Origin of the sequence: Klebsiella sp. BDA134-6 (assembly GCF_015601345.1) — a bacterium.
In the GTDB taxonomy this organism is placed as follows: Bacteria; Pseudomonadota; Gammaproteobacteria; order Enterobacterales; family Enterobacteriaceae; genus Klebsiella; species Klebsiella grimontii.
The window spans coordinates 5397594-5512936 of the sequence record NZ_CP064784.1; the positions used below are offsets into that span (position 1 = coordinate 5397594).

Consider the following 115343-nt stretch of genomic DNA (forward strand, 5'->3'; position numbering starts at 1 on the left):
TTATTATCCATGGCGGGTTATTACTCACGCTTTGTTGGCACGACCTGCGCTATGGCTTGCTACCCGATAAATTTACCTGCCCTCTGCTGTGGGGTGGATTGCTTTATTATCTCTGTCTGTCGCCGGCTAATCTGGTACATGCCGTCTGGGGTGCGATAGGCGGCTATCTGGCCTTCGGGTTGATCTATTGGCTCTACAGGGGAATACGCGGGCGAGAAGGCATCGGCTACGGCGATATAAAATTTCTCGCCGCGCTTGGGGCATGGCATGGGTGGAAAGTTTTACCGCAGCTTGTTCTCATAGCAGCTATTCTGGCCTGCGCTGCCGTAACGGCGCTGACTTTGTGCACAAGAACAAGGCAGACGCTACACTACCCGCTGCCTTTTGGCCCTTTCCTGGCCGCAGCGGGTGTGTTCTGTGGATGGCAGGCGTTTATCAGTCAGCCACTTTAATCTGCGACTGAAGATAATTCTGCAGACCAATTTTGCCTATCAGGTCCAATTCGGTTTCCAGCCAATCGATATGGCCCTCTTCATCTGCAAGGATGGTGATTAACATATCACGGCTGACGTAGTCATGGACGCTATCGGCATAGGCAATGGCCTCGCGTAGATCCTTCGCCCCTTCAAGCTCCAGCCTCAGGTCGGATTGCAGCATCTCCTCGACGTCTTCCCCGATGCGGAGTTTGCCGAGATCCTGCAGATTCGGGATCCCTTCGAGAAACAAAATGCGCTCAATATACTTATCGGCGTGCTTCATTTCATCGATAGATTCGTGGTATTCGACATCATTGAGGCGCATCAGGCCCCAGTTCTTGAACATTCTCGCATGGAGAAAGTATTGATTAATTGCGACAAGCTCATTTCCCAATAATTTATTGAGATAACTTATGATTTTGACATCACCTTTCATTATATAGTCCCTCCGCTTCCACTTATTGAAGCGTAGTTCGAGCTATAGGGATGTCAAAGTAAAGCTGAGGGGCTTCAGGCGATCTCTTGATATTCCGGCATGCGGGTTAATTCATCTTCCATAATTTCGCGCGCCGCGCGAACGCACTTACCGCATTGATTTCCAACGGGAATAAATTTTCTCAGTTGCTGAAAAGACTGAGGATTGAATTGGCGCACAGCCTGGCGAATTTTTTTATCGTTCACACCATTACACAGACAAACGTACATATATACTCCCGTTCAACTTACAAACAAAGTGTAAATGAGAATAGTTATGATTACAATAGCGTGTCTATTAAATAAACATTTAATCTATTTGCTGCTGGTCATCGTGCTGCAACTCACAAATAGCAGGCAGCAAAAAGGGCGCCTTAGCGCCCTTTTTAATTCAGAACTAATTATTAGCCCAGAACTTTAGCAACAACGCCCGCGCCAACGGTACGGCCGCCTTCACGGATTGCGAAACGCAGACCGTCGTCCATCGCGATCGGGTGGATCAGGGTAACAACCATTTTGATGTTGTCGCCCGGCATTACCATCTCTACGCCTTCCGGCAGTTCGATGGTGCCAGTCACGTCAGTTGTACGGAAGTAGAACTGCGGACGGTAGCCTTTGAAGAACGGAGTATGACGGCCGCCTTCGTCTTTGGACAGAATGTACACTTCAGATTCGAACTTGGTGTGCGGCTTGATGGAACCCGGCTTAGCCAGTACCTGACCACGTTCGATTTCTTCACGTTTGATACCACGCAGCAGAACACCAACGTTCTCACCAGCACGGCCTTCGTCCAGCAGTTTGCGGAACATTTCAACGCCAGTACAGGTAGACTTCGCAGTCTCTTTGATACCAACGATTTCAACTTCTTCGCCAACTTTGATGATACCGCGCTCTACACGACCGGTAACAACGGTACCACGACCGGAGATGGAGAATACGTCTTCGATCGGCAGCAGGAACGGCTTGTCAATCGCACGCTCTGGTTCCGGGATGTAAGAATCCAGGTAGCCAGCCAGTTCGATGATTTTCGCTTCCCAGTCTGCGTCGCCTTCCAGCGCTTTCAGAGCGGAACCGCGAACGATCGGAGTGTCGTCGCCCGGGAAATCGTACTGAGACAGAAGTTCACGAACTTCCATTTCAACCAGTTCCAGCAGCTCTTCGTCATCAACCATGTCGCATTTGTTCAGGAACACGATGATGTACGGAACGCCTACCTGACGACCCAGCAGGATGTGCTCACGAGTCTGCGGCATCGGGCCGTCAGTCGCAGCAACAACCAGGATCGCGCCGTCCATCTGCGCAGCACCGGTGATCATGTTTTTAACATAGTCGGCGTGGCCCGGGCAGTCTACGTGCGCGTAGTGGCGAGTCGGGGTGTCATATTCAACGTGAGAAGTGTTGATGGTGATACCACGAGCTTTTTCTTCCGGCGCGTTATCGATCTGGTCGAATGCACGAGCAGAACCACCGTAGGTTTTAGCCAGAACGGTAGTGATTGCAGCGGTCAGAGTAGTTTTACCATGGTCAACGTGGCCGATAGTACCGACGTTGACGTGCGGTTTTGTACGTTCAAATTTTTCTTTAGACACGGCTATATTCCTTACTATAGTGCTCTCCCCTTCTGGAGAGAGCACGGGACTTTGGTTTTAACCCTGCGGCTTATTTACCACGGGCTTCGATTACGGCCTGAGCAACGTTGTTCGGCGCATCATCATACTTCAGGAACTCCATGGAGTAAGAAGCACGACCTTTGGTCAGAGAACGCAGCTGAGTTGCATATCCGAACATTTCAGACAGCGGAACTTCAGCGTGGATCACAACGCCAGTCACGTTGGATTCCTGACCGCGCAGCATACCGCGACGACGGCTAAGGTCACCGATAACGTCACCAGTGTTCTCTTCCGGAGTTTCTACTTCAACCTTCATGATCGGCTCAAGCAGAACTGGTTTCGCTTTCTTAAAGCCATCTTTAAAGGCAATAGAAGCGGCCAGTTTAAACGCCAGTTCAGAGGAGTCAACGTCGTGGTAAGAACCGAAGTGCAGACGCACGCCCAGATCAACTACCGGATAACCAGCCAGAGGACCTGCTTTCAGCTGCTCCTGGATGCCTTTATCAACGGCCGGGATGTATTCGCCAGGAATTACACCACCTTTGATGTCGTTGATGAACTCATAACCTTTCGGGTTAGAGCCCGGCTCCAGTGGGTACATGTCGATAACGACGTGACCGTACTGACCGCGACCACCAGACTGTTTAGCGTGTTTACCTTCGATATCGGTAACTTTCGCGCGAATCGCTTCGCGGTAAGCAACCTGAGGTTTACCGACGTTCGCTTCAACGTTGAATTCACGCTTCATACGGTCAACGATGATGTCGAGGTGCAGCTCACCCATACCGGCGATGATGGTCTGGTTAGATTCTTCGTCAGTCCATACGCGGAAAGACGGGTCTTCTTTAGCCAGACGGCCCAGAGCCAGACCCATTTTTTCCTGGTCAGCTTTGGTTTTCGGTTCAACAGCGATAGAGATTACCGGCTCAGGGAATTCCATACGCTCCAGAATGATCGGCGCATTAGGATCGCACAGAGTGTCACCAGTAGTTACGTCTTTCAGACCGATAGCAGCAGCGATATCGCCCGCGCGAACTTCTTTGATCTCTTCACGTTTGTTAGCGTGCATCTGTACGATACGACCGAAACGCTCACGTGCAGCTTTCACGGAGTTCAGGATGGTATCACCAGAGTTAACCACACCGGAGTACACGCGGAAGAAGGTCAGGTTACCCACGAACGGGTCGGTAGCGATTTTGAATGCCAGAGCAGCAAACGGCTCATCATCGCTAGCGTGACGCTCAGCCGGAGTATCTTTACCGTCGTCCAGGATACCGTTGATCGCAGGTACGTCAACCGGGGATGGCAGGTAGTCAACTACCGCATCCAGCATCGCCTGAACACCTTTGTTCTTGAACGCAGAACCACAGGTTACCAGGATGATTTCGTTGTTCAGAACGCGCTGACGCAGAGCAGTTTTAATCTCTTCTTCAGTCAGTTCTTCACCACCCAGGTATTTCTCCATCAGCTCTTCAGAAGCTTCAGCAGCGGACTCGATCAGGTTCTGGTGCCATTCTTCGGCCAGTTCCTGCATGTCTGCCGGGATATCTTCATAAGTGAAGGTTACACCTGCATCTTCTTCGTTCCAGTTGATGGCTTTCATTTTCACCAGGTCAACAACACCGGTGAACGCTTCTTCAGCGCCAATCGCCAGCTGCAGCGGAACAGGGTTCGCGCCCAGACGGGTTTTGATCTGACCAACAACTTTCAGGAAGTTCGCACCCATACGGTCCATTTTGTTAACGAACGCAATGCGCGGAACTTTATATTTGTTTGCCTGACGCCATACGGTTTCAGACTGAGGCTGAACACCACCAACTGCGCAGTAAACCATTACTGCACCATCAAGCACACGCATGGAACGTTCAACTTCGATAGTGAAGTCAACGTGCCCCGGGGTGTCGATGATGTTTACGCGATGCGGTTCATACTGCTTAGCCATACCTGACCAGAATGCAGTAGTCGCTGCGGAGGTGATAGTAATACCACGCTCCTGCTCCTGTTCCATCCAGTCCATGGTGGCAGCGCCGTCATGAACTTCACCGATTTTGTGGTTTACACCGGTGTAGAACAGAATACGTTCGGTAGTAGTAGTTTTACCGGCGTCGATGTGCGCACTGATACCGATGTTACGGTAGCGTGCGATGGGTGTTGTACGAGCCATTTGATTCCTCGTTATTTCTTTAGGCGTTCAGTTAAGTTATCCAAAACGGGCGACTTATCTGAAGCGCCCGTCTGGTGACTATGACTCCGAAGGGATTACCAACGGTAGTGTGCGAACGCCTTGTTGGCTTCTGCCATACGGTGAACGTCTTCACGTTTCTTAACTGCAGTACCTTTGTTGTCTGCAGCATCAGAGAGTTCGTTCGCCAGACGCAGAGCCATGGATTTATCACCACGTTTACGAGCAGCTTCAACGATCCAACGCATTGCCAGAGCATTACGACGAACCGGACGGACTTCAACTGGAACCTGATAAGTAGAACCACCAACGCGGCGAGACTTAACTTCTACAGTCGGGCGCACGTTGTCGAGAGCGACTTCGAAAGCTTCCAGTTCATTTTTACCAGAGCGCTGAGCCAGGGTCTCCAGCGCGCTGTATACGATTGCTTCTGCAGTAGATTTTTTACCATCTACCATCAGGATATTTACAAATTTAGCCAGCAGTTCTGATCCGAACTTAGGATCCGGCAGGATTTTACGCTGACCAATGACGCGACGACGTGGCATGGAAATACTCCGTTGTTAATTCAGGATTGTCCAAAACTCTAAGAGTTTAGTTTGACATTAATATAAAACGTTTGGCCTTACTTAACGGAGAACCATTAAGCCTTAGGACGCTTCACGCCATACTTGGAGCGAGCTTGCTTACGGTCTTTAACGCCGGAGCAGTCAAGCGCACCACGAACGGTGTGGTAACGAACACCCGGAAGGTCTTTAACACGACCGCCACGGATCAGGATCACGGAGTGCTCCTGCAGGTTGTGACCTTCACCACCGATGTAGGAGGTGACTTCGAAACCGTTAGTCAGACGCACACGGCAAACTTTACGCAGTGCGGAGTTCGGTTTCTTAGGAGTGGTGGTATATACACGAGTACATACGCCACGTTTCTGCGGGCAGGCTTCCAGCGCCGGCACGTTGCTCTTTGCAACTTTGCGCGCGCGTGGTTTGCGTACCAGCTGGTTAATTGTTGCCATTAAATAGCTCCTGGTTTTAGCTTTTGCTTCGTAAACACGTAATAAATCGCCTCATATAATATGAGGACGCAGAATTTTAGGGCGGTGCCGAAAAGGTGTCAAGAAATATACAACAATCCCGCCATTACCAGGCCAACTGACCCGCATGTTTGACGGTCAGTCTGACGAACTCAGTATAGCTAACCCTGATGACGCTGTCCGCAATTTGACCAGTCAGCCCGCGGGCTTCGATATCTTCTTGCAGAGCGTAGATGGAGATGGGGGCAGATTGCAGGATTTCAAGGAAACGCCCTTCCGCGATGGCGGCGATAACGCCGTCCGACAGCAGGAGAAGATCGTCACCCTCTTTTATCAAACGGCGCATCGTCGCTATATCGGCGTGCCAGGGGGATGTGCTTAGTGTGTGGAGCATTCAGGCCTCAGAAACGCAGTATCACGTTAAAATCATCAAACCGGGCGCGTAGAGCCTCTGGCTCCAGCCATTCACCATCAACGACCCATGGCGTAGCAGAATTCAGACCGCGCTCCCGTGCTGAAGCAGCGCAAATCCAGCACTGTTCGATATCGTATAGCGATAAGAGTTTGAAGGTGGAGATATAGTCGCGCGCCAGCACTGCAGCAGGCCGCTGCTCTGGAAGCAGCTGAAATACGCCATCGCCCACGAAGAAAACGCCGATCTCTTCGGTCAGGGCTGAGGTTGCCAGCAAGGCGTCCAGCCCTTCCCTGCCCGACGCTGAACCATGGGGCGCAGAGGAAAAAATAAAGGCTACGCGTTTCATCAGAACTGCACCATGCGATCGCAGGTTAACGCGGCTTCCGCCAGCGCGCCCAATCCACTCAGGGTAAAGCCCAGCTGCAAATTATGCGCAGGCAAACTCAGCTGCCGGGCCTCCTGTTCATCAGTGATTCCACGGCGTAAAGCTGCGGCTACACAGATATGCAAGGAAACAGCGTGTTCGTCATGCAGCGCCTGCCAGGCCCGAACCAGATCAAACTCGTCGCTAGCGGGAGCCGTAAGCTGATTCGCGTTGTAGACGCCTTCACGATAGAAAAAGATGCTTAGCAGCTCGTGCCCTTCCTGCAAAACGGCTCGGGCAAACTGTAATGCGCTGCTGGCCTGCTGGGTACCGTAAGCGGGGCCCGTCACCGTAATGGCAAAGCGCATTATTTTTCCAGCCCCTGGAAATCTCCGCTTTTGAACTGACGAATGTAGAGATAGACCGTGTGCTTAGAGATGTTCAGCCGATCGGCCACCTGGTTAATGGCATCCTTGATATCAAAGATCCCTTTCTCATAGAGGTTCAGGACGATCTGCCGATTTTTGGCGTTGTTAGAAACGTTACGGTCAGCGTTTACCTCTTCAATCGTGAACTCAAGCGTCTGGGCAACCAGATCGTCAACCGATGAAGCAAAGTTGACCTGCGAGTTTACCTCCGTCGTTTCCGGCGGAATAAAGGTGCTCATTATTTGTGAGAACGGCACATCAAGATTCATGTTGATGCACAGCAGGCCGATAACCCGATGGTCACGGTTGCGGATGGCGATTGTGACCGATTTCATCAGCACACCGCTTTTGGCGCGGGTAAAATAGCATTTGGAAACGCTGCTATCGGCTCCAGTCATATCGTGCAGCATGCGCAGCGCAAGGTCGGTAATTGGCGAGCCGATTTGTCGGCCGGTGTGTTCACCGTTGGCGATACGAATAGCGGAACATTTTAAGTCCTGCAATGAGTGCAATACGATTTCACAGTGGGAACCGATGAGCATCGCTAACCCGTCCACTACCGCTTCATAGGATTTGAGGATATCGAAGTCGGTCTGGTCAAAAGGACGTTGATCCAGTAAATCAAGCTCACTGGTCTCGTTGGTTAAAAGCGACCTGGACATGGAAAAAAGCACTCCTTTTCAGGAGCCTGTCGTTATCGTCAGGGCAGGCTCATCATCATTATTAATCTATCTAAAGTAATACAGCGCCTGAGGTTCTTTCCAGTTTTAATTATATCTGCCCGCAATAAAAAAGCCGCCGCCTCTGGAGGCGGCGGCTTAAAACCGATTACTTCTTAGCGTCAGCGGCAGGGGCTTCAGCGGCTGCTTCAGGCTTGGCATCCGCTTTCGGGGCCGGTTTAATATCCAGCAGCTCTACATCAAATACCAGAGTAGAGTTCGCCGGGATACCCGGTACGCCGGTTTTGCCGTAAGCCAGATCCGGTGGAATGACCAGCTGGATTTTACCGCCTTTCTTGATGTTCTTCAGGCCTTCGGTCCAGCCCGGGATCACGCCGTCCAGGCGGAAGGAAAGCGGCTCGCCGCGGGTGTAGGAGTTATCAAACTCTTTACCGTCGATAAGCGTACCTTTGTAGTTAACCACAACGGTATCGCTGTCTTTCGGCGCTTCACCGGTACCGGCTTTCTCAACTTTGTACAGCAGGCCAGATTTAGAGGTTTTCACGCCTTTCTCTTTCGCGAAGGCGTCACGGTAAGCTTTGCCTTTCGCTTCATTCTCAGAGGCGTCTTTTTCCATTTTCTGCTGAGCAGCCGTTTTTACACGGGTTTCAAACGTCTGCAGAGTCTGTTCGATCTCCTGATCGGACAGTTTGCTCTTATCAGCAAAAGCGTCCTGAACACCGGCGATCAGCTGATCTTTATCTAATTTGATGCCCAGTTTTTCTTGTTCTTTCAGGGAGTTTTCCATGTAACGTCCCAGCGATGCACCCAGCGCATAAGCAGATTTCTGATCGTCATTTTTGAATGCCGATTTGCTGTCCGTTGCGGGTGCCGCTTTCGCTGTCGTCTCAGCAGCGAAGCTCAGCGGTGCATTCAGGGCGACGGCCATTGTGGTCGCCAGCAGCGTTACTTTAAACAGTGATTTCATCCATTTCTCCAGGGCCGGGGCATCTCACCCCAGGGTTATCGTAAAAAACAAAAAACGTACTATAGAACGTTGCAGAACAAATCAACATACAGACGTACCTGAATATCGCCTCATTTAAGACTATTTTTGTATAAATTAGTTTCCCGTCAGACGTAACGATGCTGCACGGATGCTGAAACTTCAGTAGAATCCGCCCGCAGGATAAGACAGAAGAGGTTACTCATGCACGATAGCACTTTAGAGACTCGCCTTGCGGAGCTGGAGAGCAGGCTAGCGTTTCAGGAAATCACTATTGAAGACCTCAACAAAACCGTCACCGCCCACGAGATAGAAATGGCAAGGATGCGCGAACATATGCGCCTGATGGTGGAAAAATTGAAAGCGACTCAGCCATCACACATGGCTTCACAGGCGGAAGAAACGCCTCCTCCGCATTATTAAGACGTAAAAAAAGCGGGTCTCCCCGCTTTTTTCTATTCCGCAACGCGAGCGTAGCGGAATTAATGACAACCACAGCCGCCGTTACCGCCGCAACCGCCTTTGCCGTGTTCGTGGCCATGGTCATGGCCGTGACCGCCGCAGCAACCGTCATGATCGTGGTCGTGGCCATGATCGTGGCCGTGAGCACCGTGTACATGACCATGCTCCAGCTCTTCCGCCGTTGCTTCGCGAATTGCGACAACTTCAACGTTGAACTTCAGATTCTGACCAGCCAGCATGTGGTTACCGTCAACAACAACGTGTTCGTCACCCACTTCGGTAATTTCTACCGGTACCGGACCCTGATCGGTTTCCGCCAGGAAGCGCATGCCAACCTGCAGCTCATCAACGCCCATAAATACGTCTTTAGGCACGCGCTGAACCAGGTTTTCGTCGTACTGACCGTACGCGTCATTAGCGCCGACTTCGACGTCAAATTTGTCGCCTACATCGTGGCCGTCCAGCGCGTTTTCCAGGCCGGAAATCAGGGAACCGTGACCATGCAGGTAGTCAAGCGGCGCGCTTACCGGAGACTCATCAACCAACACACCGTCTTCTGTACGTACCTGATAGGCCAGGCTGACCACCAGGTCTTTTGCTACTTTCATGATATCTCCTGAGCATGGGAAGAATAGTGGCGCAGATTGTAGCGGAATTCTGCAGCCGTGTACCCTCTAGCTTAAAAAAAGCCGATAGATAACGCTAGTCCGGATGAAAAATGCCTATCACTTGCTCTTCTTTGCGAACATGCTCGCGGACCTCTTTATCCGCCTCACGCATCTGATGCCCGCACTTAACGCACTCAACAATATCGACATTATTCTCACGCCACATCGCCAGTGAATCCTGAGCCTGGCACGCCGGACATTTCGCACCGGCAATAAAACGTTTACGCACAGCCATATCATTTACCTTTATTCAAATTCATCCCAGCCATCTAACTGCCTGCTCTCTTTTTGCATCTCACGCTGAAAGATCTCCTCCAGCTCGCGTCTGGCTTCCCGCACGCGGGATATCTGCAGGGTATCACTATGCACCGGCATTAACTCGCGCAGCATCCGCATATCAAGACGCCGAAAGTGGAGCTGAGCGCGCTGCGCCTGATGGGGATGCATACCGAGTGAGATCAGCGCTTTTCGTCCCAGCTCCAGCGCGCTGGAGAAGGTTTCGCGAGAAAATTGCGCCACTCCCGCCTGCAACAGCTCATGGGCCTCAACGCGTCCCCGCGCTCGCGCCAGAATGTGCAGATGTGGAAAGTGTTGTTGACACATCTCCACCAGCTTCATGGTATCTTCCGGCTCGTTACAGGTGATAACGATCGACTGCGCGTCTTCGGCGCCCGCCGAGCGCAGGAGCTCCAGCTGCGTCGCATCGCCAAAATAGACTTTATAGCCATATTTACGCATCAGATTGACCGCGCTGATATCTCGCTCCAGTACCGTGATGCGCATTTTGTTCGCCATCAGCAGACGGCCAATCACCTGGCCGAAACGCCCAAACCCTACGATAATGACCTGCGGTTTGTCATCTTCAACCCACGGCGCCTCACCCTCTTCTTCGGGTTGATTCAATCGCCGCGAAAGCACTTTATCGATTAGCGTCATCAACAGCGGCGTGGTCATCATCGACAACGTCACCGTCACCAGCAGCAGGGCCATCTGATCGTTTTGAAACAGACGAAGCGAAGCGGGTAGTGAAAAAAGCACAAAGGCGAACTCCCCTCCCTGGCTCAGCACGCCGGCAAACTGCACCCGCTCTGAACTGCGCAAACCGTATACCCGCGCCAGAAGATACAGGACAAGACCTTTTACCGTCACCAGCACTGCGACGCTGACCACAACCCACAGCAAATGGGTATAAAGCACCCCAAGATTCAGCGCCATGCCAACGGAAATAAAGAACAACCCAAGGAGAAGTCCTTTAAATGGATCAATGGCGATTTCCAGCTCGTGGCGATACTCACTCTCGGCCAGCAGAACGCCGGCGATAAAGGTCCCGAGCGCCATTGACAAACCGAGCGCATCCATAAACAAAGCCGATCCGAGCACCAGCAGTAGCGTTGCAGCGGTGAAGACTTCCCGCACGCCGGATCCGGCGATAAAACGAAATACCGGCCTTAGCAGATAACGACCGCCAACCAGCATTCCGCCGAAGGCCAGTACCTTCATCCCTATGGTGAGCCAGTTAAAATGGTCGTCACCAGAACCCGCAAGCAATGGAACCAGCGCCAGAGCCGGAATCACGGCCAGATCCTGAAACAGCAATACCGAGAAACCCAGCTGTCCAGACTCGCTGCGGCTCATGCCCTTCTCACGCATCAGCTGCAGCGCCATCGCAGTGGAAGACATCGCCAGCCCAATCCCGCCGACCACCGCAGCGCGCCATGAGAAGTCGCTCAGCATAAGCAAACCGCCAAGAATGAGCGCGCTAAAGGCGACCTGAGCGGCCCCGACGCCGAAAATTGAGCTTCTCAGCCGCCACAGTTTGGACGGATTCAACTCCAGTCCGATGATAAACATCAGAAAGACGACGCCTAATTCTGAGAAGTGAAGAATTTCATCAACATCGCTGATGAACCCTAATCCCCAGGGGCCGATGGCGATACCGGCCAGCAGATACCCCAGCACGGCGCCAATACCCAGCCTCGCCGCCAGCGGTACCGCCACCACCGCGGCAAACAGAAATAACACCCCGGCCAGCAGTAAATCAGCTCCCGCCATTTGGACCTCCAGCCATTACAGGATTAGCCAGCCAATCGCGGTAGGCGCGAGCGCGGCTTTTCAGGTCTTCGGGAGATTGCCGACGCGCCCAGTAGACGATAATCGGGCTCATCCAGTGCATACGGCACATGCCGGCAGTCAATTCAAAAGGACGGAGAATGTCATTCATCGGATAACGATGGGCATCGCGCCGGTAGGCGCTCTCCGGCTCACCGGTGGTAATGACGCTACGCCAGTACTTTCCCGCCAGCTGATTCCCTCCCGCCCCGCTGGCAAAGCCGCGGCTGAGCACCCTGTCCAGCCACTCTTTCATCAGCGCCGGGCAGCTCCAGGTATAGAGCGGATGCTGGAAAACAATCACCTCATGCTGGCGCAGGAGATCCTGCTCACAGGCGATATCGATAAAAAAATCCGGATAGTGCGCGTAGAGATCGTGCACGGTCACATTCGACAACTGTAAGGCCGGTTCAAGCAAAACCCGGTTGGCCACGGAATCCTGAGATTCTGGGTGGGCATACAGCAGCAAAACTTTCGCTGTCTGAGACATCTTTCCCCTCCCGAACGTCTTCTGGCGGCCTGTGCAGCGGCTGCGTCCCGACGCAACCAGAATGACTTTGTGTATCATCTTCATTTTGGGCTACCATTGCGGCCCGGTTGAGCGATTCGCTCCACACTACATTATCATAATGACAAATTAACATAGTCAGAACATACGGCGCCTTATGATTGTTTTCTCCTCCTTACAAATTCGTCGCGGCGTACGCGTCCTGCTGGACAACGCCACCGCTACCATCAACCCAGGGCAAAAAGTCGGCCTGGTGGGTAAAAACGGCTGCGGTAAATCCACGCTGCTTTCGCTTTTGAAAAACGAGATTAGCGCCGATGGCGGCTCGATGACCTTCCCCGGCAGCTGGCAGCTGGCCTGGGTTAACCAGGAAACACCTGCGCTTGCGCAGCCGGCTATTGACTATGTTATTGATGGCGATCGCGAATTCCGCAAGCTGGAGGCGGATCTGCACGCGGCCAACGAACGCAATGACGGTCACGCCATCGCGACGGTACACGGTAAGCTGGACGCTATCGACGCCTGGACCATCCGCTCACGCGCGGCCAGCCTGCTCCACGGGCTCGGTTTCAGCAACGAACAGCTTGAAAGACCAGTGAGCGACTTTTCCGGCGGCTGGCGTATGCGCCTTAACCTCGCTCAGGCGCTGATTTGCCGTTCCGATCTGCTGCTGCTTGATGAACCGACTAACCACCTCGATCTCGACGCGGTTATCTGGCTGGAGAAGTGGCTCAAAGGCTACCCGGGAACCCTGATTCTGATCTCCCACGATCGCGACTTTCTCGATCCGATCGTCGACAAAATTATCCATATCGAACAGCAAACGATGTTCGAGTACACCGGCAACTACAGCTCATTTGAAGTGCAGCGCGCGACCCGTCTTTCGCAGCAACAGTCGATGTACGAAAGCCAGCAGCTGCGCGTCGCGCATTTGCAGAGCTACATCGACCGTTTTCGCGCTAAAGCCACCAAAGCTAAACAGGCGCAAAGCCGTATCAAAATGCTCGAGCGCATGGAGCTCATCGCGCCTGCCCACGTGGATAACCCGTTCCACTTTAGCTTCCGCGCGCCGGAAAGCCTGCCCAATCCGCTGCTGAAGATGGAAAAGGTTAGCGCCGGCTATGGCGAGCGCGTGATTTTAGACTCAATCAAGCTGAATCTGGTGCCCGGTTCGCGCATCGGTCTGCTGGGGCGCAACGGCGCCGGTAAATCAACGCTGATTAAACTGCTGGCCGGTGAGCTACAGCCGCTGCAGGGTGAAATTGGTCTGGCGAAAGGCATCAAGCTTGGCTACTTCGCTCAGCATCAGCTGGAATTCCTGCGCGCGGATGAATCCCCGCTGCAGCATCTTGCCCGCCTCGCGCCGCAGGAGTTAGAGCAGAAACTGCGCGACTACCTGGGCGGTTTCGGCTTCCAAAGCGATAAGGTCAACGAACAGACGCAGCGTTTCTCCGGCGGCGAGAAAGCGCGCCTGGTGCTGGCGTTAATCGTCTGGCAACGGCCAAATCTGCTGCTGCTTGATGAACCCACCAACCACCTCGATCTCGATATGCGTCAGGCGCTAACCGAAGCGTTAATCGATTTTGAAGGCGCGCTGGTGGTGGTTTCGCACGACCGCCATCTGATTCGCTCCACCACCGACGACCTTTATCTGGTGCACGATAGCAAAGTCGAACCTTTCGACGGCGATCTTGAAGACTACCAGCAGTGGCTGAGCGACACGCAAAAGCAGGAAAACCAAGCCTCAGAAGAGCCGAAGGAAAACGGCAACAGCGCCCAGGCGCGTAAAGATCAGAAACGCCGGGAAGCCGAGCTGCGTACGCAAACCCAACCGCTGCGCAAAGAGATTGCCCGCCTGGAAAAAGAGATGGAGAAGTTCAACGCGCAGCTGGCGCAGGCGGAAGAGAAGCTGGGCGACAGCGAATTGTACGATCAAAGCCGCAAAGCGGAACTCACCGCGTGTTTACAGCAGCAGGCTAGCGCGAAGTCCGGGCTGGAAGAGTGTGAGATGGCCTGGCTGGATGCCCAGGAACAGCTGGAACAGATGCTCCAGGAAGGCTAACGGCATGATGCAGTACCAAAAGGCGGGAACGCCCGCCTTTTTTAATCCCTCTCACAGCCGCTTAACGCTGCGCCGCCAGCCGGGCGCGGATCTGCGACAGCGAGGCATAGCCGTACAGCTTGCCATCCAGAAAGCGCGTTTTTAACTCGCCCTGCTGCTCCTGTTCCAGCGTTTGCCCATCGTACAGCTGCAGTTCCCCCAAGGCGTCGCGTTCCACGCACAGCAGACCGCGCGCTGAGCGTTTGAGGCCATTATCGGTTTTCGGCTCCTTAAAGAGGGCTCTTCCCTCGCCGTTCACCTCCCCCCAGGTCGCTTTCATCGCGAAGCCGAAGGTATCTCGGGTGTTGTACTGGTAGGTAAAGGAACCCACGCCAAATACCACATTAGCGCTGGCAAAACCTTTCGCTTCCAGACGGCGCAGGATCTCATCCGCTCTGGCAAGGGTAATGGAATCGCCGTAAATCAGGCCGACATGCGGATCCAGCACCTTATACCCTTTTTCGTTAATCGTACCGCCGAAGATTTCCCACAGAACCTCTACGGAGCCTTTCTCCTCGGCGCTGCGCTCGCTGCTGGTGTCATTGTCAGCTGCGGTGCCGCACAGAATCGCCACCGGATCGCCGCTGTCCGGACGGAATACGACTCGCCCCTGACGCTGCATAATTATCGCCTTCAGCTCGCGGGTGTATTCGGTCAGCACCTGCCAGTAGTCCCAGGTATCCGAGACGATAGAGACGAAACCCTGCGGGTGGACTTCGGTAATCAGCCGGCGAAAGGTTTCAATTTCCCGCTCGCGCTCGCCCATACACATTACGCTGTGTTCCGTGGCCGGAATGCTGGCGCCGATGAGCTCATCGTCACCGCGAGTGTAATAATCACGGGCATACAGCAGCGAAGGCAGGCTATCGGTACCTTTGAAACTGGCCAGATGTCCGCAGCCCGACTGCGCAGTGTCGTGCAGCCCGGACATTCCCCGAAACGAAAAGTCGTGACATTGGAAATCAAGGTGCGTCAGATCGCTACAGGTTTTCTCCGCCCAGCGTTCGCAAATCAGGCGATAGTGGTGGGCGATGGTTGCGTTGGTTGACGCTTTCCACAGCTCCGCCGAAAGCACCGTTTCCAGATAGTTTACCAGCCAGAAGAACTCAGGTTGCGTATTGGTGATGGTCAGCACCGGTACTTTCATCGGCACCTTGGTGCCTTCATCCAGCGCTTTGATATGCAATGGTAAATAGCCAAGCCGATGCAGAGCACGAATAGGCTCCACCCCAACTGTATCGCGCCCCAGATAGCCGTCCATCACCTGCTTATACTCGTTGACGACCTCCTCTTCCGGGCGGGCGAAAAACGCCTCGTTAAACAGATCGACCAGGAACCACTGCAGAAAGCCCTGCAGGCCGAAAAATACCAGCTTGCCGTCGGCCTGCGGCGACTGGAAAAAACGATCGCTGCGCGGAGTAAAGTTTGAGTAGACCTTCGTAGTCCCCTGCGGATACTGCACGCGATGGGAAACTTTATAACCATCAATAGCCAGAATCGGATTTATTTTCATCATGTTATCCCCAATGTGCGCGGTAGATGGCGTCAATATCGATAAGCTCCAGCTGCGGATGAGTCAGGGCAGGAGAAGTCAAAGAGGTGGTGGTGTAAACGGCATCGATGCCGTTATTCAATAGATGCTCTACGCCTTTGGAAAAAATACCGTGGGTGACATACAGACTCACGCTGCGGGCGCCCGCCTCGCGCAGCACCTTCGCCGAGCCGATAAAGGTGCCGCCAGCGTCGCACAGGTCGTCAACAATAAGCGCTGCTTTCCCCGCTACATTTCCGGCCAACAGGGAAAATCCGGTTAACGCGCCGCTGGCAAGGTCACGCTCTTTACCGAGGATCGCGAACTCTCCGGCACCGCAGGCTTTAGCCACAGGGTGAATCTTCTTGAGCGCGCCGGCGTCCGGCGCCACCAGCATCAGCTCCCCGGCAGCAATAGCCTGACGCAGACCGGCGCTCTGCAGAAGACAGCGCTGTTGTGCCACCGCGACCATATTATTGACTGCCGCCGCGGCGGCATCGCTGTGTGGGTCAAGCACCACGACTTTGTCAAAGCCAAGGGTATTAAGCTGCCGGGCGAAGACCTTCAGCGCAAAGCTGTCTCCCGGCACCATATGACGATCCTGACGCGCCCACGGCAGCCACGGCAGTTCCAGATGGCTAAACGCCACGTCGGTAACATGACGCACGGCCTCCACCAGCTGCGCCAGCAGCATAAAATCGTTCATGTCGCGCAGAGCAACCGCCCGGATGCGCATCAAACGGGCGGAAGGCGGTAATTGAGCGGTTACCTTCAGCCACACAGCGCCATCGGGAAAGGCGCCGCTGGCAAGCGTAAACGCCTCATCATCCAATTCCAGGGTAAATTTTTCGCTCATGATGACCTCTACTCATTAAATTGTGTCCCTAAGACACAATCAATAATGTCCCTAAGACACATATAGTGCAAGCGTTAAATGTCACTTAAGCGGAAAAATGGATTAACCAATTGAAAAATAATAATAAAAATAGAGACTTGCTGCTCAGGTAGGGGCTGGTACACTTGTCAGCGTTCTTTTACGCTACGAGCGCTCTATGACCACCGATGCCGAATACCTCAGCCAATACGATGCCAGCCGCTTTCCCTCGCCGCTGGTGACCGTCGATAGCGTCCTGTTTACCCTGCATGAAGGGGCGCTGTGCGTTCTGCTGGTTGAGCGCGCTAATCCGCCGCAGCAGGGGGCCTGGGGGCTACCCGGCGGGTTTATCGACCAGGCGCACGATGATTCAACCCGCGCCACGGCGCTACGTAAGCTCACGGAAAAAACCGGGATTTCACCGCCATGGCTGGAGCAACTCGACACCTTTTCCGGGCCGGATCGCGATCCGCGCGGCTGGAGCCTGACTATCGCCTGGTTTGCGTTAATCTCGTGGGTAGATTGTCAGCCGCATATCGCCAGCGTCAGCGATGCCCGCTGGGTGCCGGTAGCGCAGCTGGATAGCTATTCGCTGGCTTTCGATCATCAAAAGATCATCGACGCCGGTCTGCATCGCTTACGCCAAAAAACGATGTACTCTTTACTGCCGGTTTACTGTCTGCCGGAGACCTTTACCCATGGTCAGCTGCTGGAAGCCACGGAAATCATCCTTGGTCAGCCGATTCAACGCAAAAGCCTGATTCGCCGCTTCGAAGCTTCCGGAATGTTTGAAGAGACCGGTGAAACAGCGGCAACCGGTGCGCGGAAAGCGCGGCTATGGCGGCGTAAACCCGGCGTCGATTTTCATCTCTTTTCACGTAACCTGCTGACCAATTAGCCGCAAGGCCACATATGGGCTAACCTGCGCACTTCATGCGCGGTATAGTATGTTATAAAGATTATTTATTGCTCTGGTGCTATGGTTGATATCACTCCTACAGAAATGACGCCCCATGAAGACGACTCGCAGCAGTTTCATCCGATGCGCGGCGTAGGCAATCGTCATTTGCAAACCATGTTGCCGCGGCTAATCCGTCGCAAACTCCGTTTTACTCCCCACTGGCAGCGCCTTGAATTGCCGGACGGCGACTTTATCGATCTGGCCTGGAGTGAAGACCCTTCTCAGGCGCGCCATAAACCTCGTCTGGTGGTATTTCACGGCCTGGAGGGGAGCCTACACAGCCCTTACGCCCACGGACTTATCCATGCGGCAATGCAGCGCGGCTGGCTGGGCGTGGTGATGCATTTTCGCGGCTGCAGCGGCGAACCCAATAGGAATAACCGCATCTACCACTCGGGCGAAACGGAGGATGGCTCCTGGTTTCTGCGCTGGCTCCAGCGCGAGTACGGCACCGCCCCCACCGCCGCGGTGGGATATTCGCTCGGGGGCAATATGCTGGGCTGCCTGCTGGCAAAAGAGGGCGACGCTATTCCCGTTGATGCCGCGGTTATCGTCTCGGCTCCGTTTATGCTGGAGGCCTGTAGCTATCATATGGACAAAGGTTTCTCCCGCGTTTATCAGCGCTACCTGCTCAACCTGCTGAAAGCCAACGCCGCGCGTAAGCTAAAAGCCTATCCCGGCTCTCTGCCCGTCGATTTACGCCAGCTAAAAAGCATGCGCCGTATTCGCGAATTTGACGATAGCATCACGGCAAGGATCCACGGCTTTGCCGATGCGCTGGACTATTATCGCCAGTGTAGCGCCATGCCGCGCTTAAGCGATATCACTAAGCCAACGCTGATTATTCACGCGAAGGACGATCCCTTTATGGATCACCATTCGATTCCCCCCCAGGAGCAGCTGCCGGCGAATGTCGAATATCAGCTCACGGAGCACGGCGGGCACGTTGGTTTCGTCGGCGGCACGCTGCGTAAGCCAGAAATGTGGCTTGAAAAACGAATTCCGGATTGGCTAACCCGTTGGTTAGGAGCGCAAATATGATCATTCCCTGGCAAGATCTTGATCCCGAAACGCTGGATAACCTGATCGAAAGTTTTGTATTACGTGAAGGCACCGATTATGGTGAACATGAACGTTCGCTGACTGATAAAGTCGCGGATGTTAAACAGCAGTTGAAAAGCGGAGAAGCCGTGCTGGTGTGGTCAGAACTGCACGAGACGGTGAACATTATGCCCCGCAAGCAGTTTCACGGCTAAGGCGGCACACACTATCGTTTACTCTGGGAGTTGTTATGTCTGCCAAACATCCGGTGATTGCCGTCACGGGCTCCAGCGGCGCGGGAACCACGACCACCAGCCTCGCCTTTCGCAAAATATTCGCCCAGCTTAATCTGCACGCCGCCGAAGTTGAAGGCGATAGCTTTCACCGCTATACCCGTCCGGAAATGGACATGGCGATCCGTAAAGCACGCGATCAGGGCAAACATATCAGCTACTTTGGCCCCGAGGCTAACGACTTCGGCCTGCTGGAACATACGTTCGCCGAATATGGGCAAAGCGGTAAAGGCCAGTCGCGTAAGTATTTACATACCTATGACGAGGCCGTGCCGTGGAATCAGGTTCCGGGGACCTTCACGCCTTGGCAGCCGCTGCCCGAGCCGACTGATGTCCTGTTTTATGAAGGCCTGCACGGCGGCGTGGTGACGCCGCAGCATAACGTAGCAAACCATGTCGATCTGCTGGTCGGCGTGGTGCCCATCGTCAATCTTGAGTGGATCCAGAAGCTTATCCGCGACACCAGCGAACGCGGGCACTCTCGTGAGGCGGTGATGGATTCAGTGGTCCGTTCGATGGAAGACTACATCAACTTTATCACGCCGCAGTTTTCGCGCACCCACCTCAACTTCCAGCGCGTACCAACGGTGGATACGTCCAACCCTTTTGCGGCGAAAGCCATCCCTTCGCTGGATGAAAGCTTTGTCGTTATCCATTTCCGCAATCTAAAAAATATCGATTTCCCCTGGCTTTTGGCGATGCTGCAGGGCTCGTTTATCTCGCATATGAATACGTTGGTGGTGCCGGGCGGGAAAATGGGGCTGGCGATGGAGCTGATCATGGCGCCGCTGGTTGAGCGCCTGATGGAAGGCAGGAAAATAAGCTAACGGTCAAAACCCCGGTGACGCAATTGCCGGCCGGGGCCCGTTCGGCTTACCCTTCGATTACTTCATAAGAGTGGGTAATGTTTACCGCTTTCTCAAGCATCAGCGCGACGGAACAATACTTTTCCGCCGACAGATCGACCGCGCGAGACACCGCAGCGTCCTTTAGTTCTTTACCGGTCACGATAAAATGCAGATTGATATGGGTAAACAGACGTGGCGCCTCTTCGCGGCGCTCCGAGGTCAGCTTGACTTCGCAGTTGGTGACGTTATGACGGCCCTTCTGCAATATGGAAACCACATCGATCGCGCTGCATCCGCCTGCCGCCATCAGGACCATTTCCATTGGGCTGGGCGCTTTATCCCCGGAATTTCCGTCCATCAGAATCTGGTGACCAGAAGCCGACTCACCGATGAAGGTTAACCCTTCAACCCATTTCACTCGCGCTTGCATAATTTTAACTCCAGGGCTGTAATTTTCCCGACAGATTACGCGTACATAACAATTCTCGCAACGGAAGGCGACCTGGGTCATGCTGAAGCGAGACACCAGGAGACATGCAGCGAAAGCTATGCTAAAACAATCTGGATGCTACAGTAATACATTGATGTACTGCATGTATGCAGAGGAGTTCACATTACAGGCTGCAGAAAACTTTCAGCCGGATTCCCAGGTATAGGGATTCAATACGATTGCATGCCCGGATGCCGTGTAGTGTCGGCACCCGGAGATAGCTTATAACAGAGGATAACCGCGCATGGTGCTTGGCAAACCGCAAACAGACCCTACCCTTGAATGGTTCTTGTCTCATTGCCACATTCATAAGTACCCATCAAAGAGCACGCTGATCCACCAGGGTGAGAAAGCAGAAACGTTGTACTACATCGTTAAAGGCTCCGTGGCTGTACTCATCAAGGATGAAGAAGGTAAAGAGATGATCCTCTCTTACCTCAATCAGGGCGATTTCATCGGTGAATTAGGCTTGTTTGAAGAAGGCCAGGAGCGTAGCGCTTGGGTACGTGCGAAAACCGCATGTGAAGTGGCCGAAATCTCCTACAAAAAATTCCGTCAGCTGATCCAGGTTAACCCGGACATCCTGATGCGTCTCTCTTCGCAGATGGCTCGTCGTCTGCAGGTCACGTCTGAGAAAGTGGGTAACCTCGCCTTCCTCGACGTTACCGGTCGTATCGCTCAGACGCTGCTGAACCTGGCTAAACAGCCGGATGCGATGACCCACCCGGACGGTATGCAAATTAAAATTACCCGCCAGGAAATCGGTCAGATCGTCGGATGCTCCCGCGAGACCGTTGGCCGTATCCTGAAAATGCTGGAAGATCAAAACCTGATCTCCGCGCACGGTAAAACTATCGTCGTCTACGGTACCCGTTAAGTCGGTAAAACGGCGTATTGCCTGACGATACGCCGTTTTTGTTTTCCCCTCATGTGGCGCAGGCTGATTTACCACCCGGAAGTCAACTATGCACTGCGGCAAACGCTGGTGTTGTGCCTGCCGGTTGCGATTGGGCTTCTGTTCGGTCATCTCCAGCAGGGGTTGCTGTTTTCTCTTGTTCCCGCCTGCTGCAACGTTGCCGGGCTGGATACGCCGCATAAACGTTTCTTTAAACGGCTAATTATCGGCGGCAGCCTTTTCGCCGGCAGTAGCCTGATCGTTCAGCTCCTTCTGCAGCGAGATATCCCTTTGCCGCTGATCCTCACCGGTCTGGCGCTGATCCTCGGCGTCACCGCTGAAATCAGCTCCCTGCACGCGCGGCTGCTGCCCGCCTCGCTTATCGCGGCTATTTTTACCCTCAGTCTCGCTGGCAACATGCCGATCTGGGAGCCGCTGTTAATCTACGCCCTCGGCACCTTATGGTATGGCGTGTTTAACTGGTTCTGGTTTTGGCTCTGGCGCGAACAGCCGCTGCGTGAATCATTAAGCCTGCTCTACCGGGAGCTCGCCAACTACTGCGAGGCCAAATACAGTCTGCTTACCCAGCATACGGATCCCGCCACATCGCTGCCGCCGCTGCTTAACCGCCAGCAAAAGGTGGTGGATCTGATTACCCAGTGCTATCAGCAAATGCATATGCTGGCGGCTAACCAGCGCAGCGATCATAAACGCCTGCTGCGCGCTTTCCAGGTTGGACTGGACCTTCAGGAGCATATTTCCGTCAGCCTTCATCAGCCGGAAGAGGTGCAGAAGCTGGTGGAGCGCAGCCACGCGGAAGCGGTGATTCGCTGGAACGCGCAAACCGTTGCCGCCCGCCTGCGAGAGCTGGCGGACGATCTGCTCTACCACCGTTATCCCCGGCGCTTTCAGATGGACAAACAGATCGGCGCGCTGGAAAAAATCGCCTGGCAGCATCCGGATAATCCTGTCGGCCAGTTCTGCGCCTGGCACTTCAGCCGCATTGCCAGAGTTCTGCGCACCCAGCGCCCGCTATACGCGCGTAACCTGATGGCGGATAAAACCCGCCGCCTGCCGCTGCTACCCGCGTTGAAAAACTATCTGTCGCTTAAGTCGCCAGCGTTACGTAATGCCGCGCGTATCAGCGTGATGCTGAGCGCCGCTAGCCTGATGGGCAGCGCGCTGCATCTGCCTAAGCCCTACTGGATCCTGATGACCGTGCTGTTCGTGACACAAAACGGCTACGGCGCGACGCGGGTACGTATCGTCCATCGGGCTGCCGGAACCATTGCGGGACTGGTCATTGCCGGGCTCACGCTGCACTTTCACGTTCCTGAAGGCTATACGCTGACCGCGATGCTATTTATCACGCTGTTAAGCTATCTGATTATCCGCAAGCACTACGGCTGGGCGATGGTCGGATTTACCGTGACGGCGGTGTATACCCTGCAGCTACTTACCCTGAACGGCGAGCAGTTTATCGTCGCCAGGCTAATCGATACCCTGATTGGCTGCCTGATTGCTTTCGGCGGGATGGTCTGGCTATGGCCGCAGTGGCAAAGCGGGCTGCTGCGCAAAAATGCCCACGACGCGCTGGAAGCCGATCAGGAGGCCATCAGGCTGATCCTCAGCGCCGACCATCAGGCCCCGGCGCTGGCCTATCAGAGAATGCGCGTCAATCAGGCGCATAACGCGCTGTTTAACTCGCTAAATCAGGCGATGCAGGAGCCCGGCTTTAACTCTCACTATCTGGAAGACATGAAGCTGTGGGTGACCCACAGCCAGTTTATTGTCGAGCATATTAACGCGATGACCACTCTGGCGCGCGAGCACAATATGCTGACACCGGATCTGGCGCAGCGTTATCTGGAATCCTGCGAGATTGCGCTCCAGCGCTGCCAGCAGCGGCTGGATTCCGACGGGCCGGGCAGCGCGGGGGATGTGAATATTATGGAGGCGCAGGATGCGGATGTCCCTCGCGGCCCGCTCAGTACGATGGAGCAGCATTTGCAGCGCATCCTCGGGCATCTGAACACCATGCACACCATTTCATCGGTGGCATGGCGTCAGCGTCCGCATCATGGCATCTGGCTGCGCGCCACTAAGCGCTAAGCACCCGCTCAACCGCCTGGGCAAAGCGCGCCATGCCTTCAGCAATATCGCTATCATCAATCACCAGCGACGGTACGAAGCGCATCACGTCCGGTCCGGCATTGAGCACCATGACGCCCGCCTCTGCGGCTGCATACAAGAAATCGCGCGCCTTCCCGTGATACTGCGGCTTCAGCTCGGCGCCGATCAGCAGACCCATGCCGCGAATATCACTGAACAGATCGAACCGCGCGTCAATTTGCTGAAGGTGCTGAACAAACAGCTCACGCTTCGCAGTGACGCCGTCAAGCACTTCCGGCGTGTTAATCAGATCGAAGGCCGCCCCGCCGACCGCGCAGGCTAGCGGGTTTCCGCCGTAGGTCGAACCATGGGAACCCGCGTGGAAAGCGCTGGCGATATCATGGGTGGTCAGCATCGCGCTGATAGGGAAGCCGCCACCAAGCGCCTTGGCGCTGGTCAGAATATCCGGCGTCACGCCGTAGTGCATATAGGCAAACAGCGAGCCTGTGCGCCCCATACCGCACTGCACTTCATCAAACACCAGCAATGCCTGGTGCTGGTCGCAGAGATCGCGCAATCCTTGCAGGAATTCCGGCGTCGCCGCCGTCACTCCGCCTTCACCCTGAATCGGCTCGACCACCACCGCGCAGGTATGATCGTCCATCACGGCTTTCACCGCGTGTAAATCGTTAAACGGCACGTGAACGATATCGGCCGGTTTAGGCCCAAACCCGTCGGAATATTTCGGCTGACCGCCGACGGAAACGGTGAAAAGCGAGCGACCGTGAAACGCATTATGGAAAGCGATGATTTTGGTTTTGTACGGGCTATGGCGAGTCACGGTGTAGTGGCGCGCCAGCTTGAAAGCCGTTTCGTTGGCTTCCGTTCCGGAGTTCATAAACACGACGCGATCGGCAAAAGTCGCATCCACCAGCTTTCGCCCGAGTCGCAGGGCCGGTTCGTTGGTAAAAACGTTGCTGGTATGCCACAGTTTTTCACCCTGCTCATGCAGTGCCGCCACCAGCGCCGGATGACAATGACCGAGCGCGGTCACGGCAATACCGCCGGCGAAATCAACGTACTCTTTACCCTGCTGATCCCATACTCGGCTCCCCTTGCCCTTCACCGGAATAAATTCTGCCGGTGCATAAATCGGCAAAATGACTTCATCGAATGTAGCGCGGGTGATTGCCGGTTGTTCAGTTGCCATGTGGTGCCCATCCTTTACGTTATGCAGCAATGATTATGATAATCTAATCACAAAATATGCATAAAAAATCAACTCATGGCAACTACAAATCAACGATTGAGGAAGTTTGCCAGCAGCTGGTGTCCCTGCTCGCTGAGAATACTCTCCGGATGAAACTGCACACCCTCGAGATCGTACACGCGGTGGCGAATGCCCATGATCTCCCCCTCTTCGCTGCGGGCGGTCACCTCAAAGCATTCAGGCAGCGTTAGCGGGTCAATCAGCAGGGAGTGGTAGCGGGTTACGGTAAGCGGATTATTCAGTCCAAGGAACACCCCTTGACCGGTATGGCTGATGGGGGACGTTTTCCCGTGCATCACTTTGGCGGCTCGTACGATAGCGGCGCCGAAAACCTGGGCAATCGCCTGATGGCCGAGGCAAACGCCTAAGATCGGCGTCTTACCGGAAAAGTGGCGAATCACCGCCAGCGAAATCCCTGACTCATCGGGCGTGCAGGGGCCCGGCGAGATAACGATTTTCGCTGGCGCCAGGGCAATGATATCCGCTAACGTCAGCTCGTCATTACGCCTGACCAGAACTTCCGCGCCAAGCTCGCAGAAATACTGATACAAATTCCAGGTGAAAGAATCGTAGTTATCGATAAGCAGGATCATAGCGGCTCCGGGAACAAAGAACCGCGCTATTCTACTCAGTTTCCACGGCTTCGCTTACCACTTTGCGAAATATCGTCCGCAGTGGAGAAAGGTCGCCCATCGCTCCGCTCTGGTTGGCCTGGTTCCACGCATCGACCGCAATATCGCGCCAATCCAGCGTATAGCCCGCATGAATAGCCAGCTGCTCAAAGAAAATGCGTTGCGCCATGCCGTTACCGAGACGGAAAGGATGCAGGACATTTATTTCGCAGTAGTAATGAGCAAGACGTTCAATGAATTTATCCAGCGCGAGCCCCACCAGATAACTTTCCTCTTCAAGATCCTGAAGCAGCGCGTTTCCCTCTTTTTCGATATAGGCGAAATGGCAGAAACGGGTGTCGCCCTGATAGATATCCACTTCACGCAGTTGCCCCGCCCAGTCAAAAACATCCTGATAAAGCTGGCGATGAATAGCGCAGAGATGAGGCAATCCCCGCACCAACGGCCCGAGTTCAATGGTTGCCGCGCGTAATGCGGTCAGCTCCCACGCCGCCTGTTCAAGTCGCTGAGCCTGGCGAATACCCAGGCGGTTGCGCATCACCTTAAGACCGGGGTAGAGATAGGGGTCCCGCCCCTCGCCGAATTTATCGCTCATAGTGACTCCTTAACGCCGCAATACGCGCCAGGGCTTCTTCGGGGGTAAGGGTTATCAGCGGAATATCGACGCCTTCCAGCCGTCGGCTGGCCTGAAAATTCATGTTACGTCGAGCCTCCCAGAGACGGGATTTCTGTTTTTCGGTGAGCTTTTTCATTTAACACCTCCCTGACGCGTCCGCGGTTGCCACAAGTATAAGCGGCAAAAAACGATTTCGCAGGGAAGCGGGGAATGCGCGGGGAAGGGTTACCCGCGCAAATAGGGTTACGGCAGCACTTTAGCTGAAAGGATCACGACAGGTTTCGACGGTACATTCTGATACGGCCCAACGTTATGGGTCGGCACCTGAGAAATCTTATCCGCCACGTCCATGCCTTTGACGACTTTACCAAACACCGCATAGCCGAAATCGCGCTGGCCATGATCGAGGAAGGCGTTATCCGCAATATTGATAAAGAACTGGCTGGTGGCGCTGTCCTGATCGGCAGTACGCGCCATGGCGATAGTGCCACGCGTGTTGCGCAGGCCGTTGTCGGCTTCGTTTTTAATCGGCGGATTAGGCTGCTTCTGCTGCATCTGCTCGTTAAAGCCGCCGCCCTGCACCATAAAGCCCGGGATCACGCGGTGAAAAGTGGTGTTGTTATAAAAGCCGCTGTTCACATACTTGAGGAAGTTATCCACCGAGATCGGTGCTTTCTGGCTATTCAGCTCAAGCTCAATATTGCCCGCAGACGTGGTCAGCAACACATGGGGATCCCCTTTTGCCGCCATGGCCGGGGAGAATGCTGAAATGGCGAAAACGGCAGCCACCGCCGCGAGAGTTGATTTGAGCATGGAAATTCCTTAACGGAGCAGAATAAAAACCGAGTGCTTTGATTCTAAAGAGCCTTTGCATCCTGGGCCAGCCTTTTACCTAATTTTACTTAGCTGAAACACTTGTAACGATGCGTCTATTGATCCGCCAAATAAATAAATGTGAATTCAGTCACATTAATAATTGCAAAAACATCTAATTCTCATAATAAAAGTTTGCTTGAATCACACTAACGCATAAAATCTGTCCGCCCGGCGCAGAGTCAACGCGCTTTACATTTCTATTCACAGGCCAGTCATGACTAACAGCAACCGTATCAAGCTCACATGGATCAGCTTTTTCTCCTACGCCCTGACCGGCGCGTTGGTGATTGTCACCGGGATGGTGATGGGAAACATCGCAGATTATTTTCATCTGCCTGTTTCCAGTATGAGCAACACCTTTACCTTCCTTAATGCCGGTATCCTGATCTCTATCTTCCTGAACGCCTGGCTGATGGAAATTGTTCCGCTGAAAACCCAGCTGCGTTTTGGCTTTATCCTGATGGTTCTGGCCGTCGCGGGTTTAATGTTCAGCCACAGCCTGGCGCTGTTTTCCGCTTCGATGTTCGTGCTTGGCCTGGTCAGCGGGATTACCATGTCGATTGGTACCTTCCTGATCACCCATATGTATGAAGGTCGTCAGCGCGGGGCGCGTCTGCTGTTCACCGACTCCTTCTTCAGCATGGCGGGGATGATTTTTCCAATGCTGGCCGCTTATCTGCTGGCGCGCAGCATCGAGTGGTACTGGGTATATGCCTGCATCGGCCTGGTCTACGTCGCGATTTTCGTGCTGACTTTCGGCTGTGAATTCCCGGTATTAGGCAAAAAAGCCCTGCAGGATAGCCAGCCGGTAGTGAAAGAGAAATGGGGTATCGGCGTGCTGTTCCTCTCCATCGCCGCGCTGTGCTATATCCTCGGCCAGCTGGGCTTCATCTCCTGGGTACCGGAATACGCCAAAGGCCTGGGCATGAGTCTTGGTGATGCAGGTAAACTGGTGAGTGATTTCTGGATGTCGTACATGATCGGCATGTGGTCATTCAGCTTTATTCTGCGCTTCTTCGACCTGCAGCGTATTCTGACCGTGCTGGCAGGCGTAGCGACGGTACTGATGTATCTGTTTATCAACGGTTCGCCGGAGCATATGCCGTGGTTTATCCTGACCCTCGGCTTCTTCTCCAGCGCTATTTATACGTCGATCATCACCCTGGGCTCGCTGCAGACCAAAGTGTCATCGCCGAAGCTGGTGAACTTCATTCTCACCTGCGGCACGGTAGGCACCATGCTGACCTTCGTGGTTACCGGTCCTATTGTTGCCGCCAGCGGCCCGCTGGCGGCGCTGCATACCGCTAACGTTCTCTACGCGGTGGTATTTGTGATGTGTCTGATCCTCGGCTTTGTCTCCCGCCACCGTCAGAACAACGCGGCAGCGGAATCCCACTAAGCCTCAGGCCCCTTTGTTCCGGCAAAGGGGCTATTTCGAGTAAAGAACAACTCTTCCCCGCCCCTGTCCGTCTGTACCCAGGTCTGCGCCAGCTGCGTCGTTGCAATCACTCTCCCCTGACGAATTGACCAGCGCACCGGTACCTGACAGCGCACGGCCTCAAACCCGTTTTCCGCGGGCAGAATCACCAGATTCGCCGGGTTCCCCTTCGCAATACCATAATCGCTCAGACCAAACGTTCGCGCGCTGTTTTCCGTCACCAGCTTCAGTCCATCATTAATCTGCTGATAGCCCATCATCTGGCAAACATGCAGCCCCATATGCAGCACCTGCAGCATATTGCCTGTCCCCAGTGGATACCAGGGGTCAAATACATCGTCATGGCCAAAGCAGACGTTAATACCCGCCGCCATCAGCTCCTTCACGCGCGTGATGCCGCGGCGCTTCGGATAGTCGTCAAAGCGTCCCTGGAGGTGAATATTGACCAGTGGGTTAGCGACGAAGTTAATGCCCGACAGCTTCAGCAAACGAAAAAGACGCGACGTATACGCGCCATTGTAGGAGTGCATCGCGGTGGTATGGCTGGCGGTCACTCGCGGGCCGATGCCCTCTTTTAACGCCAGGGCCGCCACGGTTTCAACGAACCGCGACTGTTCATCATCGATTTCATCACAGTGGATATCCAGAGGCCGCTGATACTTTTTCGCCAGACGGAAAGCGATGTGCAGGGATTCCACGCCATATTCGCGCGTAAATTCAAAATGCGGAATCGCGCCCACCACGTCGGCACCCAGACGCAGCGCCTCTTCCAGCAGAGCCTCACCATTGGGATAGGATAAAATACCCTCTTGTGGGAAGGCGACAATCTGCAGCTCTACCCACGGCGCAACCTCCTGTTTGACCTCCAGCATGGCTTTGAGCGCGGTCAGCGTAGGGTCGGAAACATCAACGTGGGTACGTACAAACTGGATGCCGTTGGCGATCTGCCACTTCAGCGTCTTCCACGCGCGGGCTTTAACATCCTCATGGCTCAATAACGCCTTCCGCTCCGCCCAACGCTCAATCCCTTCAAACAGGGTTCCGGACTGATTCCAGTTCGGCTCTCCGGCGGTTTGGGTGGTATCGAGGTGTATATGCGGCTCAATAAACGGAGGAATGGCCAGCCCGCCGCGCGCATTCAGCACTTCATAACTCTCATTGCGCGCCTCGCCCATAGGGGTGATATTCCCGAAGCGCCCCTTGTCTATCGCTATCTGCCATAACCCTTCGCGATCGGGCAGACGAACGTTCTCAATTAACCAAAGCGGCGCTGCTGTCATATCGATGACTCCCGTAATTGTTGCTGAAGTTTTACTCAACCCGCCGTGGGTCTCCGCTGCCAATTTTGTACATAAAAAAAGCAAAAAGGAAAAGCCAGCGTTTTCCAACACTTACAAAAATACTGACAAATCATAAACATACCACTTAAGTAGTAGGTAAAGGTGTAATTGATTTGCATCAATAAGTGTCGCGGCTGAATCGTTAAGGTAGGCGGTAATATAAAAGAAATCGAGGCAAAAATGAGCAAAGTCAGACTCGCTATCATTGGTAATGGTATGGTCGGCCACCGCTTTATTGAGGACCTTCTTGATAAATCCGACGCCAGCCTGTTCGATATTACCGTCTTCTGTGAAGAACCCCGTATCGCCTACGACCGCGTGCACCTCTCCTCCTACTTCTCTCACCATACCGCCGAAGAACTCTCTTTGGTACGGGAAGGTTTCTACGAGAAGCACGGCGTTAAGGTGCTGGTCGGCGAACGCGCCATCACCATCAACCGTCAGGAGAAGGTTATCCACTCCAGCGCGGGCCGTACCGTTTTCTATGACAAGCTGATTATGGCGACCGGCTCCTATCCGTGGATCCCGCCGATTAAAGGCTCGGAAACTCAGGACTGCTTTGTTTATCGCACCATTGAAGACCTTAACGCTATTGAAGCCTGCGCCCGCCGCAGCAAACGCGGCGCGGTCGTCGGCGGCGGTCTGCTAGGTCTGGAAGCCGCGGGCGCGCTGAAGAACCTCGGCGTTGAGACCCACGTGATTGAATTCGCGCCCATGCTGATGGCTGAACAACTGGATCAGATGGGCGGCGAACAGCTGCGCCGTAAAATCGAAAGCATGGGCGTACGCGTTCACACCAGCAAAAACACCAAAGAGATCGTTCAGGAAGGTACCGAAGCGCGTAAAACCATGCGTTTTGCCGACGGCAGCGAGCTGGAAGTCGACTTTATTGTCTTCTCTACCGGTATCCGTCCACGCGATAAGCTGGCCACCCAGTGCGGTCTGGAAGTCGCTCCCCGCGGCGGTATCGTGATCAACGATGCCTGTCAGACCTCTGACCCGGATATCTACGCCATCGGTGAATGCGCCAGCTGGAACAACCGCGTTTTTGGCCTGGTCGCACCTGGCTACAAAATGGCCCAGGTGACCGTTGACCATATTCTCCAGACCGAAAACGCCTTTGAAGGCGCGGATCTCAGCGCCAAGCTGAAGCTGCTGGGCGTTGACGTCGGCGGCATTGGCGACGCTCACGGTCGTACGCCGGGCGCGCGCAGCTATGTTTATCTCGATGAAAGCAAAGAGGTCTACAAACGCCTTATCGTCAGCCCTGACAACAAGACCCTGCTCGGCGCGGTGCTGGTGGGCGATACCAGCGATTACGGCAATCTGCTGCAGCTGGTGCTGAACGCCATCGAACTGCCGGAAAACCCCGACTCGCTAATCCTGCCGGCGCACGCGGGCAGCGGTAAGCCGTCCATCGGTGTCGATAAGCTGCCGGACAGCGCGCAAATTTGTTCCTGCTTCGATGTCACTAAGGGCGCATTGATTGCCGCTATTAATAAAGGCTGCCACACGGTGGCGGCGCTGAAGGCGGAAACCAAAGCCGGTACCGGCTGCGGCGGCTGTATCCCGCTGGTGACTCAGGTGCTCAACGCCGAACTGGCGAAACAGGGTATCGAAGTCAACAATAACCTGTGCGAGCACTTTGCGTACTCCCGTCAGGAACTGTTCCACCTCATCCGGGTGGAAGGCATCAAAACCTTTGAAGAGCTGCTGGCGAAACACGGAAAAGGCTACGGCTGCGAAGTGTGTAAACCGACCGTGGGCTCGCTGCTGGCTTCCTGCTGGAACGAATATATCCTCAAGCCGCAGCATACCCCGCTGCAGGATACCAACGACAACTTCCTGGCCAACATCCAGAAAGACGGTACCTACTCCGTTATCCCGCGCTCTGCGGGCGGCGAAATCACGCCGGAAGGCCTGGTGGCCGTCGGCCGTATCGCCCGCGAATTTAATCTGTACACCAAGATCACCGGCTCTCAGCGTATCGGCCTGTTCGGCGCGCAAAAAGACGATCTGCCAGAAATCTGGCGTCAGTTGATCGAAGCGGGCTTCGAAACCGGCCATGCGTATGCCAAGGCGCTGCGGATGGCGAAAACCTGCGTCGGCAGCACCTGGTGCCGCTACGGGGTAGGCGACAGCGTCGGCTTCGGCGTCGAGCTGGAAAACCGCTACAAAGGCATTCGTACGCCGCATAAAATGAAGTTTGGCGTCTCCGGCTGTACCCGCGAGTGCGCGGAAGCCCAGGGTAAAGACGTCGGCATCATCGCCACGGAGAAAGGCTGGAACCTTTACGTCTGCGGCAACGGCGGCATGAAGCCGCGCCACGCGGATTTGCTGGCGGCGGATCTTGACCGCGAAACGCTAATGAAATACCTCGACCGCTTCATGATGTTCTATATCCGTACCGCCGACAAACTGACCCGTACCGCACCGTGGCTGGATAACCTGGAAGGCGGCATCGATTATCTGAAGTCGGTCATCATTGATGACAAGCTGGGTCTGAACGAGCATCTGGAAGAAGAGATGGCCCGCCTGCGTGCAGCGGTAGTCTGCGAGTGGACGGAAACCGTTAACTCGCCAGCGGCCCAGGTACGCTTCAAACACTTTATCAACAGCGACAAGCGCGACCCTAACGTCCAGGTAGTGCCTGAGCGTGAACAGCATCGCCCGGCCACGCCCTACGAACGTATCCCGGTAACTCTGGTGGAGGAAAACGCATGAGCCAGTGGAAAAATATCTGCAAACTCGATGACATCCTGCCGGAAACCGGCGTCTGCGCGCTGTTAGGCGATAAACAAGTGGCGATTTTCCGCCCCTATCACGGTGACCAGGTGTTTGCGATTAGCAATATCGACCCGTTCTTCGAGTCCAGCGTCCTCTCTCGCGGCCTGATCGCCGAGCATCAGGGCGAGCTGTGGGTGGCCAGCCCGCTGAAAAAGCAGCGCTTCCGACTGCGCGATGGCCTGTGTATGGAAGATGAAAGTCATTCGGTGGCGCACTATGAGGTCCGAGTGAAAGACGGCGTCGTGCAGCTACGCGGTTAATCTTTTTACGGGAGGCGCAACGCCTCCCTTTTTTTTGCATTTTTTTCTTCAATTGATGGCACAACATCATTTGTACTGCATCGCGAAGGCAGCCAACCAAGAGGCAGCGCAAAGGATGAGGTGCGAAAGGAGCTCCTATGTTTACGGACACAATCAACAAGTGCGCGGCCAACGCCGGACGTATTGCGCGCCTCTCGGCCAATCATCCACTCAGCTTCTGGGTCAGCTCCATGATGGCAGGCGCCTACGTCGGCCTCGGCATCATCCTTATTTTCACCCTCGGCAACCTGCTCGACCCTGCCGTTCGCCCGCTGGTGATGGGCGCCACCTTTGGCATTGCGTTAACGTTGGTGATTATCGCCGGCTCTGAATTGTTCACCGGCCACACCATGTTCCTTACCCTGGGGGTGAAGGCGGGAACCATCCGTCAGGGTCAGATGTGGGCGATTCTGCCGCAAACCTGGGTCGGTAACCTTCTGGGTTCCGTATTCGTGGCGCTGCTGTATAGCTGGGGCGGCGGCGGCCTGCTGCCGGTTGATACCAGCCTCGTCCATACCGTCGCGCTGGCAAAAACCAGCCAATCCGCGATGGCGCTCTTTTTCAAAGGCGCGCTGTGTAACTGGCTGGTGTGTCTGGCGATCTGGATGGCGATTCGTACCGAGGGCGCGGCAAAATTTATTGCTATCTGGTGGTGTCTGCTGGCGTTTATCGCGTCCGGCTATGAGCACTCCGTCGCCAACATGACGCTGTTTGCCCTCTCCTGGTTTGGCCATCACAGCGATGCCTACACGCTTGCGGGAATCGGTCACAATCTGTTATGGGTAACACTCGGCAATACTTTGTCCGGTGTCGTATTTATGGGGTTGGGTTATTGGTATGCTACGCCGCAATCGGAGCGCCCCGCCCCGGAAAAAACTAACGAGACTGAGAGTCTGGCTCAGTAGGTGTAATCGGTGCAGACAGGTTGAACACAGAAAGCGCGGAACAACCGGAACGTACACGTAGTACATGAGGATGATTCGCTACGCTCACCCTTCGGGCCGCCCTAAAGGGCGTTCAAAACTCGATGAATTTTGTGTGAGCACTCCCCAGGCTCAACCTGACAAATAAAATAGCCGGATAGCCAGATTCTGAGGCTGCTGCCAATAATTAAGAGGGAATGTCGTGGACCATTTGCCTATATTTTGCCAATTACGCGATCGTGACTGCTTGTTAGTCGGCGGCGGCGATGTGGCTGAACGTAAAGCTCGCCTGTTACTGGACGCTGGCGCCAGATTGACGGTTAATGCCCTGGATTTTGTGCCGCAATTCCAGGTATGGGCCGATGCAAACATGTTGACCCTGGTTCAGGGCGAGTTTAATCCTGCTCTGCTGGATAACAGCTGGCTGGCCATTGCCGCAACCGACAACGAAGCGGTTAATCAACAGGTCAGCGAATCAGCGGAAGAAAGGCGAATATTTTGCAATGTGGTCGACGCCCCTCAGCAGGCCAGCTTTATCATGCCGTCGATTATCGACCGTTCACCGCTGATGGTTGCCGTCTCATCCGGCGGCACCTCGCCGGTGCTGGCGCGCCTGCTGCGCGAAAAGCTGGAGTCGGTTCTGCCATTACATTTGGGCCAGTTGGCCCACTACGCAGGTCAGCTGCGCTCAAGGGTGAAGAAGCAGTTTGCCACCGTCGGCGAGCGCCGACGCTTCTGGGAGAAGCTGTTTGTTAATGACAGGCTGGCGCAGTCGCTGGCCAATGAGGACCGTCAGGCCGTCGCTGATGCCACGGAGCAGCTGCTGACCGAGCCGCTGGATCATCGCGGTGAAGTGGTACTGGTGGGCGCCGGCCCCGGCGATGCCGGACTGCTGACGCTCAAAGGCCTGCAGCAAATACAGCAGGCCGATGTCGTGGTTTATGACCGCCTGGTCTCCGACGATATTATGAATCTGGTGCGCCGCGATGCCGATCGGGTCTTCGTGGGTAAACGCTCGGGCTACCACTGCGTACCGCAGGAAGAGATTAACCAGATTCTGCTGCGCGAAGCCCAGGGGGGGAAACGCGTTGTACGGCTGAAAGGCGGCGATCCGTTTATCTTTGGCCGCGGCGGTGAAGAGCTGGAAACCTTGTGCCATGCCGGTATTCCGTTCTCCGTTGTACCAGGAATTACCGCGGCCTCAGGCTGTTCCGCCTACTCGGGCATTCCCCTGACCCACCGGGATTTTGCCCAGGGCGTGCGCCTGGTCACCGGCCACCTTAAGACCGGCGGCGAGCTGGACTGGGAAAACCTGGCGGTTGAAAAGCAAACCCTGGTGTTTTATATGGGCCTGAACCAGGCCCCGGCGATCCGGGAAAAGCTGATTGCTCACGGCATGGCGGCGGATATGCCCGCAGCCATCGTTGAAAACGGAACGGCGATAACGCAGAAAGTTGTCACCGGCACGTTAGAACAATTGGATATTCTGGCCCAGCAAATGGCCAGCCCGGCACTGATTATTGTCGGTCGCGTGGTCGGTCTGCGCGATAAGCTGAACTGGTTCTCAAATCACTAATCGCTCTGTAGCCCGGAGCATGATGCACCGGGCTACAAATTGCATTAATGCACTTCCTCACAGCTTTCCTGCAATATTCTCAACACCGTTTCCTCACCGCTACGATTAGGGTTAATACGAATCGCATAGCGTTCAATACCCGGATTTGCCTCACGGAAGGTTCCGGATAAGCGATAGAACAACGGCGGTATTTCATATTTTGACTCGGCGCCAACCGGATATGGCAATGCCCCAAGCCGCTGCGCATTAGCCAGTACCTGCTCCGCAATCGGCTGATGAAACTCAACCAGCAGGACCCGGGACTGCGCGTTAGCGATAATTGCCTGTTTAACCTGCGACACCACGCCGTGATTCAACTGCAGCAGAAGCCGCTCCGTCACCCCCGCCTGCACTGCGTGCATCACTGGGGCGAACACCATCCCTCGCAGTACTTCCAGCGCCTGCCCCCCCTGAATCTGGCTGCCGCCGGAATACATGCTGGCGCGGATGCGGGCAACGGCATCAGCACGTCCCACCACCGCACCCACGCCTTCCGGACCAAACAGCTTAAAGCAGGAAAATGTCGCCAGCGTCGCACCGCATTCGCAGCCGATATTCGCCACCTTCATCACCGCGTAGTTATCGTCGGTCAGTGTCGGAACATGCTGCTCATTAAGCACAGAGAGCACCTCTGCCAACCGATAGCTATCTTCAGGGCACTGACGCGTATGCTGCACCAGCGCAGCATCGGGTCGATACTGCGCCACCGTCTCTGAGAGCGCCGCCAGATCGTTAAAGTCCACGCGAATTGGCTTTAGTCCCATCTGCTCAATAATCACCGACGTCGTCGGATAGACCGGCGCATCGTGGATTAATAGCGTGCCGCCGGGCTTCACCAATGCCGCTATCGCCGCGCGAATTGCCCCGGTCCCGGCTCCCTGCAGCAGCACGGCGGCCTCGGCATGGAATGCATCAGCCAGCACTGCTTCGACGCGCTGCGTGACGCGGGGCTGATTCAGCCCCGACGCCAGACCAAAGTCACCACCGCGCAGGAAATCGGCCCCAGGAAAATGGCGACAGATAGCATCCACTAGCGCGAACTGCTTATGTTGGGCTTCAACCAGCGACAGACTTTCCAGCGGAAAGGTTCTCATAACCCACGCTCCTTCTTATGCCGGAATAAATAATCCGAGCCAGAACAGAATATTCAGCACAATACCGGTAATCATGACTGCCACAACCGGCGCGGCCATTTTTTGAACCGGACGTCCCAACGACTCATTGAGGAAGTAGATCGCAGCGGTGATTGAGAAACCGGTATACCCAGCCATTTTGATGGAGGCAAAAATAGAGCCAACCAGCAGCGCCATCTCCATCAGCATGTTCATCGCATTACGAATGTTATCTGACGCATTGCGCACTGAAGGATAGCGTCCCAACCACTTACCGATTGAACGCAGCAGCAGCACTTCCGCTGAAATCACCAGAGCGCCCAGCAGCGCGGCAATCCACGGATTCGGCGCCAGGTAGCCCACTGCATACACGAAGGTAAAACCGGCAACCGCATACACCCCGGTAGCCAGGGCGGTAGTGGCGATCATCGGCACGAAACCCAGACCACGCATAAACTCCGCCAGCGCCGCTTGATGAATCAGCGTTTGCGACTGCTCAGGCGTCACGCCTGCCGAATACGCTTTTTCCAGAGTAAAGATGGACACCTCGCTACCGGCAAAAATTTTCATGCTGGCTACCGCCGCAATCAGCGCGCCCACAATAGCGATATACGGCAGGTTTTTGATAATCCGCGACGTGCGCTCTTCAAACACCGACATCCCGCTGGCGTCATGATCCTCGCTACCGCGATTGCGCAGATCCTGGGTAATCGCAATCCCCAACAGCATTACCATGCCAATGAAAATCTCAATCGACTCAGGATTGAGATGCGGGAAATAGCGGACGACCAGTACGCGCGTAATCAGTACAACAACCGCTGCCAGCAGGCTGCTTTTCCAACCGAACTGGTAGAAAATGGCCACCAATGGGAACAGTGCAAAAGCGGATACTACCGGCGAACTCAATTCGCCCAACGATCCCAATACATCGACCGGTAGCGCCGTCAGCAGATGGTTAACCGGCAGCAGGCAGGTAAGGATCAGAATCCCCCAGACCGCCCCCAGGCCGAAAGCCAAAAGACTATTCGCTGCCAGTACACCAAGGATATCGGTAGGCAAAAACAGCAGCCAGGCATTCAGCAGCCCGGTTTTCAACGTGAACGAAATCCCGACTGAGGCGACAAAGCCAATACTTAAACCAAATGCGATACTGCCCGCTTCCCGACGATGCATGTTACCTTCAATCAACTGCGGGAGGATCGGGCGAATACCATCATGAAAAACCGCGGCTGACCGGTGCGCCAGTAACGACGTCATCCCCGTCAGACAAGCCACCACAATGAGTTGAATATAAAGCGCCATAACAGTGCCTTTTTATTTTAAAGAGTTGATCAGTAATGGGATCGCATGTTCAATATGTTCAACCGAAAGGCCAAACGCGACTCTTCCTTCCGCCACCATTTTTGCAATCTGATCCTCTTTCGCCTTAATACCCGGCTTAGCAATAGTGCAACTTTTGTTGAACCCGATAATGGCGATCGCAATGGAAAGCGCCGCGCCAGCACCGGTGTTACACGCACCAATGTAGTAATCCAACTGGCCGTTTTTCACCTTCATAGCCGCTTCCATGTCGTTGTAGATGAACACCTCGAAACACCCTGGCGCCGTATTTTCAATCGTTTTTTTAATCAGCTCGCGCTGTAAGCCAGCAACACCAATCTTTTTCATCTCTATGTCCTTACAGGAAAAATTGAGTAGGGTTAGTACGTAACATCAGATCCACATCGGCCTGGCTGAAACCGGCCTGGTAAAGCAGAGGGACAAAGGTAGTCAACAGATAGTCGTAACCGTTGCCGCCATTAGCCTTTAAGTGAGAACGGCGGGTGATATCCATCGACAGCATGACGTGGTCCAGGCAGCCCCTTTCACGCAGGGCGAGCAGCATAGCGATGCGTTTTGCGTCGGGGTAATAATTGTTTTTACCAATTGTGTCGAACTGGACATAAGCGCCGAGATCGATCATGCGCAAAATATCATCGATATTATCTTTCAGGTCGCAATGGCCAATAACCACGCGGGAGAGATTGACGCCGTGTTGTTTCAGCAGGGCAAGCTGCTCCAGCCCCATGGTGCTAAACGAAGTATGCGTTGAGATAGGTCGTCCGGTCGCGTTATGCGCCAGCGCCGCGGCGCTAAACACTTTGGCTTCCAGATCGGTAATCACCCCTTCACTGGAACCGATTTCGGCGATAATTCCGGCTTTGAGCGGTGTGCCATCAATACCGATTTCGATCTCATCGATCATCTCCTGCGCCAGTTCCTGCACAGAACGGGTAGCAACATGCTCAGGAAAGAAAGCGTGCTGATAATAGCCGGTGCAGGCAATCACGTTGATGCCGGTATCGCGCATCAGATCCAAGATAAAGGACGGGTTGCGCCCCATATAACGGTTAGTCATCTCAACAATATTGCGCACGCCGAGGTGCATTAAATCGCGCATCTCTTTACTAATCAGTTCGTATTGATCCAGGCGACAATCGATGTTGCCTTTAAAACCGGACAAATCGATATGTAAGTGCTCGTGCGCGTAGGTATAACCGGAGCTATCAATCATCATTATGTATTCCTTGCGAGCGTTATAAGCGAAAGGAAAGAGCACCCATTTTCCGGCGCATGCGCACCAAAAAAGTCGCATACGGTCGCGCCGACATCAGACAACGTGCGACGGGTCCCGAGCCGTGCAGGCGATTGCCCGGGAGACCACACCAGCAGCGGCACCTTCTCCCGCGTGTGTTTACTGTGGCCTATCGTTGGATCGTTACCGTGGTCGGCCATCACCACCAGGCAATCATCCGGGCGCATATCCGCCATCAGCAGAGCCAGCTGCTCATCGACCAGCTCCAGCCTGTCGACATAGCGCTCCACATCTTCAGCATGACCCGCCAGATCGGTTTCCTGGATATTGGTGCAGATAAATGCCGTCTCCCGGCGGTTAAACTCCGCCCGGGTGATCTCCATAATCTGCTGGCTATCGACCAGATTTTCCCAGCTGATGCCATGGGGATTGCTAACGATATCAGCGACCTTGCCGACGAGAACCGTCGGAACGTCCACCGCAAAGAGCTGGGCAGGAACCTGCACCTGTTCATCAACGCCGTAGCCCATATGCACAACCTGGAATCCCTGCTTATAGGCGCCTGAGCGCGGTGCGTTGATACCGATATAGCCGCCCTCTTTCTCTTCCACCGCGTCGAAGATATTCTGTGTACTGGACAGCTGACCGCCAAAAGTGATAACGCGTCCCACGGAAGCCTGTTCACGCACCGTCCTGCCAATCGCTTTCACCTCAGCAAAAGTCTTTTCACTCAGGTTGCCGGTGATGTTGTAAACCTGCCCCAGATCGGCTTCCAGGTTATCGCCAACCGCCACCGCGCCGTCCACCAACAGCCAAAACGGGCCTTTGCCATGACGCTCTGTTTGATGTCCGGCGGCAAGCAGCGCATCTTCAACCTTATCGATAACAGCATTAAATGGCATTCGCAGCGGGGTTCGGGGTTTGGTCCCAAAAATCTCCTGATGCCCCATAAAGGTATCACCGCCCTCATGTTCAAGCTCTGCGGTTCCCCATACGGCATCTTCAGAAAGCTGCATCACACCTGGGGCAAAACCGAGGGCGTTTATCAGACCCAGCTTTTCCAGCGTTGGCAGCCGCAGCGCAGGAAAGCGTTGCAGAATATGCCCGCAGGTATTCGCACCGATATCCTGCGGCCTCACTTCGGGAACATCAGCCATCGCGCCGACGCCAAAGCTGTCTATCACCAACACTACAAATCTCGCCATTAGTCCTCCAGAACGTTGCCAAGACTGTCATAACGGGCAACGATTTCAGGGCTGCAGCTTTGAATACCGGCAATCAGCACCACATCGCTACGGGTAACGAAAATCTGCGTGCGGAAACAGAAGATTGCCGCACTGCCGACAGGAAACTCACCTTCCAGCGGCAGGTAGTAATCAATGCTGCTGTCATCTACCGCATTAAGCTGCGCCAGTTGGGCTTTTTCGCTGGCCGGAGCGAATATCAGCGCATGCTTAGCATGACCACGCCGATAATAGCCGCCGCCGTAGCAATAGCTTTGCCCGGCAAAATGATGGGAAATTTCACTCAGCCACAGCATGGCAACACGCTCCGGTTGATCTCCCTGCTGGTTGGCGGGGATGGTACCGGTCAGCGCATGCCCCGGCTCAGCGTGGGTGACGCCAAACTCCGCCAGTAGCGGCAGAGAGCTGCAGCTGGTTGCCGAAGGCGCATTCAGTTGCTGAACCGTCACGCCGAGACTTTCGAGTTTGTCTCTCGCGGCGAGCAAAGAGCGTAAATTCGGCGTTGGCAGAATTTTTTCCTGTTCGTCATCCCACAGCAGGCAAGGGAAGTGGGTGAGCCCGGTCAGTTCAATGCCCGGCAGGCTTTGAAGATGAGCCACCACGTTGTCCAGCTCAGCCAACGCGAATCCACTCTCCTGTCCCGGATAGAGGAAATCGCTCTCTCCATAGACCTTAAGCATGACCGCCTGCGCCCGACCGCTTGCTACCGCCGCCGCCGAAACTTCCTGAGCTTTCTCCAGAGAGAACAGGGTAATGACTTCGGTACCCTGCTCTACCGCGCCCGCCACCTGCGCGGAAGGTATTTGCACCAGATGACCCTGATGGGAAACGGGCAAACCGGCACGGCGCATCACCCGACTCTCTTTGTAATCCACAACAACAATGCCCTGATACCCCAGCGCCAACAGCTTTTCTGCCAGCCACGGATTTCGACCAATCTGCTTGGTCATCACGTACAGGCTAATTCCATATTGCTGCGCGGTCTTCAGCAGCAGCTTGCCATTTTCCAGCACCTGATCGACATCAATAACCCAGCTATCCGGGGCGATAAGCCCTTGCTGCCAGAAGCGGAGCACTGTCGCAATCAGCGCCGGGTTCTGCCGTTGTAATGCTTTAATAAACATTTACTTGCCTCTGCTTTTATTCCCTTTTTAAATATTCATTTTTTTGAATATTTAAGTCGCATAGCGCCCATTCCCAATATTCTTCACACGGCCTGCTGCGCCGCTCCCCACAACCCATACCAGTTAGCCAGCAAATAACCTTTTTCATTAGCATGTAGAGTGACGTCAAATTCTTGCATCAGCGCCTGATGCAATTGATGAATCTCATCCCAATGCGCCGAACTGGTTATCTCTGCCATGAACTCCTCATCCAGCGGCTCAATAACCTCACCGCGGCGGCTGCGCATCAGCGCATTTGCCATATGAGTTATCGCGATTTCCCCTTGCTCGCTAAAGACGGGAAGATGCCACTGCTCGTCCAGCTGGCGGACGACCTGCATCATTCCGCGACAAATATCCTGGTCGATAATCCCTGCCTCACACAGCAAGTTGAGCCTGTTTTCCATAATCACTGCCTTAATGTTAATAGCTTGGCTCTTGCTCTCCGCTCACCACCCGTTGTTGATGAGCTAATAGCGCCTGTTTATCAACGAATGCACGTAGCAGATGTTGAATCGGGTAATCATCTGCCCTGGCCAACACTACCGCCTCAGTCGCCTGCAAAAAACGCGGATCGTCACTTAGCGGCAGGGCTTCCAGCCCTAACATGGCCAGCTCCGCGCCAGCGGTGACGTTCCAGATAACGGCGTCAATTTCGCCTTTGACGATGCGACTTAGACTCTCGTGATAAGAGAGGTCGACGCGCTCTACGTCGCTATTGGCAAAATAAATTTCGGTCATAATTTTCTGGTCCGCCGAGCGGTTATCAAGCCCCACTCGCCGCACCGAATCGATTTCGCCTTTCCGGCAAATCAGCTGGTGCTCACCGACATAGGTGTGCGGCCCAAGGGTCATTACCATCCGCAGCCCGCTCTGCGCTAAATAACTTTCTGCCGCCAGGCGCGAAACCACCGCCATGTCGTAAACACCGTTAAGTAAGCACTCCACGCGAATGTCGGCGCCGCGCATATGCGCATAGTAAAAAGGAATACCTTCAAACTGCGCTTTCAGTCCGCTCGCCAGCCCTTCATACAATCGCGTATAGGGCAGAGGCATTGCGCAAACGACGTTAGTGATATCGATATGCGCCAATAGGGCCTTGTTATCCATCTCAACCAGGTAACTGCCGTTGCGCCCTCGGCGTTCAATACGAATGGCCCCGGAAGACTCCAGCGTTTTTAGCGCCGCCTGAGTCAGCCCAACGGAAGAGCCGCATTCACCCGCTAACTCATCAATCGTTTTTAGACGATTACCGCACTGCTCGCCCAACAAATAACGAGCCAGGGTCGTTAGTGCCATGCCCTCTTTTTTAATGAATGTCCGACGCATCTATAATCTTCACTAAATTGAATATTTATATCTTCACTAAAATGAAGATAATTAACAAGGAGCAAATAATCAAATCACGACAGTTATCACAAATTAAAAAGCCGGATGCATTGCACCCGGCTTTGGATATGACGACAACCATCAGATAGATTAAGGCTTAGCGACGAAACCAATCGCTTCGTAGACCGCCTTCAGGGTAACAGAAGCGCGAGCGCTGGCTTTCTCCGCGCCCTCTTTCATCACCTGATTCAGGAAAGCTTCATCGCCGCGGAAACGGTTATAGCGCTCCTGCAGTTCGGTCAGCATACCGGAAACGGCTTCAGCCACTTCGCCTTTCAGGTGGCCGTACATTTTGCCTTCAAAATGCTGCTCCAGATCTGGAATGCTCTGGCCGGTAACGGCAGAGAGGATATCCAGCAGGTTGGAGACGCCCGCTTTGTTCTGGATGTCGTAACGAACAACCGGCGGCTCGTCGGAGTCGGTGACCGCGCGTTTAATCTTCTTCACCACCGATTTCGGGTCTTCCAGCAGGCCGATAACGTTGTTGCGGTTATCATCTGACTTGGACATCTTTTTGGTCGGCTCCAGCAGCGACATCACGCGCGCGCCGGATTTTGGAATAAACGGCTCAGGGACTTTAAACACGTCGCCGTAAATAGCGTTGAAACGCTGGGCGACATCGCGGCTCAGCTCCAGGTGCTGTTTCTGGTCTTCGCCAACCGGGACCTGGTTAGTCTGATACAGCAGAATGTCGGCAGCCATCAGCACCGGATAGTCAAACAGACCGGCGTTAATATTTTCCGCATAGCGCGATGACTTGTCTTTAAACTGGGTCATACGGCTCAGTTCGCCGAAATAGGTGTAGCAGTTCAGCGCCCAGCCGAGCTGCGCGTGCTCCGGCACGTGGGACTGAACGAAGATGGTGCTTTTTTGCGGGTCGATACCGCACGCCAGATACAGCGCCAGCGTGTCCAGCGTGGCCTTACGCAGCTGCTGCGGGTCCTGACGAACGGTAATCGCGTGCTGATCAACGATGCAGTAAATGCAGTGGTAATCGTCCTGCATGTTTACCCACTGACGCAGCGCACCCATGTAGTTGCCAATGGTCAATTCACCTGAGGGCTGTGCGCCACTAAAAACGATGGGCTTAGTCATTTTTTATTCCTGAGTTTCACTGTACGGTAGCCCGAAAGCGGGCAAGAGTTCATTAAATTGGTCAAAGATATAATCCGGCTCGCTCAGCGAAATCGGCTCGCCGTAGTTGTAGCCGTAGGTCAGGCCGATCGAGCTGCAGCCCGCGGCCTTCGCGGCCTGAATATCATTGCGCGAGTCGCCAACGAACAGCAGCTCTCCGGGTGCCAGCCCCAGTTTCTCCGCGACCAGAAGCAGCGGTTCCGGATGCGGTTTTTTGTTTTTTACATCATCGCCGCCGATAACAACGGTAAAATATTTGGCGATATCCAGCGACGCCAGAATCGGCGCGACAAACGGCGTCGGTTTATTGGTCACCAGCGCCAGCGGCAGGCCCTTTGCGTGCAGCGCGCCCAGCGTATCGGCAACGGCTGGAAACAAAAAGCTCCCCTCTTCCGCCACTTCGCCATAGTAGCGGTCGAACAGCTTGCGCAAAATGGCCTGCTGTTCAGCCTGCGGGATATCGTCATGATCGACGGAAGGTTTACCCTGCGCAGCTCTCAGCGCCGCGCGCTCCTGACGGGCCCAGGTCAGAGCCCGCTGGATCAGAACGTCCGCGCCGTTGCCAATCCAGGTCACGACACGTTCTTCGCCCGCCATCGGCAGTTCCAGCGCATACAGCGCGTTATCAACGGCAGCGGTCAAGCCCGGCGCGCTATCGACCAGCGTCCCATCGAGATCGAACGCCACACCGCGAATATTTTGTAACTTATCCATGGCTAACCTTTGCTAATTCGCTACGCATTTGATCGACCACTTTTTTGTAGTCAGGCTGATCGAAAATGGCCGACCCAGCAACAAACATATCCGCACCGGCGGCGGCAATCTCAGCGATATTGCTGACTTTTACGCCGCCGTCGACTTCCAGACGGATGTCGTAGCCGGATTCATCAATGCGACGACGAACTTCACGCAGTTTTTCCAGGGTGTGCGGAATAAAAGACTGACCGCCAAAGCCAGGGTTGACGGACATCAGCAGAATAACATCCAGCTTATCCATTACGTAATCAAGGTAGCTCAGGGAGGTCGCCGGGTTAAACACCAAACCGGCTTTGCAGCCGTGCTCTTTGATAAGCTGCAGCGTGCGGTCAACGTGTTCGGAAGCTTCCGGATGGAAAGTAATGATGCTGGCGCCCGCGGCGGCAAAATCAGGGACGATGCGGTCAACCGGCTTGACCATCAAATGCACGTCAATCGGCGCAGTGATACCGTAATTTCGCAGTGATTTCAGCACCATCGGGCCAATGGTCAGATTCGGCACGTAGTGGTTGTCCATCACGTCAAAGTGCACAACATCCGCACCCGCAGCCAACGCATTGGCGGTGTCCTCGCCCAGACGGGCAAAATCAGCCGACAGAATCGAAGGGGCAATCAAATACTGCTTCATCCGCATCTCCTTGAAATTTATTTGGTCTTGGGCGGACGGTACAGAGCCAGAAGCTCGTCCACCTTCTTACGTGTACCACCGTTGCTGCTGATGCTGCGTCGAACCTTCACAATATGCGTCTCAGCGGCGTTCTTGTACCACTCCTGAGTGAGCGGCGTGCGATGGTTTGAAATAAGCACAGGAATACGCTTTTTCATCAGCAATTCCGCTTTTTTAGCCAGCAGCTCCTGCTGCTCCTGGCTAAAGCTATTCGTATGATAAGCCGTAAAATTCGCCGTAGACGACAGCGGCGCATAGGGCGGATCGCAGTAAACAACGGAGCGGTTATCCGCCCGCTTCATGCACTCTTCATAAGATTCACAATGAAACTCTGCATGCTGCGCCTTCTCCGCGAAATGATACAGCTCAGCTTCGGGAAAATAGGGCTTTTTATAGCGACCAAACGGCACGTTAAACTCACCGCGCAGATTGTAGCGACACAGGCCATTGTAGCCATGACGGTTCAAATAAAGGAACAGTACCGCGCGACGCAACGGCTCCTGACTCTGGTTGAACTCATCACGGAACCGATAATACTGCTCTGCGACGTTGTTCTCTGGCGTAAACATCTTACGCGCCGCCGTAACATAGTCATCGGTACGCAGCTTGACGATGTTATACAGACTAATCAAATCACTATTGATATCAGCGAGGATATAACGAGAAAAGTCGGTATTCAGAAATACCGACCCGGCGCCTACAAAAGGCTCAATCAAGCAGTCGCCCTGCGGCAAATGCTTTTTAATATCGTCAAGCAGGGGGTATTTACCCCCTGCCCATTTCAGAAAAGCGCGATTCTTTTTCATGCTGCCTAACTAATTACACATTCTCCGGCTGCGGAGAAAGCTCCGACAGCATCCTGCGCTTCAGACTACTCTGCGGCATTATTTCAGGTCAGACTGAACCTGATGCAGCGGTTTTGCCCACGGGTTTTTCGCCTGTACATCTGCTGGCAGCGTAGCAACAGCACGTTTCGCTTCATCTTTCGAAGCGTAAATGCCGCTCACCAGGACATACCAGGGCTGACCATTACGCGTAGTCTCATAGACAACATATTTTTCCAGCTTCTCTTTCTTCGCCCAACTGTTGAGGTTGTTGTAGTTAGAAGAGCTGCTGAGCTGCAGCGTGTAGTGACCGGACGGCGCAGACTTCATCGAACTGACGTCACCAGAGCTTTTACCCGCAGCAGCCGTTGCTGCCGGAGCGGCAGCGGCAGTTGCTGCGGGCGCGGTGGTCGCAGCAGGCGCGGTAGTCGCGGCTGGTTTGGTCTGGGCCGTTGCAGCAGGCTTAGTCGGCTGCGCTGCTGCCGGCGTCGTGGTCGCGACGTTCTCTACACGCTTAGGCTGGACCGGAGCCGATTTCGGCTGGGTCGACGCTTTCGCCGTGGCCTGCGGTTTCGGTTCGATAACCGTATGCTTACGCTCAGCCGGGCGCGGTGCTGTTGCCGTCTGACGCTCTGTCGTCGCCTGACGTGGGGCAGTGGCGCCATTGCGCACCGGCGCAACGGTAGCAGGCTCAGTTGGCAAAGTAGAATTCGCTACCGCGCTATCAATCTGACCCTGCTGCTGGGTCAGCGCATTATTCAGATCGCCCTGAACCTCAACGCGCTGCTGCCCTTGTGGTTCAGCCGTAGCCTGACCTTGAGTCGGGTTAGAGGCGATAGGCGGCAGAGAAACATCCTGCGGCTGCGCGCTGTTAGCCGCTGATGAATCCTGAGCAACAGGCTGAGTATTATTATTGTCCTGCTCACCGGAGAGGTTGATGCTCTTCTCACCGGAAGCCGTTTGCTCGTTGGATGAGGATGGTGATTTCAGCGCGGAACCCACGCCAACAATCAGCAGCAGCAGAACGAGGATCCCCACGCCCATCATGATGTATTGACGAGAGGCTGGTTTCGCAGGCGCCTTCTTACGCTTACGAGGACGACGCTCAACCTGACGCTCTTCGTCATCGCCTTCGTCAGACTCTACCTCTTCTTCGTACTCTTCATACTGTTCTTCGTCGCGCTCACGGCGTGCTTTGCTGCCGCGCGTCGGGCGACCATCGTCAGCATCATCAAGATCGACATCATCAAAATTGATTTGCGGATCGGCATCACGCTCTGAAGACTGACGAGAACGACCAGTACGACGATCGCTGCGATCGGCTTTCATATCGTCTTCTGGTTTTAATTCATCCATTTAACACCCCACTAAAAGGCTTATGCTCACGACTATTGCACATCACCCGAAATGATAACGCCGCGCGAACGCGGCCAGACCTTCTTATTGTTGCGCCTGCTGAGTATCAGCAATCGCGCCAAGAACAACATCATGCGGTACTCCGCCGCGTATCTCGCTCTTCCCTATCGCGAGGGGTAGCACCAGCCGCATCTCGCCTGCCAGCACCTTTTTATCACGCATCATGTGGGGCAAATACGCCTCTGCTGCCATCGCCTGCGGCCCGCATACCGGCAAACCAGCACGCTGCAACAGATGAATAATTCGCTGCGTATCCTGCGGATCAAAGCGCCCCAAACGCTCGGACGCATGCGCCGCCATCACCATACCGGCCGCGACAGCTTCACCATGCAACCAGTTACCGTAGCCCATTTCAGCTTCGATAGCATGACCAAAAGTATGGCCAAGATTGAGTAAAGCACGTAACCCGGTTTCGCGCTCGTCGGCGGCGACAACTTCCGCTTTCAGCTCACAACAGCGACGGATACAGTACGCCATTGCGGTTTCATCCAGCGCCATCAATGCATCAATGTTATTTTCCAGCCAGTCGAAGAATTCGCCGTCAAGAATAACGCCGTACTTGATCACTTCAGCCAGGCCGGAAGAGAGCTCACGCTTCGGCAGCGTTTTGAGACAGTTGAGATCGACAACAACAGATACGGGCTGCCAGAAGGCGCCAATCATGTTTTTACCGAGAGGATGGTTGACGGCCGTTTTGCCGCCGACCGAAGAATCCACCTGCGACAGCAGAGTGGTCGGAACCTGAATAAAGCGCACGCCACGCTGGTAGCTGGCCGCTGCAAATCCCGTTAAATCACCAATTACCCCACCGCCGAGCGCCACTAACGTGGTGTCGCGGCCGTGTGGTTTTTGCAATAGCGCGGTAAAAACGGTATCCATCACCGCCAGGCTTTTATACTGCTCGCCGTCGGGAAGAATCACGCTATCGACTTTTACTCCCGCTTGCTCAAGTGCGGAGCGTACGGTATCCAGATAAAGCGGCGCCAGCGTCTCATTGGTGACCAGCATAACCTGGTCGCCTGATTTCAGTGGCAGGAAGGAAGCTGGATCGTTAAACAAACCAGCCGCGATGGTAATCGGGTAACTACGTTCCCCGAGGGTTACAGTAAGCCTCTCCATAACGCGACGTCCACCTCAGTTGCTTTTACTCTGACGCACTTTATTAAGCCAGAATCAGTTGCTTTCCAGCATATGAATAATCTGGTTTGCTACCACTTTCGCGCTTTGATCGTCAGTACGGATAGTGACATCAGCAATCTCTTCGTACAGCGGATTACGCTCATCCGCCAACGCTTCCAGTACTTCGCGAGGCGGCGCATCAACTTGTAGCAAAGGACGCTTTTTATCGCGCTGCGTACGGGCAAGCTGCTTTTCGATAGTTGTTTCCAGGTAGACCACCACGCCGCGGGCGGAGAGACGGTTACGCGTTTCACGGGATTTTACAGAGCCACCGCCGGTTGCCAGCACGATTCCCTGTTTTTCCGTCAACTCATTGATAATTTTTTCTTCACGGTCGCGGAAGCCGTCTTCGCCTTCTACATCAAAGACCCAACCCACATCTGCGCCAGTGCGTTTCTCAATTTCTTGATCGGAATCGTAAAATTCCATGTTGAGCTGTTGGGCTAACTGGCGCCCAATAGTGCTTTTGCCGGCACCCATAGGCCCAACCAGAAAGATATTGCGTTTCTCTGCCATTTTTTCGGTACTACTAAGACTATTCGTTAATGGTAAACCCGCTTCGCAGACACCCAGCGCAGCAGGACATGAACTGAAACCTCATATGCAATAGAGCGAGAGTCAGACTAAAAATTATCTCAATACTCCGGCTGGTTTGGCAACAGAATAAATCACCGGACAAGAAAGGGAGGATTGATGTCGTACCCGACTCTCAAATCGGTACCCCTTGTATGCTAAATCCGTCCTCACGTCAAACACCTGAAACGTGTTTAGCAAGAAAAACCCGCTTAATGCACTGCCAGAATACGTGGAGTAATGAAGACAACCAGTTCACGTCGTTCGTTATCCTTACCGTCACGGCGAAACAACTGGCCAAGCCAGGGGATATCGCCAAGAAGAGGAATACCATCGCGAGACGTTTTATTTTTTTGCGCAAAGATACCGCCTAACGCCAGAGTCTCTCCGCTTTTCACCTCAACCTGCGTTTCTATTTCTTGTTTATCGATAGCCAGCGCTTCGCCATTTTCCTGTTTGAGCACCTGGCCCGGCGTATTTTCACTAATCCTGAGTTTTAAACGCACGCGATCGTGATATAGCACCGTCGGCGTAACCTCCATCCCCAGCACCGCCTCTTTAAATTCAACGGAGGTCGCGCCGCTTTCGCCGCTGGAGACCTGATAGGGTATCTCGCTGCCCTGCTTAATGCTGGCGGGCTGCATATGTGAAGCCAGCAGCCGGGGACTGGCGATGATGTCCACCTGCTGCTTCTGCTCAAGTGCGGAAAGCTCCAGCTCCAGGAGCCGCCCGCTGATGCGGCCGATGTTAAACCCGGCCCTCGTACTGGCATCCCCTACCGCCAGGTTACTGCTCAAGGTCGTCAGTTTACCGGATCCCGGTGGGCTGCTGGCGTCCGCCAGATTCCACTTAACGCCCAGTTCGCGCAGGCTGGTTTCGCTCATTGAGACAATATGCGCCGCCAGCTCAACCTGACCGACGGGCACATCCATCTCCTGAACCCATGCCCTTAACGCCGGGAGGTGCCTGGCGTCATCGCGAATCAACAGGCGATTGGTTCGCTTATCGACCATCAGATACCCGCGAGCACTCAGCAGTTTTTCGCCTACTTTGGCCAGATCCTCTGCATCAGCATATCGCAGGCTCATGCTATGCCCCTGTAGAGGGAGATTCTGTAGACGCTTTGCTCTCTCCGCCTCAAGCTGTGCCTGCTGCGCCTTTTGCCAGGCCTGAGTATGCACGTACAGTACCGAGCCTTGTTGGGTCACGGTCAGACCGGCGCTATCGATAACCGATCGCAACGCCTGCTGCCACGGCACCTCCTTAAGCTGCAAAGATACCGTTCCGCTGACGTCCGGCGCCACCACGAGATTTTTTTGCTTTAGCTCCGCCAGCGTTTGCAGTACCTGGGTCACCGGCGCATCATCGACGACCAGCGATACGGGAAGATCTTTTTTTGCCGCGACCGCCACCAGCGGCAGGAGCAGAAACAGCAGGCTTATCCATCGCATCATTCTTTATTCCCTTTCGCAGCCAGACCCACTGTGCGGGTTCACACCCCGCGCCGATTGATATAGCCATTTTGTCAGATGTCAGAAGCGTGACCCGCCAGCCTGTAGGCAGCGTCTCCGCATCCCTCACGCGGCGCCATTTCCCGGCACTATCCTGCAGGATGCCAATCAACTCTCGCGGATCGCCTATCGCCCCACCGTAGCGCCATTGGCTAAGCTGTACCGTTCGGCAGCTATCGACCGGAGGCTGGAAGGGATCGCGTTCCGCAGCCAGCAGCGGCAGAGGAAACAGCAGTAAACACCACCCTTTACGGCGCATCTTCCGCCTCCAGTTGCAGGGTAAGCCGTAGAGCCTGATTGCCCGGCTGAATTGAGAAAGCCGTGGCCCGCATCCCGCAGCGGGCTAGCCAGGAAAAAAGCGCCGGTACTGCTTGCCAGTCAACCGCCAGCTGCATCTCGCCACCGCGCCCTATCGGCCGCCAGTCCATAAGCGCAGCGCCCGTCACCGGGAGGTCAATGGGAGAGAAAGCCTGGGTTTGTTGCTCCTCAATATCAACGTTTTGTAGCGCAGCCCGCAGCGGCAACAGTTTGCGCCACTGCGCTTGTATGCGCAGCGTGCCGGCCCCGTTAGTGTCTGGGTGAGGGAGCCGCAGTAGCCATCCCCAGGATCCGGCAATGAGAACCAGAACGACAGGTATTGTTACCAGGCTTTTGCGCCCCGTCAGCCAGCGTTCAATCTCAACCCGCATTGTCTTCCTCTCCGGCCATGGAAAAGTGAAATAACCAGCGTCCTTCACCGTCGCGGTGCGTTTCACCCGCCCTGGGGGGGCGCAAGCCGGGCAGGCGCCCCAGCGCCTTTTCCAGCGCGGATAACCCCTTAAGATTTAACGTTAACCCGCTCAGCCACAGAGTATTCTGGCGGTATTCCAACTGAGTTAACCAGGCGTGTTCCGGCATAAGCGCCGCTATCGCCTGCAACCTTGACTGCCACGCGGCGGTTTTCTCCCGCCGAAGAACGCGCAGACGTTGTTGTTCCTGCTGCTGTAGCCGCTGGCGCATGGCTCGCTCACGCTGCTGCAAGGCGGTATAAAGCTGGTCTTCAGCGCTAATCCTCGCGGTTTCAAGCAAATGGCCGACCCGTTGGTTGAGCTGTGAAGTGAAGAACGCCGCCAGCAGCATAAGCAGCAGACCAACAATCAGCAGCCCCGCCATCTGCAGACGTTGCCGTCGACGCGTTTCGCGCCAGGGAAGGAAGTTGACAATATGGCTCATGACTGACGCGCTCCCAGCGCCAGGCCGAGGGCAACGGTAAAGCTATCGCCACATGCCGGGAGCGGCGGCTGCAGGCGGTGGATGGCGCTCCAGGCGTCAAAATTCCGTCCGTCGGGCGATGCGGAGGCGCAGAGGCGAAACGTACCGCCGTTCACCCGGGATACCAGGTTTGGAAAAGAAGGAGCGTCGCTGCACGGACAGCATCCCCAGCTGTCAGAGGTGGCCCAAAGCCAGCTCGCTTCGTCACGCCAGGCCAGCCCCTGAACGTCATCCGGTTGCCAGGGGAGAAAGGCGCTAAGCGCGCTGGCATCCGGAACAATCCCCACCACCCTCAGCTTGAGTCGACTTGCCAGGCGGCACAGAAGGTTAACGTCCAACCGCTGCGCGGCGGTAACTCGCCAGCCATCGACCGCTCCGGTTTCCGCATAATCGACGCATAGTGACGATGCGGGCATTTCCAGCTGCTGCGCCATCGCGCTGGCAATCCAGGTCGCCTGTTCGCTTTCTCTTAATGAAATCTGCGGGCGCGGGAGCTGCTTTTGCAGGGTTCGCGCCGCCGGAAAGGCGATACAGACCTGATGGTGCAAAGGCAGCTCCCGCCGCCAGCTTTGCAGCTGGCGGGCCAGCGATTCAACATCCACCACCATTCCCTGCCGCACGGTACCGGGCATGAGCGGGATGCTCCACCAGCGGCGTAGCGCCCAGCGTGAGCGCTCATGTAATAACGCGACAATAGCAATGTGGTCCTGCTGGATATGCATTCCTACGCGCCAGTTTCTAAACGCCATGCTTACGATCTCCTTATCCGCCGATATGCTTCGCTATATCAATGCTCCAGGCTTGCCTTTATACTACTGCGCGTTTGTTTATAAACTGCCCAATGAAAACTAAATGAGAAATCTCCGGTGAAGTTCGTAAAGTATCTTTTTATCCTTGCAGTATGTTGCGTACTGCTGGGAGCAGGCTCGATTTTTGGTCTCTATAAATATATAGAGCCGCAGCTCCCCGACGTCGCAACCCTGAAGGATGTGCGCCTGCAGATCCCTATGCAGGTCTATAGCGCGGATGGCGAGCTGATTGCGCAATATGGCGAGAAACGCCGTATTCCCGTCACGCTACAGCAAATGCCGCCAGAGCTGATAAAAGCGTTTATCGCCACCGAAGACAGCCGTTTTTATGAGCATCATGGCGTTGACCCGGTCGGGATTTTCCGCGCCGCCAGCGTCGCGATGTTCTCAGGCCACGCCTCGCAGGGCGCCAGTACGATTACTCAACAGCTGGCGCGCAACTTCTTCCTGAGCCCAGAAAAGACGTTGATGCGTAAGGTAAAAGAGGCCTTCCTCGCGATCCGCATCGAGCAGTTGCTCAATAAAGATGAAATCCTTGAGCTGTACCTGAACAAAATCTATCTTGGCTACCGCGCCTACGGCGTCGGCGCGGCCGCGCAGGTCTATTTCGGGAAATCCGTCGACCAGCTAACGCTGAGTGAAATGGCGGTCATTGCGGGCCTGCCTAAAGCGCCGTCGACGTTTAACCCGCTCTACTCCATGGATCGCGCAACCGCCCGCCGCAACGTTGTTCTCTCACGGATGCTGAGCGAAGGCTACATCACGCAGGCGCAGTACGATCAGGCGCGTAGCCAGACGATTGACGCCAGCTACCATACGCCGGAAATCGCCTTCTCCTCCCCGTACCTCAGCGAAATGGTGCGCCAGGAAATGGTCGGCCGCTACGGTGAGCAGGCTTATGAAGACGGTTATCGCGTCTACACCACCATTACCCGTAAAAATCAGCAGTCGGCCCAGGAGGCCGTGCGTAAAAACGTGCTGGATTACGACATGCGCCACGGCTATCGCGGCCCGGAAAAGGTGCTATGGAAAGTGGGTGAAACGCCGTGGGATAACCAGAAAATCCTCGATACGCTGAAAAAAACCCCGAATACCGGACCGCTCTCGCCGGCGGTCATCACGTCGGCAAATCCGCAGGAAGCCGTCGCGCTAATGAGCAACGGAACCTCAGTGTCGCTGAATATGGAAGGCGTCCGCTGGGCGCGTCGGTTTATCTCTGATACCCAGCAGGGTGCCACGCCGCGTAAAGTGAACGATGTGGTGCAGACCGGGCAACAGGTCTGGGTACGTCAGGTGGGTAGTAGCTGGTGGCTGTCGCAGGTGCCGGATGTCAACTCGGCGCTGGTCTCGATCAACCCGCAAAACGGAGCGATCATTGCGCTGGTCGGCGGCTTCGATTTCAACCAGAGCAAGTTCAACCGTGCGACACAGGCGCTGCGCCAGGTCGGTTCTAACATTAAGCCGTTCCTCTACACTGCTGCGATGGATAAAGGCTTAACGCTGGCGAGCATGCTCAACGATGTGCCGATTTCCCGCTGGGATGCCGGCTCCGGCTCCGACTGGCGCCCCAAAAACTCACCGCCGCAGTATGCGGGCCCTATCCGCCTGCGTCAGGGGCTGGGTCAATCAAAGAACGTGGTGATGGTTCGCGCGATGCGGGCCATGGGCGTGGACTACGCGGCTGAGTATCTCCAGCGTTTTGGCTTCCCGGCGCAGAACATCGTGCGGACCGAATCGCTGGCGCTGGGTTCAGCGTCTTTCACCCCGCTTCAGGTTGCTCGCGGTTATTCGGTGATGGCTAACGGCGGTTTCCTTGTGAGCCCTTATTTCATCAGCAAAATCGAGAACGATCAGGGCGGCGTCATTTTTGAAGAACGGCCAAAAGTTGCCTGCCCACAGTGCGATATTCCGGTGATTTACGGCGATACGCCGAAGTCTGATGTGCTGGAGAATAAAGACGTTGAGGACGTCGCCACCTCACAGGACCCGCAAAACCCCGGCGTTCCACCACAACCGCAACTTGCGCAGGCGAACCAGTCCCTGGTGGCGCAAAGCGGCGCTCCGGAGTACGCGCCGCACGTGATCAACACGCCGCTGGCGTTCCTGATTAAAAGCGCCCTGAACACCAACATCTTCGGCGAACCGGGCTGGATGGGTACCGGCTGGCGGGCAGGCCGCGACCTGCAGCGTCACGATATCGGTGGCAAAACCGGGACCACCAACAGTTCAAAAGATGCGTGGTTCTCAGGCTATGGTCCTGGCGTCGTAACGTCGGTATGGATTGGCTTTGATGACCACCGCCGCGATCTGGGCCGTACCACCGCCTCCGGAGCAATAAAAGATCAGATATCCGGCTATGAAGGCGGCGCTAAAAGTGCCCAACCGGCCTGGGATGACTTTATGAAAAGGGTGCTGGAAGGCGTACCGGAAGAGCCGCTAACGCCGCCGCCGGGTATTATTACGGTGAACATCGACCGCAGCACCGGCCAGTTGGCCAGCGGCGGTAACAGCCGCGCCGAGTACTTTATTGACGGCACGCAGCCTACCCAACAGGCGGTTCATGAAGTCGGCACCACCATTACCGATGGCGGGGGCGAGACCCACGAACTGTTCTGACAAAAAAAGCGCCTGCGGGCGCTTTTTTTATCTGGGAGAGGCGCTACAGCCGCCCCTGCGCCTGCAGCCACTCGCGCAGCAGGAAAAGCGCGCTAACGTTACGCGCTTCGTTGAAATCTTCTTCCTCGAGCAGCGTCATCAGCTGCGACAGCGGCCAGCGCACCTGCGGCAGCGGCTCGGGCTCATCGCCGGGCAACGACTCCGGATAAAGGTCTTCCGCCACCAGGATATTCATCTTGCTGGAGAAGTAGGACGGAGCCATGCTTAGTTTTTTCAAAAACGTCAGCTTTTGCGCGCCAAACCCAACCTCTTCTTTCAGCTCGCGGTTGGCGGCTTCCAGTACGCTTTCGCCTGGATCGATCAGGCCTTTTGAAAAGCCCAGCTCATAGGACTCCGTACCAACGGCATATTCGCGAATCAGGATTATATGGTCATCGACAATCGGCACAATCATCACGGCTTCACGGGTAGAAGGCCGCATCCGTTCATACACGCGGCGCACGCCGTTGCTGAACTCAAGGTCCACGCTTTCAACATTAAAAAGGCGCGAGCGCGCGACTGTTTCAACATTGAGAATGGTGGGTTTTTGTAATGATTTGCTCATTGTCATCGGTCTATGCTGTGATTACAGCGGTCATTGTGCGATACGCAGCACGGTTTCGGCAATCCTAATCACCACTAATTTACATAGTTGCAACTTTTTCGCCTTGCGCCCGGGTATCACAAAGACTAAAAAGTCAATAGGTTGAATAGTATTTGAGAATATACTGATTCCTGGATTTTAACGCTTTTGATAAGGTTGTATGCTGCTGCATTACATAATAGATTTTCCCGCGTTGACGTAATTAAGTGCCGATTTCGACGGCTGTTTTACCTCTATTGATGAATGGCAACCGACGATACCAGTAAGAAAAGAATAACTATGATGGGATGGGCATGGGCACCTTTCTGATATTTTTGTTAGCTCTGCTGATCTGCGCATTGCTTATCGGGTGGTGGTATCGCACGCATGCAAGACGTCGTCGCCTGCCGCTGCTGCACGCCTTTAGCGATGCCGCGACGCGCAAGCTTTCCGATGAAGAGCGCAGCGCAGTAGAAAAATACCTCGAAAGCCTCAGCCGTAACCAGCAGTTGCCAGCGTCTGGCGCCAGCACCGCGCCGGTCAACCTGACGCTGAACGAACAGAGCGGTACCGTGTATAGCGTCACCCGCGCCATTACGCGCTACGGCATCACCACCGATGACCTCAACAAATGGCGCTACTTCCTTGATTCAGTGGAAATTCATCTGCCCCCCTTCTGGGAGCAACATATCAACGATGAAAACAGCGTCGAGTTAATCTCCACCGATAGCCTGCCGCTGGTGATTGCTCTGAATGGGCAAACGCTCAGCGACTATCCTCAGGAATCCCGGGGGTTTGCGCTTGAAAAAGCCGCGGTGCCTCAGGCATCCATCCGCGGGGAAGAGAGCGAGCAAATTGAGCTGCTAAACATCCGCCCGGAAACGCCAGAAGAGCATGCGCTTAGCCGCCCTGACGGCCTTCGCGAAGCCATTCTGGTGGTTGCCGCCTTCCTGCTGTTTTATTGCAGCCTGATAACCCCGAACGTTTTTTCGCCCTGGCTGCTGGGCGGCGGGTTACTCCTGCTGCTGGCAGGCGTATGGGGGATCTACGCTCCCCCGCGTAAAACATCGCTGCGGGAAATTCACTGTCTGCGCGGCATGCCGAAACGCTGGGGGTTGTTTGGCGAAAATAACCAGGAACATATCAATAATATTTCCCTCGGCATTATCGACCTTATCTACCCGCGCCACTGGCAACCGTGGATTGCGCAGGACCTCGGCCAGCAAACGGATATCGACATCTACCTCAGCCGCCACGTTGTCCGCCAGGGCCGCTTCCTGTCGCTGCATGATGAGGTCAAAAACTTCCCGCTTCAGTACTGGCTCCGCAGCGCGATTATCGCCCTCGGCGCGCTGCTGATCGTCGTGATGCTGTGGGCCAGCGTACCGCTGAATATGCCCTTTAAATTCACCCTTTCATGGCTCAAGGGCGCGCAAACTATCGAAGCCACGACGGTTGCCCAGCTGGAGAAGTCAAAGATTCGCATCGGCGACACGCTGCGCCTGAAAGGCACAGGAATGTGCAACATCCACTCGCCGGGCGCCTGGACGGCAAAAGAGAACTCGCCGTTTATGCCGTTCGATTGTTCACAAATCGTCTGGAATGATGCCCCTCCCCTGCCGCTGCCGGAGTCAGATATCGTCAGTAAGGCCACCGCCCTGATGCAGACCGTCCAGCGCCAGCTCCATCCCGAATCCGATGACGATTCGCGCGTCAGCCCGGCGCTACGTTCCGCCATTCAGAAGTCAGGCATGGTGCTACTGGATGATTTTGGCGATATCGTCACAAAAACCAACGACCTGTGCTCTGCGAAAGACGATTGCGTTCGTTTGAAGAATGCGCTGGTTAACCTCGGTAATACCCGCAACTGGGAAGCCCTGACCAAACGCGCCAGCGCGGGCAAACTGGACGGCGTCAACGTCCTGTTACGCCCGGTAAGCGCGGAATCGCTGGAGAACCTGGTCACCACCTCCACCGCGCCGTTCATCAGCCGTGAAACCTCGCGCGCGGCTCAGGCGCTGAATAGCCCGGCACCCGGCGGTTTCCTGATTGCCAGCGATGAAGGCAGCGACCTGGTAAATCAGCCGTGGCCAGGCACCGGTTTATATGATTTCCCTGCTCACCAGCAGTGGAGCGAACTGCAGCGTCTGGCAGGCATGCTAATGCACACGCCGTTCCAGGCAGAAGGCATCGTCACCAATCTTTACACCGATGCCAACGGCACGCAGCATATCAACCTGCATCGTATTCCTGACCGCTCCGGGCTGTGGCGCTACCTTGGCACAACGCTGCTGCTGCTGACCATGCTGGGCTGTTCGGCGTATCACGGTATCCAGGCTTTTCGTCGCTATCAGCGCCATCGCCAGCGTCAGGAAGAGATCCAGAAATACTACGAAAGCTGCCTGAATCCGGTTCTGCTTTCCTCACCCGACCCGCAAGAATAATTCTCTACGCGACGGGGTGTGATACCCTGTCGCGCAATTTCCCCCCTCGCTGGAGACTGACCATGCATTTTGATATCGCCTGGCAAGAGGTTGATACCGTTCTGCTGGATATGGACGGTACGCTGCTCGACCTCGCCTTCGACAACTACTTCTGGCAAAAACTGGTTCCGGAAACCTGGGGCGCCGCGCGGGGGCTCAACCTGCAGGAAGCCAGAGACGCGATGCGCCAGGAGTATCATGCGGTACAACATACGCTAAACTGGTACTGCCTGGACTACTGGAGCGAGCGTCTGGGTTTGGATATTTGTGCGATGACCAGCGAGCAGGGGCCAAGGGCCGCGCTGCGTGAAGATACCGTGCCGTTCCTTGAGGCGCTTAAAACCAGCGGCAAACGGCGGATTTTGCTGACCAATGCCCACCCGCATAATCTGGCGGTGAAGCTAAAGCATACCGGTCTGGACGCGCACCTTGATTTATTGCTTTCCACCCACACATTTGGTTATCCGAAAGAGGATCAGCGGCTGTGGCACGCAGTGGCTGAAGAAACCGGCTTCGACGCGCGCAATACGCTGTTCGTCGACGATAACGAGGCGATTCTGGACGCGGCGGCGGAGTACGGCATCCGCTATTGCCTGGGTATCACCAACCCCGACTCCGGGCTGGCGGAAAAAAGCTACGCTCGCCATCCTGGGTTGAACGACTACCGGCATCTGATCCCCTCGCTGACCCTACAGGAGAGGCCATGAAAGAAAAACCCGTCGAAGCCGTCAGGCTGGACAAATGGCTGTGGGCAGCCCGCATTTATAAAACCCGAGCGCTGGCGCGCGAGATGATTGAAGGCGGCAAAGTGCACTATAACGGGCAGCGCAGTAAGCCTGGCAAAGTGGTCGAGCTGAACGCGACCCTGATGCTCCGCCAGGGCAATGACGAACGCACCATTGTGGTAAAAGGCATTACCGAACAGCGCAGGCCCGCCAGTGAAGCCGTCGCGCTTTATGAAGAGACGGCTGAGAGCATCGAGAAACGCGAGAAAGTGGCGCTGGCGCGGAAAATGAACGCCCTAACCATGCCGCATCCCGACAGGCGACCGGATAAGAAAGAGCGCCGCGACCTGATGAGATTTAAACACGGCGATAGTGAATAACTGTGGCCCGCAAGAGAGATGATTATGACTCAACACGATCAATTACACCGCTATCTGTTTGAAAACTATGCCGTACGCGGTGAGCTGGTAACAGTTTCAGAAACTTTAGAACAGATTCTGACCAACCATAGCTACCCGCAGCCGGTGAAAACCTTGCTGGCGGAACTGCTGGTCGCTACCAGCCTGCTGACCGCCACGCTGAAGTTCGCGGGCGATATTACCGTTCAGCTGCAGGGCGATGGCCCGCTGTCGCTGGCGGTGATCAACGGCAACAACCAGCAGCAGATGCGCGGTGTCGCCCGCACCCAGGGCGAGATCCCGGAAGGGGCGGACCTGAAAACCATGGTCGGTAATGGTTATCTGGTCATTACCATCTCTCCGGAAGAGGGCGAGCGCTATCAGGGCGTGGTTGGTCTTGAAGGCGATACGCTGGCGGCCTGCCTCGAAGATTACTTCCAGCGCTCTGAACAGCTGCCAACCCGACTGATCATCCGTAGCGGTGAACACGAAGGTAAACCAATGGCCGGCGGCATGCTGCTGCAGGTTCTGCCGGCGCAGGACGCGCAGGCGGCTGATTTCGAACATCTGAGCACCCTGACCGAAACCATCAAAGCTGAAGAGCTGTTTACCCTGCCCGCGAACGATGTGCTCTGGCGCCTGTATCACGAAGAAGAAGTCACCGTTTACGAGCCGCAGGGCGTTGAGTTTAAATGCACCTGCTCTCGCGAGCGCTGCGCCGGCGCGCTGAAAACGCTGCCGGATGAGGAGATCGATAGCATCCTGGCCGACGAAGGAGAAATCGATATGCACTGCGACTATTGCGGTAATCATTACATCTTTAATGCGATGGATATTGCCGAAATTCGTAACAACGCCTCCCCGGCCGATCCGCAAATCCACTAATCCCCACTCTGTCAGGCGCGGTTTTCCTCCTCGCGCCTGACGTCAACGATTTTTCTTCGCGTGGTGAATCGATTCCCCATGAAAGAGTTACGTAATTTTCTTTCAGGTAAGCGATTACATTCACATTTCAACAGTTTTTTTAATTACTTTTTAACCATTAAGAAACATCTACCCCCACTGTAGCCCTAATTCCTGAGATAATCCCCTACGCCTCGTGACAGGAGTCACAACGTTTTTCGTAAGTCCGCCGTTTGTCGAGATACGTAAATCTATGAGCCTGGTCGCGGTCTATACCCCGTAATAAACCCTACAATTTAAAGCAGTACATATTGGCTAAGGAGCAGTGACATGCGCGTTAATAATGGTTTAACCCCGCAGGATCTCAAGGCTTATGGTATCAATGACGTCCAGGATATCGTCCATAACCCCAGTTACGATACATTGTATCAGGAAGAGCTCGCCCCCAATCTGGAAGGTTATGAACGTGGCGTATTAACAAATCTTGGTGCAATCGCCGTAGATACCGGTATTTTTACCGGCCGTTCTCCAAAAGATAAGTATATCGTTCGTGACGACACCACCCGCGATACCGTGTGGTGGGCCGATAAAGGCAAAGGTAAGAACGACAACAAGCCGCTTTCTGAGGAAACGTGGCAGCACCTGAAGGGGCTGGTGACCCGCCAGCTCTCCGGCAAGCGCCTGTTTATCGTTGACGCCTTCTGCGGCGCCAATGCCGACACCCGCCTGAGCGTCCGCTTTATTACCGAAGTCGCCTGGCAGGCGCATTTCGTGAAAAACATGTTTATTCGCCCAAGCGAGGAAGAGCTGGCAAACTTCAAGCCGGATTTCATCGTGATGAACGGCGCTAAGTGCACCAACCCGCAGTGGAAAGAACAGGGCCTGAACTCCGAAAACTTCGTTGCGTTCAACCTGACCGAGCGCATCCAGCTTATCGGCGGAACCTGGTACGGCGGCGAAATGAAAAAAGGGATGTTCTCGATCATGAACTACCTGCTGCCGCTGAAGGGCATCGCTTCCATGCACTGCTCCGCCAACGTCGGGGAAAAAGAGGATGTCGCTATCTTCTTCGGCCTTTCCGGTACCGGCAAGACCACCCTCTCTACCGATCCGAAACGCCGCCTGATTGGCGATGACGAACACGGCTGGGATGACGACGGGGTATTCAACTTCGAAGGCGGCTGCTACGCCAAGACCATTAAGCTATCCGAAGCCGCAGAGCCGGATATCTACCATGCGATTCGCCGCGATGCGCTGCTGGAGAATGTGGTCGTGCTGGCTGACGGCACCATCGATTTTAACGACGGTTCAAAGACCGAAAACACCCGCGTCTCTTATCCGATCAATCATATCGAGAACATCGTTAAGCCCATCTCCAAAGCCGGTCATGCCACCAAGGTTATCTTCCTCACCGCTGACGCCTTTGGCGTTCTGCCGCCGGTTTCTCGTCTGACCGCCGACCAGACCCAGTACCACTTCCTGTCTGGCTTCACCGCCAAGCTGGCCGGTACCGAGCGCGGCGTCACGGAGCCGACGCCAACCTTCTCCGCCTGCTTTGGCGCCGCCTTCCTGTCTCTGCACCCAACGCAGTACGCAGAAGTGCTAGTGAAACGCATGCAGGCTTCCGGCGCCCAGGCCTATCTGGTCAACACCGGCTGGAACGGTACCGGCAAACGTATCTCGATCAAAGATACTCGCGCCATTATCGATGCGATTCTTGATGGTTCACTGGACAATGCCGAAACCTTCACTCTGCCGATGTTTGAGCTGCAGATCCCGACCGAGCTGCCGGGGGTGGATACCCATATCCTCGACCCGCGCAACACCTACGGCTCGCCAGAGCAGTGGCAGGAAAAAGCGGAGCAGCTGGCGAAGCTATTCATCGAGAACTTTGAGAAATACACCGATACACCAGCAGGCGCTGCGCTAGTAGCCGCTGGGCCGAAACGCTAAAGAGAATAAAAAGCCGGGAATCGCTTCCCGGCTTTTTTGGCTTACATCAGGCTTGCTTCTTCTTACTCGCCGCCTTGCGCCGCTTATCCAGATCCTTAATCAGCTTATTTACCTGCTCATCGGCAAACATCGCCTCAAGCGTAGTGGAAAGCTTACGACGCCAGTTTGGATACTCGGTGCTGGTCCCGGGAATATTGACCGGCTCAGCCATCACCAGCCAATCTTCCGGCTGCAGGCCCAGCAGCGCGCTGTTGCTGTCGGCGATATAGCGCTGCATTCCGCGATTCAGGGTTGGCGTCATCGCCATCAGCGACGCTTTATGTCCGGTACGCTTTGGCAGACAGCCATAGCGGTGCAGAGCATCCAGCAGCCCCTGCTTCGCCAGCTCGCGATCCTGATACAGTCCACGTAATACCACCTCATCCGGATACAGGCCGAGTGATTTACCCAGCGTCAGGTCGCCGCTTTCCCAGTAGCCGCGCAACGTTGGCAGGTCATGCGTCGTTGCCACAGCCATTGATTGCTCCGGATACGCCTTCGGCGCACGGAAAGTCTTTTCGTGGTCATTTTCGAAATAGAGCACTTTGTAGGAGTAAACGCCGCTTTTACGCAGCTTGCCGACGATCTCAACCGGTACGGTTCCCAGATCCTCGCCGATCACCATACAGCGATGACGCTTACTCTCCAGCGCCAGAATCGACAAAAGATCGTCTACCGGATACTGCACATAGGCGCCGTGATCGGCCGTCTCGCCGTAAGGGATCCACCACAAACGCAGCACCGACATGACATGATCGATGCGTAGCGCCCCGCAGTTTTGCATATTCGCGCGCAGCAGCTCGACGAAAGGCTCATAGGCGCGCGCCACCATGATATGCGGATCCATCGGCGGCAGACCCCAGTTTTGCCCCAGCGGGCCCAGGATATCCGGGGGCGCGCCGACGGAGGCTTTCAGGCAGTACAGCTCGCGATCGCACCAGGTTTCCGCCCCGCCTTCCGCAACGCCCACCGCCAGGTCGCGATACAGGCCGATCGGCATGGCGTCGTTTTGGCTGGTATGCCAGCACTCGGCAAACTGGGTATAAGCGAGCCACTGCAGCCACAGGTAAAAATTCACCTCATCGGCATGTTCGGTGCAGAACGTTTTAACCTCCGGGCTATCGGTATCCTGATAAGCCTTCGGCCACGCGGGCCAGCCCCAGCGCATCGGGTCCTGTTGCACCTGCCAGGCATGCAGCGCGTCAAACGCCGCCTGCCAGTACAGGCTGTCGCCCTCGCGGGTGACAAACTGGCGAAACTCCGCCATCGCCTCATCGTTGCGCGCAGAAAAACCTTTCCAGGCCATGCGCAGCGCGGTGAGCTTAAGGGCGGTCACGGCGGTATAGTCAACGTCATCGGTCTGGCGCGCGGCCTGTAAAGTCTGCTGCGTAGCCGGTGATTGCCACCATTTCTGCGCCTCTTTGCTATGACGGAAATCCTCTACCGCATTGACGTCAATATAGATAACGTTGAGCCAGCGGCGCGAAGAGGGGCTGTACGGACTGGCGCTCTCCGGGTTAGCCGGATAGAGCGCGTGAATCGGGTTAAGTCCGATAAACGAGCCACCCCGGCGGGCGATTTCCGGCAGCATCGCGCGTAAATCGCCGAAGTCGCCAATCCCCCAGTTCTTCTCCGAGCGCAGCGTATACAGTTGCACGCAGGTTCCCCACAGTTTCTGGCCATCCTTCAGCGCCTGCGGTTCGTAGCAGCGCGCGGGCGCGACGATCGCCCGGCAGTGCCAGCGATCGCCGTCCTGAGTCAGCGTGAGCGTATGATACCCTTCCGGTAATCTTGCCGGCAGCGGCAGCGTTTCACCGCCGCGCGCCTGGCCCTGATACTGTTTCCCTTCTTCGGTAGTGAGGATCCAGTGAAACTCCCCCTGGCCCGCTACCGGCAGAGACATCTTTTTGCCGTGGGTGAACACCTGCACCGCTGGCAGTGGGTTAACCACCGCCTTCGGGGTGATGGTGGTACGATGCATCGCATCAAGCAGCCGCTGCTTGGTGGCCGCAGCAATGGACTGCGGCTTACCGTGCGCGTTGATATAGCTTGGGCTTATTCCCGCCGCCAGGGCTGCGTTATCAAGGCGTTTAGTCTCCATAGGCCTGTCCTTAGCGTTTTGCCTGCCAGATACGTTGCTGATAATCGCGAATCGAGCGGTCGGAGCTGAACATGCCGCAGCGCGCGGTATTCAGAATCGTCGCGCGCGTCCAGGCTTCCTGGTCGCGATACAGCTCATCAACCTGCTTCTGCGCCGCCACGTAGGCTTCAAAATCTGCCAGCACCAGGTACGGGTCGCCGCCTTTCAGCAGGCTGTGCAGCATCTGGTCGAAAGCATGCTTATCGCCATCGCTGTATTTACCGCTCTCCAGCTCTTTTAGCACCGCGTCCAGCAGCTTATCTTTCTTACGCCATTTCAGCGGATCGTAGCCTTTGGCCTTCAGCGCTTTCACTTCTTCCACGGTATGACCGAAGATAAAAATGTTTTCTTCGCCTACCTGCTCAGCGATTTCCACGTTCGCTCCATCCAGGGTTCCCACGGTCAGCGCGCCGTTCAGCGCCAGCTTCATGTTGCCGGTACCGGAGGCCTCTTTACCCGCCGTTGAGATCTGCTCGGAGACATCCGCCGCCGGGATCAGCATTTCCGCCGCCGAGACGCAGTAATCCGGCAGGAATACCACTTTCAGCTTATCGCCGACCAGCGGATCGTTGTTGATCGCGGCGGCAACCTTATTGATCGCCCAGATAATATTCTTCGCCAGATAGTAGCCCGGCGCCGCTTTCGCGCCGAACAGGAACACGCGCGGTACGCGGTCCGCCTGCGGGTTCTCGCGAATTTCTTTGTACTGCGCAAGAATATTCAGCAGGTTCAGGTGCTGGCGTTTGTACTCGTGCAGGCGCTTGATCTGGATATCGAAAATCGCCTGCGGATTAATCTCGATACCGGTACGCCGCTTCACAAACTCCGCCAGACGAACTTTGTTAGCCAGCTTAATGTCGCGATACATCTGACGGAACTTAGCGTCATCGGCATATTTTTCGAGGTTGATCAGCTGGTCGAGATCGTTGGCCCACTCTTTCTTCAGGGTTTTATCCAGCAGCGCGGCCAGAGCCGGGTTGCACTGTTTGATCCAGCGGCGCGGGGTAATGCCGTTGGTGACGTTATGGAATTTATTCGGCCACAGCTGGTGATATTCCGGGAACAGATCTTTCACCACCAGGTCGGAGTGCAGCGCGGCAACGCCATTAACCGCAAAGCCGCTCACCACGCACATGTTCGCCATGCGAACCTGTTTATCGTGCACCACCGCCAGTTTCGCCCACACCTGCTTATCGCCCGGCCAGGTTTTATCCACCAGCGTTTTAAAGCGGTCATTAATCTGTTTGATGATCTGCATGTGGCGCGGCAGAAGCGCTTTCACCAGCTTCTCATCCCAGCACTCCAGCGCTTCCGGCATCAGGGTGTGGTTGGTATACGCGAAGGTGTTGCTGGTAATTGCCCAGGCGTCGTCCCAGCTCAGCTGATGCTCATCAATCAGCACGCGCAGCAGTTCCGGAATCGCAATCGTCGGGTGAGTATCGTTAAGCTGGATGACTTCATAATCCGCCAGCTCCGCCAGCTTGCGGCCCGCCAGATGATGGCGACGCAGAATATCGGCAACCGAACAGGCGCACTGGAAGTACTGCTGCATCAGACGCAGTTTTTTACCCGCCTGATGGTTATCGTTCGGGTAGAGAACTTTCGTCAGTTTTTCGGCGTCAATGCCCTGCTGTTCGGCACGCAGGAAATCGCCATCGTTGAATTTGGTCAGGTTAAACGGATGCGCGTGCTTAGCCTGCCACAGGCGCAGCGGCTGAGCCACGTTGTTACGGTAGCCCAGCACCGGCAGATCCCAGGCTTCGCCGGTAATCACGAATGCCGGTACCCACTCACCACTTTTGGTCACTTTACCGCCGAGGCCAACCTGCACGTCCAGCGCTTCGTTGTGGCGGAACCACGGGTAGCTATTACGCCCCCAGTCATCCGGCGCTTCCATCTGCTGGCCATCAGCGAAAGATTGGCGGAACAGGCCGTACTGGTAGTTCAGGCCGTAGCCGGTCGCCGATTGTCCCACAGTGGCCATAGAATCAAGGAAACATGCCGCCAGACGACCGAGGCCGCCGTTGCCCAGGCCCGGGTCGATTTCCTCTTCCAGCAGGTCGGTCAGGTTAACGTCATGCGCCTGAAGCTCATCGCTGACCTGCTGATACCAGCCAAGGTTAAGCAGGTTGTTGCCGGTCAGGCGACCAATCAAAAACTCCATGGAGATATAGTTTACGTGGCGCTGCCCTTCGGCCGCTTGCGCTACCGGCTGAGCCGACAACAGCTCGGACAGCGCGCCGCTTACGGCGCGCCACCACTGACGCTGGGTCATCTCGGAAGCGGACTGTAAACCAAAATGCTGCCACTGACGCGTCAGTGCAGCCTGAAACTGAGCTTTGTTAAAAGAAGTCTGTGACATAAGTAATCCGGGTCCTTTACTAAAACGTTAGCGTTAGTGTGCCGACCTCCCGGAGTCACGTCCTCATCCCGCCAGGGATTAGCCGGGGAGGAGTAGCAGGGATGAGCGAAAAGTGTGATCGTGGCCACTATTACGTTAGCTTACCGGCAAAAATTATGCTGCAAAATTCGCCACGCCGGAACCACAAATCGGCCTGCTTACCGCGCTAAATTTTGTTACAAGCCAGGACGATAAAAGCGGGCAAAACATCGATTTGTAAATATTGCCAAATAAAAGTAAATATCTGCAGAATAAACGGACTGTAATGCAGAAATAGCTCAAAAAGATGACTTATAAGATTTCACTGATAATATTTCATTAAAAACAAACAGCTACTAATTTTGTAATAAAAGATTAGCTTATCGTGCCTAAAACTTCCGCAATCCCAATAACCGCGCGCGCTGCCGCGCATTTATATGAATTTCTCTCACTATGCAAATTTGTGACATAGAGCAAATTCAAGAGCATAAAACTCGGACATAACTTGCAATAAAATTCATTATGGCCGACCTTATTGGATATTAATTACGAAGCGCAAAAAAATTCGCAATTCCTCACTTGCACAGCGAAATGAAGAACTATGTTGATTCCGTCTAAATTAAGTCGCCCGGTCCGCCTTGAACACACTGTGGTTCGTGAGCGATTGCTGGCGAAACTTTCCGGCGCGAACAATTATCGTCTCGCGTTGGTGACCAGTCCGGCTGGATACGGTAAAACCACGCTCGTTTCTCAATGGGCGGCGGGGAAAAACGATCTCGGCTGGTTCTCGCTGGATGAAGGTGATAACCAACAGGAGCGTTTTGCCAGCTATCTTATCGCCGCCGTTCAGCAGGCGACAGGCGGCCACTGTGCGGCCAGCGAAGCGATGGTGCAAAAGCGCCAATACGCCAGCCTGCCCTCTCTCTTCGCGCAACTGTTTATTGAGCTGGCCGACTGGCAGCGCCCGCTATTCCTGGTGATTGATGATTATCATCTGATCACCAATCCGGTTATTCATGATGCGATGCGTTTCTTCCTCCGCCATCAGCCGGAAAATATGACGCTGGTGGTGCTGTCGCGTAATCTGCCGCAACTGGGTATCGCCAACCTGCGCGTGCGCGATCAGCTGCTGGAAATCGGCAGCCAGCAGCTCGCTTTTACCCATCAGGAAGCGAAGCAGTTTTTCGACTGTCGTCTCAGTTCGCCTATTGAGGCCGACGATAGCAAAAGGCTGTGCGACGATGTTGCCGGCTGGGCCACCGCGCTGCAGCTGATTGCCCTCTCGGCGCGCCAGAACAATACTTCCGCCCATCACTCCGCCCGTCGTCTTGCCGGTATTAACGCCAGCCATCTTTCTGACTATCTGGTCGATGAGGTGTTGGATAACGTGGACCCGCGGACGCGTAACTTCCTGCTAAAAAGCTCGCTGCTGCGCTCGATGAACGATGCGCTCATCGTCCGCGTCACCGGCGAAGAGAATGGCCAGATGCAGCTGGAAGAAATTGAGCGTCAGGGATTATTCCTGCAGCGGATGGACGACTCCGGCGAATGGTTTCGCTACCATCCGCTGTTCGGCAACTTCCTGCGCCAGCGCTGCCAGTGGGAGCTGGCGGTCGAACTGCCGGAAATTCACCGTGCGGCCGCTGAGAGCTGGATGGCGCAAGGCTTCCCGAGCGAAGCTATTCATCACGCCCTGGCCGCGGGTGACGCCAAAATGCTGCGCGATATTCTGCTCAACCACGCGTGGGGCATGTTTAACCACAGCGAACTGAGTTTGCTGGAACAGTCCCTCGCCGCGCTGCCTTGGTCAAACCTGCTGGAAAACCCGCGTTTGATTCTTTTACAGGCCTGGCTGATGCAGAGCCAGCACCGCTATAGTGAAGTCAATACCCTGCTGGCGCGCGCCGAGCAGGAAATGGATTCGGAAATGGACACCGCCATGCACGGCGATTTCAACGCCCTGCGTGCCCAGGTGGCGATCAACGCCGGCGATCAGGACGAAGCCGAGCGCCTGGCGATGGTGGCCCTTGATGAACTACCGCTGGCCAGCTACTACAGCCGCATCGTTGCCACATCCGTACACGGCGAAGTTCTGCACTGCAAAGGCCAGTTGAGCAAATCGCTGGCGGTCATGCAGCAGACGGAACAGATGGCCCGCCGTCATGACGTCTGGCACTACGCGTTATGGAGCATGATCCAGCAAAGCGAAATTCTCTTCGCACAGGGCTTCCTGCAGGCCGCCTGGGAAATTCAGGAAAAAGCTTTCCAGCTCATTCGTGAACAGCATCTGGAACAGCTGCCGATGCATGAGTTCCTGCTGCGTATTCGTTCCCAGCTCCTGTGGGCCTGGGCACGGCTGGATGAAGCGGAAACCTCCGCGCGCAGCGGCATGAACGTGCTCTCGTCCTATCAACCGCAGCAGCAGCTGCAGTGCCTGACGCTGATGGTGCAGTGCTCGCTGGCGCGCGGCGATCTGGATAACGCCCGCAGCCATTTGAATCGCCTGGAAAACCTGCTGGGCAACGGTCATTACCATAGCGACTGGGTATCCAATGCCGATAAAGTCCGGGTTATCTACTGGCAGATGATCGGCGACAAAGCCGCCGCGGCAAACTGGCTGCGCCAGACGCCAAAACCGGAGTTCGCCAATAACCACTTCCTGCAGAGCCAGTGGCGCAATATCGCCCGCGCGCAAATTCTGCTCGGCGATTTTGATTCCGCCGAAATGGTACTGGATGAGTTAAACGATAACGCCCGCTCGCTGCGTTTGATGAGCGATCTGAACCGCAACCTGCTGCTGCTCAACCAGCTCTACTGGCAGGCAGGGCGTAAGAGCGAGGCGCAAAAAGCGCTGCTGGAAGCGCTCACCCTCGCGAACCGCACCGGGTTTATTAATCATTTTGTCATTGAAGGCGAAGCGATGGCGCAGCAGCTGCGCCAGCTGATTCAGCTCAATACGCTACCGGAGCTGGAGCAGCACCGCGCCCAGCGTATTCTGCGCGATATCAACCAGCATCATCGCCATAAGTTCGCCCACTTTGACGAGAGCTTCGTCGAGCGGCTGCTGAACCATCCGGAAGTGCCGGAACTTATCCGTACCAGCCCGCTGACCCAGCGCGAATGGCAGGTGCTGGGGCTCATCTATTCCGGTTACAGCAACGAGCAGATCGCCGGTGAGCTGGACGTGGCCGCCACGACGATTAAAACACATATCCGTAATTTGTATCAGAAGCTGGGCGTGGCGCACCGCCAGGATGCCGTTCAGCATGCCCAGCAGCTGTTGAAAATGATGGGATACGGCGTATAAGCCGCTATCGGCTGGCCTTATACATCGCCACCCTGATTAATCGCCGGCGGAAAAATTTCCCTCCGCCTGGCGTTCTCCCTCTCCATCACCGGAGATAAGCGCGTGACATATCACCCGCGGCATCACGCCATGCGGCGCGCGTTGGCCTGCCCCGGAAAAGTTAATGAATCAGCACAGCTCCAGCTGAAGATTATTGTCGGTAATCACCTTCAGCACGCCGGCCGGCGGCATAACATCGGTGTAGACCGCATCAACCATACTGATGCTGCCCATATTAACCATCGCGTTACGGCCAAACTTAGAATGGTCAACGACCAGCATCACGTGACGAGAGTTTTCAATAATCGCCCGCTTGGTGCGCACTTCATGGTAGTCGAACTCCAGCAGTGAGCCATCGGTGTCGATACCGCTGATGCCGAGAATGCCGAAATCAAGACGAAACTGGGAGATAAAATCCAGGGTGGCTTCACCGATGATACCGCCGTCCCTGCTACGCAGCTCGCCGCCGGCCAGAATAATGCGGAAATCCTCTTTCACCATCAGCGTATTGGCGACGTTGAGGTTATTGGTGACGATACGCAGATCGTTATGGTTAAGCAGCGCATGGGCTACCGCTTCCGGCGTGGTACCGATATCGATAAACAGCGTCGCACCGTCGGGGATTTCGCTCGCCACCTTGCGGGCAATGCGCTCTTTTTCCTGAGTCTGGGTCGATTTCCTGTCGTGCCATGAAGTATTCACCGAGCTGGAAGGTAGCGCGGCGCCGCCGTGATGACGGAGGATCATTTTCTGATCGGCTAAATCATTCAGATCGCGGCGAATGGTCTGCGGGCTGACGGCAAACTGCTCGACAAGCTCTTCGGTACTGACGTATCCCTGTTTTTTTACCAGCTCGATAATCGCGTCATGACGTTGTGTTTGTTTCATGAAATATCCCTGGGAATCTCTACGTTCGTTTTCGCACATTCTGCGTATCAACAAACGCCATCGCCAGCCCGGTCACCAGACCGGCCACGTGCGCGCCGTTCGCAATCGACATGCCGAAAACATCAAACCAGCCAGCAATTAACCACACTAAAGAAAAGAGTATCAAGCCGCGCTGTAAATAAACGCCACTTTGCGGATCGCGCTCGCCTCGCAGCCAGACATAGCCCATTAGCGCATAGACCACGCCGGACAGTCCGCCAAACCACGGGCCGCTAAACTGATGCTGAACAAAGCCGCTCAGCAAGGCGCTGATTACGGTAATCACCACCAGTTTGCCGCTGCCAATGCGCTTTTCTACCGCTCCGCCGAGGTACCACCACCATAGCAGGTTGAACAAAATATGCATCAGCGAGAAGTGCATGAGCGCATGGCTAAAGTAGCGCCAGACTTCAAATTTCAGCGAAGGATCGTAGGGCCAGGCCAACAGCAGCATGACCGGTTGATCGCCAATGACCGTTTGCAGGACAAAGACGACGATGCAGGCGAAGAGCACGCCCCAGGTCACCGGCCCGGCGTTATGGCGAAGCGTCGCTAAAAAGGGGAAGCGCTGGTAGTGCAGCCCGCTGTTGGTGTGCCCCGACTGCCAGCTGGCGGCAAGGTAACGCGGATCGGCGGGATTTTCCAGAAAACGGGCCAGCTCGGCCTGCACGCGTCCAGCCTGGGACTCATCGGCCAGCCAGATATCGCTCTGCGTATGCTGCTGAATAGTCAGAATAATCCCCTGCGTCGCCATATAGTCGACAAACGCCTGGGCCACGCGCGGGTTGGCAAAAGAGGTAATCATTAACATGCAGCGGATCGCTTATTCCACACAAAGGGAGATATTATAGCCACAACCGACGCTAACGCCTAAAGTGCGCCATGCGCAACTTCCGCCGGGAAATGCCGATGCCAGGCATCAAACCCGCCGTCCACGCTATAAACCTTGTCGTAACCCTGCTGTAGCAGATACTGTGCGGCGCCTTTGCTGCTGTTGCCGTGATAACACATCACCATGACCGCCGTATCAAAATCGTTGTCGCGCATAAACGCGCCCAGCGTATCGTTAGTCAGATGAAAAGCGCCCGGCGTGTGGCCCATTGCATAGCTTTGCGGGTCGCGAATATCGACCAGCACCGCCGTCTGCTGGTGCATTTTCTGGTGGGCTTCTTCTACGTTAATACATTCAAAGCGATCCATAAGCTCTCTTCTTTATATACGGATATACAGGCAGGCGGCGAACGCCCTGGATTTTAGCGTCTAGTGTACAGCCTGGCGCTAAATAAACGCCAATATGTTACACGCATCACTCTGAAATGTTTTTTTGATGTTACCAATAGCGCGATTGTTTGCTATATTGAGCGATATCGAACATTTATGAGCTTAAACGAAAGTGTAAGAGGTGGCGAGCGTGGAAACCAAAGATCTGATTGTGATAGGGGGAGGCATCAACGGTGCCGGTATCGCGGCAGACGCCGCAGGGCGTGGTTTATCCGTGCTGATGCTGGAGGCGAACGATCTGGCCTGCGCCACATCCAGCGCCAGCTCAAAGCTGATTCACGGCGGGCTGCGCTACCTTGAACACTATGAGTTCCGCCTGGTGAGCGAAGCGCTGGCCGAGCGTGAAGTGTTATTAAAAATGGCCCCGCACATCGCCTTCCCGATGCGCTTTCGTTTACCGCATCGTCCGCACCTGCGCCCGGCGTGGATGATCCGCATTGGGCTGTTTATGTACGATCATCTGGGCAAGCGCACCAGTTTACCCAGCTCAACCGGGTTGCGTTTTGGCACAGAATCGGTACTTAAACCTGAAATCGTGCGCGGTTTCGAATATTCCGACTGCTGGGTCGACGATGCGCGCATGGTGCTGGCCAACGCCCAGATGGTTGTGCGTAAAGGCGGGGAAGTGCGCACCCGTACCCGCGCCATCTCGGCAAAACGTGAAAACGGTTTGTGGATTGTTGAGGCAGAAGATATTGATAGCGGCGAGAAGTTTACCTGGCAGGCGCGCGGTCTGGTTAACGCCACTGGCCCGTGGGTTAAACAGTTCTTCGATGAAGGGATGCACCTGCGCTCACCGTACGGCATCCGTTTGATTAAGGGCAGCCATATCGTCGTGCCGCGCGTGCATGCGCAGAAGCAGGCCTACATCCTGCAAAATGAAGATAAACGTATTGTTTTTGTGATCCCGTGGATGGATGAATTCTCCATCATTGGCACCACCGACGTTGAATATAAAGGCGACCCAAAAGCCGTGGCGATCGACGGTAAAGAGATTAATTACCTGCTGAACGTCTATAACGCCCACTTTAAAAAGACGCTCACGCGGGACGATATTGTCTGGACCTACTCCGGCGTACGCCCGCTGTGCGACGATGAATCCGACTCACCGCAGGCGATCACCCGCGATTACACCCTCGATATTCACGATGAAAACGGACAGGCTCCGCTGCTGTCGGTCTTTGGCGGCAAGCTCACGACCTATCGTAAGCTTGCCGAGCATGCGCTGGAGAAACTGACGCCTTACTATAAAGGCATCGGCCCGGCATGGACCAAAACCGCGGTACTGCCCGGCGGCGATATCGGCGGCGACCGTGACGACTACGCGGCAAAGCTGCGCCGCCGCTTTTCGTTTATCAGCGAATCGATGGCCCGCCACTATGCGCGGACTTACGGCAGCAATAGCGAATGGATCCTCGGCGAAGCGACTTCGCTTGCCGATCTGGGCGAAGATTTCGGCCACGAGTTTTATGAAGCCGAGCTGCGCTATCTGGTAGAACACGAGTGGGTACGCCGTCTGGATGACGCTATCTGGCGCCGGACCAAACAAGGTATGTGGCTGAATGCCGAGCAGCAGGCGCGCATCAGCGAGTGGCTGGCGCAGCACGCGGGAAAGTCTGAACTGTCGTTAGCGTCGTAAAACTGTAAATAGCAACGGGGCCTGGTGGCCCCGTTTTGTTATGGCTAACCCGCTACAGACGTACTGGATCGATATGCCAGATATGGTCGGCATACTCCTTGATCGTGCGGTCAGAAGAGAAGTAGCCCATATTGGCGATATTGAGCATCGCTTTGTTGGCCCACTCTTCCGGGTGAAGATACAGCTCATCCACCTTATCCTGACAATCCACGTAGCTACGAAAATCCGCCAGCACCTGGTAGTGGTCGCCAAAGTTAATCAGCGAATCCAGCAGATCGCGATAGCGGCCCGGCTCCGATGGGCTGAACAGGCCAGTGCCGATCTGCGTCAGCGCCTGGTGCAGCTCTTCATCCTGCTCATAGTAATCACGCGGTTTGTAGCCGTCGGCACGCAGGGCCTCCACCTCTTCCGCCGTATTACCGAAGATAAAGAAATTATCCGCCCCTACGTGCTCCTGCATCTCAACGTTAGCGCCGTCCAGAGTACCGATGGTTAACGCGCCGTTAAGCGCGAACTTCATATTACTGGTCCCGGAGGCCTCCGTTCCCGCCAGCGAAATCTGCTCGGAGAGATCCGCCGCCGGAATGATCAGCTGCGCGAGGCTGACGCTGTAGTTAGGGATAAACACCACTTTCAGCTTATCGCCAATCTGCGGATCGTTATTCACCACCGCCGCGACGTCGTTAATTAAATGAATAATATGTTTGGCCATGTAGTAAGCCGAAGCCGCCTTTCCGGCGAAGATATTCACTCGCGGCACCCACTCGGCGTCGGGGTTGGCCTTAATGCGATTGTAGCGAGTAATCACGTGCAGCACGTTCATCAGCTGACGTTTGTACTCGTGAATACGCTTGATCTGCACATCAAACAGCGCCTTCGGATTCACTACCACATTAAGCTGCTGACCAATGTAGTTCGCCAGCCGCTGCTTGTTTTCCAGCTTAGCCTGGCGCACCGCCTGGTTGACTTTCGGATAGTCAATATGCTGCTCCAGCTCCTTCAACTGGCTCAAATCCGTGCGCCAGTTATGGCCGATATTTTCATCCAGTACTTTTGATAGCGGCGGATTCGCCAGCGCCAGCCAGCGGCGCGGCGTCACGCCGTTCGTGACGTTGGTAAAGCGCATCGGGAAGATTTTGGCAAATTCGGCAAACAGCGACTCGACCATCAGCCGGGAGTGCAGCTCCGACACGCCGTTGACCTTATGGCTCACCACCACCGCCAGCCACGCCATACGTACGCGACGACCGTTGGACTCGTCGATAATCGACGTCCGGCCCAGCATCGCCGTATCGTTGGGGTACTGCTCCTGCAGGGTCTTCAGGAAATAGTCGTTGATCTCGAAGATAATCTGCAAATGACGCGGCAGGATTTTACCCAGCATCTCGACAGGCCAGGTCTCCAGCGCTTCGCTCATCAGGGTATGGTTGGTATAGGAGAAGACCTGGCAGGTCACCTCGAACGCCTCATCCCAGCTGAACTTATGCTCGTCAATCAGCAGGCGCATCAGCTCCGGAATCGACAGCACCGGATGCGTGTCGTTGAGATGAATCGCGATTTTGTCTGCCAGGTTGGCGTAGGTTTTATGCAGCTGGTAGTGGCGGCTGAGGATGTCCTGCACCGTCGCCGATACGAGGAAGTACTCCTGCCGCAGGCGCAGCTCGCGTCCTGAATAGGTCGAGTCATCCGGATAGAGCACCCGCGACACGTTCTCGGAATGGTTTTTATCTTCCACCGCCGCGAAGTAGTCGCCCTGGTTGAATTTACCGAGGTTGATCTCGCTGCTGGCCTGGGCGCTCCACAGGCGCAGCGTGTTGGTAGCGTCGGTGTCGAAGCCAGGGATAATCTGGTCATAGGCTTCTGCAATAATCTCTTCGGTCTCCACCCAGCGGGAGTATTTACCTTCCTGCTGAATACGGCCGCCGAAGCGCACTTTGTAACGCGTATTATGGCGCTCGAACTCCCACGGGTTGCCGTACTCCAGCCAGTAATCCGGGGATTCTTTCTGCCGCCCATCGACGATATTCTGCTTAAACATCCCGTAGTCGTAGCGGATACCGTAGCCGCGGCCCGGTAACCCCAGCGCCGCAAGCGAATCGAGGAAGCAGGCCGCCAGACGACCAAGACCGCCGTTACCTAAGCCCGGGTCGTTTTCTTCATCAATTAATTCTTCAAGGTTCAGCCCCATCTCTTCCAGCGCGCTGTTCACATCTTCATAAATGCCGAGCGATAACAGCGCGTTGGACAACGTACGGCCAATCAAAAATTCCATCGACAGGTAGTAAACCTGGCGAACTTCCTGAGAAAGCTGCGCACGGTTTGAGCGCAGCCAGCGCTCAACCATGCGATCGCGAACGGCGAACAGCGTGGCGTTGAGCCATTCATGCTTGTTAGCGATAGCCGGATCTTTGCCGATGATAAACATCAGCTTATAAGCAATAGAGTGCTTTAACGCCTCAACGCTCAGGGTGGGTGATGAGTAGCTAAAAGGTACATTCATAGCTTTGGCTCCTGGTTACAGCAAGCGTTGATAAAGTTCGCGGTAAGAATTCGCGGCAACCTGCCAGCTAAAATCCATATTCATCGCCTGACGCTGGACGTAGCGCCAGAGCGATGGGCGCGACCACAGAACAAACGTGCGTCGAATCGCCCGCAGCAGCGACAAGGCGTTGCTGTCTTCAAAAACAAAGCCGGTAGCCAGACCATCGGCGAGGTTCTCCAGCGAGCAGTCGGAAACGGTATCCGCCAGGCCGCCGGTACGCCGCACCAGCGGTAGCGTGCCATACTTCAGTCCGTACAGCTGGGTTAAGCCGCACGGTTCAAAACGGCTCGGCACCAGAATCACATCGGCACCGCCCATAATGCGGTGCGAGAAGGCTTCATGGTAACCAATCTGTACGCCGACTTTACCCGGATGTTCGGCCGCGGCGGCAAGGAATCCCTCCTGCAGCACCGGATCGCCCGCCCCCAGCAGCGCCAGCTGGCCGCCCTGTTCAAGCAGGCCCGGCAGCGCTTCAAGCACCAGGTCCAGCCCTTTCTGGCTGGTCAGACGGCTGACAACGGCAAACAGCGGCGCTTTGTCATCCACCTTCAGACCCATGGCGATTTGCAACTGGCGTTTATTCTCCGCTTTTTCTTCCAGCCTATCGCGGTCATAGCGCGCGGCCAGCAGCAGGTCGCTTTCCGGATTCCAGATATGGTCATCCACCCCGTTGAGGATCCCGGAGAGGCGGCCCTCGTGCTGACGCTGACGCAGCAGCCCTTCCATCCCATAAGCGAACTGCGGCTCGGTGATTTCACGGGCATAGGTTGGACTGACCGCCGTAATGTGGTCGGCGTAATAGAGGCCGGCCTTCAGAAAGGAGATCTGGCCGTTAAATTCCAGTCCATGAACGTTGTAAAACGACCACGGCAGTTCAATGTCGTTCATATGCCACGAGTAGAACATCCCCTGGTAGGCCAGGTTATGCACCGTAAAGACCGACTTAGCTGGGTGACCGCGCGCCGCCAGATAGGCCGGCGTCAGGCCCGCATGCCAGTCGTGGGCGTGAACAACATCAGGGCGCCAGAAAGGATCCAGGCCGCAGGCCATCTCGCTGCCTACCCATCCCAGTAGCGCAAAGCGCAGCACGTTGTCGGTGTAAGCGTGCTGATTGGTATCGTGGTAAGGGCTCCCTGGCCGATCGTAGAGATGCGGGGCATCAATCAAATAGATGCCCACGCCGTTAAAGTGCCCGAACAGCAGGGTGATGCGCCCGGCAAAGGTCTCCCGGCGCGTCACCACCTGCGCATCCGTTACGCCGCGACGGAGATCGGGAAACGCGGGCAGGAGCACGCGTGTGTCGACGCCCCCTGCGATTTGCGCTGCAGGCAGCGCGCCGATCACATCCGCCAGTCCACCGGTTTTTAACAGCGGGAACATCTCTGAACATACATGTAATACCTGCATTAGCGCTCCTGTGGGTACCCCAATTTCCGCAGCATGTCGCGGGTGACCAGCACGATACCTTCCTCCGAGCGGTAGAAACGGCGTGCATCTTCTTCCGCGTTCTCCCCAACAACCATACCTTCCGGGATCACGCAAGCGCGGTCAATAATGCAGCGACGCAGGCGGCACGAACGGCCAACCCAAACCTCTGGCAACAAAACTGCCGAATCAATGTTACAGAATGAATTTACCCGCACGCGCGGGAACAGCACCGACTGCACGACCACCGAACCAGAGATAATACAGCCCCCGGAGACCAGCGAGTTCAGGGTCATCCCGTGGCTACCCGAGCGGTCCTGAACGAATTTTGCCGGTGGCAAAGGCTCCATATGGGTGCGAATCGGCCAGTTCTGATCGTACATATCCAGCTCTGGAGTCACCGAAGCCAGATCGAGGTTGGCTTTCCAGTAAGCTTCCAGGGTCCCCACATCGCGCCAGTAGGGTTCAGACTGCGGATCGGACTGCACGCAGGAGAGTGGGAAAGGATGTGCATAAGCCATGCCAGCTTTGGTGATTTTCGGGATGATGTCTTTACCAAAATCGTGGCTGGAGCTTTCGTCGTTATCGTCGTCTTCCAGCAGCTCATAAAGGTAATCCGCATCAAAGACATAGATACCCATACTCGCCAACGATTTGCTGGCATCGCCCGGCATCGCCGGAGGGTTAGCCGGCTTTTCGACGAAATCGATAATCTTATCGCTCTCGTCCACCGCCATCACCCCGAACGCCCGTGCTTCTTCAATAGGCACCGGCATACAGGCGACGGTGCAACGCGCGCCTTTTTCGACGTGATCGATAAGCATCCGCGAGTAGTCTTGTTTGTAAATATGGTCGCCCGCGAGGATAACGACGTACTCCGCCTTGTAGCGACGAATGATGTCGAGGTTCTGCGTCACCGCGTCCGCCGTGCCGCGATACCAGTTTTCCCCCTGCATCCTTTGCTGAGCGGGCAGCAGGTCAACAAACTCGTTCATCTCTTCATTGAAGAACGACCAGCCGCGCTGGATATGCTGCACCAGAGTATGCGATTGATACTGGGTGATGACGCCGATACGGCGAATGCCTGAGTTAATACAGTTAGATAACGCAAAATCGATAATGCGGAACTTGCCGCCGAAATGGACAGCAGGTTTCGCGCGTTTATTGGTCAGATCCTTCAGACGGGTACCACGTCCCCCGGCAAGGATCAGCGCAACGGATTTGATCGGCAACTGACGCGCCAGCATCAACGGATCGTTCTTTTCTACCCCAACCATAATTAACTCCTTTTTTACTCCCCAGCTTGCCTGCCCTTCTCGCCGCGCCGCCGCTTCGAGACCAACCGGAAGCCCCGAGGTTACGACCTTTGAAATACGCACACTCCGTGCGCGGGCCCATGCCAGACAGCCATAGTGACCGGATTATCCTCTCCGGCGAAAGGTGGAATGGCGCGCCATTCCCCCGCAGGTAAAACCATCTCCGCCACCTCGGCGGTGGCGTTGAGCGCCATCAGCCAGCGATCGGACAATATGATCTGCATACGCGGCGCACCGTGCTGCCATTCATCGGCGGACAGCGGCTGCGCATGTTGGTTTAACCAGCGAACGCGGCCGTCTCCCTCCTGCCACCAGCGATTCTCGGTTAAAGCCGGAATACGCTGGCGCAGATGAATTAGCGCGGCGGTGAACGCGGTCAGCCCGCGGTTAGTATGGTTCCAGTCCAGCCAGGTCAACGCATTGTCCTGACAGTAAGCATTATTGTTGCCATGCTGGCTGTGACCGTGTTCGTCACCCGCCAGCAGCATCGGCGTTCCCTGCGCCAGCAGCAGCGTCGCAAGGAGAGCGTGAACGCTGGCACGACGCCGTTCAATCACGGCAAGACTCCCTTCTAATCCTTCTATACCATGATTGTTGCTGTAGTTATTGTTAGTCCCATCGCGATTCTCCTCCCCGTTCGCTTCATTATGTTTCTGATTGAAACAAACGCAGTCGCGAAGGGTAAAACCATCATGGGCGGTGACCAGATTCACCGCCGCCGCAGGCGCTCGTCCATGACGCTGAAAGACGTCGCTGGAAGCGGCAAAGCGCTGAGCGAAGTCGCCCAGCGAGACGTTCTGCTGCAGCCAAAAACGACGCGCGGTATCGCGAAAATGGTCGTTCCACTCGGCGAACAGCGGCGGAAAGTTCCCCACCTGGTAGCCGCCGGGACCGATATCCCAGGGTTCCGCGATCAGCTTCACCTCCGCAAGATGCGGATCGTTACGGATGGCCTCAAACAGCGGCGCATCCTGACGAAACGCCGGCGTCCGCCCCATCACCGAAGCCAGGTCGAAACGAAAGCCGTCGACGTGACACTCATCGACCCAAAAACGCAGGCACTGGCGGGCATACTCCACCACGCCGGGGTGGCTGAGGTTGATGGTGTTCCCGCAGCCGGTCCAGTTGTGGTAATCACCGTCTTCCCTGATCCAATAATAGCTACGGTTATCGATTCCGCGCAGCGAGAAGGTCGGCCCTTCCAGGTCTATCTCCGCGCTATGGTTGAGCACCACGTCAAGGATCACTTCAATGCCCGCTGCATGCAGCGCTTTAACCGCATCGCGAAACTCATTTAACGCCTGTTCCGTCACGCTGGCGTAGCGGGTATCGAGGGCGAAAATCGCCAGCGGGTTGTAGCCCCAGTAGTTGCTTAACCCCATCCGCTGAAGGCGCGGTTCGCTGGCGAACTGCGCCACCGGCATTAACTCTAGTGCAGTAATGCCAAGCGTGCGGAAGTAATCGATCATCACCGGGTGACCGAGCGCTTTATAGGTGCCGCGGATACTCTCCGGCAGATCGGGGTGCAGATACGTCAGCCCCTTGACGTGGGCTTCATAAATCACCGTCTGGCCCCACGGCGTGCGCGGCGGCTTATCGCCGCGCCAATCGTAATGCAGGTCGATCACCCGCGACTTCGGCGCTATCGCTGCGCTGTCGCGGTTGTCGGGAGCGAAGTCGCCGCCGTGTAGACGCTCATCGTCAGGCAGCCCGCCCTCCACGTTATGGCAGCAGGGGTCGAGCAGCAGTTTGGCCGGATTGAAGCGGTGTCCCTGCGCCGGGTCCCAGGGCCCGTGGACGCGATAGCCGTAGCGTAAGCCAGGCCCGGCATCGGCGAGCCAGCCGTGCCAGATATCGCCGCTGCGCGCGGGCATGTCGACGCGCCGCTCATTGCCCTGGTCGTCAAACACGCAGAGTTCCACCCGCTCCGCATGGGCGGAAAAGAGCGCGAAATTCACGCCTTTACCGTCGTAGCTGGCCCCTAAAGGCGCGGGCTTTCCTGCCGTGAGTGCGATCATTGCGCCTCCCGCACCAGCCACACCGTCGCCAGCGGCGGCAGGGTAATGGAGAGGGAGTGTTCACGACCGTGGCTGGCGATCGCTTCGCTTTCAACGACCCCGCCGTTGCCGGTATTGCTGCCGTGGTAGTGCATGGAGTCGGTGTTCAGCTCTTCACGCCAGCGGCCGGGCTGGTTGATGCCAAATCGGTACTCATGACGCGGCACCGGAGTGAAGTTGCTGGCGACGATGATTTCATTGCCCGCCTTGTCGCGACGAACAAAGATAAACACTGAGCGCTCATGATCGTCCACCACCAGCCATTCAAAGCCGTAAGGGTCAAAATCCAGCTCATGCAGCGCTTTGTGGTGACGATAGGTATGATTGAGGTCGCGGACTAGCCGCTGGACGCCGTGGTGCCAGTTGTCGCCGCCTTCCAACAGATGCCAGTCGAGGCTCGCATCGTGGTTCCACTCACGCCCCTGAGCAAACTCATTGCCCATAAACAGCAGCTTTTTACCCGGGAAGGCAAACAGCCAGCCGTAGTAGGCGCGCAGGTTGGCGAACTTCTGCCATGCGTCGCCCGGCATGCGGTCGAGAATCGATTTTTTGCCGTGTACCACTTCATCATGAGAGAGCGGCAGGACAAAGTTTTCGGTGTAGTTGTAGAGCATGCCGAAGGTCATCTTGTCGTGATGATGTCGACGATGCACCGGGTCCAGCTTCATATAGTCGAGGGTGTCGTGCATCCAGCCGAGGTTCCATTTAAACCAGAAACCCAGCCCGCCGGTTGAGGAAGGACGAGAAACGCCGGGAAAATCAGTCGACTCTTCCGCCATCGTCACCGCGCCCGGCGTCTGTTCGCCCAGCACGCGGTTGGTATTACGCAGAAACTCAATCGCCTCCAGGTTTTCCCGACCGCCGAACTCGTTCGGTACCCACTCGCCCTGTTTGCGGCTGTAGTCGCGATAAATCATCGACGCCACCGCATCGACCCGCAGCGCGTCAATGCCAAAGCGCTCGATCCAGTACAGCGCATTACCAACCAGGTAGTTGCTGACCTCGCGGCGGCCATAGTTGTAGATCAGGGTATTCCAGTCCTGGTGATAGCCTTCGCGCGGGTCGCTGTGTTCATACAGCGAGGTGCCGTCAAACGAAGCGAGAGCAAAATCATCCGCCGGGAAATGACCGGGCACCCAGTCCAGAATAACGTTAAGCCCCGCGGCGTGCGCGGCGTTGATAAAGTAGCGGAAATCCTCCCGGGTGCCGAAGCGACGGGTGGGCGCGTACAGCCCGGTCGGCTGATAGCCCCAGCTGCCGTCAAACGGATGCTCGTTAACCGGCAACAGTTCGAGGTGGGTAAAGCCCATCCATTTGGCATACGGGACCAGCTGGTCGGCAAGCTCGCGGTAGCTTAACCAGAAGTTATTATCGGTGTGGCGGCGCCAGGAGCCGAGGTGTACTTCATAAATCGATATCGGCGCATCAAACTGATTCGCCTGTTTGCGCTCCGGCGGCTGCTCGACCTTTTCCGGCAGCCCGCAGATAAGCGAGGCGCTCTCCGGGCGCATTTGCGCTTCAAAAGCGTAAGGGTCAGATTTCACCCGCAGATTGCCATGGGCATCGATAAGCTCGAATTTATACAGCTGACCGTTCAGCGCGCCGGGAACAAATAGCTCCCAGATGCCGGACTCTTTGCGCAGGCGCATCGGATGACGGCGGCCGTCCCAGTAGTTAAACTGGCCGACAACCGATACCCGGCGGGCGTTAGGCGCCCAGACCGAGAAGCGCGTGCCGACCACCCCGTCCATGGTGTCGGCATGCGCGCCCAGCGTTTCATAAGGACGCAGATGCGTGCCTTCCGACAGTAGCCAGACATCGAGATCCTGCAACAGCGGACCAAAACGATACGGGTCATCAATCAGGTTCTGCTGCCCGTGCCAGGTGACGGCCAGCTGATAGCGAAAAGGATTTTTGCGGCGCGGCAGAACGCCGCAGAAGAAACCGCGCGAGTCGAGGCATTCTAGCTTGCCGACTTTGCGTCCGGTTTTTGGTTCAATGACCCACACATCGGTGGCATCGGGTAATAATGCACGAACTTCCAGCCCGGCGTCGGCGTAATGCATGCCAAGCACGGAAAAAGGATCCGCAAAATGGCCGGCGATAAGCGCATTAATCACGTCCTTATCAATACGATTAGACATGGTTTCATCCTGTTGTAGGTGTCGCCCTTTCCTGTATCCGGCGACTTTTTTTTGACCTGAACGGCGCAGCACGTTATGCGTCCCCCTGCTCCGTCCCACCTTCAGGTAAGGAGACAGCGTGACTCCTTACTTAAAGCATAGCCAAGGCTGAGTTACCTCCGTTGGGAAAAATCTAACATTCGCGTTTACTCCTTGTATTACGCAAAAAAAAGGGGTGTTTCAACACCCCTTTTCCCATCTTGTGACGGCTACGCCAGCTGTCTTAGCATGCGGCGGAGCGGCTCGGCGGCCCCCCACAGCAGCTGGTCGCCCACGGTGAAAGCCGACAGATACTCCGGCCCCATGTTCAGTTTACGCAGGCGGCCCACCGGGGTGGTCAGGGTGCCGGTGACGGCAGCCGGGGTCAGCTCACGCATAGTGATATCACGATCGTTCGGCACCACTTTGGCCCACGGGTTGTGCGCGGCCAGCAGTTCCTCAACGGTCGGAATAGAAACATCTTTTTTCAGCTTGATAGTGAACGCCTGGCTATGGCAGCGCAGCGCGCCAACGCGAACGCACAAGCCGTCTACCGGAATCGGTGAGGCGGTCGCGAGAATTTTGTTGGTCTCCGCCTGGCCTTTCCACTCTTCACGGCTCTGGCCGTTATCCAGCTGCTTGTCGATCCATGGGATCAGGCTGCCCGCCAGAGGAACGCCAAAGTTGTCCACCGCCAGTTCGCCGCTGCGGGTCAAAGAGGTGACCTTGCGTTCAATCTCAAGGATCGCGGAGGCCGGATCCGCCAGCTCAGCCGCAACGTGGCTGTGCAGTTGGCCCATCTGGGTCAGCAGCTCGCGCATATGACGCGCGCCGCCGCCGGAAGCCGCCTGATAAGTCGCCACGCTCACCCACTCGACCAGATCCTGAGCAAACAGGCCGCCGAGAGACATCAGCATCAAGCTAACGGTACAGTTGCCGCCAACAAAGGTTTTCACGCCGTTGTTCAGACCTGCGGTAATGACGTCCTGGTTCACCGGGTCAAGAATGATAATGGCGTCGTCCTTCATGCGCAGCGAAGAGGCCGCGTCAATCCAGTAGCCCTGCCAGCCGCTTTCACGCAGCTTCGGGTAAATATCGTTGGTGTAATCGCCGCCCTGACACGTGACAATAATGTCCAGCGCCTTCAGCGCTTCTAGATCAAACGCATCCTGAAGCGTGCCACCGGTACTGCCACCAAAAGATGGAGCAGGCTGCCCCAGCTGAGAGGTGGAGAAAAAAACAGGGCGAATGGCGTCAAAATCGCGCTCTTCAACCATGCGTTGCATGAGGACAGAGCCGACCATTCCGCGCCAGCCGATAAAACCAACATTTTTCATAACGTATTCCTGCGAGGTGTGTGCTGTTTGTTCCAGGCCAGTTTCCTACTGGTTAGTCCTTCACATTACAAAATGCAGCTAAAGTCGCAAGTGAAATTAATCAATGATTGCGAGGCAATCAGTAACGCAGCTAATTTTGCCTGATGGCCGCCGTCACTGGCACCCCGGAATACCCGAATAATTATCAGGGAGTTTACATTGTGAAGGGAATATTTTCCGCCGCTATTTTATTGATCCGGATTATGGATTACAGCAGAAATTCGGTTGTTTTATTCTCGCTGACCAAACTGGTTAAATCCAGGCGTGGCATGGGTTTATGAGCCATATGATGTTTGTCGTATTTCTGGTAGTGGCAGATCGGAAGAGGGGTAAAGCTAAGGGTTTTCGATATAAGTAGAGCGGGGAAATTAACCCGGCATCGCCTCGCTCCGCCGGGTGTTTCACTTTGTCGGTTAACTCAACAGCGTAAACGCAATCATACCGACTATCGCCCCGACGGTGCCGAGGATAGTTTCCATCATCGTCCAGGTCTTCAGCGTTTGCGCTTCGGTCGCGCCGGTAAACTTACCGAACAGCCAGAAGCCCGCGTCGTTAACGTGGCTGACGACGATAGAGCCGCCGGCGATGCAGATGGAGAGCGCCGCCATCTGCGCGCCGCTGTAGTGCAGCTGTTCAATAACCGGCATGACCAGACCGACGGCCGTCAGGCAGGCCACGGTCGCGGAGCCCTGAATAATACGTACCGCCGCCGCCAGCACAAAGCAAGTGATCGCAATCGGCAGGCCCATCCCGGTCAGCGCTTCGCCGAGCGCCGGCCCCACGCCGGAGTCGACCAGCACCTGTTTGAACACGCCGCCCGCACCGATCACCAGCAGAATAATGCCCGCTGGCTGAAGCGCATGACCGCAAATCTCCATCACCCGATCTTTGGCCATCCCCTGACGTACCGCCAGGCCATAGATCGCCACCAGGCAGGCAACCAGAATTGCGGTAAACGGATGGCCGATAAACTCAAACCATTCGTAGGCGGTAGAGCCTTCCGGCACAAAACGCGCAGCGATGGTTTTCAGGCCAACCAGCACCAGCGGCAGCAGAATTAAGGCCAGACTGAAGCCGAAGGACGGCATTTTGCCTTCGCCGAGGTGCGGCTCGCTGATATCGTCAGGCGTATGCAGCTCAACGTAGCGGCTGATAAAGTTACCCCACAGCGGCCCGGCAATAATCATCCCCGGGATCGCGGCGCACAGGCCAATCAGGATCATCCAGCCAAAGTCGGCGTGCATCTGTGATGCCAGCAGCATCGGCGCAGGCCCCGGCAGCAGGAACGCCGCGGCGGCGGCCACCCCGGCAAACAGCGGGATCACCAGCTTCACAAGGTTGGTACCGGTATGACGCGCCATCGAGAACGCCACGCTGATCAGCAGCACGATCGCCACTTCGAAAAACAGCGGCAGCGCGCAGATAAGGCCGGCCAGGCCTATCGCATAGTGGGCGCGACTATGGCCGAAAGATTTCAACATTTTGACGGCAATCTGGTCGACCGCGCCGGTTTCATGCAGGATCTTCCCGAACATTGCCCCTAGCGCGACGACGATAGCCAGAAAGCCCAGCGTGCCGCCCATGCCTTTTTCCATTGTCGCCGCGATCTTGTCCAACGGCATGCCGGAAAAAAGCCCTGCTCCAATAGAAACCACCATCAAAGCCACAAAGGCATGCATACGCGCCTTCATCACTAAAAACAGCAGCAGCAAAACGGAGCCGACTGCTGTTAAAACAAGCGTTAATGTACTCACTATTTACTGCCTTTGTTGATCACCTCAATGGTGCTGGCGACCACGCCTTCCAATGACTGGTCGATATCGACGATTAAAACATCGTTTTCATCCGTGCCCGGCTCTTGCAGCGTTTCAAACTGCGTAACCAACATCTGGGTTTTAAAGAAATGGCCTTTACGCGCCTTCAAACGTTGTTCGATAACTTCGAAATCGCCTTTAAGATAGATAAAAGAGAGGTTCGGGTTGCCTTTACGCAGGATGTCGCGATAGCTCTTTTTCAGCGCGGAGCAGACAATCAGCGACACTTTATTGGTACGCTGCATGGCAAACGCGGCATCGTTCAGCGCCTGCAGCCATGGGGTGCGGTCATCGTCATTTAACGGTTCGCCGGAAGCCATCTTGTTGATGTTGCTGCGCGGATGCAGAAAGTCACCGTCGAGAAACGCGGCGTGCAGTTGATGCGCCACTTCGCTGGCGACAGCGGATTTGCCGCTGCCGGAAACGCCCATCAGGACATAGATGTGGTGATCATGGTTAGTCGTGCTCAAAGCTTCCTCCCACTGGACACATACGCGCAGCCTGGCAGCGTTTAACGGCGTGGAACACTGGCGTACAGGTTAATTGTTACGGGTAACTGTTATCGGTAACATTGTCATGCCGGAGTTGTGGAGAAGCAATAACCATTCGTGCCAGATGTGAATATGTGTGATCTACTTCAAATTTGTCAGTTTAAATAGATCCGCCCGGTGACAATGTGAAACCTAAATCTAACATCTTAGGCGTCACCGCTTCACCGCGAATACGCGCCAGCAAACGCTCTGCGCCAATCCGCCCCATCCGCTCACGCGGCGTCAGCACGCTGGCCAGACGCGGCTCCATCACCTGGCCGATATCGTGGCCGTGGAAACCGGCAATCGCCATATCGTCAGGGATTTTCAGCCCCAGACGCTGGCACTCAAACGCCGCGCCGACCGCAAGGTCATCGTTGGTACAGAATATGCCGTCAAGCTGCGGATATTCACGACGCGCCTGGCGCATCAGCTCAATCCCCGAAGAATAAGAGGAAGACTGCTCAACCATCACGCTGTAGGGCGTCATCCCGGCATCAAGCATCGCCTGCTCGTACCCCTTCTGTTTGATGATAGTACGTTCATCAAGACGTGCGCCAAGATAGGCAACGTGACGGTGGCCATGATTGATAATCGCCGCGGTCATCTGCCGGGCCGCTTCAAAGTTATCAAAGCCGACGGCGATATCGAGACACGGCGACTGGCTGTCCATCAGCTCCACGACCGGGATCCCCGCGACTTCGATCATCTTCAGGGTGCGCGGCGTGTGGGTTCGTTCGGTGAGGATTAGACCGTCAATGTTCCAGGAAAGCATGGATTCCAGACGTTTTTCTTCCATTTCCGGCTTATAGCCGTAGTGCGCCAGCATCGTCTGGTAACCGAAAGAGTCGGTCACGCTTTCAATACCGCGCAGCACTTCTGAGAAAACCTGGTTGGTTAACGAGGGCAACAGCACGCCAATGGCGCGGCTGGTGGCATTAGAGAGGATGTCAGGGGCGCGATTAGGAATATAACCCAGTTCATCGAGAGCAACGGCTATCTTGCCACGCAGCGCTTCGGAAACCTGTTCCGGGTTACGTAAATAGCGACTGACCGTCATTTTGGTCACGCCGACAAGATCGGCTACATCCTGAAGTACGGGTCTTTTCTTTTTCATCGTCCTGACTGCGATCAACGGGGAAACATTTCCCCAGTTTATCACGGACAAAGCGCAACCTTCCCTAACATCCGGGAAGGTTGCGCAATTTATTTAGACCCGATCGGAGAACGATCAGACGGGCGGCAGATCGAACAGCAGAATTTCGCTATCGCTGTCGGCGTGTACGGAAATCGCCTGCTCGTCCCAAATCGCCAGGCCATCGCTGGTGGTAGCTTTCGTTCCGTTGATGGTGACTTCACCTTTCACCACCTGGATCCACACCCGACGTTCAGCGGCAATCTGGTGCACCGACTGCTCATCTTTCAGCAGCGCCCAGCGGTACAGCTCCATATCCTGGTACACCTTCAGCGAACCTTCACGGGCATCCGGCGACAGTACCAGCTGTTTGCCCTGCGCGGCGTCAAAGCGGCGCTGTTCGTAGCGCGGCGTGATGCCATTTTTTTCCGGCATAATCCAGATCTGGTACAGATGCAGTTTTTCCGTGGCGCTTGGGTTGTACTCAGAGTGACGAACTCCGGTACCCGCGCTCATGATCTGGAACTCGCCCGCCGGAACCTGCTCTTTATTCCCCATGCTGTCCTGGTGCTCAACGGCCCCTTCCAGCACGTAGGTCAGGATTTCCATGTCCTTGTGCGGATGGGTACCGAAGCCCTGGCCGGCATCAATCACGTCGTCATTGATCACCCGCAGCGCCGAGAAGCCCATAAAGTTAGGGTCGTAATAGTTAGCGAAAGAGAAAGTATGCCAGGAATCCAGCCAGCCGTGGTTAGCGTGGCCGCGTTCGTTAGCTTTACGTAAGTAGATCATGTTGCACCCCCGTATGTTTTCGATGGACTCAGTGTGGACCCAATCGCCAAACGATCATAGAGGGTGAAAATTGACTCCTCTGTTCAAAAAATATGAACGAGTACAGAGGAGCCATGATGGCTTACCGGGTAAGGGTAATCGTGGCAGGTGATGGCTGTTCAAAGCCGCGTTCGAGGATCTCCAGGTTTGTGAGAACTTCAGATTCCTTGACGAAATTTGGCTGACCGTTAATGAGGGTTTCATACAGCGAATCATAGACCCGCCCATAGTCGCCGGTTTCAAGCGGGATCTCTTCCCGTACGGTTTCCCCCGCCTCATTGACGTACTCCAGCAGACCAACCGTCTCATCCGCGCCGAATCCCGGCTCGCCCGGCATAACATTGGCCTTCAGGCTGGTCTCCTGCTGGTCGATACCGTATTTAATAAACGAACCTTTATGACCATGGACGATGAATTTTGGGTAGGGCAGCTTCACCAGATGGCTGGTTTTGACGATCGCCTTCAGGTTGCCGTAGAACAGCTGGGCCTCAAAGGTATCGTCCGGGTTGGCCTTATTGCGCAGGCTACGGATGTCATAAGAGACATGGTCCGGGCGACCGAACAGGGAGATAATTTGGTCCAGGGTATGGACGCCCAGGCCGTAGAATGTGCCGTCCTGAGGCAGCCCGGGTTTTCCTCCATCTACCGGACGATAGTTGTCGAAATGGTTTTCAATCTCGACGATCTCGCCAAGTTTTCCGCTCTCAATCACCTTCTTCGTGGTCAGGAAGCAGGAGTCGAAGCGACGATTTTGGTACGGCGTAACCGTCAGTCCCTTGCTTTTCGCCAGGGCGAATAGCGTTTTTGCCTCCTCAAGCGTCGGGGTAAAGGGCTTTTCGACCAGCACATTTTTGCCCGCCTCCAGCGCCCGTTTCGCATAGGAAAAATGGCTGTCCGCGTGGGTGCAGACAATCACCAGTTTGACCTGCGGGTCGTTAAGCACTTCCTCGAGGTCGCTGGTGAAGTGGATGTGCGAATACTGCGGAGCCTGTTCCTCCGGCTTTGCGCTGCGGCGGTAGATATGCGCCACATGCCAGCGTTCTTTTCGGTGCAGGACATAGGGAAGATGGTAGCGGGTGGTGCTTTTGCCGAATCCAATAAATGCGCAGTGCAAAGTCATAACGCTATCCTTATTTAAGGTCTCTGCTGTTAACCATAGCGCAAGCTGGCTGCAAACTTAACCCCTTCAATGAGTGTGCCAAATTCTTAAATGTTAAATTTAGCGCTCAAATTTATTGACCCTGCTGGCTAAATTCTGGATAAGAGGACCCCTCGGGAAAAGAACGTTTTTTATCCAGCGCGCTCACCGTTTCCCAAAATACGATGACTAAAGGAGTAGCCATCTCGTTCGCATGGAAAGCAAATATATCGCCTTAAATAGCGCCCTTCTCTTTTGGCTGCTTGGCCTGATGGCCTGGTGCTTCGAATCCACGTATCTGGCCTGGCTATCGGGCTCTTTCGCCTTATCCTCCTTCGTTTTTCATTTTCAATATCAGCGGATTAACCATATGTTTAAAAAGAACAAAATCATTGAATCTACGCCGCCGGCGGTGAATACGGCGGTACTCAACGGTGAATCTCCCTCCGCCATGGCCCGAAAACCGGCCACCACGGTTATCGCCGGCGGTATCCGCTTTGACGGAAACATTATCGCCGAGGGAGACGTCGATATTTACGGCACCGTAAGCGGCAATATCGACGCGCGAGAGAGCCAAATAAAGATCATGACCGGCGGTCTGGTAGAGGGGAATATCACCTGCTGCGAGCTGATTATTGACGGCTGCGTCATCGGCCAGTGCCGCAGCGAAACGATTGAAATCGATAAGAATGGCAACGTGACCGGCACGTTGGCCTACCGCACGCTGGCCATCAAAAAGGGCGGCGTTTTTTCCGGCCAGGCAGAGCTGCTGCCGGCGGCAGAAAAGAGCAACGTCGTAGGGTTTATCGCCGATACCGCTATTGAAACCAAAGATAAGGTTGGGGCGCAGTAGCAGCCATCCGGGTGCGGCGGAAAAAAGCAAAAAAAAAAGCCAGCACCCGGCTGGCTAAAGTAATACTGGAAGCAATGTGAGCAATGTCGTGCTTTCAGGCTTTCCGCAAGGGTCTCCCTGAATGCAGAGCAATAATAATCATTCTCATTCGCACTTGTCTACTCCTTTTTGCAAAAAATAGGCGTTGATCCCTTTTTTAAAGTCAGTGATCTTTAAAGGGACACTTAACCTAAAAAGGAAAATGAAGAATGAGCGACATCGTGATACGCCATGCCGAAGCCAAAGATTACGACGCAATCCGTCAGATCCATGCTCAGCCGGAGGTATATCACAATACGCTACAGGTTCCTCATCCTTCCAGCCATATGTGGCACGAGCGACTAACCGACCGACCGGGCGTCAAACAGCTGGTCGCCAGCATAGGTGACCAGATCGTGGGACACCTCGCCATTGAGGTTATCCAGCGCCCGCGCCGGAGCCACGTCGCCGATTTCGGCATTTGCGTGGATTCACGATGGCACAATCGCGGCGTTGCCAGTGAGCTGATTCGCACCATGATCGACATGTGCGACAACTGGCTGCGCGTTGACCGTATTGAGTTGACGGTGTTTGTGGATAACGCTCCCGCGGTGGCGGTGTATCAGAAATTAGGCTTTGAAATTGAAGGGACGGGGAGAAAGTATGCCCTGCGCAACGGCGAATATGTCGATGCCTACTTTATGGCGCGGCTGAAGGGATAACGCTCAACTAACCCTCTCCCGGCAGGGAGAGGGTCGGAGTAAGGGTACACCTAATACCCTGCCGTTAAATCATCCGGGGAACGCGGATCGGATGCGCCGTACAGCGTGCCGTCCGGGCCAACCATAATACTCTGGGTGCTGCCCATCGCCTCTTTCACCGCCACTTTCTGCCCTTTACTCTCCAGCAGCTTCAGCGTATCCGGGCTGAATCCCTTCTCCACCCGCAGTTCATCCGGCAACCATTGATGATGGAAGCGCGGGGCGTTGGTGGCTTCCGCGACGTTCATTCCGAAATCGATGGTATTCACCACCATCTGCAGTACGGTAGTGATAATGCGGCTGCCGCCAGGGCTACCGGTCACCAGCCAGGTTTTGCCATCTTTCACCACAATCGTTGGCGACATCGATGACAGCGGACGCTTTTTCGGCTCGACGGCGTTGGCGTCACCGCCCACCAGCCCGTAGACGTTCGGCACGCCGGGTTTAGCCGAGAAATCATCCATCTGATTATTCAGCAGAATGCCGGAGTTCCCCGCCACGATGCCGGTGCCAAAGGTCGTATTCAGCGTATAGGTCACCGCAACGGCGTTACCGTCTTTATCCACCACCGAGAAATGGGTGGTCTGGTTGCTTTCATACGGCGCCAGCTTGCCGGGGCGGATCTGGCTCGACGGCTTCGCTTTATTGATATCAATCTGTTCAGCAATTGATTTGGCGTACGCTTTGCTGGTCAGCGCCTGCCACGGCACTTTGACGAAGTCCGGATCGCCAAGGTATTCCGAGCGGTCGGCATAGGCGTGCTTTTCGGCTTCCGCCATCACCTGCATGGCATCGGCGCTGCCGAAGCCATACTTATGTATATCGAAGTTTTCCAGAATATTCAGGATCTGCACGATATGAATGCCGCCGGATGAAGGCGGCGGCATCGAGAACACCTGATAGCCGCGATACTCGCCGCTCACCGGCGTACGTTCGACCGCTTTGTAATTCGCCAGGTCCGCTTTGGTGATAAGCCCGCCGTGATTCTTCATCTCAGCGGCAATCTGGTCGGCAATCGCGCCTTTATAGAACGCGTCCGGTCCCAGCTCGGCAATCAGTTCCAGGCTTTTACCCAGCTGTTTTTGCACCAGCTTATCGCCCTTTTTCAGGGGCTCGCCGTTTTTCCAGAAGATAGCCCGGCTGTTGGCATGGTCGGGGATCACTTCGCTACCGTAGGTTTTCAGATCGTCGGCCAGCGCATCGTTGACCGCGAAGCCCTCTTCGGCCAGCTTAATCGCCGGGCGAATCACTTTGTTGAGCGGCATCGTGCCGTATTTTTCCAGCGCAAGGGAGAAGCCGGCGACGGTGCCCGGGGTACCGGAAGCCAGATGCGAGGTCAGCGATTTCTTACTGTCCGGGTTGCCCTGATCGTCGAGAAACATATCCCGGGTAGCCTGTTCCGGCGCCATCTCGCGGAAGTCGATCGCCGTGGTATTGCCATCTTTGGTTCGCAGCATCATAAAGCCGCCGCCGCCGATATTACCGGCCTGCGGATGGGTGACCGCCAGCGCGTAGCCCACCGCCACGGCGGCATCCACCGCGTTGCCGCCCTGACGCAGAATATCCACGCCTACCTTCGTTGCCAGCGCGTCCACCGAGGCCACCATCCCCTGCTGCGCGCGGACCGGATGAAAAACATCTTCCTCTACACCATAAGACACAGGCGGAGGAGCGGGATTTGCCGCGACGCTAAAACTGCCGCCCGCCAGCAACGCAGCGATGACCACCTGACGCCAGAGCGTTGTTTTTATCATTGTCATACTCCTGAATGATGTTTTTATTTACCCATAATCCTGGATGATAAGTCTTAAAAAATCATTGTTGTGCCGGAAAGAGGGTAAACTTAAGAGATCCCATGAAAGGGAGGAGAGAACAATGAAAGCTATGTTATATCTGGCGGCGCTGCTGCCGCTGAGCGCTCTGGCGCAGCCAATCAATATCGACAATAACCCCAATCAGCCGGGGTACGTGGTGCCCAGCCAGCAGCGAATGCAAAATCAGATGCAAACCCAGCAAATGCAGCACCAAAACAATCTTAAGCAGGGTATTCAAAGCCAGTCGCGCGCGCAGCAGCAGCATCTTCAGACGCAGTTGAATAACGACCGGCTGCGGGTACAGCAGAATGACAACCTGAACCGGCAGCAGCCTCTGCCAAACACCAACGGTGGAATGCTGCAACGCCAGACGACCCCGTAAGGGCCGCCTGGCGCAGGTGCAGATTATCCCGGGAAGTTGGGACCGATGACGTCAATCGCATCGGTGCAGATGCTGTCCACGCCCCAACGCAGCAGCTCGGCGGCGCGCTGCGGTTTGTTAACGGTATACACCAGAATATGCAGACCCGCGGCCCTCAGGCTCGCCACGCGCGCTTCATCCAGCAGCTTATGGTTGAGATGAATAGAGACACAGCCGAGGCGCGCGGTTAGTTCGCGCCAGTCGTTGCGCCACTCATCCAGCAGCAGCCCTCGCGGCAGCTCGGGGGCGGCTTCCTGCGCGGCTTCCAGGGCATCGATTTCAAACGACGAGAGCAGCGGCGGGGTCATGCCCTGCCACAGCTCACGCGCCGCCAGCGCTACCGCTTTACCGGTCAGCGGACCGGTACCGGTGGTCGGTTTGATTTCGATATTCGCCTTCATACCGTGCTGACGGCAGCGGTCCGCGACCTCGCTCAGCAGCGGCAGCGGCTCGCCTTTGAACTCGCCGCTATACCAGCTGCCGGCATCCACTTTCAGCAGATCGTTCCACGCCAATTCACCCGCCACGCCCCAGCCGTTGCTGGTGCGTTCGAGATTGTCATCGTGCAGTAAAAAAATCTGCCCGTCTTTCGATAACTTAGCGTCAAACTCAATCATCGTATGGCCGTAACGAGCGCCAGTATCGATAGCCGCCAGGGTATTTTCCGGGGCCAGTTTACCGCCGCCGCGGTGGGCGACGATATGAGGATAAGGCCAGTGACTCATGCGCGTTGTCCTGTTTCACTATCAAAAAGGTGCAGACTTTCCTGCGGCAGATGCAGCCACAGGGTACTGCCCGCCTGCGGTCGCTGCTGGTGCGGCAGCCGGACCACCAGCTTCTGCTCGCCCCAGCGCCCGTGGGCGAGGTTGTCGGCGCCTAAAATTTCCAGCGTATCCATCACCAGCGGTACGCCACCTTCCGCCTGGGAGCTTAATGCAAAATGTTCCGGACGGATACCCAGCGTCATCTTACGCCCGGCGTAGCGGCGATGCTCGCTGTTGATCGGTAAAAGCATCCCACCCGCAAGCTCGAAGCGGCTACCGTCGTCGCTGACCCGGCCTTCCAGCAGGTTCATTGCCGGACTGCCGATAAAGCTCGCGACAAAGCGACTGGCTGGCTTTTCGTACACCTCGACCGGTGTGCCAATCTGCTCGGCGACGCCTTTATTCATCACCATCACCCGCTGCGCGAGGGTCATCGCCTCCACCTGATCGTGGGTCACGTACAGCGAGGTGGTTTTCAGCCGACGATGCAGGTGCTGCAGCTCAAGACGCATCTGCACGCGCAGTTTGGCATCGAGGTTGGAGAGCGGCTCATCAAACAGAAATACCGCCGGGTCGCGCACGATAGCCCGCCCCATCGCCACGCGCTGACGCTGGCCGCCGGAGAGTTCGCGCGGACGGCGCTTCAGCAGGCCGTCCAGCTCCAGAATGCGCGCCGCTTCCTGGACGCGCTCAGCAATTAATCCTTTACCTAAACCGCGAATTTTCAGGCCCCACGCCATATTCTCTTCCACGCTCATATGCGGATAGAGGGCGTAGTTCTGAAACACCATCGCAATGCCGCGGTCTTTCGGCTCCATTTCGGTGACGCGCTTGCGGTCAATCCAGATATCGCCGCTGGTGACCCGTTCCAGGCCCGCCACCATGCGCAGCAGGGTTGATTTTCCGCAGCCCGAGGGGCCCACCATCACAATAAATTCGCCGTCCGCGACGTCCAGCGTCAGCGGTTGGATCACCTGGGTTTTGCCATCCCAGCTTTTGGTTACTGCCTGTAGCTTAAGTCCTGCCATTTTATTTCTCACTATCCACTAGACCACGCACAAACGCGCGCTGCATGGCTAAAACGATGACAACCGGAGGAATCAGCGTGAGCAGCATCGCCGCCATCACCTGATTCCACTGCGTGGTGCCCTGGCCGATGGCGATCATCCCTTTGATGCCCGCGACCGCCGTGCCGAGATTCACGTCGGTAATGATCAGCAGCGGCCACAGATACTGGTTCCAGCCGTAGATAAAGGTGATGACGAACAGCGCCGCCAGGTTGGTTTTCGACAGCGGCAGCACGATGTCGCGGAAGAAGCGCATCGGCGACGCGCCGTCGATACGTGCGGCCTCTATCAGCTCGTCCGGCAGGGTCATAAAAAACTGGCGGAACAGGAAGGTCGCGGTCGCCGAGGCCATCAGCGGCAGCGTGAGCCCGGCATAGCTGTCGAGCATTTTCAGGTTGGCGATCACTTCCACCGTCGGGAAAATACGCACCTCAACCGGCAGCATCAGCGTGATGAAAATCATCCAGAAGAACAGGTTACGCAGCGGAAAACGAAACCAGACGATGGCGAAAGCGGAGAGCATCGAGACCGTAATTTTGCCTACCGTGATGCCGAAGGCCATGATGAAGCTGTTGAGCATCATTAGCCAGAACGGCGCGCTATTGGCCCCTACGCCGTTCACCCAGATAAATTTCATGTTTTCGAGCAGATGGCCGCCGGGAATCAGCGTCATCGGCGTATCAAAGACCGCTTTACTGTCCAGCGTCGCCGCGACAAAGGCGACATACAGCGGAAACAGAATGACCGCGATCCCTAAAATCAGCATGGTGTGGCTGAAAATCGTCAGCCCGCGTCGATTCTCAATCATTGGTAGCGCACCTTTCGTTCAACGTAGCGGAACTGCACCACCGTCAGAATGATGACGAGGAACATCAGCACCACCGACTGGGCGGCGGAAGCGGAAAGGTCGAGCCCGGCAAAACCTTCGCGATAGATCTTATAAATCAGCGTTGTCGTCGCCTGAACCGGCCCGCCGCCGGTTGCGGCATCAATAACCGGGAAGGTATCGAAGAAGGCGTATACCAGGTTCACCACCAGCAGGAAGAAGCTCACCGGGGCGATCAGCGGCAGCGCCAGCCTGAAGAAGCGGCGAACCGGACCGGCGCCGTCAATCGCGGCGGCTTCTACCAGCGAGCGGGGAATAGATTGCAGCGCGGCGAAGAAGAACAGGAAGTTGTAACTAATCTGCTTCCACACCGAGGCGAAAACCACGAGGAACATCGCCTGGCCGCTGTTCTGCGCGTGGTTCCAGTCGTAGCCCATCTCGCCGAGGAGATGGGTAATTAGCCCGCGTCCCGGGTTGAACAAGAAGATCCATAGCACCGCCGCGACTGCGGGCGCAACGGCATAAGGCAGCAGCATCAGCGTCTGATAGAAGCGACTGCCGCGCACCACGTAATCCACCAGCGCGGCGAAAAACAGCGAGATCAGCAGACCGCTGACGGTAACCATCGTACTGAACTTAATGGTGGTCCAGAAGGAGTCCAGGTAGTACGGGTCCTGAAAGAGGGCTAAAAAGTTATCCAGGCCGACAAACTGGCTGGAGAGCCCAAAAGGATCGACGCTCTGCAGCGAATACCACAGCGCTTCGCCTGCGGGCCAGATAAAAAAGATGACGGTGATGACCAGTTGCGGCGCGACCAGCACATAGGGCAGCCAACGCGAGCGGAACACCGGACGGGATGATGACATAGTTAAACTCTGAGTTGGTTTCCCCTCATTCCGGCCCTCTCCCTAAACGGACAAGAGTGAAAAACGGCTCCGGGCGGTCCCCTCTCCCGGCCGGGGAGAGGGTTAGGATGAGGGGCTGGCTATAAGATTACGACTTGGTTGACTGCTCAAAACGGCGCAGCAGCTGATTACCGCGCTCAACGGCCGCGTCCAGCGCCTGCTGAGGCGTTTTCTTCCCGGTCCATACGCTTTCCAGCTCTTCATCCACGATGGTACGAATCTGCGGCATATTGCCCAGGCGCAGACCTTTGGTGAACGGCAGCGGCGGCTTGTTCAGCATCTGGCGCGTCGCGATATCCGCTCCGGGGTTCTTATCATAGAAGCCCTGCTCACGGGTCAGGTTATAGGCGGCGGTGGTAATCGGCAGATAGCCGGTTTTCTGATGCCATTCGGCGGCGTTTTCCGGCTTAGTCAGGAAATCGAGGAATTTGGCGACGCCGGTATAGGTTTCTTTGTCTTTACCCTGCATCACCCACAGGCTGGCCCCGCCGATAATGGCGTTTTGCGGCGCGCCCTTCACGTCGGCGTCGTACGGCATCATCCCTACGCCATAGTTGAACTTCGCGTACTGACGGATATCCGCCAGCGAGCCGGAGGAAGCGGTGGTAATGGCGCAGTCGCCGTTATAGAACTTCTCGGTGGATTCGTCTTTACGCCCGAAGTAGCTGAAGTCACCTTTCTTGTTCAGCTCTTCAAGCAGGGCGATATGCTTCACCTGCTCCGGCTTGTTGAACTCCAGTACCGCATCGGTACCGTCGAAGCCGTTGTTTTTAGTCGCCACCGGCAGGCCGTGCCAGGCGCTGAAGTTTTCAATCTGGATCCAGCCCTGCCAGCCGCTGGCGTAGCCGCACTTCATCCCTGCGGCCTTCAACTTCGCGGTATACGCCGCCAGATCCTGCCAGGTTTTTGGCGGCTGCTCTGGGTCTAAACCGGCTTTTTTAAAGGCGTCTTTGTTGTAGTACAGCACCGGCGTGGAGCTGTTAAACGGCTGGGAGAGCAGATGGCCGGTTTTGGAGTCGGTGTAATAACCGGAGACGGTAGGCACGAACTGCGTTTCATCAAACTGAATGCCCGCATCGCTGAACACTTGATAGACCGGCTTTATCGCCTTAGAGGCCATCATCGTCGCGGTGCCAACCTCATACACCTGCAAAATAGCCGGCGCGTTGCCGGTACGGAAGGCGGCGATGCCGGCGCTCAGGCTCTGTTCATAGTTGCCTTTGTACACCGGAACAATTTTGTAGTCCGGGTTGGCTGCGTTGAAACGTTGCGCCAGTGAATCAACTTCTTTCCCCAACTCCCCTTCCATCGAATGCCAGAACGGGATAGTGGTTACCGCCAGGGCTTGTCCGGCAAATGCCAGGCTGAGCGCCAGTCCTAAAGCTGTATGTCGTAACGATATCATCGGTTATCTCTCTTGTTGTTCCGGATGCGCGATTTCACGCGTTTTATGTTCGCGGGGGTAACATGACATGCTCGAATGACAGAAAAATAACTATTGCATTACAAAAATATTACAATAAATTGGCAAAAACATGATGAAACGGTGAAAAAAAAGTGGCAGGGAAATGGCAAAGCGAAAAAGAGCGCCCGCGCAGACTACAGATAATCAGGGATCTGTAGTTAAATAGGGTTCGTTAAAGAGCACTCTCCGGCGAGCCGTCACAAGGAAAAATATGAAGACGCTGCATAAACCTACCGAGCGCGTTTTACTCATTCTGGAAACCTTAGCCAACGCGGACGGAATGACGCTTTCCGAGCTATCGCTCAAGACGGATATTTCAAAGGGAACCATTTTCCCGATCCTCAAATCACTGCAGTACCGGAAATATATCAGCCACGACGATCGCAACGGTATTTACACGCTGGGGATCTCATGCGCGGTGCTGGCCAGCTCAACGGTGGAAAAAGAGTTCTGGCTGAAAACGATCAATAGCGAAATGCACGCGGTGGTCAACGAATGCAATGAAGTTTGTCAGCTCGGCATTCTGGATGACGCCTGGGTGCTCTATGTTGATAAAGTCCAGGGTGACCAAACCGTGCAGCTGGTCTCCAGGGTAGGAACGCGTCTTCCGGCGATCTGCTCCGCGCTGGGCAAGGCGCTGCTACATAAGCACCGCGACGAAGAGATTCTCGAGCTCTATCCGCAAGGTTTTCCCTCCGTTACCGCCCGCAGCGTGACGAATATGGCTCAGCTTCGCCAGCAGCTGGAACGGGTCGCCGTCAACGGTTATGCCATGGACGATCGGGAAATCAACGATGACACTATTTGCTTCGCGGTGCCGCTGCTGCAGAAAGGCATCATTCTGGCGGCGATCAGCGTCTCCTTGCCCTACTTCCGCGCCAGCGATGAGAAAACACAGCAGGTCATTCGCGCGTTAAAAGAGGCAAAGGGTCGTATTGAGAGCGTGCTGAACAAGCTGCCGGATATCAAAAATTACTGATTTATTCGCCAACGGCGCCAGCGGAATTGTGATTACCCACACAATACCGATATTTAATAATTCACCGTAGCGCCGGACGATCCTGCCTATTTTCCCATCAATTCATTGATTTAATCAATTATCCGTACGTCTTTTGCGCCATTTGACTTCACATCGATGGCGTGTTTACTTATGCCCAATCGCAAATACAAACACTGTTTGTATATACGAACAAACGGAGAGGTTAAATATGCAAAGTCGTTACATCACCCCGGCAATAACGGTTTTTGATGAGCAGGGTAGGCTGGATCCTGACGGAAATTTCCGCCTGTACGATTTCATTAAAAACAGCGTATCGGGATTTGTCGTCATGGGCAGTACCGGCGAGTTTTTCTCGCTGGATATGAAAACATCCCGTCAGATAATTCAAATGGCGGCAGAGTTCCCGCGCGAGGAAATAAAGGCCTATGCGGGAACCAGCCGCATGGATATCGACGAATGCGTAGAGCTGGCAAACTACGCCGATGAGTGCGGGCTGGATGGCGTCATGATTATCAGCCCGTGGTACTTCCGCCTGACTGATGAAGGCATTTATACCTTTTATAGCCAGATCGCTCGCCGCACCGCCGCCAAAATATTCATCTATAACTTTCCGGAGCGCACCGGCTATTCCGTCTCGCCGGAGGTCTGTTTACGACTCGCCAGAGAGTTCCCAAACATTATCGGTCTTAAAGATACTATTCCGGACACCAATCATACGTCGCAGGTGATTCGCCAGGTAAAATCTGAGCTGCCGTATTTTGAAGTCTATGCCGGTTATGACAATAACTTCGCGCACAATGTTCTGGCGGGGGGCGATGGATGTATTGGCGGGTTATCCAATATTTGCCCTGAGCTATTCCGCGACTGGATGCAGGCATTTAACGATAACGATTTGCAGCAAATTTCGCGGTATCAGCAAAAAGTGGATGGGTTAATGGATATTTACGCGATTAACGATCCGTTCATTCCAACATTTAAAAAAGCATTACAGCTGCGCGGAATTATTCAGTCCGACCGCTGCACGCCACCGTTTAGCTCGCTCGCCACCTGCCAGACCGAAAGTATTCTGCGGATACTTTCCCGTGCGGGTATTGAAATTAATGCCTGACCCCTACGTGGAGGTATTATGAAAACCATCACAGCTTACGACAATCCGGCCCTCAATTCCGCGATTACCAAATCATGGAAGCGCCTGGTGCCGCTGATGTTTATTTTGTACTTCATCGCCTTTATCGACAGGGTGAACGTGGGATTCGCCAAAGAGGCGATGCAGGTGGATATTGGGCTCTCCAATTCCGCTTTTGCCCTCGGCGCGGGGATCTTTTTCGCCGCCTATGCGCTGTTTGGTATTCCCGCTAACCTGATTCTGAATAAAATCGGCGCGCAGAAATGGCTAAGCATTACCACCGCGCTGTGGGGCGTACTCTCTGCCCTCACCGGACTGGTGCAGACGGAAACCCAGTTTATTGTTCTGCGTTTTTTACTGGGGTTAGGCGAAGCCGGTTTTTATCCCGGTATTCTGCTGCTGGCCTCCATCTACTTTCCCAATAAAGTTCGCGCCTCCGTCGTCGGTATCTTCGTACTCGGCGTACCGCTGGCGCTGACCTTAGGCTCGCCCATCTCCGGCGCGCTTCTGGAAATGCACGGATTCCTCGGTAAACCCGGCTGGTTCTGGATGTTCTTTATTGAAGGCATTCCGGCGGTCATCATGGGGATCTTCGCCTGGTTCTGGCTCGACGATACGCCGGCCAAAGCGCGCTTCCTCAACGACGAAGAGAAAAAGGCGCTGATTGCCCAGCTTCAGCAGGAGCAGCGGCAGACGGAAACCAGCAGCGTCGGCACTGCCCTGAAAAGCCTGAAAGTCTGGCACCTGGCGCTGATCTACGGCACCATCCAGATCAGCGTTTACGGGCTGATGTTCTTCCTGCCTTCGCAAGTCGCCTCGCTAATGGGCTCCACGCTCGGCTTTAAGGAGTCGCTGGTCGCCGCCATTCCGTGGGCCTGCTCCGCCGTCGGCGTCTATTACATTCCGCGTCTGGCGGACAAAATGCCGGCCCGCCGGGTCCTGATTTCGGTCATCTGTATGCTGGCGGCGGCGCTGGGGCTGTTTGTTTCCGCCTGGTCCGGCCCGGTACTCGCCATTGCCGCGCTCTCGCTGTCGGCCATCGGCTTCCTCTCCGTGCAACCTATCTTCTGGACTTTCCCGGCGCAGATTGTGTCAGGCTCAGCGCTGGCCGCCAGTATCGGCTTTTGCACCACCATGGGCGCATTTTGCAGCTTCCTCGCGCCGCTGATTCGCGTTGAGGTCGATGCCTTCTTTGGCAACGATTCGGCGGGTCTGGTCGCCCTGTCGCTCATCACCGTCTGCTGCGCGCTGCTGATTGCCGCCCTCGCGGGCAGAAAAGCGACAAACGGCGTTGCGGTCTCCCACCACTAAGTCCTGACGCGCGTATAACAAAGGATAAATAACATGCAGACCATCTTAAAAATTGACCCTACCGATAACCTGATCGTTGCGCTGCAGGACTTGCGCAAAGAGCAGCAGGTGAACTGGAACGATGAAGCCTACATTCTGCGTAGCGATGTCAAAGCCAAACATAAATTCGCCACCGAGGATATTGCGCCCGGCGATATCGTGTCGCTGTACGGCGTACCGGTCGGCAAAGCGACGCGGCCTATTACCCGCGGCGAAGCCATTACCACGGAGAATATCAAACACTACGCGGCCCCGGTTTCACTTGACGATGTCGCGCCCTATGACTGGCAGCAGCCGGATGTTTCCGCCTGGCAGCAGCGGACGTTTAAGGGGATCGTTCGCGAAGATGGCCGGGTCGCCACCGCGAACTACTGGCTGGTCATTCCGCTGGTATTCTGTGAAAACCGCAACGTTCAGCGCGTCACCGATGCGCTAAACGATGCCCTCGGCTACGCAAATAATGGCCTGAAAAATTTTGCTCGCCAGGTGACCTCGGCGGGGGCCTTAAACGATACCCGGCATCTGCCCTTCCCGCATCTTGACGGTATCCGCTGTATTACCGTCAACTCCGGCTGCGGCGGTGCCACTTCGGACAGCATGACCATGTGCGACGTGCTGGCCGCCTATTCCGATCATCCCAACGTTCTTGGGGTGACGGTCTTTGCCCTGGGCTGTGAAAAAGCGCGAATTGTCGATTTCAACGCCGCGCTGGCGAAGCGTAACCCGAACTTCAGCAAACCGATTATTTACTTCAGGCAGCAGGACTGGAGTAGCGAAGAAAAAATGATGCAGGATGCGTTGACCGAAACCTATAACGCGATCCGCGAAGCCCCTGTCGCCGAGCGGCAGGACGTCCCGCTCTCCCACCTCAAAATCGGCGTGAAGTGCGGCGCCTCTGACGGCTTCTCGGGGATCAGCGCAAACCCGGCGATGGGCGAAGTGTCAGATCGTCTTGTCGCCCTCGGCGGCGCGTCGGGGCTGGCGGAATTCCCGGAGCTGTGCGGCGCGGAAGGGGATATCGTTCAGCGCTGCGCGACCCGCGAGCTGAAAGAGAAGTTTCTGTCGCTGATGAAAAACTATGAGCATGTCGCGAACTTCTTCGGCACCACCATCGCCGATAACCCCAGCCCGGGAAACATTGCCGATGGGCTGATCACTGACGCCATCAAATCCGCCGGCGCGGCGAAAAAAGGCGGCAGGGCGCCGGTAAGCGCGGTATGCGACTATGCCGAACCGATGGGAGAAAGCGGCCTTTCGCTGGTCTGCACGCCGGGCAACGATGTGGACGCGGTAACGGGCCTGGTCGCGGCGGGATGCAATGTGGTGATCTTCTCAACCGGGTTAGGTACGCCGACGGGGAACCCTATCGTTCCAGTGCTTAAGGTTTCAACCAACTCCGCGCTGGCAAAAAAGATGCCGGATATTATTGATTATGACTGCGGGCCGATTATCGAAGGTACGCCGCTGGCGGATATCGCCGACGGCCTGTTTGAGAAAATCATCGCCACCGCCAGCGGAACCTGGCGCACTAAAGCGGATGCGCTCGAACAGTTTGATTTTATGTTGTGGAAGCGCTCTCTGGAGCTGTAGGGATCCAGCAAAACGCCCGGCAGACGCCGGGCGTTTTGACTTCACTAACCGCCCAGATAGGCGCTGCGTACCGCTTCGTTAGCCAGCAGCGCGTCGCCGGTATCCTCCAGCACCACGTGGCCGTTTTCCAGCACGTAGCCGCGGTCGGCCAGCTTCAGCGCCTGGTTGGCGTTCTGCTCGACGAGGAAGATGGTCATCCCCTGCTCGCGCAGCTGTTCAATGGTGTCGAAGATTTGCTGAATGATGATCGGCGCCAGACCGAGCGAAGGCTCATCCAGCAGCAGCAGGCGCGGCTGGCTCATCAGCGCGCGACCGATGGCCAGCATCTGCTGCTCGCCGCCGGACATGGTGCCCGCCCGCTGAACCCGACGCTCATGCAGGCGCGGAAACAGCTCATAGACCCACTTGATGCGGGTCTGGAACTGGTCGCGGTCGGCAAAGAAACCGCCCATCGCCAGGTTCTCTTCCACCGTCATCCGCGAGAAGACGCGACGCCCTTCCGGAACAATCGCCACCGCTTCGCGCATGATTTTCGCCGTCTGCCAGTCGGTAATATCTTTACCGTCGAACACCACGCGTCCGCTGGAGGCGCGCGGGTCGCCGCACAGGGTGCCCAACAGGGTGGTTTTCCCCGCGCCGTTCGCGCCAATCAGGGTGACAATCTCTCCCTGATTGATATGCAGGCTGACGTTGTGCAGCGCCTGGATCTTGCCGTAGTGCGCGCTGACGTTGTCAAAAGATAACATCACTTTTTCCATCTTATGCCTCACCAAGGTATGCGCGGATCACATCCGGGTTGTTGCGGATCTCTTCCGGCGTACCGTTGGCCAGCGGCGTGCCCTGGTTTACCACGTAAATACGGTCGGAAATGCCCATCACCAGCTTCATATCGTGCTCAATCAGCAGGATAGTGGTGTTGTGATGGCTGCGCAGCTCGGCGATCAGTTCGTCCAGCTCTTTGGTCTCTTTCGGGTTCAGCCCCGCCGCCGGTTCATCCAGCATCAGGATTTCCGGCTGAGTCACCATACAGCGGGCAATCTCCAGACGACGCTGGTCGCCGTAGGCCAGGTTGCTGGCCTGCCGGTTGGCGTGCTCAAGCAGGCCGATACGTTCAAGCCAGGTCGCGGCGCGATCGAGCGCTTCGCTCTGGGCGCGGCGGAAGGATGGCGTCTTCAGCAGGCCGGAGAAAACCCCGGTTTTCAACTGCTGATGCTGCGCCACCAGCAGGTTTTCAATCACCGTCATTTCGCGGAACAGACGCACGTGCTGGAAAGTTCGCACGACGCCCATGCGGGCGATCTGCTGCCCCGGCAACCCTTCCAGATGCTGGTCACGCAGCATAATGGTGCCGCCGGTTGGCTTATAGAAACCAGTCAGGCAGTTGAAGACGGTGGTTTTGCCCGCGCCGTTAGGGCCGATAAGCGAAACGATTTCCCGCTCGCGCAGCTCCAGCGACACGTTGTTGACCGCCAGCAGGCCGCCAAAACGCATCATCAGACCGTTTACGGATAATAATGGCTGACTCATGCCTGCTCTCCTTCTTTGGCCTGCCCATTTTTCAGCTTCAGCTGTGGACGGGTCATCGGCAGAAGCCCCTGCGGACGCCAGATCATCATCAGTACCATCAGCGCACCCAGCATCAGCATGCTGTATTCATTGAAATCACGCATCAGCTCGCGCGAGACGACCAGCAGAACCGCCGCCAGGATCACCGCGAACTGCGAACCCATACCGCCGAGAACCACAATCGCCAGCACAAAGGCCGACTCGGCGAAGGTAAAGGATTCCGGGCTGACGAAGCCCTGACGGGCGGCGAACAGGGTTCCGGCAAAACCGGCAAACGCGGCGCTGATGGTAAAGGCGGTCAGCTTGATGCGCGTCGGGCTGAGGCCCAGCGAGCGACAGGCGATCTCATCTTCGCGCAGCGCTTCCCACGCGCGCCCCAGCGGCATCCGCAGCAGGCGGTTAATCACGAACAGGCTTAACACCACCAGCAGCAAAGCGACCAGATAGAGGAAAATCACGCGATCGGAGGGGTCGTACTTCACGCCGAAGAAATTGCTGAACGTATCCCAGCCGCCTTCGCGGGCGCTGCGGCTAAATTCAAGACCGAACAGCGTCGGTTTCGGGATCTGGCTGATACCGTTCGGACCGCCGGTTATTTCGGTGTTGTTGAGCAGCAGGATGCGCACGATTTCACCGAAACCGAGCGTCACAATCGCCAGATAGTCGCCGCGCAGGCGCAGAACCGGGAAGCCAAGCAGGAAGCCCGCCGCTGCCGAAACCAGCCCCGCCAGCGGCAGGCAGGTCCAGAAGCCCAGACCGTAATAGTGGTTCAGCAGCGCGAAGGTATAGGCGCCGATGGCGTAGAAACCGCCGTAGCCCAGCACCAGCAGGCCGGAAAGCCCCACCACCACGTTGAGTCCCAGGCCGAGGATGATATAGATCATCGTCAGGGTAGCGATATCCACCGTCCCGCGCGACACCATAAACGGCCACGCCACGGCGATAACCAGCAGGGCGATCAGAAACAGCTTCTGTTTTACCGTCGAACCGTCGATAGCCGGCAGAATAAACTTCGGCCCAGAGACGTTCTTAATGGTTTTCTGGAAAACAGGACGCAGCAACTGGAAGAAGAAGACCACTGCGGTACCGATATAGATCCACTGCCAGCGGATATCGGCGGCGGTATCCACCACCAGTTTGGTGCCGTCCAGCTCCAGCTGCACGCCCATAAAGACGCCCGCGAGGATAAAGAACATCACCGCGGACAGCAGCGCCATCGCAAAATGCATCGGTTTCATACTTTTTCTACCTCCGGACGACCCAGGATACCGGTAGGCATCACCAGCAGAACCAGGATCAGCAGCGCGAAGGAGACCACGTCTTTATATTCCGTGCTGAGATAGGCAGAAGAGAGCGCTTCGGCGATACCGAGGATCAGCCCGCCGATCATCGCCCCAGGAATACTGCCGATACCGCCAAGAACCGCGGCGGTGAAGGCCTTCATCCCGGCCATAAAGCCGATGTACGGGTTGATCACGCCGTAGAACTGACCGAGCAGAACGCCGGCAACCGCCGCCATTGCCGCGCCGATAACAAACGTCAGCGCAATTACGCGGTCGGTGTTAATCCCGAGCAGGCTGGCCATTTTCAGGTCTTCAGCGCAGGCGCGGCAGGCGCGCCCCATACGGGAATAGCGGATGAACAGCGTCAGCGCCAGCATAGCGATAAACGTCACTACCCAGATAACCAGCTGCATGGTGGTAATGGTCGCGGAGAAATTGTCGCTGCTGCCCACCGTCCACTGGCCGTTAAACAGGCTTGGCAGCGCGACATCGCGCGAACCTTCCGTCAGGCTGACGTAGTTTTGCAGGAAGATAGACATCCCGATGGCGGAGATCAGCGCAATCAGGCGTTTGGAGCTGCGCACGGGCCGGTAGGCCACGCGTTCGATACTCCAGCCGTAGGCGCTGGCAATGACGATAGCGCCGACGAATCCGGCGGCAACCAGCAGCCAGCTGGTATCAATGCCCATCATCATCAGGGCGGCAATGATCATGAAGGAGACGTAGCTGCCAATCATATAGACCTCGCCGTGGGCGAAGTTGATCATGCCGATAATGCCGTAAACCATGGTATAGCCGATGGCAATCAGCGCGTAGGTGCTTCCCAGCGTGACGCCGTTAAACATCTGCTGCAGAAAATAGAGAAACTGCTCGGACATAAGGTAACCTTTTTCTACCCGCCCGCTTTGCGCGGGCGGTGGGATAACTTGTCTTATGGCTTATTTCGCGAGGGTGGATGACCCGTCCGCGTGCCACTGGAAGACACCAAACTCAAATCCCTTCAAATCGCCTTTTTCGTCCCAATTCAGCGGCCCAATCACGGTTTTCGCGCCGTGAGCTTTCAGATCTTTGATTAAATCCAGCGGCGCCTGGCTTCCGGCCCGGTCCATCGCCTGCGCCAGAGACTGCACGGCGGCGTAGGTGATCCAGACATACGGACCGCTCGGGTCTTTCTTCTCTGCTTTGAGCGCGTCAACGATAGCGCTGTTGGCCGGGTCCTGGTCATAGCGTTTCGGCATCGTGACTAGCATGCCTTCCGCCGCATCGCCCGCGATGTTGGACAGCGACGCGTTACCCACGCCTTCCGGGCCCATAAACACGGTTTTCAGGCCCACGGAGCGCGCCTGGCGCAGCATCTGGCCCATTTCCGGGTAGTAGCCGCCGTAGTAAACGAAGTCGATATTCTCTTTTTTCAGACGCGCCAGCAGCGCGGAGAAGTCTTTTTCACCGGCGGTAATGCCGTCGAAGAAGACGATATTCGCGCCGCCTTTTTTCAGGCTTTCCTGGACAGAACGCGCCAGACCTTCGCCGTACTGCTGCTTATCATGAATGATAGCAATACGCTGCGGTTTGACGTTTTCCATGATGTATTTTGCGGCGGTCGGCCCCTGCGAAGAGTCCAGACCGGCGGTACGCATGATGTATTGATAGCCGCGCTGGGTCAGCTCCGGATTGGTCGCTCCCGGGGAGATCATCAGAATGCCTTCATCTTCATAGATATCGGATGCCGGCTGAGTGGAAGAAGAGCATAGGTGGCCGATAACGTACTGAATGCCGTCATTGACGATTTTGTTCGCCACCGCAACGGCCTGTTTCGGGTCGCAGGCGTCATCGTACTCCACGGCAACCAGCTTATCGCCCTTGATGCCGCCCTGGGCGTTAATATCTTTGATCGCCTGGCGTGCGCCGTTGAATTCCATATCGCCCCACTGGGCTACCGGGCCAGACATCGCGCCAACAACGGCGACCTTAATATCTTTGGCAAAAGCCGCCTGGGACATCGCCAGTGCGACTAACCCCGCGATAACCGTTTTCGCGTTCCTTTTCATGCTGCAGAACCCCGTTCGTGATGTGGTGTAAATATTTTGTATTTTTATGGTTAAAAAGCATTCTGTACTTTTATTAAACAACGCTACTTTTACCATTATCTTTAATGGTTTAGCGAGGTTTTTTGCCTGAATACAGAGTAAAATCTCTATTTTTCAGGCGATTAAGCAAAGATAATATTCTGTATTTACCGGAAGATAAACAAAAAAAAGTCCAGTAAACAGCATAAAATAACGATACATAAGGCGGAATAAAACGCTACATATCAGGTTAAAATTCTGCTTATTTTTCGATCCATGATGAATTGCTCTACCCAGCACCTTCCAGGAAAACGAATCCCCTGATGAACAGGCAAAAAACGGCGCTCCGCCTGGCAGGGAATTTGGATACACTAACGCCTCTGTTTTGACTGGACCCTCGCGTATGAAACTGACCATTATTCGTTTACAGCACTTCAGCGATCAGGATCGCATCGACTTAGGTAAAATCTGGCCGTCGCAGGATCTCGCGGCGCTGGCGCTGGATGAGAACCATCGTATTTATGCCGCCCGCTTCAATGAGCGCCTGCTGGCAGCGGTTCGCGTAACGCTGAACGGCGTTGAGGGCGAGCTCGGCGCGCTGTGCGTGCGTGAAGTGACCCGCCGTCGCGGCGTCGGACAATATTTAGTGGAAGAGGTGCTAAGGGATAATCCAGAGATCGGCAGCTGGCGCATCGCGGATGCCGACGTGGAAGACCGCGGCGTGATGGCGGCGTTTATGCAGGCGCTGGGCTTTAACGCGCAAACCGGCGGTTGGGTAAAAAAGCAATAAATCGGCGAAAGAAGGCCGAACATTCCCGGATTGCGGCTGAACGCCTTATCCGGGCTCCAAAAAACCAGACCGCACCAGACTGTAACCCGGGTAAGCACAGCGTGACCCGGGAAGAAACCGCACCAATGCATCAATCCCGGCGCATTCCCCGGGTTGCGGCGTAACGCCTTACCCGGGCTACCGACTAAAAAGGCAACTTACGTTGCCTTTTTGCTTTTACGTTTATCCTCGCCTATGCGAAGAGGAAAGGATCAACGGATTTAACCCAGCATTTCGCGTTGCAGAAAGGCGTCAAGACCCGAAATCCCCGGGAGCTTACATCAGTAAGTGACCGGGGGTGAGGGGCGCAGACAACGCATCTGCGGCGTGAAAGGCCCTCTCATTTAACCCAGTATTTCGCGTTGCAGAAAGGCGTCAAGACCCGAAATCCCCGGGAGCTTACATCAGTAAGTGACCGGGGTTGAGGGGCGCAGACAACGCATCTGCGGCGTGAAAGGCCCTCTCATTTAACCCAGCATTTCGCGTTGCAGAAAGGCGTCAAGACCCGAATTCCCCGGGAGCTTACATCAGTAAGTGACCGGGGTTGAGGGGCGCAGACAACGCATCTGCGGCGTGAAAGGCGCAGGTTAAATTATTTGGCGTCGGTCGCCGTACCATTAGCATGCCAGGTAAACACGCCGAACTCGAAGCCCTTCAGATCGCCCTTCTCGTTCCAGGTGAGCGGCCCCATCACGGTCTCAACCGTTGCCCCTTTCAGATATTTGGCGATTTCTGCCGGATCGTCAGACTGATTCAGACCTGCTTCCAGCGACTGCAGCGCGGCATAGGTGGTCCACACGAACGCGCCGCTTGGATCCTGTTTCTTCGCTTTGATCGCATCTACGATGGGTTTGTTAGCCGGAACCTGGTCGTAGTTTTTCGGCTTGGTCACCAGCATACCTTCCGCAGAAGCGCCCGCGATATTAGACAGGGACACGTTCGCTACCCCTTCCGGTCCCATAAACTGCGTTTTCAGGCCAGCGGCGCGAGACTGACGCAGGATCTGCCCCATCTCCGGGTGGTAGCCGCCGTAGTAGACGAAGTCGATGTTCTCTTTCTTCAGACGCGCCACCAGGGTTGAGAAGTCTTTCTCACCGGCGGTAATGCCGTCAAAGAACACCACGTTGGCGCCGCCCTTCTTCAGGTTGTCCTGCACCGCGCGGGCCAGACCCTCGCCGTACTGCTGCTTGTCGTGGACAATCGCGATGCGCTGCGGCTTCACTTTTTCCAGAATATATTTGGCGGCGGTTGGCCCCTGGTCGGAGTCCAGGCCGGTAGTGCGCAGAATCAGGTGATAGCCGCGAGCCGTCAGCTCCGGCGCGGTTGCTGCCGGGGTGATCATTAGCACGCCTTCATCTTCATAGATATCAGACGCCGGCTGGGTGGAAGAAGAGCACAGGTGGCCGATAACGTATTTGATACCGTCGTTAATCACTTTGTTAGCGACGGCAACCGCTTGTTTCGGGTCACAGGCGTCGTCGTATTTTACCATCTGCAGCTTATTACCTTTGATGCCGCCTTTGGCGTTGATATCGGCAATGGCCTGCTCAGCGCCAGTAAATTCCTGATCGCCGTACTGCGCTACCGGACCGGACATCGCGCCAACGACGGCGACTTTGATATCTTCGGCCATTGCCGTACCGCTCATGATTAAGGCAATACATCCTGCCAGTAACGCTTTACCCTTCATATTCATCCTGAGGCTCCCCATTATTATGGTTTTTGCATTTGTTGTGATGTTGTTTGTTAGCGCATTATTCTAATTAGACACATAAGAAAAGCATATGATAGTTAGATTAGGGTCTGCTGCCTGCGCTTTTGCAGCACACTATGCTAAACATACCGTCATTCAGGAGAATTGGAAACGATAAAATTGCGGAGTATGTAACAGATAAGTGACAAATAAAAACCCGCGCCGGAATAAACCGAACGCGGTGGCATGAGCAACGCGACTACCAGCCCGCGGGCAGATAGCCAAAGGCAGAAGCGATGGCGTAGACGGCGCTGCAAAGATAGAGCAATACGATGAAGATCTGGATGAATGGGTGCGTTATCAGCGCCGGGCAGGTCCAACCGGGAGTGATATCCCCCTGCCGCCGTGAACCTTTCAGGATCAGGATCGGCATGATGGACAAAATCACCCCGCTAAATACCCCGGCAAAATAGAGCGCGTTCACGAAGGACACCATCCCGCTGTAGGCCAGAATAAAAGGCGGCACGGCGACCACGAGCAGCACCTTAAAGCGTTTGAACGGCTGCTCGTCGTTGCCCAGGCGAAACTGATCGAAGATATTGGTCAGGAAGCTTCCGCCCAGTCCCCAATAGGAGGTCAGCATCGCGCAGAGCGCAAAGAGGTTTGCCGAGAAGAAGGCCCACTCGCCGAGCGCCCTTCCCCATGAAATGGTCGCCACATCAGAAATATTATCCAGCCCGCTTAATGCAATCACCGAGAGCGGGACCAGGGCCAGCAGGCAAAAGGTTAACACCATCCCCACCATAATGGCCTTCGGCAGTTTCTCCGGTTTATCGGCGAAACCGCGCGCCATTTCCGGCACGATATACTGCGCGGAGAAGCAGAACGCGACCACATTAAATACTGGCACCATATACAGCCAGTTACCTTCAAGTAAATAACTCACGCTCGCGGTTTCTTTCAGCAACGTCGCGGCAACCAAAATGGTTATCATAACGACCATGCCGATACTGATGAATTTCTCACCCCGGCCAATCGCCTTCAGGCCAAGATAAAGCACCCCGGCCGCCGGAATAAAAAACAGTGCGCTGCCCAGGGCAGGCGAGATGCCGAATAACGAATGCAGGAGTTTACCGCTGCCGGTCATATAAGCCGTCAGCGCGCCGACGCTGTTGACGCAAACGGAGAGGAACATCATCAATGCCCCGAAGCGGCCAACATAGCGCTGCGACAGGCCGCTGAGCTGTAAATGCTTGCGGGTACGCAGCGTCGACTCTGCGACATAGAGCATGGTAATAGTCGTCAGGCTACCGACAACAACGAGCCAAAACAGCAGCGGCAGAAAGCCCGCTTTGCTTGAGGCATAGGCGATGGATAGCACCCCAGCACCGATATTGGTGCCGACGATCATCGACACGCCTTCGATGAAACTGAGGGATTTTGCAGGTACAGCGGTACGTTCCCGGCTCGTCAGAACCGAAGAAAAGGTGGAGTTGTCAGACATAATATTTTCCGTTTTATTCCGGCAACGTGCGCTGCCGGAAAAAAGGTGATATCAGGGTGAAATACCACTCACGCTGAGCATGAATAACCAGACTGCGGCTTCCTGTTTCTGTTGGGCTTCCCTACCGCCGCAGATGGATGTAAGACTGACTAGCCCTTCAGCACGCGGGCCAAAATATCCAGCGCCTTCGTAAACTGCGCATCCGGAATCGTTAACGGATAGAGGAAGCGAATGACGTTGCCGTAGACGCCGCAGCTTAGCAGCAGCAGTCCGTTCTCCTGGGCTTTTTGCTGGATTTGACGAGTGATCTCCGGCGACGGCTCGCCGGTTTGCGGATCGTTAAACTCCACCGCCACCATCGACCCCTGGCCGCGTACGTCCGCAATGGCCGGGCAGCTTTGACGTGCCTGATTCAGCACCTCTTTCAGATGACTGCCTAAGCGCTCAGCGCGCTGGCACAGCTGCTCTTCTTCAATCACGTCCAGCACCGCATGCGCAGCCGCGACCGCCAGTGGGTTACCGGCATAGGTACCGCCCAGTCCGCCCGGCGCAGGTGCATCCATCACCTCGGCGCGACCGACCACGCCGGAGAGCGGGAAACCGCCGGCCAGACTTTTAGCCATCGTCATCAGGTCAGGTTTCACATCATAGTGCTGCATCGCAAACAGCTTGCCGGTGCGTGCAAAGCCGGTTTGTACTTCATCGGCAATCAGCAGAATGCCGTGGGTATCGCACAGCGCGCGCAGAGCCTGCATAAACTCAGGCGGGGCGACGTTAAAGCCGCCTTCGCCCTGAATCGGCTCCAGAACAATCGCCGCCACCTGGTCGGCCGCGATATCGGCTTTAAAAATACGATCCAGGCTTTTCATCGCGTCAGCGGTGGTAATGCCATGGGCAGCATTAGGGTAGACGGCGTGATAAACCGAGCCCGGGAACGGGCCGAAACCAATCTTATAAGGCGCCACTTTGCCGGTCAGCGCCATGGTCATGAAAGTACGGCCGTGGAATCCGCCGCCAAAGGTAATCAGACCCGGACGACCAGTATAAGCGCGCGCAATTTTCACCGCGTTTTCAACCGCTTCCGCCCCGGTGGTAAAGAACGCCGTTTTTGCCTGACCGTCAATCGGCGCCAGCTCGTTAATCCGCTCGGCCAGCGTGACGTAGCTTTCGTACGGGACAATCTGATAAGCAGTATGGGTAAAGGCCTGCAGCTGCTGTTCAACGGCGGCAATGATTTTAGGGTGCCGATGGCCGGTATTCAGCACCGCAATGCCGGCGGCGAAATCAATCACCTCATTCCCTTCAATATCCCACAGCGTAGCGTTCTCTGCTTTCTCAACAAAGTAGCTGCACATTACCCCTACACCGCGCGGAGTCGCCTGCTGGCGACGCTGATTCAGTTCTGAACTTTTCACCGGGAATCTCCTGTCATGTGTGTCACGTTATCGCAACAAATCCGAAACTATGTCGTTTATTTACACAGGATTTGGCCCTATAATCGAGTACCAATTCAGATTATCTGAGGGATCCAATTGCGTTCGCTCATCGCAGACATGGTGCTGGTCAGATTGCAGAAAGAAACCGATCCGCTCCTGCACAAGCGCCTTTACAAGGCGATTCGCCACGCCATTCTGGATGGTTCTCTGCCGCCCCATAGTCGCCTGCCGCCGTCGCGGGATCTGGCGGGGGAGCTGAGAATGTCTCGCAACACAATTTTAACAG

General features: G+C 55.5%; 106 protein-coding genes (2 of these 106 cut by a window edge). 31 read left to right on the plus strand and 75 right to left on the minus strand.

Translation table 11 applies throughout. From position 1 onward, the window contains the following. Positions 1-452, plus strand: partial view of a prepilin peptidase gene (locus tag IYV58_RS25110; protein WP_087829092.1) — the 3' portion only. The gene continues 25 nt to the left of window position 1, outside the view; 452 of the gene's 477 nt are visible here — the last part of the coding sequence; the start codon falls outside the window, past its left edge; it ends in the stop codon at positions 450-452. Here IYV58_RS25110 and bfr read toward each other — a convergent pair. The 11 genes from bfr to fkpA all read right to left on the minus strand — a co-directional run bounded on the left by bfr (position 436) and on the right by fkpA (position 8632). Next, positions 436-912, minus strand: a complete 477-nt coding sequence (gene bfr / locus IYV58_RS25115) for a bacterioferritin (RefSeq protein WP_004125910.1) — start codon at positions 910-912, stop codon at positions 436-438. The two genes, IYV58_RS25110 and bfr, sit on opposite strands and share 17 nt — an antisense overlap. A 74-nt stretch (positions 913-986) precedes the next feature. Next, positions 987-1181 carry a bacterioferritin-associated ferredoxin gene (bfd, locus tag IYV58_RS25120; protein WP_004125913.1) on the minus strand — a complete coding sequence of 65 codons (195 nt, stop codon included), beginning with the start codon at positions 1179-1181 and terminating at the stop codon, positions 987-989. A gap of 173 nt (positions 1182-1354) precedes the next feature. Then, positions 1355-2539 (minus strand): elongation factor Tu, encoded by a 1185-nt coding sequence (gene tuf, locus IYV58_RS25125; protein WP_004097636.1) that lies wholly within the window; start codon positions 2537-2539, stop codon positions 1355-1357. Positions 2540-2609: 70 nt separating this feature from the next. Beyond that, on the minus strand, positions 2610-4724 hold the full coding sequence (gene fusA / locus IYV58_RS25130; protein WP_004115957.1) for an elongation factor G: 2115 nt from the start codon (positions 4722-4724) through the stop codon (positions 2610-2612). A gap of 95 nt (positions 4725-4819) precedes the next feature. Beyond that, positions 4820-5290 carry a 30S ribosomal protein S7 gene (gene rpsG / locus IYV58_RS25135; RefSeq protein WP_004106370.1) on the minus strand — a complete coding sequence of 157 codons (471 nt, stop codon included), beginning with the start codon at positions 5288-5290 and terminating at the stop codon, positions 4820-4822. A 95-nt stretch (positions 5291-5385) separates the two neighbouring features. Continuing rightward, entirely contained in the window at positions 5386-5760 is a 375-nt protein-coding gene (rpsL, locus tag IYV58_RS25140; RefSeq protein ID WP_002920115.1) for a 30S ribosomal protein S12, read from the minus strand. Positions 5761-5884: 124 nt separating this feature from the next. Beyond that, a complete protein-coding gene (gene tusB, locus IYV58_RS25145) occupies positions 5885-6172 on the minus strand; it encodes a sulfurtransferase complex subunit TusB (protein ID WP_004125931.1) in 288 nt (95 codons plus the stop codon). A gap of 7 nt (positions 6173-6179) precedes the next feature. After that, positions 6180-6539: a sulfurtransferase complex subunit TusC gene (gene tusC, locus IYV58_RS25150; RefSeq protein WP_195729311.1), complete on the minus strand. Its 360-nt coding sequence runs from the start codon at positions 6537-6539 to the stop codon at positions 6180-6182. Next, entirely contained in the window at positions 6539-6925 is a 387-nt protein-coding gene (tusD, locus tag IYV58_RS25155) for a sulfurtransferase complex subunit TusD (protein ID WP_087828653.1), read from the minus strand. Before tusD ends, tusC begins: the two co-directional genes overlap by 1 nt. After that, a complete protein-coding gene (locus tag IYV58_RS25160; RefSeq protein ID WP_004125940.1) occupies positions 6925-7647 on the minus strand; it encodes a helix-turn-helix transcriptional regulator in 723 nt (240 codons plus the stop codon). The genes tusD and IYV58_RS25160 overlap by 1 nt, the downstream gene beginning before the upstream one ends. Before the next feature lie 166 nt (positions 7648-7813). Continuing rightward, a complete protein-coding gene (gene fkpA / locus IYV58_RS25165) occupies positions 7814-8632 on the minus strand; it encodes an FKBP-type peptidyl-prolyl cis-trans isomerase (protein ID WP_004125943.1) in 819 nt (272 codons plus the stop codon). Positions 8633-8854: 222 nt separating this feature from the next. Between fkpA and IYV58_RS25170 the strand changes: the two genes are divergently transcribed. Continuing rightward, complete coding sequence (locus IYV58_RS25170) at positions 8855-9073, plus strand: protein SlyX (protein WP_004106384.1); 219 nt, start codon at positions 8855-8857, stop codon at positions 9071-9073. A 59-nt stretch (positions 9074-9132) separates the two neighbouring features. Here the strand turns inward: IYV58_RS25170 and slyD are convergent, their stop codons facing one another. The 4 genes from slyD to kefG form a co-directional block, all read right to left on the minus strand. Continuing rightward, positions 9133-9720, minus strand: coding sequence for a peptidylprolyl isomerase (gene slyD / locus IYV58_RS25175; protein ID WP_004125951.1), 588 nt, complete (start codon positions 9718-9720; stop codon positions 9133-9135). 94 nt (positions 9721-9814) lie between these two features. Then, positions 9815-10015: a YheV family putative zinc ribbon protein gene (locus tag IYV58_RS25180; protein WP_004106389.1), complete on the minus strand. Its 201-nt coding sequence runs from the start codon at positions 10013-10015 to the stop codon at positions 9815-9817. Positions 10016-10026: 11 nt separating this feature from the next. Next, positions 10027-11832 carry a glutathione-regulated potassium-efflux system protein KefB gene (gene kefB, locus IYV58_RS25185; protein ID WP_004125954.1) on the minus strand — a complete coding sequence of 602 codons (1806 nt, stop codon included), beginning with the start codon at positions 11830-11832 and terminating at the stop codon, positions 10027-10029. Further along, complete coding sequence (gene kefG, locus IYV58_RS25190; protein WP_004125956.1) at positions 11819-12379, minus strand: glutathione-regulated potassium-efflux system ancillary protein KefG; 561 nt, start codon at positions 12377-12379, stop codon at positions 11819-11821. The genes kefB and kefG overlap by 14 nt, the downstream gene beginning before the upstream one ends. A gap of 175 nt (positions 12380-12554) precedes the next feature. Between kefG and IYV58_RS25195 the strand changes: the two genes are divergently transcribed. Beyond that, a complete protein-coding gene (locus IYV58_RS25195) occupies positions 12555-14459 on the plus strand; it encodes an ABC transporter ATP-binding protein (protein ID WP_004125957.1) in 1905 nt (634 codons plus the stop codon). Between the two features lie 61 nt (positions 14460-14520). Here the strand turns inward: IYV58_RS25195 and IYV58_RS25200 are convergent, their stop codons facing one another. Then, positions 14521-16011 carry a nicotinate phosphoribosyltransferase gene (locus tag IYV58_RS25200; protein WP_142445877.1) on the minus strand — a complete coding sequence of 497 codons (1491 nt, stop codon included), beginning with the start codon at positions 16009-16011 and terminating at the stop codon, positions 14521-14523. Between the two features lie 4 nt (positions 16012-16015). Next, complete coding sequence (gene prs, locus IYV58_RS25205; RefSeq protein WP_142481438.1) at positions 16016-16885, minus strand: ribose-phosphate diphosphokinase; 870 nt, start codon at positions 16883-16885, stop codon at positions 16016-16018. Between the two features lie 196 nt (positions 16886-17081). Here prs and IYV58_RS25210 point away from each other — a divergent pair, with 196 nt between their 5' ends. The 4 genes from IYV58_RS25210 (at position 17082) to IYV58_RS25225 (ending at position 20025) form a co-directional block, all read left to right on the plus strand. Continuing rightward, positions 17082-17801 carry an NUDIX hydrolase gene (locus tag IYV58_RS25210; RefSeq protein WP_195729312.1) on the plus strand — a complete coding sequence of 240 codons (720 nt, stop codon included), beginning with the start codon at positions 17082-17084 and terminating at the stop codon, positions 17799-17801. A 144-nt stretch (positions 17802-17945) separates the two neighbouring features. Next, positions 17946-18905 carry a hydrolase gene (locus IYV58_RS25215; RefSeq protein WP_229295910.1) on the plus strand — a complete coding sequence of 320 codons (960 nt, stop codon included), beginning with the start codon at positions 17946-17948 and terminating at the stop codon, positions 18903-18905. After that, on the plus strand, positions 18902-19120 hold the full coding sequence (locus IYV58_RS25220) for a YheU family protein (RefSeq protein ID WP_004125965.1): 219 nt from the start codon (positions 18902-18904) through the stop codon (positions 19118-19120). The genes IYV58_RS25215 and IYV58_RS25220 overlap by 4 nt, the downstream gene beginning before the upstream one ends. A gap of 35 nt (positions 19121-19155) precedes the next feature. Next, entirely contained in the window at positions 19156-20025 is an 870-nt protein-coding gene (locus IYV58_RS25225; RefSeq protein WP_004138395.1) for a phosphoribulokinase, read from the plus strand. Between the two features lie 46 nt (positions 20026-20071). Here the strand turns inward: IYV58_RS25225 and IYV58_RS25230 are convergent, their stop codons facing one another. Then, entirely contained in the window at positions 20072-20476 is a 405-nt protein-coding gene (locus IYV58_RS25230; RefSeq protein ID WP_004106401.1) for an OsmC family protein, read from the minus strand. A 304-nt stretch (positions 20477-20780) separates the two neighbouring features. Here IYV58_RS25230 and crp point away from each other — a divergent pair, with 304 nt between their 5' ends. Together crp and IYV58_RS25240 are read left to right on the plus strand one after the other, a co-directional pair. Further along, on the plus strand, positions 20781-21413 hold the full coding sequence (crp, locus tag IYV58_RS25235; RefSeq protein WP_000242758.1) for a cAMP-activated global transcriptional regulator CRP: 633 nt from the start codon (positions 20781-20783) through the stop codon (positions 21411-21413). A gap of 51 nt (positions 21414-21464) precedes the next feature. Continuing rightward, positions 21465-23543, plus strand: a complete 2079-nt coding sequence (locus IYV58_RS25240) for a YccS/YhfK family putative transporter (RefSeq protein ID WP_195729313.1) — start codon at positions 21465-21467, stop codon at positions 23541-23543. On the opposite strand, the gene argD is transcribed toward IYV58_RS25240, so the two are convergent. From argD to ppiA, 5 genes are all read right to left on the minus strand, one after another. After that, positions 23533-24753: a bifunctional acetylornithine/succinyldiaminopimelate transaminase gene (argD, locus tag IYV58_RS25245; protein ID WP_004138387.1), complete on the minus strand. Its 1221-nt coding sequence runs from the start codon at positions 24751-24753 to the stop codon at positions 23533-23535. The two genes, IYV58_RS25240 and argD, sit on opposite strands and share 11 nt — an antisense overlap. Positions 24754-24842: 89 nt before the next feature. Next, a complete protein-coding gene (gene pabA, locus IYV58_RS25250; RefSeq protein ID WP_004125978.1) occupies positions 24843-25406 on the minus strand; it encodes an aminodeoxychorismate synthase component 2 in 564 nt (187 codons plus the stop codon). Between the two features lie 31 nt (positions 25407-25437). Then, positions 25438-26040 (minus strand): putative adenosine monophosphate-protein transferase Fic, encoded by a 603-nt coding sequence (locus tag IYV58_RS25255; RefSeq protein ID WP_049114520.1) that lies wholly within the window; start codon positions 26038-26040, stop codon positions 25438-25440. After that, a complete protein-coding gene (locus tag IYV58_RS25260) occupies positions 26030-26197 on the minus strand; it encodes a YhfG family protein (protein WP_065366150.1) in 168 nt (55 codons plus the stop codon). The genes IYV58_RS25255 and IYV58_RS25260 overlap by 11 nt, the downstream gene beginning before the upstream one ends. 107 nt (positions 26198-26304) lie before the next feature. Continuing rightward, entirely contained in the window at positions 26305-26874 is a 570-nt protein-coding gene (ppiA, locus tag IYV58_RS25265; protein WP_004125987.1) for a peptidylprolyl isomerase A, read from the minus strand. Positions 26875-27151: 277 nt separating this feature from the next. Here ppiA and tsgA point away from each other — a divergent pair, with 277 nt between their 5' ends. Then, the gene (tsgA, locus tag IYV58_RS25270) at positions 27152-28336 is read left to right on the plus strand and encodes an MFS transporter TsgA (protein WP_049114521.1); all 1185 of its coding nucleotides are present in this window, start codon (positions 27152-27154) and stop codon (positions 28334-28336) included. Here the strand turns inward: tsgA and IYV58_RS25275 are convergent. After that, positions 28333-29655: a cytosine deaminase gene (locus IYV58_RS25275; protein ID WP_004125993.1), complete on the minus strand. Its 1323-nt coding sequence runs from the start codon at positions 29653-29655 to the stop codon at positions 28333-28335. The genes tsgA and IYV58_RS25275 overlap by 4 nt on opposite strands. A 240-nt stretch (positions 29656-29895) precedes the next feature. On the opposite strand from IYV58_RS25275, the gene nirB reads away from it, so the two are divergent. The 4 genes from nirB to cysG all read left to right on the plus strand — a co-directional run bounded on the left by nirB (position 29896) and on the right by cysG (position 35300). Next, positions 29896-32439: an NADPH-nitrite reductase large subunit gene (gene nirB, locus IYV58_RS25280; RefSeq protein WP_004125996.1), complete on the plus strand. Its 2544-nt coding sequence runs from the start codon at positions 29896-29898 to the stop codon at positions 32437-32439. Then, a complete protein-coding gene (gene nirD / locus IYV58_RS25285) occupies positions 32436-32762 on the plus strand; it encodes a nitrite reductase small subunit NirD (protein ID WP_004126000.1) in 327 nt (108 codons plus the stop codon). Before nirB ends, nirD begins: the two co-directional genes overlap by 4 nt. Before the next feature lie 137 nt (positions 32763-32899). Continuing rightward, positions 32900-33706, plus strand: coding sequence for a nitrite transporter NirC (gene nirC, locus IYV58_RS25290; RefSeq protein WP_004126003.1), 807 nt, complete (start codon positions 32900-32902; stop codon positions 33704-33706). A gap of 220 nt (positions 33707-33926) precedes the next feature. After that, on the plus strand, positions 33927-35300 hold the full coding sequence (gene cysG / locus IYV58_RS25295; RefSeq protein WP_004126006.1) for a siroheme synthase CysG: 1374 nt from the start codon (positions 33927-33929) through the stop codon (positions 35298-35300). 44 nt (positions 35301-35344) lie between these two features. On the opposite strand, the gene IYV58_RS25300 is transcribed toward cysG, so the two are convergent. The 20 genes from IYV58_RS25300 to IYV58_RS25395 all read right to left on the minus strand — a co-directional run bounded on the left by IYV58_RS25300 (position 35345) and on the right by IYV58_RS25395 (position 52882). Then, on the minus strand, positions 35345-36433 hold the full coding sequence (locus IYV58_RS25300; RefSeq protein WP_195729314.1) for an aminotransferase class I/II-fold pyridoxal phosphate-dependent enzyme: 1089 nt from the start codon (positions 36431-36433) through the stop codon (positions 35345-35347). Between the two features lie 15 nt (positions 36434-36448). After that, positions 36449-37753: a YhfT family protein gene (locus IYV58_RS25305; RefSeq protein WP_004126011.1), complete on the minus strand. Its 1305-nt coding sequence runs from the start codon at positions 37751-37753 to the stop codon at positions 36449-36451. A gap of 12 nt (positions 37754-37765) precedes the next feature. Continuing rightward, the gene (locus IYV58_RS25310; RefSeq protein ID WP_064410531.1) at positions 37766-38119 is read right to left on the minus strand and encodes a DUF2620 domain-containing protein; all 354 of its coding nucleotides are present in this window, start codon (positions 38117-38119) and stop codon (positions 37766-37768) included. 10 nt (positions 38120-38129) lie between these two features. After that, positions 38130-39008 (minus strand): phosphotriesterase-related protein, encoded by an 879-nt coding sequence (locus IYV58_RS25315; RefSeq protein ID WP_195729315.1) that lies wholly within the window; start codon positions 39006-39008, stop codon positions 38130-38132. After that, positions 39008-40231, minus strand: coding sequence for a phosphopentomutase (locus IYV58_RS25320; protein ID WP_049114524.1), 1224 nt, complete (start codon positions 40229-40231; stop codon positions 39008-39010). Before IYV58_RS25320 ends, IYV58_RS25315 begins: the two co-directional genes overlap by 1 nt. Continuing rightward, positions 40231-41394: a YhfX family PLP-dependent enzyme gene (locus IYV58_RS25325; RefSeq protein WP_195729316.1), complete on the minus strand. Its 1164-nt coding sequence runs from the start codon at positions 41392-41394 to the stop codon at positions 40231-40233. The genes IYV58_RS25320 and IYV58_RS25325 overlap by 1 nt, the downstream gene beginning before the upstream one ends. Before the next feature lie 83 nt (positions 41395-41477). Continuing rightward, on the minus strand, positions 41478-41840 hold the full coding sequence (locus IYV58_RS25330; protein ID WP_004126026.1) for a PRD domain-containing protein: 363 nt from the start codon (positions 41838-41840) through the stop codon (positions 41478-41480). A gap of 16 nt (positions 41841-41856) precedes the next feature. After that, positions 41857-42762, minus strand: coding sequence for a GntR family transcriptional regulator YhfZ (yhfZ, locus tag IYV58_RS25335; RefSeq protein WP_004126029.1), 906 nt, complete (start codon positions 42760-42762; stop codon positions 41857-41859). A 150-nt stretch (positions 42763-42912) separates the two neighbouring features. Further along, the gene (trpS, locus tag IYV58_RS25340; RefSeq protein ID WP_004126032.1) at positions 42913-43917 is read right to left on the minus strand and encodes a tryptophan--tRNA ligase; all 1005 of its coding nucleotides are present in this window, start codon (positions 43915-43917) and stop codon (positions 42913-42915) included. A gap of 3 nt (positions 43918-43920) precedes the next feature. Then, on the minus strand, positions 43921-44670 hold the full coding sequence (gph, locus tag IYV58_RS25345; RefSeq protein ID WP_049114526.1) for a phosphoglycolate phosphatase: 750 nt from the start codon (positions 44668-44670) through the stop codon (positions 43921-43923). Continuing rightward, positions 44663-45340 carry a ribulose-phosphate 3-epimerase gene (rpe, locus tag IYV58_RS25350; protein ID WP_004126039.1) on the minus strand — a complete coding sequence of 226 codons (678 nt, stop codon included), beginning with the start codon at positions 45338-45340 and terminating at the stop codon, positions 44663-44665. The genes gph and rpe overlap by 8 nt, the downstream gene beginning before the upstream one ends. Before the next feature lie 17 nt (positions 45341-45357). Beyond that, positions 45358-46185: an adenine-specific DNA-methyltransferase gene (gene dam / locus IYV58_RS25355; protein ID WP_004126040.1), complete on the minus strand. Its 828-nt coding sequence runs from the start codon at positions 46183-46185 to the stop codon at positions 45358-45360. 78 nt (positions 46186-46263) lie between these two features. Continuing rightward, entirely contained in the window at positions 46264-47559 is a 1296-nt protein-coding gene (gene damX / locus IYV58_RS25360; protein WP_049114528.1) for a cell division protein DamX, read from the minus strand. 84 nt (positions 47560-47643) lie between these two features. Further along, entirely contained in the window at positions 47644-48738 is a 1095-nt protein-coding gene (aroB, locus tag IYV58_RS25365; RefSeq protein ID WP_049114529.1) for a 3-dehydroquinate synthase, read from the minus strand. Positions 48739-48792: 54 nt separating this feature from the next. Then, entirely contained in the window at positions 48793-49314 is a 522-nt protein-coding gene (gene aroK / locus IYV58_RS25370) for a shikimate kinase AroK (RefSeq protein WP_004106441.1), read from the minus strand. A gap of 269 nt (positions 49315-49583) precedes the next feature. Next, entirely contained in the window at positions 49584-50825 is a 1242-nt protein-coding gene (gene hofQ, locus IYV58_RS25375) for a DNA uptake porin HofQ (protein WP_049123093.1), read from the minus strand. Further along, positions 50734-51141 (minus strand): HofP DNA utilization family protein, encoded by a 408-nt coding sequence (locus IYV58_RS25380; RefSeq protein ID WP_195729317.1) that lies wholly within the window; start codon positions 51139-51141, stop codon positions 50734-50736. The genes hofQ and IYV58_RS25380 overlap by 92 nt, the downstream gene beginning before the upstream one ends. Next, the gene (locus IYV58_RS25385; protein ID WP_112165937.1) at positions 51131-51571 is read right to left on the minus strand and encodes a HofO family protein; all 441 of its coding nucleotides are present in this window, start codon (positions 51569-51571) and stop codon (positions 51131-51133) included. The genes IYV58_RS25380 and IYV58_RS25385 overlap by 11 nt, the downstream gene beginning before the upstream one ends. Next, positions 51561-52094, minus strand: a complete 534-nt coding sequence (locus IYV58_RS25390) for a PilN domain-containing protein (RefSeq protein WP_049115501.1) — start codon at positions 52092-52094, stop codon at positions 51561-51563. The genes IYV58_RS25385 and IYV58_RS25390 overlap by 11 nt, the downstream gene beginning before the upstream one ends. Further along, a complete protein-coding gene (locus IYV58_RS25395) occupies positions 52091-52882 on the minus strand; it encodes a type IV pilus biogenesis protein PilM (RefSeq protein WP_049115499.1) in 792 nt (263 codons plus the stop codon). Before IYV58_RS25395 ends, IYV58_RS25390 begins: the two co-directional genes overlap by 4 nt. A gap of 117 nt (positions 52883-52999) precedes the next feature. Here IYV58_RS25395 and mrcA point away from each other — a divergent pair, with 117 nt between their 5' ends. Then, positions 53000-55558 carry a peptidoglycan glycosyltransferase/peptidoglycan DD-transpeptidase MrcA gene (gene mrcA / locus IYV58_RS25400; RefSeq protein ID WP_049115497.1) on the plus strand — a complete coding sequence of 853 codons (2559 nt, stop codon included), beginning with the start codon at positions 53000-53002 and terminating at the stop codon, positions 55556-55558. Positions 55559-55601: 43 nt separating this feature from the next. Here the strand turns inward: mrcA and nudE are convergent, their stop codons facing one another. Next, positions 55602-56162, minus strand: a complete 561-nt coding sequence (nudE, locus tag IYV58_RS25405) for an ADP compounds hydrolase NudE (RefSeq protein ID WP_004126053.1) — start codon at positions 56160-56162, stop codon at positions 55602-55604. A gap of 332 nt (positions 56163-56494) precedes the next feature. Between nudE and IYV58_RS25410 the strand changes: the two genes are divergently transcribed. The 5 genes from IYV58_RS25410 (at position 56495) to pckA (ending at position 62642) form a co-directional block, all read left to right on the plus strand. After that, positions 56495-58624, plus strand: coding sequence for an intracellular growth attenuator family protein (locus IYV58_RS25410; protein ID WP_049115495.1), 2130 nt, complete (start codon positions 56495-56497; stop codon positions 58622-58624). A 62-nt stretch (positions 58625-58686) separates the two neighbouring features. Then, positions 58687-59370 carry a GMP/IMP nucleotidase gene (gene yrfG / locus IYV58_RS25415; protein WP_004126058.1) on the plus strand — a complete coding sequence of 228 codons (684 nt, stop codon included), beginning with the start codon at positions 58687-58689 and terminating at the stop codon, positions 59368-59370. After that, positions 59367-59768 (plus strand): ribosome-associated heat shock protein Hsp15, encoded by a 402-nt coding sequence (gene hslR / locus IYV58_RS25420; RefSeq protein WP_004126060.1) that lies wholly within the window; start codon positions 59367-59369, stop codon positions 59766-59768. Before yrfG ends, hslR begins: the two co-directional genes overlap by 4 nt. Positions 59769-59786: 18 nt before the next feature. Then, positions 59787-60671: an Hsp33 family molecular chaperone HslO gene (gene hslO / locus IYV58_RS25425; RefSeq protein WP_162626051.1), complete on the plus strand. Its 885-nt coding sequence runs from the start codon at positions 59787-59789 to the stop codon at positions 60669-60671. A 348-nt stretch (positions 60672-61019) separates the two neighbouring features. Next, positions 61020-62642, plus strand: coding sequence for a phosphoenolpyruvate carboxykinase (ATP) (pckA, locus tag IYV58_RS25430; protein ID WP_004126067.1), 1623 nt, complete (start codon positions 61020-61022; stop codon positions 62640-62642). A 46-nt stretch (positions 62643-62688) separates the two neighbouring features. Here the strand turns inward: pckA and malQ are convergent, their stop codons facing one another. Both malQ and malP read right to left on the minus strand, forming a co-directional pair. Beyond that, entirely contained in the window at positions 62689-64782 is a 2094-nt protein-coding gene (gene malQ / locus IYV58_RS25435; protein WP_142481450.1) for a 4-alpha-glucanotransferase, read from the minus strand. Positions 64783-64792: 10 nt separating this feature from the next. Further along, positions 64793-67183 (minus strand): maltodextrin phosphorylase, encoded by a 2391-nt coding sequence (malP, locus tag IYV58_RS25440; RefSeq protein ID WP_049115490.1) that lies wholly within the window; start codon positions 67181-67183, stop codon positions 64793-64795. Positions 67184-67802: 619 nt separating this feature from the next. On the opposite strand from malP, the gene malT reads away from it, so the two are divergent. Beyond that, a complete protein-coding gene (malT, locus tag IYV58_RS25445; RefSeq protein WP_004126077.1) occupies positions 67803-70508 on the plus strand; it encodes an HTH-type transcriptional regulator MalT in 2706 nt (901 codons plus the stop codon). 168 nt (positions 70509-70676) lie between these two features. On the opposite strand, the gene IYV58_RS25450 is transcribed toward malT, so the two are convergent. The 3 genes from IYV58_RS25450 to glpE are packed head-to-tail and all read right to left on the minus strand — an operon-like array spanning position 70677 to position 72674. Continuing rightward, positions 70677-71435, minus strand: a complete 759-nt coding sequence (locus IYV58_RS25450; protein WP_004126080.1) for a DeoR/GlpR family transcriptional regulator — start codon at positions 71433-71435, stop codon at positions 70677-70679. A gap of 19 nt (positions 71436-71454) precedes the next feature. After that, entirely contained in the window at positions 71455-72285 is an 831-nt protein-coding gene (glpG, locus tag IYV58_RS25455; RefSeq protein ID WP_032741973.1) for a rhomboid family intramembrane serine protease GlpG, read from the minus strand. A gap of 59 nt (positions 72286-72344) precedes the next feature. Then, on the minus strand, positions 72345-72674 hold the full coding sequence (glpE, locus tag IYV58_RS25460; protein ID WP_004126086.1) for a thiosulfate sulfurtransferase GlpE: 330 nt from the start codon (positions 72672-72674) through the stop codon (positions 72345-72347). Between the two features lie 211 nt (positions 72675-72885). On the opposite strand from glpE, the gene glpD reads away from it, so the two are divergent. After that, positions 72886-74394 carry a glycerol-3-phosphate dehydrogenase gene (glpD, locus tag IYV58_RS25465; RefSeq protein WP_004126088.1) on the plus strand — a complete coding sequence of 503 codons (1509 nt, stop codon included), beginning with the start codon at positions 72886-72888 and terminating at the stop codon, positions 74392-74394. Between the two features lie 52 nt (positions 74395-74446). Here glpD and glgP read toward each other — a convergent pair whose 3' ends face one another. From glgP to IYV58_RS25520, 11 genes are all read right to left on the minus strand, one after another. Next, complete coding sequence (glgP, locus tag IYV58_RS25470) at positions 74447-76894, minus strand: glycogen phosphorylase (RefSeq protein WP_004126089.1); 2448 nt, start codon at positions 76892-76894, stop codon at positions 74447-74449. Positions 76895-76909: 15 nt separating this feature from the next. Next, positions 76910-78343, minus strand: coding sequence for a glycogen synthase GlgA (glgA, locus tag IYV58_RS25475; RefSeq protein WP_004126091.1), 1434 nt, complete (start codon positions 78341-78343; stop codon positions 76910-76912). Then, complete coding sequence (gene glgC / locus IYV58_RS25480) at positions 78343-79638, minus strand: glucose-1-phosphate adenylyltransferase (protein WP_004126094.1); 1296 nt, start codon at positions 79636-79638, stop codon at positions 78343-78345. The genes glgA and glgC overlap by 1 nt, the downstream gene beginning before the upstream one ends. Before the next feature lie 80 nt (positions 79639-79718). Continuing rightward, positions 79719-81695: a glycogen debranching protein GlgX gene (gene glgX / locus IYV58_RS25485; protein ID WP_004126096.1), complete on the minus strand. Its 1977-nt coding sequence runs from the start codon at positions 81693-81695 to the stop codon at positions 79719-79721. After that, a complete protein-coding gene (gene glgB / locus IYV58_RS25490) occupies positions 81692-83878 on the minus strand; it encodes a 1,4-alpha-glucan branching enzyme (RefSeq protein ID WP_004126099.1) in 2187 nt (728 codons plus the stop codon). Before glgB ends, glgX begins: the two co-directional genes overlap by 4 nt. A gap of 248 nt (positions 83879-84126) precedes the next feature. Beyond that, complete coding sequence (asd, locus tag IYV58_RS25495; RefSeq protein WP_004106493.1) at positions 84127-85233, minus strand: aspartate-semialdehyde dehydrogenase; 1107 nt, start codon at positions 85231-85233, stop codon at positions 84127-84129. A 452-nt stretch (positions 85234-85685) separates the two neighbouring features. After that, positions 85686-87026 (minus strand): gluconate transporter, encoded by a 1341-nt coding sequence (gntU, locus tag IYV58_RS25500; RefSeq protein WP_004126107.1) that lies wholly within the window; start codon positions 87024-87026, stop codon positions 85686-85688. Continuing rightward, on the minus strand, positions 87026-87556 hold the full coding sequence (gntK, locus tag IYV58_RS25505; RefSeq protein ID WP_004126110.1) for a gluconokinase: 531 nt from the start codon (positions 87554-87556) through the stop codon (positions 87026-87028). Before gntK ends, gntU begins: the two co-directional genes overlap by 1 nt. Positions 87557-87737: 181 nt before the next feature. Next, the gene (gene gntR / locus IYV58_RS25510) at positions 87738-88733 is read right to left on the minus strand and encodes a gluconate operon transcriptional repressor GntR (protein WP_004106498.1); all 996 of its coding nucleotides are present in this window, start codon (positions 88731-88733) and stop codon (positions 87738-87740) included. A 114-nt stretch (positions 88734-88847) separates the two neighbouring features. Next, positions 88848-89543 (minus strand): pirin family protein, encoded by a 696-nt coding sequence (locus tag IYV58_RS25515; RefSeq protein WP_024359821.1) that lies wholly within the window; start codon positions 89541-89543, stop codon positions 88848-88850. 121 nt (positions 89544-89664) lie between these two features. After that, a complete protein-coding gene (locus IYV58_RS25520; protein ID WP_004126116.1) occupies positions 89665-90702 on the minus strand; it encodes an oxidoreductase in 1038 nt (345 codons plus the stop codon). Between the two features lie 232 nt (positions 90703-90934). On the opposite strand from IYV58_RS25520, the gene IYV58_RS25525 reads away from it, so the two are divergent. Next, positions 90935-91573, plus strand: coding sequence for a bactofilin family protein (locus IYV58_RS25525; protein ID WP_195729318.1), 639 nt, complete (start codon positions 90935-90937; stop codon positions 91571-91573). A 248-nt stretch (positions 91574-91821) separates the two neighbouring features. Further along, positions 91822-92313: an N-acetyltransferase gene (yhhY, locus tag IYV58_RS25530; RefSeq protein ID WP_142468097.1), complete on the plus strand. Its 492-nt coding sequence runs from the start codon at positions 91822-91824 to the stop codon at positions 92311-92313. 50 nt (positions 92314-92363) lie between these two features. On the opposite strand, the gene ggt is transcribed toward yhhY, so the two are convergent. Next, positions 92364-94106, minus strand: coding sequence for a gamma-glutamyltransferase (gene ggt, locus IYV58_RS25535; RefSeq protein WP_087828639.1), 1743 nt, complete (start codon positions 94104-94106; stop codon positions 92364-92366). A gap of 121 nt (positions 94107-94227) precedes the next feature. Between ggt and IYV58_RS25540 the strand changes: the two genes are divergently transcribed. Continuing rightward, positions 94228-94548, plus strand: coding sequence for a DUF2756 family protein (locus IYV58_RS25540; RefSeq protein ID WP_123828699.1), 321 nt, complete (start codon positions 94228-94230; stop codon positions 94546-94548). Between the two features lie 23 nt (positions 94549-94571). Here the strand turns inward: IYV58_RS25540 and ugpQ are convergent, their stop codons facing one another. The 5 genes from ugpQ to ugpB form a co-directional block, all read right to left on the minus strand. Then, positions 94572-95312 (minus strand): glycerophosphodiester phosphodiesterase, encoded by a 741-nt coding sequence (gene ugpQ, locus IYV58_RS25545; RefSeq protein WP_142470196.1) that lies wholly within the window; start codon positions 95310-95312, stop codon positions 94572-94574. Further along, complete coding sequence (locus IYV58_RS25550) at positions 95309-96379, minus strand: sn-glycerol-3-phosphate import ATP-binding protein UgpC (RefSeq protein ID WP_004126131.1); 1071 nt, start codon at positions 96377-96379, stop codon at positions 95309-95311. The genes ugpQ and IYV58_RS25550 overlap by 4 nt, the downstream gene beginning before the upstream one ends. A gap of 1 nt (position 96380) precedes the next feature. Next, a complete protein-coding gene (gene ugpE / locus IYV58_RS25555) occupies positions 96381-97226 on the minus strand; it encodes a sn-glycerol-3-phosphate ABC transporter permease UgpE (protein WP_004116045.1) in 846 nt (281 codons plus the stop codon). After that, on the minus strand, positions 97223-98110 hold the full coding sequence (ugpA, locus tag IYV58_RS25560; protein WP_004126134.1) for a sn-glycerol-3-phosphate ABC transporter permease UgpA: 888 nt from the start codon (positions 98108-98110) through the stop codon (positions 97223-97225). The genes ugpE and ugpA overlap by 4 nt, the downstream gene beginning before the upstream one ends. 127 nt (positions 98111-98237) lie before the next feature. Next, positions 98238-99554 carry a sn-glycerol-3-phosphate ABC transporter substrate-binding protein UgpB gene (gene ugpB, locus IYV58_RS25565; protein ID WP_049115482.1) on the minus strand — a complete coding sequence of 439 codons (1317 nt, stop codon included), beginning with the start codon at positions 99552-99554 and terminating at the stop codon, positions 98238-98240. Between the two features lie 271 nt (positions 99555-99825). On the opposite strand from ugpB, the gene IYV58_RS25570 reads away from it, so the two are divergent. From IYV58_RS25570 to IYV58_RS25585, 4 genes are all read left to right on the plus strand, one after another. Continuing rightward, positions 99826-100593 (plus strand): IclR family transcriptional regulator, encoded by a 768-nt coding sequence (locus IYV58_RS25570; RefSeq protein WP_087828637.1) that lies wholly within the window; start codon positions 99826-99828, stop codon positions 100591-100593. A 229-nt stretch (positions 100594-100822) separates the two neighbouring features. After that, complete coding sequence (locus tag IYV58_RS25575; protein WP_004126143.1) at positions 100823-101722, plus strand: dihydrodipicolinate synthase family protein; 900 nt, start codon at positions 100823-100825, stop codon at positions 101720-101722. An 18-nt stretch (positions 101723-101740) separates the two neighbouring features. Further along, complete coding sequence (locus IYV58_RS25580; protein WP_004126145.1) at positions 101741-103051, plus strand: MFS transporter; 1311 nt, start codon at positions 101741-101743, stop codon at positions 103049-103051. A 33-nt stretch (positions 103052-103084) separates the two neighbouring features. Further along, positions 103085-104680 (plus strand): UxaA family hydrolase, encoded by a 1596-nt coding sequence (locus tag IYV58_RS25585; protein WP_123828697.1) that lies wholly within the window; start codon positions 103085-103087, stop codon positions 104678-104680. 44 nt (positions 104681-104724) lie between these two features. Here IYV58_RS25585 and livF read toward each other — a convergent pair whose 3' ends face one another. The 5 genes from livF to livK are packed head-to-tail and all read right to left on the minus strand — an operon-like array spanning position 104725 to position 109577. After that, positions 104725-105438: a high-affinity branched-chain amino acid ABC transporter ATP-binding protein LivF gene (gene livF / locus IYV58_RS25590; RefSeq protein ID WP_004126158.1), complete on the minus strand. Its 714-nt coding sequence runs from the start codon at positions 105436-105438 to the stop codon at positions 104725-104727. Between the two features lies 1 nt (position 105439). Further along, the gene (gene livG / locus IYV58_RS25595) at positions 105440-106207 is read right to left on the minus strand and encodes a high-affinity branched-chain amino acid ABC transporter ATP-binding protein LivG (RefSeq protein WP_004126165.1); all 768 of its coding nucleotides are present in this window, start codon (positions 106205-106207) and stop codon (positions 105440-105442) included. Further along, complete coding sequence (gene livM / locus IYV58_RS25600) at positions 106204-107484, minus strand: branched chain amino acid ABC transporter permease LivM (RefSeq protein WP_004126168.1); 1281 nt, start codon at positions 107482-107484, stop codon at positions 106204-106206. Before livM ends, livG begins: the two co-directional genes overlap by 4 nt. Next, the gene (gene livH, locus IYV58_RS25605; RefSeq protein WP_004106541.1) at positions 107481-108407 is read right to left on the minus strand and encodes a high-affinity branched-chain amino acid ABC transporter permease LivH; all 927 of its coding nucleotides are present in this window, start codon (positions 108405-108407) and stop codon (positions 107481-107483) included. Before livH ends, livM begins: the two co-directional genes overlap by 4 nt. 60 nt (positions 108408-108467) lie before the next feature. Beyond that, a complete protein-coding gene (gene livK, locus IYV58_RS25610) occupies positions 108468-109577 on the minus strand; it encodes a high-affinity branched-chain amino acid ABC transporter substrate-binding protein LivK (protein ID WP_004126171.1) in 1110 nt (369 codons plus the stop codon). A gap of 421 nt (positions 109578-109998) precedes the next feature. On the opposite strand from livK, the gene panM reads away from it, so the two are divergent. Continuing rightward, positions 109999-110385, plus strand: a complete 387-nt coding sequence (gene panM / locus IYV58_RS25615; protein ID WP_004126174.1) for an aspartate 1-decarboxylase autocleavage activator PanM — start codon at positions 109999-110001, stop codon at positions 110383-110385. Between the two features lie 631 nt (positions 110386-111016). On the opposite strand, the gene IYV58_RS25620 is transcribed toward panM, so the two are convergent. The 3 genes from IYV58_RS25620 to IYV58_RS25630 all read right to left on the minus strand — a co-directional run bounded on the left by IYV58_RS25620 (position 111017) and on the right by IYV58_RS25630 (position 115036). Then, on the minus strand, positions 111017-112120 hold the full coding sequence (locus IYV58_RS25620) for a branched-chain amino acid ABC transporter substrate-binding protein (protein ID WP_087828580.1): 1104 nt from the start codon (positions 112118-112120) through the stop codon (positions 111017-111019). 256 nt (positions 112121-112376) lie between these two features. Next, on the minus strand, positions 112377-113621 hold the full coding sequence (locus IYV58_RS25625; protein ID WP_004126177.1) for an aromatic amino acid transport family protein: 1245 nt from the start codon (positions 113619-113621) through the stop codon (positions 112377-112379). 149 nt (positions 113622-113770) lie between these two features. Then, positions 113771-115036 (minus strand): 4-aminobutyrate--2-oxoglutarate transaminase, encoded by a 1266-nt coding sequence (locus IYV58_RS25630; RefSeq protein WP_004126179.1) that lies wholly within the window; start codon positions 115034-115036, stop codon positions 113771-113773. Between the two features lie 117 nt (positions 115037-115153). Between IYV58_RS25630 and IYV58_RS25635 the strand changes: the two genes are divergently transcribed. Next, a protein-coding gene (locus tag IYV58_RS25635) for a MocR-like pyridoxine biosynthesis transcription factor PdxR (protein WP_049112323.1) crosses the window boundary here: on the plus strand, positions 115154-115343 show its 5' end (the start). 1325 nt of this gene lie beyond the right edge of the window; the window shows 190 of its 1515 coding nt (coding positions 1-190); its start codon is at positions 115154-115156; the stop codon falls past the right edge of the window.

Excerpts from the sequence above, each read along its gene's own strand:
- nirD (WP_004126000.1), top strand. The coding sequence starts at position 32,436 with ATGAGCCAGTGGAAAAATATCTGCAAACTCGATGACATCCTGCCGGAA.
- livK (WP_004126171.1), bottom strand. The coding sequence starts at position 109,577 with ATGAAAAGGAACGCGAAAACGGTTATCGCGGGGTTAGTCGCACTGGCG.
- IYV58_RS25230 (WP_004106401.1), bottom strand. The coding sequence starts at position 20,476 with ATGCAAGCGCGAGTGAAATGGGTTGAAGGGTTAACCTTCATCGGTGAG.
- IYV58_RS25580 (WP_004126145.1), top strand. The coding sequence starts at position 101,741 with ATGAAAACCATCACAGCTTACGACAATCCGGCCCTCAATTCCGCGATT.
- yhhY (WP_142468097.1), top strand. The coding sequence starts at position 91,822 with ATGAGCGACATCGTGATACGCCATGCCGAAGCCAAAGATTACGACGCA.
- ugpE (WP_004116045.1), bottom strand. The coding sequence starts at position 97,226 with ATGATTGAGAATCGACGCGGGCTGACGATTTTCAGCCACACCATGCTG.
- ppiA (WP_004125987.1), bottom strand. The coding sequence starts at position 26,874 with ATGCTCAAATCAACTCTCGCGGCGGTGGCTGCCGTTTTCGCCATTTCA.
- nirB (WP_004125996.1), top strand. The coding sequence starts at position 29,896 with ATGAGCAAAGTCAGACTCGCTATCATTGGTAATGGTATGGTCGGCCAC.
- gntR (WP_004106498.1), bottom strand. The coding sequence starts at position 88,733 with ATGAAAAAGAAAAGACCCGTACTTCAGGATGTAGCCGATCTTGTCGGC.
- IYV58_RS25575 (WP_004126143.1), top strand. The coding sequence starts at position 100,823 with ATGCAAAGTCGTTACATCACCCCGGCAATAACGGTTTTTGATGAGCAG.
- IYV58_RS25210 (WP_195729312.1), top strand. The coding sequence starts at position 17,082 with ATGACCACCGATGCCGAATACCTCAGCCAATACGATGCCAGCCGCTTT.
- IYV58_RS25385 (WP_112165937.1), bottom strand. The coding sequence starts at position 51,571 with ATGCGGGTTGAGATTGAACGCTGGCTGACGGGGCGCAAAAGCCTGGTA.
- ugpB (WP_049115482.1), bottom strand. The coding sequence starts at position 99,554 with ATGATATCGTTACGACATACAGCTTTAGGACTGGCGCTCAGCCTGGCA.
- bfd (WP_004125913.1), bottom strand. The coding sequence starts at position 1,181 with ATGTACGTTTGTCTGTGTAATGGTGTGAACGATAAAAAAATTCGCCAG.
- pckA (WP_004126067.1), top strand. The coding sequence starts at position 61,020 with ATGCGCGTTAATAATGGTTTAACCCCGCAGGATCTCAAGGCTTATGGT.
- IYV58_RS25200 (WP_142445877.1), bottom strand. The coding sequence starts at position 16,011 with ATGAAAATAAATCCGATTCTGGCTATTGATGGTTATAAAGTTTCCCAT.
- tusD (WP_087828653.1), bottom strand. The coding sequence starts at position 6,925 with ATGCGCTTTGCCATTACGGTGACGGGCCCCGCTTACGGTACCCAGCAG.
- argD (WP_004138387.1), bottom strand. The coding sequence starts at position 24,753 with ATGGCAACTGAACAACCGGCAATCACCCGCGCTACATTCGATGAAGTC.
- gph (WP_049114526.1), bottom strand. The coding sequence starts at position 44,670 with ATGGATAAGTTACAAAATATTCGCGGTGTGGCGTTCGATCTCGATGGG.
- hslO (WP_162626051.1), top strand. The coding sequence starts at position 59,787 with ATGATTATGACTCAACACGATCAATTACACCGCTATCTGTTTGAAAAC.
- dam (WP_004126040.1), bottom strand. The coding sequence starts at position 46,185 with ATGAAAAAGAATCGCGCTTTTCTGAAATGGGCAGGGGGTAAATACCCC.
- fkpA (WP_004125943.1), bottom strand. The coding sequence starts at position 8,632 with ATGAAATCACTGTTTAAAGTAACGCTGCTGGCGACCACAATGGCCGTC.
- IYV58_RS25215 (WP_229295910.1), top strand. The coding sequence starts at position 17,946 with ATGCGCGGCGTAGGCAATCGTCATTTGCAAACCATGTTGCCGCGGCTA.
- IYV58_RS25395 (WP_049115499.1), bottom strand. The coding sequence starts at position 52,882 with ATGGCGTTTAGAAACTGGCGCGTAGGAATGCATATCCAGCAGGACCAC.
- yrfG (WP_004126058.1), top strand. The coding sequence starts at position 58,687 with ATGCATTTTGATATCGCCTGGCAAGAGGTTGATACCGTTCTGCTGGAT.
- damX (WP_049114528.1), bottom strand. The coding sequence starts at position 47,559 with ATGGATGAATTAAAACCAGAAGACGATATGAAAGCCGATCGCAGCGAT.
- glpE (WP_004126086.1), bottom strand. The coding sequence starts at position 72,674 with ATGGATCGCTTTGAATGTATTAACGTAGAAGAAGCCCACCAGAAAATG.
- IYV58_RS25570 (WP_087828637.1), top strand. The coding sequence starts at position 99,826 with ATGAAGACGCTGCATAAACCTACCGAGCGCGTTTTACTCATTCTGGAA.
- fusA (WP_004115957.1), bottom strand. The coding sequence starts at position 4,724 with ATGGCTCGTACAACACCCATCGCACGCTACCGTAACATCGGTATCAGT.
- IYV58_RS25275 (WP_004125993.1), bottom strand. The coding sequence starts at position 29,655 with ATGACAGCAGCGCCGCTTTGGTTAATTGAGAACGTTCGTCTGCCCGAT.
- IYV58_RS25410 (WP_049115495.1), top strand. The coding sequence starts at position 56,495 with ATGGGCACCTTTCTGATATTTTTGTTAGCTCTGCTGATCTGCGCATTG.
- nirC (WP_004126003.1), top strand. The coding sequence starts at position 32,900 with ATGTTTACGGACACAATCAACAAGTGCGCGGCCAACGCCGGACGTATT.
- livH (WP_004106541.1), bottom strand. The coding sequence starts at position 108,407 with ATGTCCGAGCAGTTTCTCTATTTTCTGCAGCAGATGTTTAACGGCGTC.
- IYV58_RS25450 (WP_004126080.1), bottom strand. The coding sequence starts at position 71,435 with ATGAAACAAACACAACGTCATGACGCGATTATCGAGCTGGTAAAAAAA.
- slyD (WP_004125951.1), bottom strand. The coding sequence starts at position 9,720 with ATGAAAGTAGCAAAAGACCTGGTGGTCAGCCTGGCCTATCAGGTACGT.
- IYV58_RS25390 (WP_049115501.1), bottom strand. The coding sequence starts at position 52,094 with ATGAGCCATATTGTCAACTTCCTTCCCTGGCGCGAAACGCGTCGACGG.
- IYV58_RS25160 (WP_004125940.1), bottom strand. The coding sequence starts at position 7,647 with ATGTCCAGGTCGCTTTTAACCAACGAGACCAGTGAGCTTGATTTACTG.
- ugpQ (WP_142470196.1), bottom strand. The coding sequence starts at position 95,312 with ATGAGTCACTGGCCTTATCCTCATATCGTCGCCCACCGCGGCGGCGGT.
- panM (WP_004126174.1), top strand. The coding sequence starts at position 109,999 with ATGAAACTGACCATTATTCGTTTACAGCACTTCAGCGATCAGGATCGC.
- pabA (WP_004125978.1), bottom strand. The coding sequence starts at position 25,406 with ATGATCCTGCTTATCGATAACTACGATTCTTTCACCTGGAATTTGTAT.
- IYV58_RS25550 (WP_004126131.1), bottom strand. The coding sequence starts at position 96,379 with ATGGCAGGACTTAAGCTACAGGCAGTAACCAAAAGCTGGGATGGCAAA.
- livM (WP_004126168.1), bottom strand. The coding sequence starts at position 107,484 with ATGAAACCGATGCATTTTGCGATGGCGCTGCTGTCCGCGGTGATGTTC.
- glgP (WP_004126089.1), bottom strand. The coding sequence starts at position 76,894 with ATGAATGTACCTTTTAGCTACTCATCACCCACCCTGAGCGTTGAGGCG.
- malT (WP_004126077.1), top strand. The coding sequence starts at position 67,803 with ATGTTGATTCCGTCTAAATTAAGTCGCCCGGTCCGCCTTGAACACACT.
- livG (WP_004126165.1), bottom strand. The coding sequence starts at position 106,207 with ATGAGTCAGCCATTATTATCCGTAAACGGTCTGATGATGCGTTTTGGC.
- ggt (WP_087828639.1), bottom strand. The coding sequence starts at position 94,106 with ATGATAAAAACAACGCTCTGGCGTCAGGTGGTCATCGCTGCGTTGCTG.
- IYV58_RS25325 (WP_195729316.1), bottom strand. The coding sequence starts at position 41,394 with ATGTTTATTAAAGCATTACAACGGCAGAACCCGGCGCTGATTGCGACA.
- rpsG (WP_004106370.1), bottom strand. The coding sequence starts at position 5,290 with ATGCCACGTCGTCGCGTCATTGGTCAGCGTAAAATCCTGCCGGATCCT.
- bfr (WP_004125910.1), bottom strand. The coding sequence starts at position 912 with ATGAAAGGTGATGTCAAAATCATAAGTTATCTCAATAAATTATTGGGA.
- malP (WP_049115490.1), bottom strand. The coding sequence starts at position 67,183 with ATGTCACAGACTTCTTTTAACAAAGCTCAGTTTCAGGCTGCACTGACG.
- glpG (WP_032741973.1), bottom strand. The coding sequence starts at position 72,285 with ATGTTAATGATTACCTCTTTTGCCAACCCGCGCGTGGCCCAGGCGTTT.
- glgX (WP_004126096.1), bottom strand. The coding sequence starts at position 81,695 with ATGATCGCACTCACGGCAGGAAAGCCCGCGCCTTTAGGGGCCAGCTAC.
- IYV58_RS25585 (WP_123828697.1), top strand. The coding sequence starts at position 103,085 with ATGCAGACCATCTTAAAAATTGACCCTACCGATAACCTGATCGTTGCG.
- hofQ (WP_049123093.1), bottom strand. The coding sequence starts at position 50,825 with ATGATGCGATGGATAAGCCTGCTGTTTCTGCTCCTGCCGCTGGTGGCG.
- aroB (WP_049114529.1), bottom strand. The coding sequence starts at position 48,738 with ATGGAGAGGCTTACTGTAACCCTCGGGGAACGTAGTTACCCGATTACC.
- IYV58_RS25625 (WP_004126177.1), bottom strand. The coding sequence starts at position 113,621 with ATGTCTGACAACTCCACCTTTTCTTCGGTTCTGACGAGCCGGGAACGT.
- prs (WP_142481438.1), bottom strand. The coding sequence starts at position 16,885 with ATGAGCGAAAAATTTACCCTGGAATTGGATGATGAGGCGTTTACGCTT.
- crp (WP_000242758.1), top strand. The coding sequence starts at position 20,781 with ATGGTGCTTGGCAAACCGCAAACAGACCCTACCCTTGAATGGTTCTTG.
- IYV58_RS25305 (WP_004126011.1), bottom strand. The coding sequence starts at position 37,753 with ATGGCGCTTTATATTCAACTCATTGTGGTGGCTTGTCTGACGGGGATG.
- aroK (WP_004106441.1), bottom strand. The coding sequence starts at position 49,314 with ATGGCAGAGAAACGCAATATCTTTCTGGTTGGGCCTATGGGTGCCGGC.
- kefG (WP_004125956.1), bottom strand. The coding sequence starts at position 12,379 with ATGTCTCAGACAGCGAAAGTTTTGCTGCTGTATGCCCACCCAGAATCT.
- tusB (WP_004125931.1), bottom strand. The coding sequence starts at position 6,172 with ATGCTCCACACACTAAGCACATCCCCCTGGCACGCCGATATAGCGACG.
- rpe (WP_004126039.1), bottom strand. The coding sequence starts at position 45,340 with ATGAAGCAGTATTTGATTGCCCCTTCGATTCTGTCGGCTGATTTTGCC.
- IYV58_RS25520 (WP_004126116.1), bottom strand. The coding sequence starts at position 90,702 with ATGACTTTGCACTGCGCATTTATTGGATTCGGCAAAAGCACCACCCGC.
- IYV58_RS25380 (WP_195729317.1), bottom strand. The coding sequence starts at position 51,141 with ATGCGCCGTAAAGGGTGGTGTTTACTGCTGTTTCCTCTGCCGCTGCTG.
- trpS (WP_004126032.1), bottom strand. The coding sequence starts at position 43,917 with ATGACTAAGCCCATCGTTTTTAGTGGCGCACAGCCCTCAGGTGAATTG.
- IYV58_RS25170 (WP_004106384.1), top strand. The coding sequence starts at position 8,855 with ATGCACGATAGCACTTTAGAGACTCGCCTTGCGGAGCTGGAGAGCAGG.
- kefB (WP_004125954.1), bottom strand. The coding sequence starts at position 11,832 with ATGGCGGGAGCTGATTTACTGCTGGCCGGGGTGTTATTTCTGTTTGCC.
- IYV58_RS25180 (WP_004106389.1), bottom strand. The coding sequence starts at position 10,015 with ATGGCTGTGCGTAAACGTTTTATTGCCGGTGCGAAATGTCCGGCGTGC.
- IYV58_RS25220 (WP_004125965.1), top strand. The coding sequence starts at position 18,902 with ATGATCATTCCCTGGCAAGATCTTGATCCCGAAACGCTGGATAACCTG.
- IYV58_RS25515 (WP_024359821.1), bottom strand. The coding sequence starts at position 89,543 with ATGATCTACTTACGTAAAGCTAACGAACGCGGCCACGCTAACCACGGC.
- IYV58_RS25255 (WP_049114520.1), bottom strand. The coding sequence starts at position 26,040 with ATGAGCGATAAATTCGGCGAGGGGCGGGACCCCTATCTCTACCCCGGT.
- livF (WP_004126158.1), bottom strand. The coding sequence starts at position 105,438 with ATGGAAAAAGTGATGTTATCTTTTGACAACGTCAGCGCGCACTACGGC.
- IYV58_RS25320 (WP_049114524.1), bottom strand. The coding sequence starts at position 40,231 with ATGGCGAGATTTGTAGTGTTGGTGATAGACAGCTTTGGCGTCGGCGCG.
- IYV58_RS25315 (WP_195729315.1), bottom strand. The coding sequence starts at position 39,008 with ATGATGATTGATAGCTCCGGTTATACCTACGCGCACGAGCACTTACAT.
- malQ (WP_142481450.1), bottom strand. The coding sequence starts at position 64,782 with ATGGAGACTAAACGCCTTGATAACGCAGCCCTGGCGGCGGGAATAAGC.
- IYV58_RS25260 (WP_065366150.1), bottom strand. The coding sequence starts at position 26,197 with ATGAAAAAGCTCACCGAAAAACAGAAATCCCGTCTCTGGGAGGCTCGA.
- rpsL (WP_002920115.1), bottom strand. The coding sequence starts at position 5,760 with ATGGCAACAATTAACCAGCTGGTACGCAAACCACGCGCGCGCAAAGTT.
- IYV58_RS25620 (WP_087828580.1), bottom strand. The coding sequence starts at position 112,120 with ATGAATATGAAGGGTAAAGCGTTACTGGCAGGATGTATTGCCTTAATC.
- IYV58_RS25525 (WP_195729318.1), top strand. The coding sequence starts at position 90,935 with ATGGAAAGCAAATATATCGCCTTAAATAGCGCCCTTCTCTTTTGGCTG.
- ugpA (WP_004126134.1), bottom strand. The coding sequence starts at position 98,110 with ATGTCATCATCCCGTCCGGTGTTCCGCTCGCGTTGGCTGCCCTATGTG.
- IYV58_RS25240 (WP_195729313.1), top strand. The coding sequence starts at position 21,465 with ATGTGGCGCAGGCTGATTTACCACCCGGAAGTCAACTATGCACTGCGG.
- glgB (WP_004126099.1), bottom strand. The coding sequence starts at position 83,878 with ATGTCTAATCGTATTGATAAGGACGTGATTAATGCGCTTATCGCCGGC.
- hslR (WP_004126060.1), top strand. The coding sequence starts at position 59,367 with ATGAAAGAAAAACCCGTCGAAGCCGTCAGGCTGGACAAATGGCTGTGG.
- IYV58_RS25330 (WP_004126026.1), bottom strand. The coding sequence starts at position 41,840 with ATGGAAAACAGGCTCAACTTGCTGTGTGAGGCAGGGATTATCGACCAG.
- tusC (WP_195729311.1), bottom strand. The coding sequence starts at position 6,539 with ATGAAACGCGTAGCCTTTATTTTTTCCTCTGCGCCCCATGGTTCAGCG.
- tsgA (WP_049114521.1), top strand. The coding sequence starts at position 27,152 with ATGACTAACAGCAACCGTATCAAGCTCACATGGATCAGCTTTTTCTCC.
- IYV58_RS25310 (WP_064410531.1), bottom strand. The coding sequence starts at position 38,119 with ATGAAAAAGATTGGTGTTGCTGGCTTACAGCGCGAGCTGATTAAAAAA.
- glgA (WP_004126091.1), bottom strand. The coding sequence starts at position 78,343 with ATGCAGGTATTACATGTATGTTCAGAGATGTTCCCGCTGTTAAAAACC.
- nudE (WP_004126053.1), bottom strand. The coding sequence starts at position 56,162 with ATGAGCAAATCATTACAAAAACCCACCATTCTCAATGTTGAAACAGTC.
- IYV58_RS25195 (WP_004125957.1), top strand. The coding sequence starts at position 12,555 with ATGATTGTTTTCTCCTCCTTACAAATTCGTCGCGGCGTACGCGTCCTG.
- yhfZ (WP_004126029.1), bottom strand. The coding sequence starts at position 42,762 with ATGCGTCGGACATTCATTAAAAAAGAGGGCATGGCACTAACGACCCTG.
- IYV58_RS25300 (WP_195729314.1), bottom strand. The coding sequence starts at position 36,433 with ATGAGAACCTTTCCGCTGGAAAGTCTGTCGCTGGTTGAAGCCCAACAT.
- asd (WP_004106493.1), bottom strand. The coding sequence starts at position 85,233 with ATGAAAAATGTTGGTTTTATCGGCTGGCGCGGAATGGTCGGCTCTGTC.
- IYV58_RS25225 (WP_004138395.1), top strand. The coding sequence starts at position 19,156 with ATGTCTGCCAAACATCCGGTGATTGCCGTCACGGGCTCCAGCGGCGCG.
- glgC (WP_004126094.1), bottom strand. The coding sequence starts at position 79,638 with ATGGTTGGGGTAGAAAAGAACGATCCGTTGATGCTGGCGCGTCAGTTG.
- IYV58_RS25540 (WP_123828699.1), top strand. The coding sequence starts at position 94,228 with ATGAAAGCTATGTTATATCTGGCGGCGCTGCTGCCGCTGAGCGCTCTG.